Genomic DNA, 114,613 nt, shown 5'->3' on the forward strand with positions numbered 1-114,613 from the left:
CCACCCACACAGCACCGCACCTCTCACCTCCCCAGCCTCGTCGGTGGTCCTCCGCGTTGCTCCGGACCACCGACTCCCTCGCGTGTGCGACTCGCGGCCACCGAGGGCGGCCGCTCGCCGGCGCGCGCCGACCGCGGCGTTCGTTTGTTTATAAATAGAATCGGTACGGTCGCAGAATTCGTCGTTCGTCTCAGCTCCGGCGCCGCGACAGCAGGCCGTTGCGTCCGATCCGGAACTGCCGGAGCACGGAGAAGCGGTTGACCCACAGCTGGTACGCGCCCGTGAGGGCGAACGCGCCGAGCGCGAGGCTCGTCCAGAGGACCGGGTCGACCGCGGAGACGAGCGGGACGCCGAGCAGCGCCGCGAGGACGACGGTCAGCGACGCGACGCCGAGCGCGCGGTACAGCTCCGACCACGTCACGCCGCCTTTCGCGACGATCTCCGTGTACAGAGACACGTCCCGCGCGTGCCGCGAGAGCTCGATCGTCTGCGTCTCCCGGTCGTACTCGACCACACCCAGCTCCTCCAGCTTCGGCAGGTGCGTCTGGACGAGCGAGGTGTACACGCTCTCGCGGCAGCGCTTCGGCGGCGGGCTCTCGCCCGTCTCGCGGCCCGCCACCAGCGTCGACAGCTCGTGAACCGTCACCACGCCGCCGACGCTCCCGAGCTGTTCGAGGGCGCGCCGACGGCGCTCGTTCGCGAGGATGGCGTACACCTGTTCTGCCGGAAGGACGTCGGTTCTGAGTTTCATGAGTGAGGGTCCGACGCTCCGCGCGGCACGGAGATCGGTCGTTGACGTTACATCTTCCTTCGAGGGGATATGTATGGGCCAGCTACCGCCGACTCCCGGTTGCCGACGGGACGAACCGTCTCGGCGAAACCGATAGCCCCTCGCCCGGTACGGCGTCCTTGCGACCGCGGTTCGGGCCTCGCGTCGCCGCCGTGACGGCACGCTGTTCGTACCGTCGTTTCGCCCGAAGTAGGGTGTTCGTGCCGCCGTTTTTGCCCCGAGTAGGACTTCCGGACCGCCGGTTACACGGCCCGTTCCACCGAATCGCATCTCGCATTCCACAGTGACGTGGCTGCTCGTAACTAGGTCGATAGCTCGCTGATAGAGGAGTAACCGATCCGCTCCCGAGTGGGGGTGCGTCGGACACCAACCAATCATGAAACCCGAAACCAACGACATCGGACTCTCGCGGCGTAAGATGCTTCTCGGCCTCGGCGCGGTCGGCGTCGCCTCCGCGGGTGCGGGACTCGGCACCACGGCGTACTTCAGCGACACTGAAACCTTCGAGAACAACAGTCTCACGGCCGGGACGCTCGACATGAGCGTTACCGCGGAGATCGTCGCGGCGGACGAGTACTGGAGCAGCGCAGGCGTGGTCGGCATGACCGAGACGGCCGACGGCGAGGGCGTCACCGCGGGCCTCGTCGTCGACGACGTGAAGCCCGGCGACTGGGCGATCGTCTGCTTCGACATCGAAGTCGGCGACAACCCCGGCTACGTGCAGGTGCGCACGGAGAACTTCACCGAGACGGGCGGCGCGAACCCCGAGCCCGAGCAGGCCGTCGAGGGCGACACGGACAACGATGCCGACCTCGGCGAGTTCCTCCTCACGACTGCGTGGCAGAGCTACGACGACACCAGCGGCGACAAGACCGGGCTGTCGACGCTCGACCCCGTATTCAACAACGCCTCGAACTCTCTCGGTATCAACTACGCCCCCTCTGATGTCGGTGGCGTCGTCGACGCCGACGCTCACTACACGAACGCGCGCGAGGCGGACGCCCAGCTCAACGCGGGCTACCTCATCAAGGACGACAACGGGGATCTCCTGCCGATCAACGACGAGGCGAACGAGGGCGTCTACTCGTTCTGCCTCCTGCTCGAAGTTCCGTTCGAAGTGGGCAACGTCATCCAGGGCGACAGCCTGTCGTTCGATCTCGTCTTCGAGACCGAACAGGTCCGCCACAACGAGGACCCCTTCAACAACTCGGCGCCGGTCAACTCCACCAACTCCACCGCGAACTGATCTCGGTGAGATCGGCGTGAAAAGCTCGAACCGCCCCACGGCGACGCGGTAGTCGCCGCGGGAGGTCGTGACTACCCATACGGCAGACAACAGACACAATGACAAACGATTCAACCAATTTCGACCTCTCGCGGCGCAAGCTGCTGGCCGGCCTCGGTGCGGTCGGCGTGGCCTCTGCGGGTGCGGGGCTCGGAACCACGGCGTACTTCAACGACACGGAGACCTTCGAGGGGAACTCCCTCACGGCCGGCGAGCTCGACCTGCTCGTCGACTGGCAGCAGACGTACGACTACGGCGAGGGCCACACCTTCGTCAACGCGCACCCCGACCACGACGAAGACGGGGAGCAGTCGATCCCGGACGGCGAAGGCGGACAGATCAAGTACAGCGACTTCCTCGACCCCGACGACGAGGACAGCACCGGTGAGAACCTCCCGACCCTGGACTGCGAGAACATCCCGCCGATCAGCGAGGCCACCTTCGGCACTGACCCCGTGACGGGTGACGAGATGAACACGCTGGTCCAGCTGTCCGACGTGAAACCCGGCGACGAAGGTGAGATCACCTTCTCGCTGCACCTCTGTGACAACCCCGGATACGTCTGGATGCAGGCGGACAACGTCTCCGAGAGCGAGGGAGTCAACACGGACGCGGAACTGGCGGTCGACACCCCTGACGGCGGCGACCTCGCACAGTTCATCAACGCGACGCTCTGGTACGACGCGGACTGCGACAACGTCCGCGACGAGGCGGAGCCCGCCGACATCATGCTGACGCTCGACTTCTCGGGCTCGATGCTGTACCGCGAGTACGGCGGCGTCATCAGCGATGACCCGATCCAAGTCAACGGCGATAATTTCCCTGAGACGACGAAGATCGACCTCGTCGAACTCGCGGCCAAGGAGTTCGTCCAGTACCTCGACGCACAGAACGCGGACGTGCAGGTCGGGATCGCCTACTTCGACGGCGAGAAGACCGACGATGCCGAGCCGCGTACGGGCATCCTCCAAGACATGACCAGCGACCTGTCGGCTGTCGACGCCTCGCTAAGCGACCTGCGACAGAAGCTGGCTAACGTCGTCACGAGCGTTAATGACGCTGCAGGAGACGACCCCCTGATCAGCGACCCGTTCGACGGCGACGGTGACCCCGACCCCAACAGCAACGCGGGCGCTATCGCAACTGGCACCTACATCGGCGAAGGTGTCGACGACGCACAGGACGAGCTTGCCTCTGCCGGCCGGCCGGGGACCAAAGCGGTGAACATCGTGCTCTCGGACGGCGAGTCGTTCAACGGCACCGGATCCACGCAGTTCAGCTCGCCGCAGGACGCGGCGACGGACGCCCGTAGCCCCTCGCCCGGCCCGGAGACGGACCTGTACACCGTCTCGGTGGGCAGTGCCAACGACAGCGTCCTTCAGGACATGGCCGGTGCAGCGACATCACCGGGGAACGATCCCCAGTTCTTCTACGATGTCGACGACCCGGTGGCGATCCCGACGGTGTTCGGTGTCCTCGCCAGTCAGTTCGTCGCCGAGAAGATCATCATGGAAGACAGCCTCGACAACGTGCTCGCGGCGCTGTCTTCTGGGAACGGCATCCCGCTCGACGGCAACATCCTCACGATGTACAACGAGCTGACCGAGCCCGCGACCGACGCGGACCGCGACGCGTTCGAAGGCAACGGCCTGATGTACTGTATCGGACTGGATTGGGTGCTGCCCTTCGAAGTTGGCAACGTGATTCAGGGCGACACGCTCGCCTTTGACCTCGGCTTCTACACCGAGCAGGAGCGCCACAACGACGGCGCGGGGGTCTCGGCCTGACCCCGAACCGAAGCTGAGACACAGACTCCAAGCGGGCCATCTGCTCGCCACTGAGGCGACACGCCTGCTTCCCGACTCGGCGCTTCCGGCGGCCGACGCGACGGTTCACGACCGCGGTCGGGATTCCCTTCGGGGATGATACAGGATGAATGACGACACAACCGGGCTCTCGCGGCGCAAGCTCTTGGCCGGCCTCGGTGCGGTCGGCGTGGCCTCTGCGGGTGCGGGACTGGGTACGACCGCGTACTTCAACGACACCGAATCGTTCAACAACAACACGCTCACCGCGGGCGCTCTCGACCTCAAAGTCGACTGGGAGGAACACTACTCCTTCCCGCAGTATTACGGTTTCGCGGACCCGACAAACGGGTTGAACGTGAGGTGGTCGATGCCAGCAGAAGACGATACGACATCGTACACACCACTTCCGGACCCGGCAAATCCGCTCATCTGGGTCGCGACGGCGGACCTCGACGCGTACATGGACAACACCGCGATCGAGTCGTACCCTGACACGGATGGCGACGGGAGCCAGGACCCGTTCGACGCTACCACGAACGACGTCGCGGTCGGCGATGTCTGTACCGATGGGGCGGACCTCTCGGCGGACCTCGACCCGACGGCGGCCGGTGCGCTGCGGACGGACAACGCGGACACGTACAGTGACGGGTCCGCGCTCCCACTCGTCAATCTTCAGGACGTCAAACCGGGAGACTTCGGTGAGCTCACGCTGAGCTTCCACCTCTGTGACAATCCCGGCTACGTGTGGTTCCAAGGCCAGCCAACCACCGCTGCGGAAGGTGGACACACGGAGCCCGAAGCGAGCGACGCTGACGAGTCCGGGGCAGCGGACGAGTCGTACGATGTCGCTGCCGGCGACACGGTTTCGGACATCCTCGGCTCTGACGTGGAGCTGCTGAGCGAGATTCAGACCGTCCTGTGGTATGACGACGGCGACAACGTCCTCGGCAGCGGCGGGGAGACCAGTTCCGGAAAAGTCGACATCGCGTTCCTACACGACCGGTCTGGGAGCATGGGAAACGAGGCGACGTTCCTCGAGAACAACATCGGGAACGTCGCAACCCAACTCGACAACTCGAACCTCGATACGGCGTTTGGACTGATTGCGTATGAGGACAACGATGACGGAGATTCGACCCCGACCATCGTAACGACAGACATCACGACGGATTCCAGTCAGCTGGATTTCAACTTCAGTATCGAGGGCGGGACGGAGAACGCTTCGGAAGCAATCGAGTTCGCGCTGGACAACTTGACGTGGCGACAGGGTACGAAGAAGATTCTCGTCGTCATCACTGATGAGGACGACGACGGGTCAGCCGCAGAACGCACCAGCGCACTCAACCGTATCGACAACGAGAACGCTTGCTTGCTCGCGGTTTCGCCAAATACCACGGGAGCGGACGAACTCAAGACGATATCGGAGCAAGTCCAGTGCGGTGACTGGATCAATATCACCGACGGGCTCTCTACCCAGATCCTCAATGACCTCGTGGGCTTCATCACCACGGTCGGCGGCGAGGAAGTCATCTTCCGTGGCTCGTTGCTGGACACGCTGACGAATCTTAGCTCGGGCAACGGGATTCCGCTCGACGGTGACGAATCGACTCCCTTCGACGAGATCAACGATCCGGAGGCCAGCAGTGCCCGGGAGTGCTACCAGCCGCTCACGACGAACTACATCGGGTTCGCGTGGTGGCTTCCGCCGTCGGTTGACAACGAGGTCCAATCCGATTCCATCGGCTTCGACCTCGGATTCTACACCGAGCAGTGCCGGCACAACGACGGCGCTGGTCCCGAGCAGACGGCCTGATCGTCCGGGTCGCCCGATCAGCCGAGCAGACGGGGCGAGTCGGTGGGGCTGTCAAACCGGACGACTGGGGCCGGGTACGGCGTCCGTACCGTCGGGTACGGTCACCGGACCGGACTGGGTAGGTCGCGCATACATACGAGCGCGGTGGTGGTAGAGAGCGGTGAGACGAGAGGCTATCGACGACACGGCCGTTCGAAGCCGCAACGACACACAATGACAACGAAAGACACACAACTGACGCGGCGACGGACGCTCCTGGGTATCGGAGCCGTCGGCTTCGCGACCACCGGACTGGCCCGTGGCCGGTCGACGGGGAGCTGGAGCGACTACGCGGACTACACGTACGCCCAGACGGACGGCCGCCGCCTGCTCGTCGGCTGGCAGGCGACGTACAACGGCTCCGGGGCGGAGACGGTGGTCGTCGACGGGCCGACGGACGCGACCGACTTCGTCGACGGCGTCACCGGCGTCCGCCTCGTCGACCTCGACGACGTGCTCCCCAGAGACGAAGGCACCGTGAGCGTCGGGCTACGAGTCGAAGACGACGTCGAGGAGGGGCTCCGCGCGTGGATGCGCTTGGCTCCCAATATCGGGAGCGACCCGGCGAGTCAGGCGCTCGCCGACCGGCTCCGCGTAACCGTTCGGTACGACGACGGGCTGCTCGGAGTCGGCGGCTGCGAAGGCGCGGACGGTCCCTTCGCGGAGTTCGGCACGCTGATCTTCTCGGGGAGTTTCGCCGACCTGACTGACGCCGACCTCGCCGACGGGGTCCTAATCGATCCCGGACTCTTCGACGGTGACTGCCTCACGCCGAGCGATCGGCGCTGCTTGGTGATCGACTGGGCGTTCCCGGTCGGCGACGGCAACGCCGGTAAGGGCGGCAGCGTCGACTTCGACGTCACGTTCGGTGTCGACCCGTGCGGTGCGGACGCCGCGAACCCGTTTGACGAGGAGGAGTCGACATGACCGCCGACCGACGTGACGACTCCGACGGCCGCGTCGCTGCCGATTCGCGCGGCCCGACGGTCGGACTGAGCCGGCGCCGGCTCCTCGCGAGCATCGGCGGCGTCGGCGCCGTCGGGATGGCGAGCGGCCTCGGGACCGGCGCGTACCTCTCGGACCGCGAGACGTTCCCGGACAACGTCTTCGGCGCCGGCTCCGTCAAGCTGGTCGTGAACAACGCGGTCTCCGACGGGACCTTCGCGGTCGACGTGTCGGGGATACGACGGGGGAATCCCGGGCGCGAGACGTTCGACATCGACGTGCGAACGAACCCCGTCCGGGTCTGGATCGCGACCGACTGTCCGGACGACAGCGCGCTCGCGCGCGCCCTCGAAGTCGAGATTTCTGTCGTCGACGGACCGTCGCTGACCGGCGGCTACCGCGCCCTCGCCGACGTCGAGCGCGACCTCGTCGCGGGCGAGCGGATCGATGCGGACTGTCTCGTCCCCGAGGACCCCGTTACCGTCGAGGTGGCCTGGCGGATGCCTGGCGACGCGCCCGAGGAGGCGGCGAACGACGCGACCGACCTTCGGTTCCGGCTGTACGCCGAGCAGTGTCGCCACGTCTCCGAGGCGGACGCGGCGGGGTCGAACCCCTTCGCCGACCGGGTCTGTGAGGAGCCGGGTGACGACTGCCCCGAGTGCGTCGAGTTCGGGAAGGCGGAATCCGGCGACTCGCCGGTCGCGGTCGGGGACACGCTCTCGCTGATCGAACTCCCCGCGGGCGCGGACGGTCACGAGATCGCTATCACCGCGGTCGAGACGAAAGACGAGGGGGGCAACGCCGAGACGGTCGGCGTCGAGTTCACCCTCCAAGACGCCGACGGGAACCCCGGACCGGACATGTGTAAGGTCGAGATCAAGGGCGGGCAAGAGACCGAGTCCTACGAGATCGATCCGGCCTCTTCGGAGACGGACGAGATCTTGTTCGCGCCCCTGAAACCCGACAAGGACAAGCGACACGGGATCAGCAACATCGTCGTCTTCGTCTGTTCCGATTCGGGCGACGGCGACGACCCCGACGAGGACGAGACGGTCGACTGCGTCGTCTGCGACGACGAGAACGCCTCGCTCGCGACGCTCGACGTCCGCTACCGCGGCGACGACGAGCCGTCGGTCACCGTCGTCTCGACGAAGGGGGGCACCGGCGGGACGCTCTTCGAGGGCACGGTCGCCAACGGAGACGTGTTCACCCTCGACGGGAGCGACGTGACTCGGAGCGGGAACAACGGCAACGGAAACGGCGGCGGCCAGACGGACAGACTCGGTCCGGAGGTCGAGATACGGGTCGAGGGCGGAGCGACGACCCCGATCCACGTGAGCTGCTCGGAGCTGCTCGCGGTCGGGATGCGGTTCGGACCCGACGACGAGTTCGAGATCGCGGGCGGAACGACCACTGACGAGAGACCGATATGCGGCACGGAGGCGAACTGATGACACAACTACTCACATCACCACGGACGAAACGCGCGGCGAACGTACTCGGGATCGTCCTGTTGCTAGCGCTCGTCGCGCCGTTCGCGGTGTACGCGGCCCCGGAGATCGTCGGCGCCGACGAGAGCTTCGTCGTGCTCACGGCGAGCATGACGCCCGCCATCGCACCGGGCGACGTGGTGATCGTCGCCGATCGCGACCCGACGACGGTCGTCGACGGCGACGTGATCACGTTCATGCGCGGCACGAGCGAGGTGCCGGTGACGCACCGCGTGATCGACGTCGTCGGCGAGGGCGGGACCCTCGCCTTCGAGACGATGGGCGACGCGAACGAGGGGCCGGACCCGGGGCTCGTCCCCGCCGGGAACCTCGTCGGCGTGGTCGCGCTGGCGATCCCGTACATCGGGTACGTGATCCAGTTCGCGGGCACGCCGGCCGGGTTCGTCGCGCTGGTGCTGCTCCCGTTCGGCCTGCTCGCGGTCACCGAGGTCTGGTCGATCGTTCGCGGCCGCGAGGAGGCGGACGGGGGGTCGGACGCGCCGAACTCACCTGACGCGCCGAACTCGCCTGACTCGACTGCCGACGGAGTCGTCGGCGCGGACGCGACCGCGGCGCCCGTCACCGCGGCGCCCGTCACCGCGGCGTCCGCCGGGACCGACGCAGCAGGCGTCGAAAACGCCGAAACCGACGTGACGCCAGCAGAGACCGCCGCGACCGGTTCCACGGGAGTCTCCGTCGACGCGGTCGGCGGGGCGGCGGCGGTGTTGCTGGTGTTCGCGCCGTACGCGGCCTACGTCGCGGTCCAGCTCCGCACCGCCGCGGCCATCGCGGTCGCGGTCGCGGCGGCGACGCTGCTGCTCGGCGCGCTCGCGACGTGGGTGCCGGCAAGCGGCGTCCTCGACCGGAACCGACCGAGCGCTGAGGCGGCGGACGACGACACGGCGATCGACCGCGCGGAGAGCGGCGATACCGCGGACGACGGGGCGGATGACGACTACGTGGCGAGCGCCGAGAGCGGAGCGGAGGGGGCCGAGCGCGGAGCGGAGGGGGCCGAGCGCGGAGCGGAGGGCGACGACGGAACGACTGACCCGGTCGATCCGTCGGGATCGGTGGCAGTGACGGACGGGTCCGGGGCGCGTCAGTCGCCGTCGACGACCCCACCGTCACAGCCGGACCGCGCCGGGGAGGTGGACTGATGGCCGTGAACCGCGGCCTCGTCGGCCTCGTCGCCGTCGCGGTGCTGGTGTGGGGAGTCGCCTTCGGCGGCGGCCTCACGCTCGCCGTGCTCACGTCGAACGCGACCGTGACGACGACGTTCGAAACGGTCGGGGAGTTCGCCCCGATCGAAGCGTCGCCGGACGGCGATCTCGGGACGTCGGCGCTCTCGGTGGAGAACGGGTCGACCACGACCGTGCCCGTGGACAACTCGACGGAGAACTCGGTGAACGCGAACGCGTCGGCTCACGAGACCGTCTCGGTGCCGCCGGGCAACGAGACCTCCTCGAACTCGGGGAACGTTTCGGATTCGGGCAACGAAACTGCGCTGCCCGAGACCGAATCGGGTCCGGATAACGAGACCGTGCCGTCCGAGACCGAATCGGGTCCGGACGATGAGCTCGCGCCGGACGACGAGCCGAAGACGGACGATGAGCTCGCGCCGACGGGAGACGAACCGACGTTCAAGCGGAACGTTCCGGATCCTGCGGAGAAGGGGTCTGAAACGACCGGTTCTGACGCCGCAGCGTTCGCTCCGACCGGGGTGTGAGCGTGAGTTCGCTGATCGGGCTGCGGGGGTCCGAACCGAAACGCGGCGGTGGGGCGTGCGCTCGCCGGCCTCCGCCCGGGACGAAGCTCGGGGTGCTGCTGTTGTTCCTCGCGCTGTTCCTGATCCTGCTGCTCGCCGGTCTCGTTCGCGGTATCGGATGAACGCTCCCGGACTCCGGGTTTCGTCGGCGGGGTTATGTACCGGACTGACGAAGTTCTCCGCAAACGCATGGTCGCGCTCGACGCGTTCGCGTTCGTCTTCGTCGCCGGGCTGATCACGGCCCTCGCGACCGGGATCGGCGCGCTGCCGTTCTTCTTTTTCGACTCGATCAGCGACCGAGGGAACGTGGCGCTGTGGGGGTTCTCCTCGGGGATCATGCTCTCCGCGTCGCTGTTCGGGCTCGTCCGGGAGGGGCTCGCCGAGGGGACGCCGGTCGAGATCGGGATCGGCCTGGCCGCGGGCGTCGTCCTGGTCGTCGTCGCGCACGACGTGCTGTTGGACGCCGACATCGACCCGCGAGAGTACGAGGAGGCGGACTTCAAGAAGCTCGTGTTGATCCTCGGCGTGCTGACCGTCCACAGCTTCCCCGAGGGGGTCGCCGTCGGCGTCTCGTTCGCGGACCTCGGGCTGGCGGGCGGGGCCTCGCTGTTCGGCTTCGCCGTGCCGCTGCTCGCCGTGTTCATGACGGTCGCGATCTCGATCCACAACGTCCCCGAGGGGACCGCGATCTCGATCCCGCTGCGGGCGATGGGCGTCTCGAAGTGGAAGATGGTCTGGTGGTCGGTGTTCTCCAGCCTCCCGCAACCGATCGGCGCGGTCCTCGCCTTCGCGTTCGTCCGGTACGCCCGCGAGTTCCTCCCGTACGGCTTCGGCTTCGCCGCCGGCGCGATGATCTACCTCGTCGCCACCGAGTTCATCCCGGAGGCGCTCGAGACCGGCGCGGCGCTCCCCCGCGGCGGGAAGCCCGTGCTCGCGGGCGGGATCGCGCTCGGCGTCGTGCTGATGCTCCCGCTCAACTTCATCTGAGCGCCTCCGGTCGACCGTCGACGGCGCGTTCGACTCACCGACCGTCGTCGAACGCCGTCGGGTTCACCGCGCCCGGCCCGTCGCCCACGTCGTAGCCGCGGCGGATCGCCGTTCCCATCTCGTCGACCGCGTCCGCGACGGCCCCGCGCAGGGGTTCGCCGCGCGCCAGCCGGGCCGCGATCGCGCTCGACAGCGCGCAGCCGGAGCCGTGCGTCGCGTCGGTCGCCACGCGGGGGTTCTCGATGCGGACGACGGTCGGGTCGGTCCCCGCCTCGTCGTCGTCGCCCGCCTCGTCGCCGTCGCCCGCCTCGTCACCCTCCCCTCGGCCGCCGATCACGAGCGTGTCGACGACCCGATCGCCGTCACCGCTCAGGTGTCCGCCCTTCACGAGCGCGGCGCCGGCCCCGCGGGCGACGAGCTCCCGCCCGGCCGCCTCGGCGTCCGCCGGCGTCTCGACCGGCTCGTCGACGAGGACCGCCGCCTCGTCGGCGTTCGGGGTGACGAGCGTCGCGCGCTCGATAACCCCCTCGTAGGCCTCCTCGGCGGCCGGCGAGAGCAGCCGGTCGCCGGTCGCCGCGACCATCACCGGGTCGACGACGACCGGGGCCGAACAGCGGGCGAGCAGCCCGGCCGCGGTCTCGACGATCGGCGCCGTGGCCAGCATCCCCGTCTTCACCGCGCTGACGTCGAAGTCCTCGATCACGGCGTCGTACTGGCTCGCCACGTGGTCGGCCGGAACGACGTGGACGTCCTCGACGCCCCGGGTGTTCTGCGCCGTCGTGGCCGTCACGACCGCGGTCCCGAAGACGCCGTGGGCCGTCATCGCTTTCAGGTCCGCCTGGATCCCCGCCCCGCCGCCGGCGTCGCTGCCGGCGATCGTCAGCGCGACCGGCGGGGAGACGGGGTCGCGATCGCGTGCCATATACTGGTTGTACCACTTGGTAATATTAAGTCGTGGCGATCGCCGCCGCCGAACGCCCTTTGCCGTTCGCCGTCGAACCGGGGGTATGTCGAACGCTCACTCCGACGACGCGGCCGGCGGCGATCCGGCCGACGACCCGACCGAGTCGATCACCGTCTACTCCGACTACGTCTGCCCGTTCTGCTACCTCGGGCGGCGGTCGCTCGCCGAGTACCGGGAGACGCGCGAGGAGCCGCTCGCGGTCGACTGGCACCCGTTCGACCTCCGTGCCGGCAAGCGGAACCCCGACGGCACCGTCGACCACGAGGTCGACGACGGGAAGGGCGACGAGTACTACGCGCAGGCCCGCGAGAACGTCCGGCGGCTCCAGGAGCAGTACGGCGTCGACATGGCTCAGGAGATCGCGACCGACGTCGACTCGCTGCCCGCCCAGCTCGTCTCCGTGCACGTGAAAGAGACCGCCCCCGAGGCGTGGCCCGCCTTCGACGACGCGGTGTTCGCGGCGCTGTGGCGGGAGGGACGCGACATCGGCGACCGCGAGGTGCTCGTCGACATCGCGGAGGACGTCGAGGGGCTCGACGCCGAGGTCGTTGATGTCGCGCTCGGCGACGACGACCTCCGCGAGCGCGTGACCGAGCTGTTCGACGCGGCGCGGCAGCGGGGGATCACCGGCGTGCCGACGTTCGCCTTCGACGGGCACGCGGCCCGCGGCGCGGTGCCGCCGGAACAGCTCGAACGGCTCGTCGAGGGCGCCTGAGCTACGCGTCGACGGCGGCGGTGTCGCCGCTGATCTCGCCGTCGGCCTCCTCCTCCTCGCCGACGATCCGGCACGAGAGGTAGACGGAGCCGAGCGCGAGCGCGATCCCGCCGATCACGTCGGTGAGCCAGTGTATCCCGAGGTACATCGTCGCGATCACCACCGACGTCGAGATCCACACGGCGACCGGCGTCCACAGCGGGTACTCATCGCGCGTCATGACGGCGAACGCCGCGACGGTCACCGACAGCGACGTGTGAAGCGAGGGAAAGACGTTCGCGGCCTCGTTCACCTCGCTCGTCAGCGCCGTGAACTCGGGGTTGTACGTGAAAAGCAGCGACGTCCCGACGTCCAGATTCCGCGGGCCGTGCGCGAACACGACCGTGTAGAGCGCGAGCCCGATCGCGTAGTTGAGGGCGTACGCGACGAGCAGCCGCCGCAGCGTCTTCGTCCGCGGAAGCGCGATGTACGCGAGGAAGGGGAACGAGAGCAGGAACGCGTATCCGTACACGTACACCGACGAGAAGTACATCGTCAGCTCGGGCGTGGCGTACGTCTGCTGTATCCACTCGACGAAGTCCCCCTCGACCGCGTAGATCAGTCCCGTCAGTCGCAGCCCGAACAGCTCCGAGACCGTCTGGAGCGAGCTCCGGCCGACCGCGCTCGCGAGCAGCACCGCGCAGAGCGCGGCGAACTCCCGCCGCGCGTCCGACAGGCGCGACGCGACGTCGTCCCGAAGCCCACGGATTCGACTCGGCCCGATTATTACCGCCGCGGCGACGAGTATCCCGCCGCCCACCCACAGCGCGAGCGAGCCGAGGACCGACGCGAGCCAGGTCATTCCCCCCTGGACAGCAGGCGTCCTCCCTCGTCGAACCGGTACCCCGCGTCGCGGAACAGCTCCTTCGCCTCGTCGGTGTCGATAGACCCCGACTCCCCGACGAACGGGTACACGGGATCCGTCTCCCTGTCGTCCCACGAGAGATCGGTCGGCACCCACTCGGAGGAGGCCGCGAGCGGCGACGCCGCCGGTCGGGCGTACCCGTCGAACGCCTCGTCGATCAGCGTCTCCTTGTCGATCAGCGACGCGATCACGGCCCGGAAGCGCGGGTTCGACAGGGGTGCCCGCCGCGCGTTGTATCCCACGTGGTAGAACCCGCCGGAGCGCCCGGTCACGAGCCGCGTGTCGGCGTCCCGCCCGATCCGAGGCACCGCGTCCGGGCCGAGGTTCGAAACGGTCGCGTCCGCGAGCCCGTCGCCGACCGCCGCCACCGCGGCGATGTCCGACGGCGACACCTCGATCCGCAGGCGCTCGAACGCCGGCTTCCCGCGGAACCGCTCCGGGACTCCCGCCGCGGGATCGGCCTCGTCCCGCGTCGAGTCCGCGCGGGCGAGGAAGTGGTCCGGGTTCCGATCGAAGACGACCGATTCCTCCGCCGTCGCCTCGGCGAACCGTATCGGTCCGCTCCCGACCGGGTCCCCGTTGTTCGACACCACCGCCTCGGTCGTCTCCACGTCGAACTCGAAGCCGGCGATCGTCGCGACGTCGGTCCGCTCCGACCAGACGTGTTCCGGCAGGATCGGGACCTGGAGCGCCCGGACCGCGACCGCGTCGTTCACGTCGTCGATCGCGAGCTCGACCCGCCCGTCGCCGACGACCGTCGCCGACCGGACGACCGAGCTCCGGCCGCGGAACCGCGGCGTCGGAACCTCCGTATCGAGGGACCCCATCGAGGTGTCGCGGAGGAACTCGTAGGTGAACGCCACGTCGCCCGCGGTCACCGGCTCGCCGTCGTGCCACCGGGCGTCTCGGAGGTCGACGACGACCGTCTCCTCGTCGACCCGTTCCCAGCCCGACGCGAGCCAGGGGATGACCTCCCCGCGGTCGACGAGCGCGAGTTGGTCGTACAGCAGCGACGTGAAGGTCCCGTCGCGTCGGTACTCGGCCGCGATCGGGTTCCAGTTCTCCGTGATCTGATCGTCGGTCGTGACGAGCCGAAGGACGGCGTCGCCGTCGGCGGTCTCCTCGTCCGCGGTCTCCTCCTCCGCGGTGGCGTTCTCGGCGGTCCCGGCGTCGCCGTCGTCAGCCGTTCCGTCCGTCGTCTCCGCGCGGTCCAGTCGCAGGAGCGCGCCGGGCGACAGCGGCTGTCGGTTCGTCCACCCCTCGAACCGATCCTCGCGGACCGCGCTGAGCGGGTCCGGAAACGCGACGACGGTGAACGGCTGCAGCTCGCAGAGCGAGCGCTGGAGCTCGGCCACCGCGTCGCGTCGCTCCCGCCCTTCGACCCGTCGCTGGCGTTCGAGCTGGTCGTCGACGCCGTTGATGTCGGTAAATCCGAACGGGTTCTGGCGGCCGGCCTCGGCGACGAACCGCGAATGGGTGAACGCGTACATCGCGTCCGGGTCGAACGGCTCCGACTCCAGGAACTGCCCGACGTAGACGTCGAAGCCCTGGTTGATGAGTACCTTCCGCCAGAGGTCGGTCCGGCTCAGGGTGTTGATCCGGGCGTCGACCCCCACGGCGTTCAGGTTCTCGGCGAGGTGCCTGGCGATCCGGATCGCGTTCGGGTCCCTGTCGGCCGGCGCCGTGTCGATCTGCAGCGTGAGCTGGGAGGGCCTGTTGCGCCCCGCGATGTTGCGGGTTCGACCGAGACAGCCGGCGCTCAGAGCCCCCAGACCGATCCCCGCGAGCGCCTCCCGCCGGCTGACGTGGCGGTTCATTCGTCCCTCACTCTTTCGTCGCCCGCCTATATCTCTTCTGTGGTGGCCTCGTACCGCACCGACCGGCCGATTCGGGGAGTCAGCCCCGATTTCGGCCTCGATCGCTTCAGACCTCGATCGCCTCAGACCTCGATCGCTTCAGATCACGTCCGCGAGCGGGAGCGCCAGTCCGACCGCCCACGCGAGGAGGCCCGCGACGAGGACGGGTCGATCGTCCGCCGCGCGCCCGACGGCGACCACCCCGACCGCCGCAAGCAGCGCGATCCGGTGGACGACGAGGGCGGGCGGCACCGCGACGCCGAGCGCGGCGAAGTCGAGCACGAACCCGGTCCCGAGCCCGGCGGCGACGGCGAGCGCGACCGCCGCCGGGTCGCACTCGCGCGACCGCGCGACTACGAGCGCCGGCACCCCGCCCGCGAGGACGAGGTACAGCGGGCCGGCGATCGCCTTCGGGGGAACGCTCGGATACGCGAGTTCCAGCCCGACGCCGGCGGCCCGCACGCCGACGACGACGGCGCCGAGAGCGGCCCCGAGCACCGCGGCGTCGGCGTGTTTCGTCGCCTCCCGTCGGGCCCGCCGCGCGAGGTCGACGGCCGCCGCCCGGGTCCGGCGCCCGAGCAGTGCGCCCGCGACGGTCACGAGTGACGCCAGCTCGATCACCGACAGCCAGCCGTCGCTCCACCCGCCCTCGATCCCGCGGTGCTCCCGGCGCACCTCGGCGTCGACCCGCCCGTGGATGAACTCGTCTTCCAGCCGGACCGCCGGGTCGTCGATCCCGGGGACCGTGTGGCGGAGCCGGAACCAGTCGTAGTACTCCTCGTGGGCCTGTATCGCGGTGTACTCACCGTCCGGGGACTCGTACGCCCGAACGTGGTCGCGAACGCCGAGGTACGCCCCGTCGTGGAGCTCGAACGTCTCCGTCAGCCAGACCCCGCCGGCGGGTCCCTCGACGTAGCCGTACCGCGTCGAGCTGCGGGCGTCGGCCCAGTCGCGCTCGACGAACGCCCGCACCCGCTCGGCGTCGGCGGTCGTTTCCGACTCGATCCCCTCGGTCTCCTCCCAGTCGGCCTCGGTTCCCCCCTCGATCGCCGCGCGCGTCGTCTCCGCGTCGGCGTGCACCACGACGTTGATCGCGAGCGTCCGCCCCTCGACCGACGCGCTCCGGCTCGTGTACGGCCACAGCCGGTAGTCGCCGTCGACCGCGATGAGCGACTCCTCCGGGACCGTCGCCGACGGTTCCCCCGCGGGCGGTCCGGCGAAGGCGCCGGAGAGCGCCAACCCGACCGCGACGACGACGAGGAGTCCGACGACCACCGTCGCTCGCTTCATGGCCGCTTCGAGGGCGTCCGCATAAAAACGCCTTCGGGTGGGGGCCGGCGCGGTTCGCCCTCCCTCGCACCGGCCGCGACCGGCCTCACCAGGTCTCGACGAAGCCGTCGCGCACGTCCTCCGCGCAGCCCTCGCAGTCGGGGTGGCCCGCGTCGAAACACGAGGGGCGCCCCTCGGCGTCGACGGCGACCGCCCGCCGCTCGGCGTGCCGCCGACAGACGATCCGCGCCCGTCCGTCCTCGTCGGTCGGGAGGTCGTACCGCTCCGCCCCCGCGGTGTCGTCGTCGGGGTCGTCCTTTCCCTCGGTGTACGCCCGCCGCGCCTCCTCGAACTGCTTGCCCGCCTTGCGGAGCTGCTGGCGGATGACGCGTTCGAGTCGGTCGTCCATAGGGACCGTACCGGCGCGTCGGATATAGGTCCGTTGGCGAATGCGAGGTTGATCGGTCCGCGGGCGGCGGACCCGTCGTGAGGGGTTCGTAAATCGTCGCCGTCGCGGTGGACTCCTTAGAAGTCCCAGTCGCCCGCTTATAAATAATCGACTGTAGATCTAGAGCGAACACGTCCGAAGCCCCAGCCGTGAGGTGCACGCACGCTCGCTGCGCTCCTCGTCACTCGCTCCGCTCGTTCCTGCGGTGCTTGCGTCGTCATCAGAACGCTCCGCGTTCTGATTGGCTCACGAGAGCAGAGCTCTCGTGAACGCCTCCGCGCACCTCACGGCTGCCCCTTTGAGTCCCGCACCGCAACCGCACCGCAGCCTCGCGCCTCCCCAGCCTCGTCAGTCGCCGTCGCTTCGCTCCGGCGACTGACTCCCTCGCGCTCGGTTCGCGCCCTCACGGGCGCTCACCGGCGCGCCACCGCCATCGTTTATTTTCATTCGACCCTGATACGTGCGGACGCTTCACGCGGTATCGTTCCACTTGAAACGAAGCCCGCGCGTGGCGTACGGGCGTCTGACGCGGCCGGCCGTCGAAACCGCGAAACCGCCGGAAGCGGCCCGTCAGCGCGTCGGAGACGACCACTTTCACCGTGGTTGCGGGATTTTTAATACCGTGAGGAACCAATCACCGTACGCCTCCCATTGAAACAAGACCGGAGGCGGAGACACCCCATGAGCGAACTGCGACAGGAAGCGGAAGCGATAGCGGAACAGTTCTCGGACCACTTAGACGTGGACGCCGACGAGGTCGAGGAGCGGCTGGAGAACCTCGTCAACGAGTACCGCGTCCCCCTCGACGAGGCGCGCCGGAGCGTCACCAACAGCTACCTCGAAGACGCCGGGATGGAGCGCGACGAGCTCGGCCGCGGCGGCAGCGAGTCCGTCTTGGTCGACGAGATCGACGAGGACGAGCAGTGGGTCGACCTGCGCGTGACGCTCGTCGACCTCTGGGAGCCCCGCAGCGACTCGATCTCGCAGGTCGGGCTCCTCGGCGACGAGTCGGGCACGATCAAGTTCGTCGCCTTCGAGACCTCCGACCTGCCCGAGCTGACGGAGGGGCAGGCGTACGAGCTCTCGAACGTCGTCACCGACGAGTACGAGGGCAGCTACTCGGTGAAGCTCAACCGGACGACTCAAATTACCGAGATCGACGAGGAGATCGAGGTCGGCGACAACGCCGACACCGTCGAGGGCGCCTTGGTCGACATCCAGTCCGGCTCCGGGCTGATCAAGCGCTGTCCCGAGGACGACTGCACGCGCGTCCTCCAGAACGGCCGGTGCTCCGAGCACGGCCAGGTCGAGGGCGAGTTCGACCTCCGGATCAAGGGCGTCCTCGACGACGGCGAGACCGTCACCGAGGTCATCTTCGACCGCGAGGCCACCGAGAAGCTCACCGGCATGGGACTCGAGGAGGCCAAGGACATGGCGATGGACGCGCTCGACACGACTGTCGTCGCCGAGGAGATGGCCGACGACGTGCTCGGACGGTACTACCGCGTCACCGGCCCCACCTTCGGCCGGTACGTCCTGGTCGACGAGATGGAGGACCCCGGTGCCGTGGACGTCGAGAGCGCGCTGATCGAAGCGAGGTCGATCTAACATGAGTCAATCCGCACCCACCCGAGAGGTCGCCCGGCGCGTGTTCGCGAGCGAGTTCAACGACGCCGGCTACACGTTCACCGAGTCCGACGACGAGCGCGCCCCCGTCTACGCGCTCCTCCCGACGGGCGAGTCCTCGAACCGCGTGTTCTTCGTCGGCACCCTCACCGAGAAGGAGGACGTCGGCGAGGACAGCGAGTACTGGCGCGGCCGCATCGTCGATCCGACGGGCACGTTCTTCGTGTACGCCGGCCAGTACCAGCCCGAGGCCGCCTCCAAGCTCCGCGACCTGGAGCCGCCCGCCTACGTCGCAGTCGTGGGGAAACCCCGGACGTACGAGACCGACGACGGCACCGTCCGGGTCTCCGTCCGCCCCGAGTCGATCACCGAGGTCGACGCCGCCACCCGCGACCGCTGGGTCGCCGAGACGGCCACGCGGACGATCGAGCGCGTCGCCGCGTTCGACGACGACGGGAACGAGTACGCGCGGATGGCCCGCGAGGAGTACGACCTCGACCCCCAGACGTACAAGGCCGCCGCGCTGTCGGCGCTGGAGGACCTCGACGAGGGCGACGAACTCGCCGGCGACGCCGCGGACGAGGACCGCGCCGACGGCGACACCGCCGGCGACGCGACGGATCCGGCCGGAACGCCGGAGCCCTGACCGGCGGCGGCCGACCGCCCAGACGGACCGATCGGGCGCTTTAGGTCCGTAACGCCCGCTATTTCCCCTTTTTGTGGCACCGTCTGACAAACGCTTAAGTAGATAGCGCGACCACCGTTCCGGCAATGGGCAACAAGAACAAGACGATCTCGTTCCGCGTCAACGAGGACGCGTTCGAGGCGCTCCGAGACATCGCCGAGGAGCGGGACATCTCGCTGTCGGCGGTGTTCCGGGACTACGTGGACACGCTCGTTGCCCACGACGGACAGGTCCGCGCCGTCCCGGAGGCGGAGCTCAAGAGCGCGGGCGAGCCCGGCGAGTCGTTCCCCCCGCGCGTCGAGGTCCCGAAGAGCTTCATCCGCGAGCACGAGCGGCTGGAGCTGGAGGCCGACCACCTCCGCGAACAGCTGGACGAGTACAAGCGGTACGTCAATCACCTCCGCGAGCGGCTCGACGACGACGGGGAGGACGTGATCCACCTAGAGGACCTCGACGGTGAGCGCGACGACCGCGGCGAGCGCGACGAACCCTCCTTCCGGCTCGGGTGATCTGCCGCCCCGACGGCCGCCGGTTCCGCTCCGATCGATCCCGCCGAGCCGTGGCGTCGCCTCCGGCCGCCGTCTTCGCCCCGACCGATCTCGCCGAGCCGCGGCGTCGATCTCTCGGAAAACCTTCCCGTTTGTCCGTTACTGTTCGTAGAAACCGCCGAGTCGACGAAAATATTGCCGGCCCTGACGAGATTTGTTCAAAAACGTCCGGTTCTCTGGGAATCTGATGGACAGTTTCTCAGCGCGCCCACCGATTTCTGATTATAATAAACTATGTACGAAAACGATATTACCCGGGCGGCGAACCGTTCTGACATGAACAGGTGGGTTCCACGGTGAGCGTATTCGACAGGGCGTACGACGACCCGGTCCGCGTGATCGACGAGGACGGCGAGGTCGTCGGCGACGTCCCCGATCTCGACGACGGGGAACTCGTCGAGATGTACCGGCACATGCGGCTCGCGCGTCACTTCGACGGCCGGGCGGTGAGCCTCCAGCGACAGGGGCGGATGGGGACGTACCCGCCGCTGTCGGGACAAGAGGGGGCTCAGATCGGTTCCGCGACGGCGCTCGCCGAAGACGACTGGATCGTTCCCTCGTACCGCGAGCACGGCGCGGCCCTGGTCCACGGGCTCCCGCTGAAACAGACCCTCCTCTACTGGATGGGCCACGAGTCCGGCAACAAGGCGCCGGCGGACGTCAACGTCTTCCCGGTCGCCGTCCCCATCGCGTCGCAGGTGCCCCACGCCACGGGCGCGGCGTGGGCCGCGAAGCTCCGCGGGAGCGACGAGGCCTTCCTCTGTTACTTCGGCGACGGCGCGACCAGCGAGGGCGACTTCCACGAGGGCGTCAACTTCGCCGGCGTGTTCGACACGCCGACCGTCTTCTTCTGTAACAACAACCAGTGGGCGATCTCCGTGCCCCGCGAGCGGCAGACCCGGAGCGCGACGCTGGCGCAGAAGGCGGAGGCGTACGGGATCGACGGCGTGCAGGTCGACGGGATGGACCCGCTGGCGGTGTACGGCGTCACGACGGCCGCACTGGAGAAGGCGCGCGACCCGGAGACGGACCGGCCGCGCCCGACGCTGATCGAGGCGGTGCAGTACCGGTTCGGCGCGCACACGACCGCCGACGACCCCACCGTCTACCGCGACGACGACGAGGTCGAGCGCTGGAAGGCGAAGGACCCGATCCCGCGGCTGGAGGCGTACCTCCGCTCGGAGGGGATCCTCGACGACGAGCGGGTCGCGGAGATCGAGGTCGCGATCGAGGAGCGCGTCGCCGACGCGATCGACGCGGCGGAGGCGGCCGCGCGGCCGGACCCGAGCGAGCTGTTCGAGCACGCGTACGCGGAGCTCCCGCCCGAGCTGGAGCGGCAGTACGAGGAGTTCGCGGCGTTGCGGGAGACGCGCGGCGACGAAGCGTTCCTGGAGGAGTAAATGAGCGACACACAGAACCTCACCGTCGTACAGGCGGTACGTGACGGGTTGTACAGCGAGATGCGCGAGGACGACGACGTCCTCGTGCTCGGGCAGGACGTCGGGAAGAACGGCGGCGTCTTCCGGGCGACCGAGGGCCTCTACGACGAGTTCGGCGGCGACCGCGTCGTCGACACCCCGCTGGCGGAGTCGGGTATCGTCGGCTGCGCGGTCGGCATGGCCGCGATGGGGCTCCGCCCGGTCCCGGAGATCCAGTTCTCCGGGTTCATGTACCCCGGCTTCGATCAGATCGTCTCCCACATGGCGCGGTTCCGCGCCCGGAGCCGGGGCCGGTTCACCCTCCCGATGACCCTCCGCGCCCCCTACGGCGGCGGGATCCGCGCGCCGGAGCACCACTCGGAGTCGAAGGAGGCGTTCTACGCCCACGAGGCCGGCCTCAAGGTCGCCATCCCCTCGACGCCGTACGACGCGAAGGGCCTGCTCGCGGCGTCGATCCGCGACCCCGACCCGGTCGTCTTCCTCGAACCGAAGCTCATCTACCGCGCCTTCCGCGACGAGGTGCCCGAGGAGCCGTACACGGTGCCCCTCGGCGAGGCCGCGACCCGCCGCGAGGGCGACGACGTGGCGGTGTTCACCTACGGCGCCATGACGCGCCCGACGCTGGAGGCCGCCGAGAGCCTCGCCGAGGAGGGGATCGAGTGCGAGGTCGTCGACCTCCGCACCGTCTCTCCGCTGGACCGCGAGGCGATCGTCGACGCGTTCGAGCGCACCGGTCGCGCGGCCGTCGTCCACGAGGCGCCGAAGACGGGCGGGCTCGCCGGCGAGATCACGGCGATCATCCAGGAGGAGGCGCTGTTGTACCAGGAGGCGCCCGTGAAGCGCGTCACCGGATTCGACGTGCCCTACCCGCTGTACGCGCTGGAGGACTACTACCTCCCGACCGCGGCGCGGATCGAGGACGGCATTCTGGAGGCGGTCGAGTTTTAAGATGGCTCCCGCGGAGATCCACCACATGACAGTCCCGGAGGTCGACGCATGACGGTCGAGGAGTTCAGACTGCCGGACGTCGGCGAGGGCGTCGCGGAGGGCGAGTTGGTGTCGTGGCTCGTCGCCCCCGGCGACCGCGTCGAGGAGGACCAGCCGGTCGCGGAGGTCGAGACCGACAAGGCGCTCGTCGAGGTCCCGTCGAGCTACGACGGGACCGTCGAGGAGCTGTTCGTCGAGGAGGGGGAGATGGTCCCGGTCGGCGACGTGATCATCTCGTTCCGCGTTGACGGCGCGGAGGCGGACGCGGACGACTCCGGCTCCGCCGACGAGGGGGCCGTCGACGAGACGAGCCCCGACGCGAGCGAACCGGAAGCGGCAGACGAGTCGGAGGCGGCAGACGAGTCGGCGCCGGCAGACGAGTCGGCGCCGGCGACCTCGTCCGGCCGGACGTTCGCGCCGCCGTCGGCCCGTCGGCTCGCCCGCGAGCTGGGCGTCGACGTCGCGGCCGTCGACGGGAGCGGTCCCGGCGGCCGCGTCACCGAGGCCGACGTGAGAGCGCACGCCGAGGCAGCCGACGAAGACGCCGCGAGCGGCGGCGGCGACGCGCCCGAACCGCGGCCCGCGCCGACCCCGACAGATGTCGACTCCGGCGACCGGAAGTCCGCCGTGCGCAAGCGCGGCGAGGGGGGCGCCGCCGAGCCCTCGGTGACCGCCGATGCCGGGTCGGCGCCCGAGCCGGCCGGTCGCGACACGACGCTCGCGACGCCGGCGACCCGGAAGCTCGCCCGCGACCTCGACGTCGACATCGACGATGTGCCGACCGACGAGACCCGTGACGGCGAGGCGTTCGTCACGGGCGAGGACGTGCAGGCGTACGCGGACGCCCCGGAGTCGGAGACGGCCGAACCGGAACCCACGCCCGAACCGGTCGACGTCGACGCGGGCGCGGAGCCCGCCGCGAGCGATACCGCCGCCGACCGGGCCGCCGCCGCGACCGAGACGGGCGCGTCCGCCGGCGACGAGACCGTTCCCTACCGGGGCGTGCGCCGCACCATCGGGGAGCAGATGGAGCGGTCGAAGTTCACCGCGCCGCACGTCACCCACCACGACACCGCCGAGGTCGACGCCCTCGTGGCGGCGCGCGAGGAGCTGAAGCCGAAGGCGGACGCCGAGGAGGTGAAGCTCACCTACATGCCGTTCGTGATGAAGGCGATCGTCGCGGGGCTGGAAGAGCACCCCTATCTCAACAGCGAACTGCGCGAGGACGACGGAGAGATCGTTTTGAAAAAGGAGTACAACCTCGGGATCGCGGTCGCGACCGACGCCGGGCTGATGGTCCCCGTCGTCGACGACGTCGACGAGAAGGGGATCTTCGAACTGGCCGCGGAGGTTCGCGACCTCGCCTCCCGCGCCCGCGATCGCAAGCTCAAGCCCGCCGAGATGAAGGGGAGCACGTTCAGCGTCACCAACTTCGGCGCCATCGGCGGCGAGTTCGCCACGCCGATCATCAACTACCCAGAGACCGCGATCCTCGGGCTCGGCGCCATCGAGGAGCGCCCCGTCGTCCGCGACGGCGAGGTCGTCCCGGCGCCGACGTTACCGCTGTCGCTGTCGATCGACCACCGCGTCGTCGACGGCGCGGTGGCGGCCGAGTTCGCGAACACCGTAATGGAACACCTTGAACACCCGCTGCTGCTGTTGACTCAATAATGGTCGTCGGAGACATCGCAACCGGAACGGAGGTACTGGTGATCGGCGGCGGACCGGGCGGCTACGTCGCCGCCATCCGCGCCGCACAGGAGGGGCTCGACACGACGCTCGTCGAGCGCGACGCGTACGGCGGCGCCTGTCTGAACCGCGGCTGTATCCCCTCGAAGGCGCTGATCACGGGGAGCGGGCTCGCTCACGAGGCGGGCAACGCGGAGTTCATGGGCGTCCACGCGGACCCCGCCGTCGACATGGGGAAGATGGTCGAGTGGAAGGACGGCGTGGTCGATCAGCTGACGAGCGGCGTCGAGAAGCTCTGTAAGGCGAACGGCGTCAACCTCGTGCCCGGGACCGCCTCCTTCGTCGACGAGCACACGGCCCGCGTCGCGCACGGCGGCGAGGGGCAGGGCTCCGAGTCGATCGAGTTCGAGCACGCGGTCGTCGCCACGGGCTCCCGCCCGATCCAGATCCCCGGCTTCGACTTCGCCGAGGACCACGTCTGGACCTCCGCCGACGCGCTCGACGCCGACACGGTCCCGGACCGACTCGGGATCGTCGGCGGCGGCTACATCGGGATGGAGCTGGCGACCGCGTACGCGAAGCTCGGCGCCGACGTGACGGTCGTCGAGATGCTGGACGACATCCTCGACCCGTACGAGGACGACGTGAAGCGGATCGTCCGCAAGCGCGCCGAGGAGCTCGGCGTCGAGTTCGGCTTCGGCGAGGGCGCGAGCGAGTGGTCGGAGGCCGCCGACGGCGGCTACCTCCTCCACACGGAGACGGACGAGGGCGAGGAGTCGAGGTACGGCGTCGACAAGATCCTCGTCGCGGTCGGCCGCCAACCCGTCACCGACGGGCTCGACCCGGAGAACGCCGGGATCGAGACGGACGACCGCGGGTTCATCGAGACGGACGACCGGACGCGGAGCGCGGTCGACCACGTCCACGCCGTCGGCGACGTGGCGGGCGAGCCGATGCTCGCGCACGCGGCCTCGAAGGAGGGGATCGTCGCCGCCGAGGTGATCGCCGGCGAGCCGGCCGCGCTCGACCAGCAGGCGATCCCCGCGGCCGTCTTCACCGACCCCGAGATCGGGACGGTGGGACTGACCGAGAGCGAGGCCGAGGCGGAGGGGTTCGACCCGGTCGTCGGCGAGATGCCGTTCAACGCCTCCGGCCGCGCGATGACGACGGGTCACACCGAGGGGTTCGTCCGGATCGTCGCCGACGGGGAGACCGGCTTCCTGCTCGGCGGGCAGATCGTCGGGCCGGAGGCCTCCGAGCTGGTCGCCGAGGTCGCGCTCGCCATCGAGATGGGCGCGACGCTGGAGGACGTGGCGGCGACGGTCCACACGCACCCCACGCTCGCGGAGGCGGTGATGGAGGCCGCGGAGAACGCCCGCGGACAGGCGATCCACACGCTGAACCGGTAGGAGCGAGGCGTCCGAGCGGACGCCGATCGCGCGGTTCGTTTCAGGGAGACGCGTCGTAGCCCGCCTCGCTCACCGCGGCCACGAGCGCGTCCGGATCCGCGTCGCCCTCGACGGTCGCGGACGCGCCCTCGCGGTCGGCGGTCGCTCCTTCGACGCCGGCGACGCCCTCCAGCGCTTCCTCGACGCTCTGCTCGCAGTGGTCACACGACATCCCTTCGACGGTGAGCGTTCGGCTCATGGTACCCGCTCGTACGTGTGGGAGACGTTTTTCGCTTGTCGCTTCGCGACCGGGGATATCTGTTCATTCTGACTTCGGAATCCGAAGCGAATCCGGGTAACTGTCTTGTATCGCGAGGCCGTCTCTCGCGACATGAGAGACCTCGACGAGACGGACTTGGAGATCCTCTCGCTGCTGGCCGAGGACGCCCGGCGCCCGTACAGCGAGATCGGCGACCGCGTGGGGCTCTCGGGGCCGGCGGTCTCGGACCGCGTCACGCGGCTGCAGGAGACCGGCGTCATCGAGGGGTTCACGGTCGACGTCGACCGCACGAAACTGCGGGCCGGCGTCCCCGTGCTGATCGACGTGGAGCTGCCGCCGAACCGCCCCGAGGCGCTCGGCGCGGCGCGGGACCGCGTCCGCGAGGCCGACGCCGTCGAGCACGTGTTCGTCACGGCCGAGGGCGATCTGCGCGTGTACGGTCGGGTCGAGGGGCGGAACGTCCGGGAGTGGGTGCAGGGGCTGCTCGAGGGGGTCGCCGTCGAGGAGTACGCGGTCACGCTGGTCGACGAGTTCGAGTGGACGCCGTCGATCGAGGGCGTGGAGTTCGCGCTGACCTGCGCGGAGTGTTCCAACACCGTCGATAGCGAGGGCGAGACGGCCCGAATCGACGGCGACGTCTATCACTTCTGTTGCCCGTCCTGCCTGTCGCGGTTCCGAGAGCGATACCAGCGGCTGGAGGAAGGGGCGTGATAGGGTGCATGAGCGGGTGACCGCGGATCGTCGGTGAACGCCTGCGACGTCCCAGTCGCTCGTTTATAAGTGATTGCTGATGGTGGAGCGGCGGTGAACGCCTCCAAAGCCCCAGCCGTGAGGGAGACGCACGCTCGCTGCGGTCCTCAGTCACTCGTTTCACTCGCTCTTGCGGTCCTTACCTCGCCTGCGTCTCCCTCACGTCTGCCCCTTTGATTCCCAACCCGCACCGCAACCGCGCCTCACGCCTCCCAAGCCTCGTCAGTCGCCGTCGCTTCGCTCCGGCGACTGACTCCCTCGCACGCGCTCTCGCCGGCGGCGTAGCCGCCGGCTGTCAGAGGGACCTTCGGTCCCTCGCTACTCGCGCCCTGCGGGCGCTCGGAGGCGCGCGCCATCGTACTCCATTTAAATAAACATCGTCGATCGCTTCGGTTTCTCGTCTCTCCGATTTCTCGGACACAATAGTCGCTTTGGATTCGAATCTTTCGACCCGGCTAAACCCCCGATATCGAAGCAGAAAACCGCCTAAGGGAGGGACACGTAGTAGTAGACATGCCAACGAGAACAGCCCACCTGAACGTCACGGGCATGTCCTGCGCCAACTGCTCGGCGACGATCGAGGACGCCCTCGCGGACCTCGACGGGGTGGTCTCGGCGAACGCCAACTACGCCACCGACGAGAGCGCCGTCGAGTACGACCCCGAGGAGGCGTCGCTCGGCGAGATCTACGCGGCGATCGAGTCGGCCGGCTACGGCGCGGTCAGCGAGACCGTCACCGTGGCGATCGCGGACATGTCCTGTGCGAACTGCGCGGAGGCCAACGCGGAGGCCCTCGAATCGACGCCCGGCGTGATCGAGGCGACGGTGAACTACGCGACCGACGAGGCGCAGATCAGGTACAACCCCGCGGACGCCTCGCGCTCCGACCTCTACGACGCGATCGAGTCGGCGGGGTACTCGCCGGTTCGCGAGGGGAGCGGCGCCGACGGCGACGCGGGAGCGTCCGGAGGGGAAGCGAGCGAGAGCGGCGACGCCGGGCAGGACGCCCGCGACGCGGCCCGCGAGGAGGAGATCAGCAGACAGCTCCGCCTGACCCTCTTCGGGGCGGCGCTCGCAGCGCCGCTGCTGCTGTTCATGGCCGATCACCTCCTGCTCGACGGGGCGCTGTTCCCGGAGACCGTCTTCGGCGTCCGGATCGGCTGGGTGCAGTTCCTGCTCGCGACGCCGGTGCAGGCCGTCTTGGGGCGCCCGTTCTACGAGAACTCCTACAAGGCGCTGGTGACGAACGGGCGCGCCAACATGGACGTGCTGATCGCGCTCGGCTCCACGACCGCGTACGCCTACTCGGTCGCGGTCCTCGCCGGGCTCGTCGCCGGGAGCCTCTACTTCGACACGGCGGCGCTCATCCTCGTGTTCATCACGCTCGGTAACTACCTCGAGGCCCGCTCGAAGGGGCAGGCCGGCGAGGCGCTCCGGAAGCTCCTGGAGATGGAGGCCGATCGGGCCACCCTCGTCGACAGAGCGGCGTCGGAGACGCCGCATGCAGACGGCGAAGCCGTCGACGAGGACGGGACCGAGCGGGAGGTCCCCGTCGACGAGGTCGCGGTCGGCGACCGGATGAAGGTCCGCCCGGGCGAGAAGGTCCCGACCGACGGCGTCGTCGTCGACGGGCAGAGCGCGGTCGACGAGTCGATGGTGACCGGCGAGTCCGTCCCGGTCGAGAAGGGCGAGGGCGACGAGGTGATCGGCTCGACGATCAACGAGAACGGCGTGCTCGTGGTCGAGGCGACCAAGGTCGGTGCCGACACCGCCCTCCAGGGGATCGTCCGGACGGTGAAGGAGGCGCAGTCGCGCCAGCCCGAGATCCAGAACCTCGCCGACCGGATCTCCGCCTACTTCGTCCCGGCGGTCATCGTCAACGCCCTGCTGTGGGGGATCGTCTGGTTCCTCTTCCCCGAGACGCTTGCCGGGTTCGTGAACGCGCTCCCGCTGTGGGGGCTCGTCGCGGGCGGCCCGGCGGTCGCGGGCGGCGCCGTCTCGATCTCCGAGTTCGCGATCGTCGTGTTCGCCTCCGCGGTGCTCATCGCCTGTCCCTGCGCGCTCGGGCTGGCGACGCCCGCCGCGACGATGGTCGGCACCACCATCGGCGCCGGCCACGGCGTCCTGTTCAAGGGCGGCGACGTGCTCGAACGCGCCAAGGACGTCGACACCGTCGTCTTCGACAAGACCGGGACGCTCACCGAGGGCGCGATGGAGCTGACCGACGTGGTCGCGTTCGACCGCGACGGGGAGCCCGTCCCCGACGGCGGCGCGGCGCGGCACGTCGACCCCGACGACGACCTCGGGGACTCCGACGGCGACCGCGACGCGGAACGCGAGGTGCTCCGGACCGCCGCGATCGCCGAGCGCGGCAGCGAGCACCCGCTCGCCCGCGCCATCGTCGAGGGCGCCCGCGAGCGCGGCCTGGAGGTCCCCGAGCCGGACGACTTCGAGAACGTCCCCGGTCACGGGGTGCGCGCGACCGTCGAGGGCGAGTCGGTCCTCGTCGGAAACCGCAAGCTACTGGCCGACGAGGGGGTCGACGCCTCGGCCGCGACCGAGACGATGGAGCGCCTCGAAGGCGAGGGGAAGACGGCGATGCTCGTCGCTCGCGTGCCCGCTGGCACGAACGGCGGCGACCTGATCGGCGTCGTCGCCGACGCCGACACGGTCAAACCGAGCGCCGCCGACGCCGTGGCGGCCCTCCGCGACCGCGGCATCGACGTGATGATGATCACCGGCGACAACGAGCGCACCGCCCGCGCCGTCGCCGAACGGGTGGGTATCGACCCCGAGAACGTCCGGGCGGGCGTCCTGCCTGAGGACAAGTCCGACGCCGTCGAGGCGATCCAAGACGAGGGCCGGCAGGCGATGATGGTCGGCGACGGCGTCAACGACGCGCCGGCGCTCGCGGTCGCGCACGTCGGCACCGCCATCGGGAGCGGTACCGACGTGGCGATCGAGGCCGCGGACGTGACGCTGATGCGCGACGACCCCCTCGACGTGGTGAAGGCGATCCGCGTCTCGGACGCGACCCTCCAGAAGATCAAACAAAACCTCGTGTGGGCGCTCGGCTACAACACGCTGATGATTCCGCTGGCCTCGCTCGGCCTGCTTCAGCCCGCGCTGGCCGCGGGGGCGATGGCGCTCTCCAGCGTGAGCGTGCTGACGAACAGCCTGCTGTTCCGGCGGTACGAGCCCGACCGCGACTACCGGCTGCTCGGCCGGCTGCGGTAGTCGCCGTCGCGGACGCCGTTTTCAGCGCGGCACCGTCGTCCTCGGCCGGACGCCGTTTTCAGCGCGGCACCGTCGTCCTCGGCCGGACGCCGTTTCCAGCGCGGCACGTCCGACCCCGATTGAACGGCATCCCTCTCTGTGCTATTTTGATATAGCATCATGGAATTTACCACGTGGTCGACCCTCGATTCGCCGCTCTCAGGAACCGACCCGTTTCCGGCACCTGAGCCGTCTCTCCTTGGCGTTCGTCGGTTCCCGACCGCGATCGACCGGCTTTTTCCTCGCCGTACCGTTCGATCAGGTATGGCCGACGAGTTCGATCCCGAGAAGTTCGAGGACAAGTACGCCCACTACTTCCAGGAGCTCCAGCGCGCGTACAAGAACGCGTTCAACCACATGAACGAGCGCCGCGACTCCCAGCTGATCCACGGGATCGACCAGACGATCCTCAACGAGTCCGAGCCGTTCTACGAGGACGGCGAGTTCTACGTCGAACTCCCCGAGAACCCGCGCGATCGGATGGAGGGCGTCCTCGTCGACGACGAGACGTTCGAGGAGACGCTAGACGAGTACGTCGAGCGGATCGAAACGGAGCTCCACCGGACGTTTCAGGTCGACCGGCCGGAGTAGCGATCGCGGCCGGCTCGTCGTTCGAGACGTCGGTTCTCGCGGTTCGAGTCCGGTCGAACCAAAGGCATAAGCCCGCCGACCGCCAAATCGCTGGCATGAGCACGGACACAGCCGACGCGGAAAACGAGCTTCGCGAGCGGATCACGAACTTCCTGCGGCGCAACTTCCCGCAGATTCAGATGCACGGCGGGAGCGCCGCGATCAGCCACCTCGACCGCGAGAACGGCGAGGTCACGATCCAGCTCGGGGGCGCCTGCTCCGGCTGCGGTATCTCGCCGATGACGATCCAGGCGATCAAGTCCCGGATGGTCAAGGAGATCCCGGAGATCGAGACGGTCCACGCCGACACCGGCATGGACTCCGGCGCCGACGGCGACCTCGGCGGCACCAGCAGCGACGGCATGTCCCCGTCGTTCCCCGGTGAGACGACCGACGACGGCGGCGACGACGAAGGCCCGCAGGCCCCGTTCTGAAGCCGGTCCCGGTACCTCTCGACTCTCCCTCTTCTCGCGATTTCGACGCCGGAGCGGCTCGCCTCTCCATTGCTCGCCGTAGCGCCATCGCTTATGAATAAATCGGATATCGCTATATCAACTTTCTCAGGACCGGTTAGGCGCACCGCGACTGAAGCCTTTTTGCCCCCGGCCATCGTGGACGGTTCCTATGCACCACCGGGAAGTCGAGACGACGGCGGAGTACGTGGCTCGATTCGAGACCGGCGCCGACTGGCGAGAGGAGATCGAGGACCTCGCCCGCGCGGAAGACGTCGAGGCGGGCTGGTTCACGGCGCTCGGCGCCGTGCAGGACGCGGACGTCTGGTTCTACGACCAGGAGGACACCGAGTACCAGTCCGTGACCTTCGACGAGCCGCTGGAGGTCGCCGCCTGCGTCGGGAACGTCTCGCTGCTCGACGGCGAGGTGTTCGCGCACACCCACGCCGTGCTGTCGCGGCCGAGCGGACAGGCGCTCGCCGGGCACCTCGACTCCGGGACGGTCTGGGCGGGCGAGTGTCACCTGCGGGCGTTCGACGAGCCGCTGGAGCGGTCCCACGACGCGGTCACCGACCTCGACTTATGGCTGTGAGGCGGATCTCGCGGCGATGAGGCCCGACGACGAGCGGTACTTCGCCCGGATCGAAGACAGGCTCGACGAGGCGCTGGCGCTCGCGGAGACGGCGAAGGGACAGGGGTACGACCCGGAGCCCGAGGTAGAGATCCCCGTCGCTCGCGACATGGCCGACCGGGTCGAGAACATCCTCGGCATCGACGGCGTCGCGGAGCGCGTCCGCGAGCTGGAAGGTGAGATGTCCCGCGAGGAGGCGGCGCTGGAACTCGTCACCGACTTCGTCGAGGGGACGGTCGGCGACTACGACTCCCGCGCCGGGAAAGTCGAGGGCGCGGTCCGGACCGCGGTCGCTCTCCTCACCGAGGGCGTCGTCGCCGCGCCGATCGAGGGGATCGACCGCGTCGAACTGCTGGAGAACGACGACGGCACCGAGTTCGTCAACGTCTACTACGCCGGGCCGATCCGGTCGGCGGGCGGGACCGCGCAGGCGCTTTCCGTCCTCGTCGCCGACTACGCCCGGTCGCTGCTGGGCATCGACGAGTACAAGCCGCGCGACGTGGAGGTCGAGCGCTACGCCGAGGAGATCGCCCTCTACGACAAGGAGACCGGGCTCCAGTACACGCCGAAGGACAAGGAGTCGAAGTTCATCGCGGAGCACATCCCCATCATGCTCGACGGGGAGGCGACGAGCGACGAGGAGGTCTCCGGATTCCGCGACCTCGAACGGGTCGACACGAACTCGGCGCGCGGCGGGATGTGCCTCGTCGCCGCCGAGGGGATCGCCCTGAAGGCCCCGAAGATACAGCGGTACACCCGCGACCTCGACGAGGTCGACTGGCCGTGGCTCCAGGACCTGATCGACGGGACGATCGGGAAAGACGGCTCCGGCGAGAGCGACGCCGACGCATCGGCGGACGACGGTTCGGAGGCCCCGGACGGCGAATCGGGAGGGGAGGGCGACGACAGCGACGCCGAGAGCGACGAGGGAGGCGTCGAAACGGCGGGAGACGAACCCGACGGTCCGCCCCGGGCGAAACCCTCCCAGAAGTTCCTCCGGGACCTGATCGCGGGCCGCCCGGTGTTCACCCACCCGAGCGAGGCGGGCGGGTTCCGGCTCCGGTACGGTCGCGCGAGAAACCACGGGTTCGCGACCGGCGGGGTCCACCCGGCGACGATGCACCTCGTCGACGACTTCCTCGCGGCCGGGACGCAGATCAAGACGGAGCGCCCGGGCAAGGCCCACGGGGTCGTCCCCGTCGACTCCATCGAGGGGCCGACGGTCCGGCTCGCCAACGGCGAGGTCCGACGCATCGACGACCCGGAGGAGGCGAAGGAGGTCCGCAACGGCGTCGAGAAGGTGCTCGACCTCGGCGAGTACCTCGTCAACTACGGGGAGTTCGTCGAGAACAACCACCCGCTCGCGCCCGCCTCCTACGTGTACGAGTGGTGGGTGAAGGAGTTCGCCGACGCCGGCGCCGACGTACAGGCGATGGCGGACGACCCCCACGTCGACCTCGAACGCCCCGACGCCGACGAGGCGCTCGAGTGGGCGCGCGAGTACGACTGCCCGCTCCACCCGGAGTACACCTACCTCTGGCACGACGTGTCGGTCGCGGCGTTCGAGGCCCTCGCCGAGGCGGTCGCCGACGGCGACGTGGTCGAGGGCGTCCTCGCGATCGAGTGCACGGAGGCGACGCGGACGGCGTTGGAGGCGCTGCTGGTCGAGCACGCCGCGACGCCCGACGCCCTCCGAATCCCGACGTGGCGCCCGCTCGCGCGGTCGCTCGGGGTCGACGACGGCCTCCGGAAGACGTGGGACGACGGGGACCTCTCGGCGGCGGCCCGCGAGTGGGACGGCGGCGAGAACGCGGTGAAAGCCGTCAACGAGGTCGCGCCGTTCGAGATACGGGAGCGCGCGCCCACTCGGATCGGCAACCGGATGGGTCGCCCCGAGAAGTCGGAGAGCCGCGACCTCTCCCCGGCGGTCCACACGCTGTTCCCGATCAACGAGGCCGGCGGCCCCCAGCGCGACGTCGCCGAGGCCGCGAGCGTGATGGACGACTCGGGCCACCGCGGCCGGCTGGAGCTCCAGGTGTCGGACCGGGTCTGCCCCGACTGCGGCGAGCACACCTACAAGGCCCGGTGTCCGGACTGCGAGGTCCACACCGAGCCCCACTACGAGTGCAACGACTGCGGGACCGTCTGCGAGCCCGACGAGGCCGGCCGCGTCGAGTGCCCGCGCTGCGAGTGGGAGGTGCGGGCGGCGACGTATCAAGAGGTCGACGTAAACGACGCATATCGCTCCGCGCTGGAGACCGTCGGCGAGCGCGAGGCCTCCTTCGAGATCCTCAAGGGAGTCCAGGGGCTCACCTCGCGGAACAAGACGCCGGAGCCGATGGAGAAGGGAATCCTCCGCGCGAAGAACGGCGTCACGTCGTTCAAGGACGGCACCGTCAGGTACGACATGACGGACCTCCCGGTCACGTCGGTCCGGCCCGAGGAGCTGGACGTCACCGCCGACCACCTCCGGGAGATCGGCTACGAGACCGACATCGACGGCGAGCCCCTGCGCCACGACGACCAGCTCGTGGAGCTCCGGGTGCAGGACATCGTCCTCTCCGACGGCGCCGCCGAGCACATGCTGCGGACCGCCGACTTCGTCGACGACCTCCTCGAGCAGTTCTACGGCCTCCCCCGCTTCTACGAGGTGAACGAGCGCGACGACCTCGTCGGCGAGCTCGTCTTCGGGATGGCGCCGCACACGAGCGCGGCTACTGTCGGGAGAGTGGTAGGATTTACCTCGGCCGCGGTCGGATACGCTCATCCGTACTTTCACGCCGCGAAACGGCGGAACTGCTTCCACCCGGAGACGAAGCTCTGGTACGAGGACGAGACGGGACACCTCCGCTACGACACCATCGCGGAGTTTGTCGAGGCGTATCTCGGGCAGTCGGACGTGGAGTTCGACGACTTCGGGACGGCGATCGGGAAGCTAGAAGGCGTCGACGGCGACCTGCACGCGCCTGCCCTAACCTCTGACGGTGACAGGGTCTCCCGCCCGATCGAGGCGGTCAGCAAACACCCGGCCCCGGATCACCTCGTGCGGATTCGAACAGAGACCGGCCGAAGCATAACCGTCACGCCGGATCACGGGGTTCACGTGTACGACGCCGATCGGGACGAAATCGTCGGCACGGAGGCGCGGGACCTCGCTCCGTCTGACAGGGTGGTCGTTCCGGACTCTGTCGGGAGTGACGGCGGCGAGCGAGGCTCTCGGCGCTTCGATCTGCTCGGCGAGTTCCTTGAGTCCGACGCGGTTCCGACGGACCGGCTCATGGTGAAGGGACTGGATAAAGACCGAATGTACGAACTCTTCGAGGACGCGTTCGCGGACGACTGGGACGGACGGTTCTACCCCCTCCAGAGCATGACCGAGGTGTTCGACACGAACAAGAAAACGCTGAGCAACTACCTGTACCGCGAGAGCTTCCCAGTGTCGTATCTCCGGCGCTGTTTCGCTTCGACAGAAGAACTCCTCGAGTTCGTCCCAGAGGACGCGACGCTCGGCATGAAACGCGACCGAACCGAGATCGATCGGTTCGTCGAACTCAACGACCGCGTGGCGACGCTGCTCGGCTACTACGCCGCCGAGGGATTCGCTCGCGAACAGGAGACGCCGAAGGGAACGATTCACCAGACGACGATCTGTGGGACCGAGACCGAGGCGAGAGCGTTCTTCCTCGACGTCCTGCGCGAGGAGTTCGGCACCGACCCGTACGAAGAGAACCACGCGAAAGTGACGGTCTCCGGTCGCCTCCTTCGCGCGTTCTTCGACTCCGTCCTCGACGGGGGGGTGTACGCGCGCACCAAACGCGTCCCGGATCCGATTTTCGACGCTTCCGAGTCGATCGTCGGCGCGTATCTCCGCGGCTACTTCAGCGGCGACGGCGGCGTCGACGAGGGCTCGCTTCGGATCACGGCGACGACCGTGAGCGAAGAACTTCGCGAGGACCTGCTCGGCCTGCTCAGACGACTCGGTATCCACGCGACCGTCGATCGACCGGATCGAGTGCGCCTCCACGACAAGTTCCCGGAGTTCTATGACGAGGACGACCCCCGACTGAACGCACAGACGTACGTGCTCAGCGTGTCTTCGCGTGACGCCGTCCGTTTTGCCGAAGTCGCCGGGTTCCACCTCTCCCGGAAAGGGGACCGATTGGCCGAGAACGTCTCATCCGTCGAACCGTACGCTTCGACGGTGTCGGATGGCGGTGCCGGCGATTACGGTACCGAAGCCATCGCCGAGATAGACACCGTCGAGAGCGACACCGACCACGTCTACTGTCTCACCGTCGAGGACACGCACTCGTTAGTCGCGAACGATCTGTCGGTCGATCAATGCGACGGCGACGAGGATTGCGTGATGCTCCTGATGGACGGACTTCTCAACTTCTCGAAAGAATTTCTGCCGGACCAGCGCGGGGGGCGCATGGACGCGCCGCTCGTGATGTCCTCGCGGATCGATCCCTCGGAGATCGACGACGAGGCGCACAACATGGACATCGTGCGCGAGTACCCGCGCGAGTTCTACGAGGCGACGCTCGAGCTGACGGACCCGGAGGAGCTGGAGGATCGGATCCAGCTCGGCGAGGACACGCTCGGGACCGACGAGGAGTACCACGGGTTCGACCACACTCACGACACGACGGACATCGCGATGGGGCCGGACCTGTCGGCGTACAAGACGCTCGGCGACATGATGGAGAAGATGGACGCGCAGTTGGCGCTCGCCCGGAAGATCCGCGCGGTCGACGAGACCGACGTTGCCGAGCGGGTCATCGAGTACCACTTCCTCCCGGACATCATCGGGAACCTCCGGGCGTTCTCGCGGCAGGAGACGCGGTGTCTCGACTGCGGCGAGAAGTACCGTCGGATGCCCCTCTCGGGCGACTGCCGCGAGTGCGGTGGGCGCGTGAACCTCACCGTCCACCAGGGGTCGGTGAACAAGTACGTCGACACCGCCATCGAGGTCGCCGACCGGTTCGGCTGCCGGCCCTACACGAAACAGCGACTGAAGGTGTTAGAGGAGTCGCTCGAATCGATCTTCGAAGACGACACGAACAAGCAGTCCGGTATCGCGGACTTCATGTGACGGTCGCGGCCGCGGCACGCGTGCCGCCGCAGCGCGGGACGCAACGGCACGCGTCCGGTCCCGCCGGGAAGGGGGGCTCCCGGCGGCGGACCGGGGGATGACATCGGCAGGGTTCTCGGGTGACTTCCAAGTGAGTGTGCCTCTCGCCGAGCGGGCGGGGTGGAAGTCATCTGTATTTGCGTCTCCGCACACTTGTTCGGCAGGCATGGTATGGCATGTCACTGAACTGGACCGAGGAACCGGTCCGCTCCTCAGCCATCGCTCCGCGCCTCCTCGACGACTCGCGTGAACTCGCGCGCGGTCTCGGTGATTTTGTCGTAGTCGCCGCGCTCGGCGGCGTCGTAGTCGACGAGCGCGCCGCCGGCGCCGACCGCGAACGCGCCGGCCTCGACGTAGTCGCCGGCGTTGTCCGGGCTGACGCCGCCGGTCGGCATCATCGGGATCTGGCCGAGCGGACCCTTCATCGCGCCGAGGTGAGCCGGGCCGACGGTTTTCGCCGGGAACACCTTCACGAAGTCGGCGCCGGCCTCGTAGCCGCGGACCGCCTCGGTCGGGGTCATCACGCCGGGGGCGGTCACGGCGCCGTAGCGGTTACATGTCTCGATCACGTCCTCGTGGAGGCTCGGCGAGACGACGAACTCGGCGCCCGCCATCAGGGTGGTCCGGGCGGTCTCGCTGTCGAGCACGGTGCCGGTGCCGACGACGACCTCGTCGCCGAACGAGCCCGTCACCTCGCCGAGTTTCCCGGCGACGTCGGGCGTGTCCGCGGTGATCTCGACGGCGGTGACGCCGCCCTCGCGGAGCGCCTCCGTGATCCCGATGAGCTGGTCGGCCTCGACCCCGCGTAGCACCGCGACGACGCCGGTGTCGGCGAGCCGCGAGAGCGTCTCGTTCATACGCCCCGGTTCCGCACCGGGCACTTAAATCCGCGTGGAGACGGTCGCGGCCGCACGGCGGTCGTCGGCTTCCGTCACGCCCGAACCATGCGAGCGATCGACACGAAATCGCCGGCGATCGGGGGTGACTACCGCCGAAACGGCCGCGGAGAAACACTACCCTTTTGACCCTGCTGTCGGTAACGAACGGTATAATGGGCCGACGCAAGAAGATCGTTCAAGAGTGCGAGCGGCTGATGGACAGCCCGGAGAACATCCGGAACATCGCCATCGCCGCCCACGTCGACCACGGCAAGACGACCCTCTCCGACAATCTGCTGGCCGGCGCCGGCATGATCTCCCAGGACACCGCGGGCGAACAGCTCGCGATGGACACGAAGGAGGACGAGCAGGAGCGCGGTATCACCATCGACGCGGCGAACGTCTCGATGACGCACGAGTACGAGGACACGAACCACCTCGTCAACCTCATCGACACGCCCGGCCACGTCGACTTCGGGGGCGACGTCACCCGCGCGATGCGCGCGGTCGACGGCGCACTGGTCGTCGTCGACGCCGTCGAGGGCGCGATGCCCCAGACCGAGACGGTGCTCCGGCAGGCGCTTCGCGAGGGCGTGAAGCCGGCGCTGTTCATCAACAAGGTCGACCGCCTCATCTCCGAGCTCCAAGAGGGGCCCCAGGAGATGCAGGAGCGGCTGATGTCCGTCATCGCCGACGTCAACGAGCTCATTCGCGGGATGGCCGAGAACATGGACGACATCCCCGAGGACTGGACCGTCTCCGTCGAGGGCGGCACCGTCGGCTTCGGCTCCGCGCTGTACAAGTGGGGCGTCTCGATGCCGTCGATGCAGCGGACCGGTATGGACTTCGGCGACATCATGGACCTCGAGAAGGCCGACAAACGCGACGAGCTCCACGAGCGCACGCCGCTGTCGAACGTCGTGCTCGACATGGTCTGCGAGCACTTCCCGAACCCGGTCGACGCACAGCCCCGTCGTGTCCCGCGCATCTGGCGCGGTGACGCCGACTCCGAGCTGGCCGACACGATGCGGATGGTCGACGAGGACGGCGAGGTCGTCTTCATGGTCACCGACATCTCGATGGACCCGCACGCGGGCGAGATCGCGACGGGCCGCGTCTTCTCCGGCACGCTGGAGAAGGGCCAGGAGCTGTACGTCTCCGGCACCGCGGGCAAGAACCGCATCCAGAGCGTCGGCCTCTTCATGGGGTCGGAGCGCGAGGAGGTGGAGCACGTCCCGGCCGGTAACATCGCGTCCGTCACCGGGCTGCGAGACGCCATCGCCGGCTCCACGGTCTCCTCCGTCGAGATGACGCCGTTCGAGTCGATCGAGCACATCTCCGAGCCGGTCATCACGAAGTCCGTCGAGGCGCAGAACATGGACGACCTGCCGAAGCTCATCGAGACGCTTCAGCAGGTCGCGAAGGAGGACCCGACGATCCAGATCGAGATCAACGAGGACACGGGCGAGCACCTCATCAGCGGGCAGGGCGAGCTCCACCTCGAAGTGATCACCCAGCGGATCCGCGACAACCAGGGGATCCCGGTCATCACCGGCGAGCCGATCGTCGTCTTCCGCGAGCAGCCCCAAGAGGCGTCCCGCGAGGTCGAGGGGGTCTCGCCGAACCGCCACAACAAGTTCTACATCACCGTCCAGCCGATGGATCAAGACATCGTCGACGCCATCCAGCTCGGCGAGGTCTCGATGGACATGCCCGAACTGGAGCGCCGCGAGGCGCTGCAGGAGGCCGGCATGGACAAGGACACCTCCCAGAACGTCGAGGACATCCACCGGACGAACATCCTCATCGACGACACGAAGGGGATTCAGCACCTCAACGAGACGATGGAACTCGTCTTAGAGGGCCTCCAGGAGGCGCTCGACGACGGCCCGCTCGCCGCCGAGCCGGTCCAGGGGTCGCTGTTCCGCCTGCACGACGCGAAGCTCCACGAGGACACCATCCACCGCGGGCCCGCGCAGGTCATCCCCGCCGTCCGCGACGCGGTCCACCGCGCGCTGATCGACGGCGAGGTCCGCCTGCTCGAGCCGATTCAGGACGTCCGGATCGACGTCCCCTCGGAGCACATGGGCGCGGCGTCCGGCGAGATCCAGGGCCGCCGCGGCCGCGTCGACGACATGTACCAGGAGGGCGACCTGATGGTCGTCGAGGGCATCGCGCCCGTCGAGGAGATGATCGGCTTCTCCTCCGACATCCGCTCGGCCACCGAGGGTCGCGCCTCGTGGAACACCGAGAACGCGGGCTTCCGCGTCCTCGTCGACAACCTCCAGCGCGAGAAGATAATGGAGATCCGCGAGCGCAAGGGGATGAAGCTGGAACTGCCGCAGTCGATCGACTACTTCTAAGCGTCGGTCGGCCCGCGGTCGCGGTTTTCTTCGGTTAAGGGATCTTCTTCGGTTTGGCGGTCTTCTTCGATTTTGCGGCGTTTCCTCGCGACCGAGAGAGCCGTCTCGCCGAATCCGGATCGGATTCTCGCGGCCGCAGTCACCCGACGAAGGTGACCGTCTCGGTTATCTCGCACCGGAGGGTCCCGACCTCGATCCGACCGCCGATCCCCCGTAGCCACGTTTTCCGTACCGGAACGGTAACGTTCGACTCCATCGTCGCGGTCGCTCCGGTCCCGTCGCCGTCGGCGGGCCCCGAGTAGTTCAGGATCGGATTCACGGCTCCTCGGCCGCTCCCCGGCTCGAACGCGTGGCGGATCTCGGTGCGTCCGGACACGTCCCCGTCCGTCGTGTCCCCGTAGGCGTTGGCGTTCGAGAAGAAGGCCGTTCCCGAACCGTCCCCGTTCAGTCTGAGACGGAGCGAGAGGCGCGGTCGTCCGAGGGCGTAGTTCCAGTCCCGACTGTCGTCGTCCACGGTCGCCTCGTAGCTGACGATGCGGAGCCCGCCGTCGTGGAACCGGTCGGAGCCGTCGTTCGGTCCCTGCACCGTCAGTACGAGGGTCGCGTCGACGCCCTCGCCGGCGAACCGATCGGTGTCCTCGTCGATGATCGCCCAGTCTCCGTGCCCGCCCTCGACGGGAGGGCCCCACGAGGGCGATTCGTCCGGCGATCCGGTCGTTTCCATCGCCAGATCCGCCCCGATCAATCCCGCGATTGCGAGCGCGACGTACTTCAGAACCGGTCGCCTGTCGGTGGCGGTCGGACCCGATTCTCTGTCGGTGGAGGGCATCAGCGCGGACGGTACCGCTGCTGTCCGAAAATGTCTTTTGCCTGTTTCGAGACTGAAACGCCCACCGTACCCGCGGATCTCGACCGAACACGTCTCTCCCCGTCGAACCGTCCCCGCCGCCCCCGTGCGGTTCGTTCACACGGAGGCGGGCGAGGCAACGCCTGCCATCGCCGAAGGCTTATACCCGATCCCCCGACTCCTTTCGGGTATGCAGACGGGCACGACTCCCGCTCGGCGCATCGCGACGGAGCCACCAAGCGACCGCTCCGCGTCGCCGACAGGACCGTGCCGGATCGCGATCGCAGGAGTAATTGCTCCACCCGCCTCGGCGCGCCGCACGGAGGTGGCGGCGTGAGCGACGACCGCGACGGCGCTCCCGAGGAGGCGGCGGACGACGACGCCAGCCCCGACGGGGGGCACGCCTCGGCGACGCCGTCGACGCACACGGTGCGGCTCGAACTCGTCGACGAGCCCGGACAGCTGCTCGCCGCCCTCCGGCCGATCGCCGACAACGGCGGGAACCTCCTCTCGATCTACCACGAGCGGGGGAACAAGACGCCCCGGGGCCGAATCCCGGTCGAGGTTGACTTCGAGGCGACGCAAGAGCGCTTCGAGGGGATCGTCGAGGCGCTCCGGAGCGAGGGCGTGAACGTGATGCAGGCGGGGACGGAGCGGTACGCCGAGGAGGTGACGCTGCTCCTGTTCGGCCACCTCATCGACACCGACCTCTCCGACACGCTCTCCCGGATCGAGGCCTGCGCGTCGGCGTCGGTCGCCGACGTGTCGCTCGCGGCGCCGCAGGGGACCGAGGAGGCGTCGAGCGCTCGGCTCCGCTTGGAGGCCCGCGCCGGCGAGACGGAGGCCGCGCTCGCGGCGGTCCGGGAGCTGGCCGAGGAGAAGGAGCTGCGCCTGGTCGAGCCGCTCACGGGGGTGGAGGCGTGAGACTCGCCGTCATCGGCGCGGGCGCGGTCGGGCGCTCCGTCGTCGACCTCGCGAGCGAGTACGGCCACGAGGTCGTCGCCGTCGCGGACTCCTCGACGGCGGTCGTCGCGGACGGGACGGGCGGCCGGGACGCCGGCGTCGACCCCGACGCCGTGGTGGCCCGGAAGGCGGAGCGGGGGATCGTCGGCGACGCCGACCCCGCGGACGCGCTGGCGGCCGACTACGACGTCCTCGTCGAGGCGACGCCGACGACGCTGGGCGACGCCGAGCCCGGCTTCTCGCACGTGACTCGCGCCTTGGAGCGCGACCGCCACGCCGTGCTCGCGAACAAGGGCCCGGTCGCGGAGCGCTTCGGCGACCTGCGGGCGGCCGTCGCCGACAGCGCGGGCGAGATCCGGTTCGAGGCCACAGTCGGCGGCGCGATTCCGGCGGTCTCGACCGTCGAGGACATCGAGCCCGGCCACGTCACGGCGGTGCGCGGCGTGCTCAACGGGACGGCCAACTTCATCCTCACGCGGATGGCCGCGGAGGGGCTCGACTACGAGCACGTGCTCGCGGAGGCGCAGGACCTCGGCGTCGCCGAGGCGGACCCCTCCTTCGACGTCGACGGGACCGACGCGGCGCTGAAGTGCGTCATCCTCGCGAACGTGCTCTCGTTCGGCGCGGCCGACGACCCGGCCGACGCTCGCGAGTTCACGCTCGAGGACGCCGACGTCTCCGGGATCCGCGACGTCCCCGGCTCGGCGCTCCGGCTCGCCGCCGAGGACGGCCGGACGGTCCGGCTCATCGGCGAGGCGACCGGCGAGACGGTCCGGGTCGCCCCGCGGCTCGTCCCCGAGAACGGGACGCTCGCGGTCTCGGGCACCCAGAACATCGTCCAGATCGAGACCTCGCACGCGGGTCGGCTCAACATCTCGGGACGCGGCGCCGGCGGCCCGGAGACCGCCAGCGCGGTGCTCGGGGACGTCGGGCGACTGGAGTAGCGATTTTCACCCCGTTTCGGGGGACGGCCGACCCTCTCGCAGTCGAACCGCGTGACCGGGACCCCTACCGTGTGTCCCGCTGACGTGCCCCGCGTTGTCGAGAATCGCCTGACTGCGTCGCGATGGTCTGTGAACCGTATCGAAACCGTTTTAGTGGAATCAACCGAAACTTACTCACAGAGCGCCTTAGCGCGTGATTACCCCATGAGTGACAAACCGCACCAGAACCTGGCCATTATCGGCCACGTCGACCACGGCAAGAGTACGCTCGTGGGTCGCCTCCTCTTCGAGACGGGGAGCGTCCCCGAGCACGTAATCGAGCAGCACCGCGAGGAAGCCGAAGAGAAGGGCAAGGGCGGCTTCGAGTTCGCCTACGTGATGGACAACCTCGCCGAGGAGCGCGAGCGCGGCGTCACGATCGACATCGCCCACCAGGAGTTCGACACGGACAACTACTACTTCACCATCGTCGACTGCCCGGGCCACCGTGACTTCGTGAAGAACATGATCACGGGCGCCTCGCAGGCCGACAACGCGGTGCTCGTCGTCGCGGCCGACGACGGCGTCGCGCCCCAGACCCGAGAGCACGTGTTCCTGGCCCGCACGCTGGGCATCAACGAGCTCATCATCGGCGTCAACAAGATGGACCTGGTCGACTACCAGGAGTCCACCTACAACGAGGTCATCGAGGAGGTCAAGAACCTGCTCAACCAGGTCCGCTTCGCGACCGACGACACGACATTCGTGCCGATCTCCGCGTTCGAGGGCGACAACGTCTCCGAGGACTCCGAGAACACTCCCTGGTACGACGGCCCCACCCTGCTGGAGTCGCTCAACGACCTGCCGGAGTCCGAGCCGCCGACGGACGCGCCGCTCCGACTCCCCATCCAGGACGTGTACACCATCTCTGGTATCGGGACCGTCCCCGTGGGACGCGTCGAGACCGGGATCCTCAACACCGGCGACAACGTCTCCTTCCAGCCGTCCGACGTGGGCGGCGAGGTGAAGACGGTCGAGATGCACCACGAAGAGGTGCCCAAGGCCGAGCCCGGCGACAACGTCGGGTTCAACGTCCGCGGCATCGGCAAGGACGACATCCGTCGCGGCGACGTCTGTGGCCCCGCCGACGACCCGCCGAGCGTCGCCGAGACGTTCAAGGCGCAGGTCGTCGTCATGCAGCACCCGTCGGTCATCACGGCCGGGTACACGCCCGTCTTCCACGCCCACACGGCGCAGGTCGCCTGTACGATCGAGTCGATCGACCAGAAGATCGACCCGTCGTCCGGTGAGGTCGCCGAGGAGAACCCGGACTTCATCAAGTCCGGCGACGCCGCGGTCGTCACCGTGCGCCCGCAAAAGCCGCTCAGCATCGAGCCGTCCGGCGAGATCCCGGAACTCGGCAGCTTCGCCATCCGCGACATGGGTCAGACCATCGCGGCCGGCAAGGTGCTCGAAGTCAACGAGCGATAATCGATGCAGCAGGCACGCGTCCGCCTCGCCGGCACGAGCCCCGAGGACCTCGACGACATCTGCGACGACGTCCGCGAGATCGCGGACTCGACGGGGGTCGCCCTGTCGGGCCCGATCCCGCTGCCGACGAAGACGCTCGAGATCCCGTCGCGAAAGTCCCCGGACGGTGAGGGGACGGCGACGTGGGAGCACTGGGAGATGCGCGTCCACAAGCGTCTGATCGACATCGACGCCGACGAACGCGCGCTCCGCCAGCTCATGCGCGTCCAAGTGCCGAACGACGTCAGCATCGAGATCGTTCTCGAAGACTAAGCGCTAGGGCGTATTTCGCTCTCTCCGCATTTTCTACCGCCGCCAGCGACGGCGCCGCGGTCTCCTCTCCACTCGCGTCACCGAACGTCCAGCAGTCCGGCTCGTCCCGAGAGGAGGCCGCAGAACGCGCCGACGGCGTGAGCGATCAGCGCGACGCCGGGCGCCGCGGTCGTCGCGGTGAGCGCGACGGCGGCGAGCCCGAACAGCGCGAACTGCGCGCGCGGCGGGAGCCGCAGTCGGTCGAACAGCGTCGCGGTCACGACGTTGCCGGCGAGAAGGTAGCCGCCGAGCGCGAAGACGGCGCCGCTCAGCCCCAACACGGCGGTCGGCGGACCGATCAGCCCGCCGAGCATCACCTGCGCGATCCCGGCGACCGCCCCGGTCGTCACCACGAACGCGTGGAACCGCAGTCGCGTCGTCCGGCGCTCGACGAGGGGGCCGACGAGGAGCAGCGCGAGGCCGTTCGCCAGCAGGTGGCCGACCGACCCGTGCGCGTATACGCTGGTGACGACCGTCCAGGGCGCCAGCGAGAGCGGGGTCGACAGCGCGAGGAGCCCGGCGAGGCCGACGAGGCGCAGTGCGCCCTGCACGACTCCGACGAGCGCGGCGGCCGCGAGGGTTTCCAAGGTGGCCCGCATCGACGGGACTTCGCGCCGGACCGACTTAAGCGCGGCCGCGTCGGTCGGATCGCGTCGGTCAGATCACGTCGTCCGGAGCGTGAGCCGCCGCCATGCGGTCGGCCTCGGCCGCGTACCGCTCGCGTTCGGCGGGGTCGTCGACGCTCCCGACGTTCTCCGGGTCGGCGTCGACCGCGGCGGTGGTGTCCCGGACGTCGGTGAAGGAGGTGAGGGCGCGCTCCTTCCGGAAGTAGCGTTTGCCGTCGGGCGTGGCGTAAGTGAGGATCACCATGTTCTGCTCGTCGTCGGAGTACGTCCGCTCGACGAGCCACATTCGGACGGAGTCGGACATGTGTGATATTTTGATAGACGCACAAAAGCACTTTTCGGCAGTCGGCAGTTCGCGGGAACGCGGTCCGGTCCGTCCCGTGGCGGCGGTCGCACACGGTCGCCGAACCGTCAGCGTTATATGTTTTAGGGCAACCTAAATCAACGCATGACCGTCGAACGGCGCCTCGAACGCCCGCGGACCGGTGAGAGAGCCGGTCGGTTCCGAACGGCCCGACGCCGGGGGTCGCGCCCGTGACCGAGGCCGGCCTCCGGGCGCGGCTCCGCGCCGAGCTCTCGCGGAAGCGACTCACCCTCGTCGGGACGCTCTTCGTCGTCGGGCTCAGCGCGGCGATCATCGCTCGGAGCCTCGACGCGGACGCGGTGGTCGACGCGGTGACGGCGGCGGACACGACGCTCCTCGCCGCCGCGCTCGGCGTCTACCTGCTCTCGTGGCCGCTCAGGGGGCGGCGGTACGGCGACGTGCTCGCGGTGATGGGCCGGCGCTGCCGGACCGGCTTCCTCACGGCGACCGTGTTCGCCAGCCAGACCGCGAACCTCGCCGTTCCGGCGCGGGCCGGGGACGGCGTCCGCGCGTACCTGCTCAAGGAGCGCCGGGACGTGCCGTACCCGACCGGCGTCGCCTCGCTGGCCGTCGAGCGCGCGTTCGACCTCGTGGCGATCGGCGCCCTGGGCGGCGTCGCGCTCGCGCTCCTGTTTCTGACCGGTCGGTCGCCCGGGTCGGGAGCGTCCGTCGGCGCCGTCGCGCCGTCGACCGCGCTCGCGGCCGCGGCCGGTATCGCGGTCGTCGCCGCGGTGCTCTCGGTCGCGACCGTCGCGGTCGCCCGGAGCGACCGGCGGTTCGGCCGCGCGCTCCGCGACCGCGTATCCGGATCGCGACTCGCGGGGGCCGTCGACGCCGCCGTCCGGTTCGGCGCGTCCGTCCGCGTCGTCGCCGCCGATCCCCGGCGCCTCGGTGCGGTGTTCCTCTGGAGCCTCGGGATCTGGGCGCTCGACGTCCTCACGGCGGTGCTCGTGCTCGCCGCGCTCGTGGGCGGGCTCGGTGGGATCGTCCCGGCGCCGACGCTGCTCGTCGTCGGGACGCTCGCGGTCAGCGTCGGCAACCTCGCGAAGGTGCTCCCGCTCTCGCAGGGCGGGATCGGGCTGTACGAGGCGGCGTTCACCGGCCTCGTCGTGAGCGCGACCGGGCTGCCCGTCGAGACGGCGCTCGCGGCGGCGATCCTCGACCACGCGCTGAAGAACGCCGTCACGCTCGCCGGCGGCGGAGTCGCGGCGCTCGCGCTCGGCCTCTCGCCGACGGCCGGGCCGACGACGGGCGACGAGCCGGCTCCCCCGGCGAAGGCCGACGGGGGAATCCCCGCTGACGGACCGGAAGCGGCCGACGAGGGAGAGTCGCCGAGCGCCGGACCGCCAGATTTTTAGGTTAGCCTAAAAACCTCGGTGTATGGAAAAACGCCGCTCAGCCGCCGCGAGCGGGGACATCTGCGTGATCGTCCCTACGATCCGAGAGTACGAGTGCCTCCGCGAGTACGTCGCGAACGCCCGAGAGCACGGGTTCGACGTCTCCCGGCTCCACTTCGTGCTCGTCACAGAGGACTTCTGCGACGTCGACGAGATGCGCGCGATGCTGGACGACCTCGACGTCTCCGGCGAAGTGTTCGACGGCAGCCGCCGCGAGGAGTGGTACGAGGCCAACGGCGTCGCGGAGTACGGCCACGTCGTCCCGGCCGCCAGCCACGCCGAGACGAGTTTCGGACTGCTCTACATGTGGGCCGACGACGCCTTCGAGTACGGCCTGTTCATCGACGACGACACGCTCCCGCACGACGACGAGGACTACTTCGGGCGCCACATGGAGAACCTCGCGTTCGAGGGTTCGATCGAGTCCGTCGGCTCCGACGAGAGCTGGGTGAACGTCCTCTATCAGAACGCCGACGAGCACGGGCTCTACCCCCGCGGCTACCCGTACTCGGCGATGGACGAGACGGTCGAAACGGGCACGGCCGAGATCGAGGCGGGCGAGGTCGTCGCCTCGCAGGGACTGTGGACGAACGTCCCCGACCTCGACGCGGTCCGGATCCTGATGGACGGCGACTTGGAGGGCCAGGCGCAGACCCGGACGACCGCCGACGACTTCGGCGGGGACTTCGTCGCCGCGCGCGGCAACTACCTCACCGTCTGCTCGATGAACCTCGCGTTCCGCCGCGAGGTGATCCCCGCGTTCTACCAGCTCCCGATGGACGACAACGAGTGGGACGTGGGCCGCTTCGACGACATCTGGAGCGGCGTGTTCCTCAAGCGCGCCTGCGACGTGCTCGGCAAGCGGATCTACAACGGCCGGCCCCTCTGCGAGCACAACAAGGCCGCCCGCTCGACGTTCGACGACCTCCACAACGAGGTCGCCGGGCTGGAGCTGAACGAGCACCTCTGGGAGCTCATCGACGACGCGGGGGCGGACGCCGGCGACTACGCCGCCGTGTACGCCGCGATGGCCGACCGACTGGCCGACGGCGAGTTCGAGGAGTACCGGAACGGTGCGTTCTTCACCCACGTCGGCGAACACATGCGCGACTGGCTCGACTGCCTCGACGCGATCCGCCGGGCGCCGGCGGTCGCGGACGACTGAACCGACACCACTAAGTCGATTTAGGTTAGCCTAAAACACATGACTCACCACTTCTCAGACGACGTGGACCGCCGGCGGTTCCTCGCGGCGACGGGCGCCCTCGGCGCGGCCGGGATCGCGGGTTGCATGGGCGGCGACGACGGCGACGGTGACGGCGACGGCGACGCCGAGGGGTCGATCGGACAGATCGGCTCCGGCCGCGCGGGGCGCGGGGCCCCCGGCGGCACCCCCATCGCCGAGATGCCCGACCTGGAGGGCGAGCTCACGGTCTACTCCGGCCGCGGGGAGTTCCTCGTCGGCGAGCTCGTCGAGTACATCGACGACCAGTACGACGGCTTCGACCTGACCGTCAGGTACGGCGGCTCCACCGACCTCGTCAACCAGATCGCCAACGAGGGCGACGGGTCGCCGGCCGACGTGTTCTACTCGGTGAACGCCGGGTCGCTCGGCGCGCTGGCCGACGAGGGACGCACGCAGGCGCTTCCCTCGGAGATCACCGATATGATCCGATCGGAGTTCCGCACCGAGCAGTGGATCGGCACGTCCGGTCGCGCCCGCACCGTTCCGTACAACACCGAGGAGTTCTCCGAGGGGGACCTCCCCGACGACGTCATGGCCTACCCGGAGGAGTTCGCCGGCACCCTCGGCTGGGCGCCCTCGTACGGCTCCTGTCAGGCCTTCGTCACCGCGATGCGGCTCATCGAGGGCGAGGAGGCGACGCTCGACTGGCTGGAGTCTGTCGTCGAGTCGGGCATCAGCAGCTACCCCGACGAGTTCGCCGCCTGTCAGGCGATCGCCGACGGCGAGATCGACGCGGCGTTCACCAACCACTACTACATTCAGCGCGTCCTCGACGGCAACCCCGACGCGTCGATCGGCACCGCGTTCACGAGCGGCGACGCCGGCGCGGTGTTCAACGTCGCCGGCGCCGCGGTCATCGACACGGCGAGCGACGCGACCCTCGCCCAGAACTTCGTCCGCCACCTGCTGTCGGCCGAGGCGCAGGACTACTTCGCCCGGACGACGTTCGAGTACCCCCTCATCCCCGACGTGGAGCCGATCGGGGACCTCCCCTCGATCGACGAGCTCGACGTCCCCGACATCGACCTGACGCAGCTGTCCGACCTCGAACCGACGATCGACCTCATGCGCGAGGCCGGCGTCGAGGTGTAGGTCCGCGCCGCCGCCCGTGGCCTCTCCTCCGGCCCTCCGCCGTCCCCGCCGGCTCGCCCGCCGCCTCGCGAGCGGCGCCCGCGTCCGGCTGGCCGAGGCGGACCGCCTGACTCTGGCGGCCGCCCTCCTCACCGCCGCGACGGGGGCGGTCACCTTCCTCATCGCCGCGACGCTGTTCCGCTACCACTCCGTCAACCACGACGAGGCGGTGTACCTCACGCAGGCCGCGCTGCTGCTCTCCGGCCAGCTCGAGATCCACGCCGGCGCGCTGGCCGACGCCGTCCAGCCGTGGTTCTTCATCGAGGACGGCGGGCGGCTCTACCCAAAGTACAACCCCGTCCCCGCCGCGATGTACGCCGTCTCGATGGCGCTGTTCGGCGAGCCGCGGGTGACGCTCGCGGCGGTCGCCGCCGGTAACGCGGCGCTCGTGTACCTGCTCGGGTCGACGATATTCGAGCGGCGGGTGGGTCTCGCCGCCGCCGTCTGCTTCGTCGCCTCGCCGCTGGCGCTCGTCACCTCCTCGGTGTTCCTCCCGTACGCGCCGACGACGTTCCTGAACCTCCTGTTCGCGGTCGCGTACCTCCGGAGCGTCCGCGACCGGTCGCTCCCGCTCGCGGGGCTCGCGGGCGTCGCGATCGGGCTCGCCTTCTTCGCCCGGCCGTACACGGCGGTGCTGTTCGCGGCGCCGTTCATCCTGCACGCGCTCGTCCGGACCGTCGCCGCGGTCAGGGCGGTCGTCGCGACCCGAGAGGTCGTCGCGGTCCGGGACGTCGGGAGTCCGTCGCTCCGGCTCCCCGGCACGGTCCGTCGCCACGGCCTCACCGCCCTGTTCGGGACGCTGTTCGTCGGCGTCACCCTCGCGTACAACCTCCGGATGACCGGCTCCCCGCTGACCTTCCCCTACGAGGCGTTCGCGCCGATGGACGGCCCCGGATTCGGCGAGCGCCGGATCCTCGGCCACAGCGAGGAGTACACGCCCGAACTGGCGCTTCGATCGAACGGATATGCGCTGTGGTACCTCGCCACGCGGTGGGTCGTCGCCGGGCCGCTCGGGACGCTGCTCGCGCTCGCCGGCGGCGGACTGGCGGCGCGCGGGTGGCTGTCGGGGCGGGGCGCGCTCGGGTCCGGTGGCGACGCTCAATTCGAGCGCACCGCCGGTGTCTTGGTCGCCGGCGTCGCCGGCTCCGTCGTCGTCGGCAACCTCTTCTTCTGGGGGACGAACAACCTCCTCGCGACGCTCTCGGATCCGACGGACGGGCTGGTCGCCGGCTTCGGGCCGTTCTACCACTTCGACCTCCTCGTCCCGCTGTCGCTCTTCGCCGGCGTCGCCGTCGTCGCCGGCGGGCGGGGGCTCTCCCGGCTCCGAGCGCGGCTCGCGTCCCGCGTCACGCCGGGAACCGCGCGGGCGGTCGTCGCCGCGCTCGCCGTCATCGCGGTCCTCGGCGGGGCGCTCGGCGCGGCGGCCGCGGCCGAGGCGCCGCTCGACCGGCACGCGTCGCACGCCGAGAAGTACGAGACGGCCTACGCGCCGATCGAGACGGCCGAGTTCGACGACGACCTCGTGTTCGTCCCCACGCCGTACGGCGAGTGGCTCGGCCACCCGTTTCAGGCGCTCCGGAACGAGCCCGGGCTGGACGGGCCGGTCGTGTACGCGCTCGACCGCGACCCGGTCGAGGACTTCGCGGTGATCGACGCGTACCCCGACCGCGAGTTCCACCGCTACGCGTACCGGGGCGAGTGGACGCCGGACCCGACCCGGCACGTCACCCCGAAGCTCGAACCGCTCGACGTCCGGGAGGGGTCGCGGGTCGGCGCGGAGACGACCGTCGGCGTGCCCGACCGCGTCCAGCGCGCGGTCGTTCGACTGGAGACCGCGCGCGGCGACGGGGACGCCGAGTACGGCGTGCGCGATCCCGACGGCTCGCTGACGGTCGACTGGTCGCTGACGCCCGCCGGCGCGCGGTTGGCCGGCGCGCCGAACGCGACCGCCCCGATCGACCCCGCGGGCGACGAGGTGATCGTGACGGTGACGCTCGTCGACCCCGCGGGCTCGACGTTCACCTACCGGCAGGAGGCGACGGTCCGGGCGACGGACGAGGGGACGGTCGAGGCGATCTGGCCCCCGGAGCGCTCCGTCTGCCGGCTCGCGGTCGCGTGCGGATCGGAGGAGACGTATCTGCCCGACGACCCGGACGCCCACGCCGAGTGGGTCGCCTTCGAGACGGACGCCGAGGCGAGCGAGGCAACGTGAGCTGACCGCTTATAATTCGTGGCCGTCGCTCGCGGTTTCGAAAACGCCGCCGGCGGCGGTCCGCTGTGCCCACAGCGTCCGTCCGGACCGCCGTCCGGCGTCCGCGACGCTCTGCGCGGCCTCAGAGCCGCCGCAGCCGCTCTTCGACGCACACCGTCACGATCGACTTGGCGATGGCGGCGCCGCCCTCGATCGGGTCGAGCTTCGTCTCGCCGAGGCGCTCGGCGTAGTCGATCGGGCGCTCGCGCACGTCGCGGCCGCGCATCAGCGGGCGGATGAGGAGCTCGGCGGAGAGGCCGGTGTTCTCGGTCCACTCGATGCCCTCGACGACGTCGCGGCGGTACGCGCGCATCCCGGTGGTGGTGTCGCGGACGCGCTCGCCCATCAGGACCGACGCGAGGAGCGCGAACGCGTGGTTGCCGAGGCGATTGAACGCCGGCATCGCCTTCGCGCCGTGGTAGAGCCGGTCGCCGCTGACGACGTCGGCGCCGTCGTTGATCGCCTCGAGGAACTCCGGGAGCGCCTCCATCGGGTAGGTGTCGTCGCAGTCGGTCGTGACGACGACCGGACGGTCGGGCGCGAGGATCGCCTCGCGGACGGCGACGCCGTACCCCTGCGGCTCCTGCTCGATCACCGTCGCGCCGTGTTCGCGGGCGATCTCCGGGGTCCGATCCGAGGAGCCGTCGACGCAGACGACCTCGGCGCGTCCGCCGGTGACCTCGTCGATGTCGTCGAGGACCGTCGCGATCGCCTCCTCTTCGTTGTACGTCCCCATCACGACGCTGACGTCGTCGAAGGTGTAGTGCTCGGCGTCGTCGGCGGCGGTCGCCGTGTCGCCGTTGGAGGTCGCGTCGCCGTCGGCGGTCGCCGCGTCGCCGTCGGGGGTCGCATCGCCGTCTGTCGCCGCATCGTCCCCCGTCTCGTCGACCTCGGCGGCCGACCCGTTCGCGCTGAGTGATCCGCTCATTACCTCGTACGGGTCGCCCCACCCACTTGAGCTTTTAGGTTTGCCTAAAACAGAGTCAGAACCGGCGCTCGACGTCGTCGGCGACGCGCAGCGCCAGCGCGGCGATCGTGAGCGTCGGGTTCATCGCGCCGCCCGTGGGGAACACCGAGCTGGACGCGATCCAGCAGTTGTCCAGGTCGTGGGTCCGGCAGTCGGCGTCGACGACGCCCGCCTCGGGGTCGTCGCTCATGCGGGTCGTGCCCATGTGATGGTAGGCGGGGCCGGTCGCGTCGGGGCCGGCGACCCACTCGATATCCGCCCCCAGCTCTTCGAGGACCGACCGCTGGATCTCGTTGGCGCGCTCGATGGTCCGGAGCGCCCGGTCGCCGACGCGCCAGTGGATCTCCGGGACCGGGTTGCCGTGACCGTCGGTGCGGTCGGAATCGAGCGTCACGTAGCTGTCCGACCGGGGGAGCTGCTCGACGAGTCCGCCCATCGCCACGTGAGTGCCGTAGCCGTCGCGGAGCCGGTCTAAGAGGGCGTCCCCCCAGTCGTCGCCGGTCAGCGCCATCTCGACGGGCGAGGGCCCGGCGTAGTTGAAGAACTCCAGCTTGAACGGGGCGGTCTGCGCGTCGGCCTCGTCGTAGAACTGGTCGCAGGCGCTGGTGTAGAACCCGACGTGGTTCTGGCGCGTCGGCTCGTCGAGGGTGCCGCCGACGCCCGCGAACAGGTGGTCCATGAAGAACTTCCCGACCGTCCCGCTGGAGTTCGCCAGGCCGTCGGGGTAGTCGTCGGACTCCGAGAGGAGGAGGAGCCGCGGCGTCTCCACGCCGCCGCAGGCGACGACGAACGCGTCGGCCGCCTGCCTGTGCTCCTCGCCGTCTGGCGTCGCGTACACCGCGGCCGTGACGCGGTCGGCGTCGTGCTCCAGCCGCTGGACGGGCGCGCGGTCGATCACGGTCGCGCCCCGCTCCTCCGCGCGCTCGGCGTGGACGGTCGCGTCGTACTTCGCGCCCGCCGGGCAGACGGGCTGGCAGGTGCCGTAGCCGACGCAGGCGGAGCGGTCGTCGTACGGCTCCGAGTTGCGCGCGTTCGGCACCGAGTGCATGTCGATCCCCAGCTCCTCGCACGCCTCCGCGAACAGCGAGTCGCTGTAGGAGGGCTCGAACGCCGGCATCGGGTGCGGCTCCTCGCGCGGCGGCGCGTAGGGGTTGTCCGAGGCGCCGGCGACGCCCAGCTCGCGCTCGGCCTCGGCGTAGTACGGCCGGAGGTCGGCGTAGTCGATCGGCCAGTCCGCGCCGACGCCGCGCGCCGTCTCGGAGGCGAAGTCGTCCTCGTGGAGCCGCATCACCATCCCCTGCCAGTGGAGCGTCGACCCGCCGACCCCCTTGACGCGGGCGTGGTTCAACGGGTAGAACCGCTCGCCGGCGTTGCTGTAGGCGTCGCGCTCGCCGCCGCCGCCCCACACGTCGGGCCGGTCGTAGCTCGGGCGGATCGCCCGCTCCTGCCGCGCGAGTCGGTCGGCGGGGTCGAATCGGGGCCCCGCGTCGAGGACCACGACCTCGCGGTCCGCGGCCAGCCGGTCGGCGACGAGCGCGCCCGCGGGACCGGCGCCGACGACGCAGACGTCCGCGTTCGCGACGGGGGATCGGTCGATGTCGCGGACCGCCTCGCGATCGGTCCCTCCCCCTCGGGCGTCGCCCGCGCTCATCGCGGTCCCCGCCGGTAGCTCTCGGTCCCGCCGGGGTGTCCCTGCGGGTTCTCCAGTCCGACCAGCTCCCCGCCCGTCGGCGAGGCGTACAGCGCCAAGAGCAGTTCGTTGACGACGTAGTAGCGCACCCGCTCCGCGAGCGTCCCGTCCGGGTCCTCCGCCGCCGTGTCGGCGCCGACCTCTCGGAGGAGCCTGTCGCGGTCGCGCTCGGTGAGATCCGCGACCGGCGCGCCGTGCCACGAGCGGGCGGCCGCGTCGAGTTCGCCGACCGCGGCTCGAATCCCCTCCGCGTGGGTCGACCCGTCGAGGCGCCCGTCGAGGAAGCCACCGACGAACGCCTCGACGCCGTCGATCTCGCTCGGATAGAGGACCGTCGCGACCGCGGTCATCGACGCCCGGACGGCGGCCTCGTCGGGGAGGCTGTCGCCCCCCTCGCCGCCGTCGGCCGCGTCCCCCCCGGCTCCGGGACCGTCGCTCGTCCGCCGGGCCGCGAGGGCGACCCCCCCGGTCGCGCCGACGGCGGCCAGCGCGGCCACCGCGTCGCGACGCGTCAGTTCCATATTCGGTTTAGGCCTCCCTAAACTATTATATCCGTCGGACCCGATCGACGACCGAACCGGAACTGCTAACGGTCGGTGCCACGTCCCTCCGATAACGCACCCCGTCTCCCGGACCATGAGCCTGACACGCCGGATCCGCGATTTCCTGACCGACGGCGACGGCCGCCTCCCGCCGGGACTGACCCTCCTGTCCGCGGCGATCGCCGCGACGATGATGTTCCCGCTCGCGTGGCTGGTGATCGAGGCCGTCACCGTCGAGCGAGCGCGGGCGATGGACCTCCTGTTCAGCGCCGGGACCGCCGAGGTGCTGCTCAACAGCCTGCTGCTAATGGGCGGCGTCACGGCGTTCTCGATCCTGTTGGGGGTCCCGCTGGCGTATCTCACCGCTCGCACCGACCTCCCCTTCCGTCGGTTCTGGTCGGTCGCCGCCGCGCTCCCGCTCGTCGTGCCGAGCTACGTCGGCGCGTTCGCGTTCGTCTCCGCGTTCGGCCCCCGAGGCGAGTTCCACGACGTGCTCGCGCCGCTGGGGGTCGAGCGCGTCCCGGAGATATACGGGCTCTCGGGGACGATCCTCGTCATCACCCTGTACACGTACCCGTACGTCTACCTGACGACGCGAGCGGCTCTCCTCTCGTTCGACACGACGCTGATCGAGGCGGCCCGCACGCTGAACCACGGTCGGATCGGGGCGTTCCGCCGGGTGACGCTCCCCGTGATCCGGCCGGCGATCGCCGCCGGGTCGCTGCTGGCGGCGCTGTACGCGGTCTCCGACTTCGGCACGCCTTCCATCATGCGGCTGCCGGTGTTCACCCGGCAGATATACGTCGAGTACAACGCGTTCGGCCGGGACTACGCCGCGCTGCTCTCCCTCCAACTGCTCGGGGTCGTGCTCGTCGTGCTCGCGTTGGAGTGGCTGGTCCGGTCGGACCGGGACGCCCACGGCGACGACGCGGGCACCACCGACCGACCGGTGAGCCTCGGCCGGTGGCGGTGGCCGGCGACGCTGTTGCCCGCGTCGGTGGCCGGGGTCGCGCTCCTCGTCCCGCTCTGGATCCTCCTGTTGTGGCTCGTGCGCTCGGAGGCCGGCCGGCGCCCCTCGATGGCGTTCGAGCCGATCCAGGTCGTCAACAGCGTCTCGGTCGCCGCCGCCGCCGCGGTCGCCGCCGCGCTGGCGGCGATCCCCGTCGCGTACTTCGCCGCGAACCACGACTCACCGCTCGCGACGCTGTTCGAGCGGGCCACGTACGTGGGGTTCGCCGTGCCCGGGATCGTGTTAGCGCTCGCGCTGGTCTACTTCGGCTCCGGGTACGTCCCGTGGATCTACCAGACCCTCCCGCTGCTCGTGTTCGCGTACGTCGTCCGCTTCCTGCCGCAGGTGGTCGGCTCGACGCGGACCGCGATCCTCGGGGTCGACCCCACGCTCGTCGAGGCCGGCCGGACCCTCGGCGAGTCCTCGATGGGGGCGTTCCGCCGCGTGACGTTCCCGCTCACGCGGTCCGGGATCGTCGCCGGCGCCGCCCTCGTCTTCCTCACGACGATGAAGGAGCTGCCCGTGACGCTCATTCTCCGTCCCTCCGGGTTCGAGACGATCGTCACGCAGATCTGGCGCGCGCAGGAGGACGCCCTGTACCAGTACGCGGTCGTCCCAACGCTCATCCTGCTCGTCATCTCCGGGCTCTCGATGGTCGTCATCCTCGCGCAGGAGGGCGGCAGAGAGGGGCTCTGAGCGCGGACGGAGAGCGGGATCGCGGGAGCGACGCGGATCGACCGACGCGTACTTACCGGCCCGCGTCGACTCGCGTGTATGCTCGATGACTCGACCGTGCTGGTCACGGGCGGCGCGGGGCTCGTCGGAAGCCACCTCGCGGCCCGGCTCCTCGACCGCGGCGCGACCGTCCGCGTCGCCGACGACCTCTCGAAGGGCGACCGTGACCGGGTCCCCGACGGCGCCGACTTCGTCGAGGCCGACCTGACCGAGCCGGGTGACGTCGCCGAGGCGGTCACCGGCGACCTCGATACCGTCTTCCACTTCGCCGCGTACACCGACACGAACTACGACGACGACCGGGAGCTGTTCGAGGACAACACGGCGATGACGTACAACGTCCTCGAACGCATGCACGAGGTCGACGTCGACCGGCTCGCGTTCACCTCCTCCTCGACGGTGTACGGCGAGGCGCCCCGCCCGACGCCCGAAGATCACGGTCCCCTCGAACCGATCTCCATCTACGGCTCCTCGAAGCTCGCCGACGAGGCGCTGATCTCCACGCACGCCCACTCGTACGGGGTGCAGTCGTGGGTGTTCCGCTTCGCGAACATCGTCGGCCCGCACCAGCGCGGCAACGTGATCCCCGACTTCATCCAGAAGCTCGACGACGACCCTACGAGTCTGGAGATCCTCGGCGACGGCCGGCAGGAGAAGTCGTACATGCACGTCTCGGAGTGCGTCGACGCCATCCAGTACGTCGTTGAGCGCGCCGACGAGGACCTAAACGTCTACAACCTCGGCACCCGGACGACCACCTCGGTCACCGACATCGCCGACATCGTCGCCGACGAGCTCGGCGTCGACCCCGACTACGCGTACACCGGCGGGGACCGCGGCTGGACCGGGGACGTGCCGAAGATGCGCCTCTCCATCGAACGGCTCGTCGACCTCGGCTGGGAGCCGTCGATCGAGAGCGACGAGGCCGTTCGGCGGAGCGCGCGCGAGCTGATCGACGAGATCGTGGAATAGCGAGTAATCGCTTCGGCTCCGTCGAAATATTCAGTCGATGGTGGGTCGTTGAGATGATGCTGAATACAGGGCGCGTCTCTTACAGATGTCCCTGTCACTCCCAAACTTTGTTACTAATTACCAATATAGAGTTGTGTATTGGGCGGCCACTCCCGTGATTGGACGAGTCACAGCCTGTCTGGTGTACTCGGCGGTTCCCGGGGGCGGTCGGAGGAGCCACCAGCCATGACCGACACACCATCGGACTACCGACCGGACGTATCGAACGCCGACCAAGCCTCGGTCACCTCGACCCACAAGGACCGGGCGAGTCGAGGAGCACGACCGAGGATCGATGGCGACCGACCGACGCGCTCCGCACCCGCGCGGGGCAGACACCATCGCGTCGCCATCAGGAGGACCGATCAATGGCGACAATAAAAGGGACAGTCACCGACGCCAGCGGGACCGGCATCCAAGACGCCACCGTCACCATCACCGAATCCGGATCCGACACGCTCGAAGGCGAAACGACGACCGACGCGAGCGGCGAGTACAGCGCCAACGTGGCAGCCGACACCTACGACGTGCGAGCGAGCAAGTTCGGCTACGAGCCGGTCGAGAAACCCAGTCTCGTCGTCAACTCCGGAGCCACTGTGACCGTAGACCTGTCGACGAGTCGTGTCGAGTACAAGATCCGCGGGCAGTTCACCAACACCTACGGTATCGGCGTCTTGGGGCGTAACACCGCCGCCAGCGGCCTGCCCATCGGCGTGCTGGGGGCCGCCCCGAACGCCAGCGACGGCTACGGACTGGCGACGCCCGACGACACCCTCGTCGAAGGCGACCTTGACGCCACCAGCGGCCACACGTTAACCGTCGCTGGGGACCGAGTTATGCGGCTGGCACCGGCGGGAACGGACACGAACGACAGCGGCGTCACCTACGGTATCGGTGGCAGCGTGGTCGGCGGGTACGTCGGTAACGACGTGAACGGGTCACTCGGGGCGATGATCGGCGGGGGCGGCGGGGCCACGACGAAGGATTCGTCGGGAAGGGTGCTCGCGGGGCCCAACGAAGTGACCGACCGCTTCGGCACAGTCGGAGGGGGGTCGAACAACCGGGCCGGCAACGCCCAATCGGGCACCGAAGACGCCATGTACGCGACCGTCAGCGGGGGCAACACAAATACCGCCAGCCACCGGGGCGCGACCGTTGCCGGGGGCGTGGGCAACACCGCTAGCGGCGGCGACGCGACCGTCAGCGGCGGAACCCGGAACACCGCAAGCGCTAATTCGGCGACCGTCGCTGGGGGGTTAAATAACACCGCAAGCGCTAATTCGGCGACTGTCGCCGGGGGGTTAAATAACACTGCAAGCGCTAACTCGGCGACCGTCGCCGGGGGAAATCAGAACACCGCAAGCGATAACTTGGCGACCGTCGGCGGCGGCTTAAATAACATCACCAGCGGTTCCCAGTCGACCGTCGCCGGGGGATTCAGCAACACCGCAAGCGGTCGGCAGTCGACCGTCGGAGGGGGTTACTTTAACGATGCTCGTGGTACAAATAGCACGGTGGGCGGTGGTGGAGCCAACCGCACCGGCAAGTCGGGAACGTCGAAAGGGGAGTTCGCGACAGTCCCGGGTGGTCAAAATGCTGTCGCCAGAGAGAACTACTCGTTCGCCGCCGGCCGGCAGGCCGAGGCGTTCGCCCAGGGGGCGTTCGTCTGGGGGGACAGCAGTACCGACACCGTCCAGTCCCTGACCGACGACGAGGTCGTCTTCCAGGCCGGCGGCGGGGCCGTCGTCTGGACCACCAGTGACTTCAGCAGCGGCGTCGAACTCGCCCCGGGGGACAGCTCTTGGAGTTCGGTCAGCTCTCGCTCCGCCAAGTCCGCGATCCAGCCGGTTGACCCCGGAGAGGTGCTGGCCGGCGTTGAGGCCCTCGAGGTCAGTACCTGGGAGTACGACACCCGAGAGGGGGTCACCCACATGGGCCCAATGGCCGCGGACTTCCAAGAGGCGTTCGGTCTGGGAGGGGATCCCGAGCGGATCAGCACTGTCGACGCCGACGGCGTGCTGTTCGCCGCCCTCCAGGGGTTGTCGGACAAACTCGACGAGAAACAGGAGCGGATTGACGACCTCGAAGACGAAAGCGAACGCAAGAATGACCGGATCGACACGCTGGAGGAGGAGAACGAGCGACTTCACGACCGCCTCGCCACGGTCGAAGACCACCTTGGCCTCACTGGGACCACCGACCGCGCGCCTGAAGACGACTAACTGCTGGATCCACGCTCTGTATCGGTCACGCCATTCATCTCAGCTCCTACTGATTTCAATAGGGCCGTTACAGTACTGCTCGTTGCTGCTGACGCAATGGGGTCTCGAAAGCCCCAGTTGCTCGTTTCTAATTCAGTACCGGCACGGCAACCACCTCCAGAGCCACGGTAGCGAGGGCGGCGCACGCTCGGCGCGCACTTCGGTCGTCTGCGTCGCTCACTCTCCCCGAGCCGCTTCGGAAGGCCCTTTTAACTCCCCCGACGAACGGACGGTATGTTCAGGCAGTTCCGGTCGGAGGTGGCCGACGCGCTCGGCGACGCCCTCGCCTCGCTCGACCTCCCGACCGACGACCTCGGCATCGAACGCCCGCCCGACGACATGGACGCGACGCTCGCCTCCAGCGTCGCCTTCCGGCTCGCGGGCGAGGTCGGCGACGCGCCGCCGAACGTCGCGGGCGAGGTCGCCGCCGCGGTCGACATCGCCGGCTACGACTACCTCGATTCGGTCGACACCGCCGGCCCGTACGTCAACTTCCACGCCGGCGAGCGCTACCTCGTCGACGCGCTCGACGCGGCCGCCGCCGACGCCGGCTACGGCGCGCTCCCCGACCGGGACACGTCGGTCGTCGTCGAACACACCAGCGCGAACCCGACCGGGCCGGTCCACGTCGGCCGCGCCCGCAACCCGATCGTCGGCGACGCGGTCGCGAACCTCATGGAGTACGCCGGCTACGACGTCGACCGCCACTACTACGTCAACGACGCGGGCCGGCAGATGGCCGTGTTCACGTGGGCGTACGAGCGGTTCGACGAGTCGGACCTCGACGCCGAGCCCGCCCGCGACCGCGCCGAGTACGACCTCGTCCGCTACTACCGGAAGGGGAACGCCTTCTTAGAGGAGGCCGAGCCCGCCGCGGTCGACGCCGCGGAGAATGAGATCTCCGGGATCCTCCAGGGGCTCGAAGACGGCGACGAGGAGACGTACGAGCGCGTCGGCGAGGTCGTCGACACCGTGCTCGGCGGGATGAAGGAGTGCCTCGCGCGGCTCCCCGCCGAGTTCGACGAGTTCGTCAAGGAGACGCGGTTCATGCGCGACGGCTCCACCGACGACATCGCCGCGCGGCTCAAAGAGACCGAGCAGGCCGTCTACGAGGAGGACGCCTGGCAGTTAGAGCTCGACGAGTGGGGGATCGAGAAGAACCTCGTCTTCCTGCGCTCGGACGACACCAGCCTCTACACCACCCGCGACCTGGCCCACCACGAGTGGAAGTTCGACAACTACGACCGCGCCGTCACCGTCCTCGGCGAGGACCACAAGCTGCAGGCCGACCAGCTCGACGCGACCTTGGAGCTGCTCGGCAACGACGCCGACCGGCTCGGCCACGTCATCTACTCGTACGTCAACCTCCCGGACGGGAAGATGTCCACTCGCCGCGGGACCGGCGTGATGCTCGACGACCTGCTCGACGAGGCGATCGACCGCGCCCGCGAGGCGGTCGAGTCCCGGATGGACGACCGCATCCGCGACGACGACCTCACCGACGAGGACGTCGAGCGCATCGCCCACCAGGTCGGGATCGGCGCGGTCCGGTACGACATCGTCTCGAAGCAGCCCGCGAAGGCGATCACCTTCGAGTGGGAGGACGCGCTCGACTTCGAGGCGCAGTCGGCCCCGTTCGTCCAGTACGTCCACGCGCGCTGCGCCGGCATCCTCGCCGAGGCCGCGGCCGAAGGCGTCGACGTGCCGGGCGTGACGGCCGACTCCGGAGGAGTCGTCGACACGGACGCGCTCGACGTCGACGCGAGCGCGCTGGAGACCGACGCGGCCCGCGAACTCCTCCGCGAGGTCGCCCGCTTCCCCGCCGTCATCGAGGAGGCGGCCGACGACCTGGAGCCGCACACGGTCGCCACGTTCACGCGCGAGTTCGCCGACGCGTACAACGCCTTCTACCGTGAGTGCCCGGTCGTGACAGCCGAGGACGACGAGCTCCGGGCCGCCCGCGTCGCGCTCGTCGCGGCCGCGAAACACACGATGGCGAACGCGCTCGACGTGCTCGGGGTCGAGGCGCCCGAGTCGATGTAGGATCGGGGCGATTGGTTCGGTCGTTCGGTCCTTTTTGATCGAAGTGGTGTCGTCGTTGGTGCGGTGAACACTTCCAAAGCCCCAGTCGCTCGTTTATAAACGATTACCAATAGATCGGCGACAAAGACCGCCAAAGCCCCAGCCGCGAGACGCACGGACGCTCGCTGTGCTCCTCGTCACTCGCTCCGCTCGTTCCTGCGGTGCTTACTTCGCCTCCGTGCGTCTCGCGACTGCCCCTTTGAGTCCTCCTCGACTGCAACCGCCCCGCTCCTCACGCCTCCCCAGCCTCGTCAGTCGTCCTCCGCTTCGCTCCGGACGACTGACTCCCTCGCACGCGCTCTTCGCGGCCGCCGATGGCGGCCGCTCCGAGGCGCGCGCCACCGCACATCGTTTATAAATAATACCGACGCTGACGGCCCGTACGAACCGGCACCGTCGTCTCGGCGGGGAGGTCAAAGCTTACTTACACGCACGCCGCCGTAGTTCGGGTAATGAGTAGCGACGCCCAAGCGGCGAGCGAAGACCGACGGAAGTACGAGTTCCGGAAGGTCATCGAGGAGCTCAAAGACTTCGAGGGCTCCGGCACGCAGCTCGTCACTATCTACATTCCCGAGGACCGGCAGATCTCCGACGTGGTCGCGCACGTCACCCAGGAACACAGCGAGGCGTCCAACATCAAGTCCAAGCAGACCCGGACGGCCGTCCAAGACGCGCTCACCTCGATCAAAGACCGCCTCCGCTACTACGACACCTTCCCGCCCGAGAACGGGATCGTGATCTTCTCGGGGGCGATCGACGCGGGCGGCGGCCAGACCAACATGGTCACCCGGACGCTGGAGTCGCCGCCACAGCCCGTCGAGTCGTTCCGCTACCACTGCGACTCCGAGTTCCTCACCGAACCGCTCGAACACATGCTGGAGGACTCCGGGCTGTTCGGGCTCATCGTCTTAGACCGCCGGGAGGCCAACGTCGGCTGGCTGAAGGGCAAGCGGATCGAGCCCGTCAAGTCCGCCTCCTCGCTCGTCCCCGGCAAACAGCGGAAAGGGGGGCAATCCGCCCAGCGGTTCGCCCGCCTCCGGCTCGAAGCGATCGACAACTTCTATCAGGAGGTCGCGGGGATGGCCAACGACCTGTTCGTCGACAAGCGCCACGAGCTCGACGGCATCCTCGTCGGCGGCCCCTCGCCGACGAAAGACGAGTTCCTCGACGGCGACTACCTCCACCACGAGCTCCGGGACAAGGTGCTCGGCAAGTTCGACGTGGCGTACACCGACGAGTCGGGGCTGAAGGACCTCGTCGACAACGCCAGCGAGGCCCTCGCCGATCAGGAACTCGTCGAGGACAAACGCCACATGGAGGAGTTCTTCGAGAAGCTCCACACCGGCGAGGAGGCGACCTACGGGTTCGAACAGACCCGTCGCAACCTGATCATGGGCTCGGTCGACCGGCTGCTCATCTCCGAGGACCTCCGCTCCGACGTCGTCGTCTACGAGTGCCCGAACGGCCACGAGGAGTACGAGGTGGTCGACTCGCGGCACTCCACCCCCGAGCACGAGTGCTCCGAGTGCGGCGAGCCGGCCGAGGTCGACGAGCGCGACGATGTCATCGAACACCTGATGAACATCGCCGAGCAGCGCGGGACGGACACGAAGTTCATCTCGACGGACTTCGAGAAGGGCGAACAGCTGATGGACGCCTTCGGCGGCATCGCGGGCATTCTGCGGTACTCCACGGGAGTGTAAGCTCGCGGGCGCGGAACGGACGCCGCGACGACGCTTTCTTCAGTCCGACTCGACCGGCGCCATCGCGACTTCGAGGCACGCGCAGGCGTCGGTCTCGGGGTCGAAGCAGTCGGGGCACTCCGGCTGGCGGTCGATGATCGTGTCCAGCCGCTCGGCGACGGTGTCGTCGATGACGGCCTCCAACTCGTGGGCCTCCGCGCGGAACTCCTCGACGCCGAGCACGTTCGCGAGGAAGCGCTCGATGATGCAGTAGGTCTGGAGCGCGTCCCGCGCTCGGAGGATCCCGTCGTCGGTGAGCTGAACTCCCTTGTACTTCTCGTGCTCGGCGAGTCCGCGTTCCTCCAGCTTCCCGATCATCTCGTTCGCGCTCGCCGGACTCACGTCGAGCGCGTCGGCTATCGAGCCCGTCGAGGCGGGGCCGTCTTCCTGTTTCTGTACAACGTATATTGTCTTGAGATACTGGTCTGCGGTGTTCACGGCTCTCCTCCGTCGGGGATCGTCGTCGGTTCGATACGCCGGTTCATCGTCGCTCCATGACCTCCGTGACCTCGCTGACGCCCTCGGCCTCCTCTTCTCGGATCGTCCGCAGCGTCCGCAAGAGGCGATCCCGGTCGATCGTGAACTCGGCGTCCGACGCCTCGATCGCCTCGATGAGGTCGTCGTAGAACTTGTACGCCGTCTCCTCGTTGCACAGCTGATCGTACAGGATCCCGTCGAAGTCCTCGGGCTTGGTCCGCCCGTAGCGGGCGTCGACGAGCGATTCGATCTCGTCGAACGGCACGCTGTCGACCCCGAGTCCGGCGATAAGCGACTCCAACCGTTCGCGGTGGTCGGCGGACTCCTCGGCCGCGTCCGCGAGCAGCGCCTCGATCTCGTCGTCGAGATCGGCGTCGACGCCCCGGTAGTGGTGGTGCGCCCGCGCCTCGACCACCTCCTCCAACACGATCCCGATCTGTAACAGCCGGGCGAGCTGGTCGTCGGAGGCGATCCGCTGGCTCACGCTCACGGCCACCACCCGTCACCACTCGATACGCCCGTTCGCATACACTTGCATTCGGGCGCAGGCCGACTTAAGATGTTCCCCTGCAGCCGGGGGGTCGTTCGCACGGGCCGGCGCGTCGAGAGGGCCGCCGACCGCCTATATCCCGAGCCAGTCACTGTTCCGGATCTGGTGTCCCTCTCGCCGAGCGACCTTCGCCGGCTGCCGACGGACCCCGCGCGAAGCCGGGAGCGCCCCCTTCTCGCGGACCCGCTCGACGACCCAGTCGCGGATCTCCGCGATCGCCTCGTCCTCGTCGTCGGGGCTGACCCGCTCCAGTTCTTGGAAGGTCCTCTCGTAGGCGTCGTACTGCGAGCCGTCGAGCTCCTCGTTCGGTAACGCCTCGCTGGTCTCGACGATCCGCTTCATCGCCGCGGCGACCGTGGGACGCCGTATCTGTACGCGGACGCGGTCCGGGGAGTCGAACACCACTCGGTCCGTGTCCGGGACCAGCTGTTCGACGGTGTACCGCTCCGTCGGGGACGCGACCTCGCGGTCGCCGATCGTCGAGACGATCTCAGCCCCCGTGACCGGGAACTCCAGCCGTTCGAGCTCGGGCTCGACCTCGCCGAGATCCGCGGTGTCGAGCTCCGGTTCGGGCTCGTCGCCGCGTTCCAGCTCCGCGTCGACGTCGCGCCGTCGCTGTCGGTTCTCCTCGTCCCGGGCTTGGTCCTCCCGTCCCGCTTTATCATCTGCCATTCTCTCGTGTACGACTCCCGACGGTATATTGCTGTAGGTAGTGTGAAATTACTACATTCCCGAAACAATGAACGTCCGCACCGCGCTACTCGTTCCGGGCCTTCCCCTCGTGCTCGTCGATCACCGACCGCAGCCGCCGGGCGAGAGCTCCCTCGACGCTCTGGACTCGCTTCTCGTCTGCGTCGTACTCGACGAGACCGGCGGCCTCCAGCTTTGGCAGGTCGGCGTGATGCAGCCTGGTTCGGGGGCGCCGCCGCTCGGCGTCCGTCGTCGTCCCCTCGCGCCGAGACTCGCGACGAACGTCGTCGACGAGCGACTCGTGGCTCGGGAACCGGACCTCGAACTGCCACGTCGACGGAGTCCCGACGCCGTCTCGGATCTGGCCCCCGTTCGCCTGCACCGCGTCCACGAGGGCGTCCCGAGTCGCGTCCCAGTCCAGCGTGAACAGCGTGCGGTCTTCGAACACGTCGACCGGGGTGGCCCCGTCGACTGTCGGGTGCCGTTGGACTCCGTCCACGAACGAGTCACGCGAGGCGTTGTGGATCCAGAACAACGGGGCTGTGGCTCCTCCGAGGGGGACGAGCGTCTCGAGTTCGACGGTGGAGTTTCCCTCGACCGCGAGTATTCGTCCGAGTTCGAAGTTCCCGGACGACACGCGGAACTCCACGATCACACTCATTAATCGATTCCGAATGAGTGGTCCTCGACCCGCATATAAAGAAGACAGACATGGGATACCATGTTCGCGTCGAGCGTGACGGTCGACCGCTCGTTCGGTCCGGCGGTCGACTACTTGGTACACCATACTCGTGCATTATGCCGGTCCGGAGCGATCGGTGGCTATGGCCACGGTCATGGAGTTCACGAGCCCGGCGGACGAGTTCCCGCTGGGCACGGTGTTCGAGAACCTGCCGGGGGTGACGGTCGAACTGGAACGACTCATCCCGGCCGCGTCGCTCATCATCCCGTACTTCTGGGTCCGCGGCGCGCGCGCGTCAGACATCGAGGCCGCCTTCGAGGCGCACCGAGGGGTCGTGAACATCGAGCTCATCGACGATGTCGACGGAGAGTACCTCATGCGCGCCGAGTGGGAAGACGACTACTACGGCGTCCTGACCGCCCTCGCGCGAGCCAATATCGTGGTGCTCTCGGGTATCGGCACCAAGGAGGGGTGGCAGTTCGAAGTCCGCGGCGAGAGCCGCGATCGGATCGGCGAGTTTCGGACGGACTGCCAGGCTCACGACATCTCCATCGAGATCACCGCCGTCCACTCGCTGCTTCCCGTTCAGGGCGACGGGTACGACCTCACGGAGACCCAGCGGGAGGCGCTGGTGTTGGCGTACGAGATGGGGTACTTCGACTCGCCGCGGACGGCGTCGCTGGAGGAGATCGCCGCGGAACTCGGCATCTCACAACAGTCGCTGTCCTCTCGGATCAGACGCGGCCACCGCCGGCTGATCGCGAGGACGCTGATCGCGGAGTGACACGTCGCTGCTCGCGTCGGGATCCGATGACGACGGACATCCTTTCTGCTTGTAAATACCTCCTGTATGATCAGTGCCACACCTGAACCGACGCAGCGTGCTACGTCTTTATATGTCTGCCGAAGACACTGAAATCATTCTCGAGTCGTTTACTTTTCGTCCGGGGTCGGAGACGTATCTGGCACGCTACGACAAGGTGGAGACTTCGGCCAGTATGGCGGTTGTTGCGACCCTCACAGAGATCTCAGACGTCGATCCGACTGAGATGGACCCCCTGTTTCAATCGATCGACGTCGAGTCGCTCGACGCGCTCTTCAGGGGTGCGACCGACGGCAACGTTCGCGTCACCTCCACGGTCGCGGGACGCGAGGTCACCGTCACCAATGACGCGGTGATCGCGAACCGCACGCCCGACGACGACAGCGGGACCGTCGGGATCGGTGAGGTCCCGTCCACGTGAACTCCGGAGACGAGACGCCGTCAGACGAGTCGGCGTTCCGCGACGAACTACGGTCCCTCCTCCGCCGCGCCCACGAGCGAGACGTCGACGTCGAGGGCGGGTGGGAGTGCCGGAACGGCGCCGAGAACCCGGACTGGGACATCATCGTTTCCGAGGTGCGAAAGCCGGACGAGTCCGAGTAGCCGCGCCGAACGCTCTTTGCGTCGAGGCGTCTCGAACGCGTCCGCGAGCGGCGGCGTCGTCGCCGCGGCCGTTTCGACGTCTCCGAAAAAACGCGACGACTCCGTCTACTGGAGCCGCTGGAGGACGAGCTCCTGAACGTCGTCGCGGAACTCGTCGACCGCGATCTCCTCTAACACGGGCACGAAGAAGCCCTCGACGAGCATGTTCCGCGCCGTGTGGGAGTCGATCGTGCGGCTCTCGAGGTAGAACAGGTCCTCGGCGTCGACCTGCCCGACCGTCGCGGAGTGCGACGCCTCGGTGTCGTGGTTGTGGATGATCAGCTTCGGCGACGCGTCGGCCTCGGCGTCGTCCGACAGCATCAGCGTGTTCTCGCGCTGGTAGCTGGACGTGTTCCACGCGTCCTCGCCGACGTCCTGAACGCCCTCGTAGACGGAGCGGGCCACGTCGTCGAGCACGCCGCGCGTGACGAGGTCGGCCGTCGTGTGCTCGGCCTGGTGCCAGACGCGGGCGTTGATGTCGAAGTGCTGGTCGTCGGTGCCGAAGAACGTCCCGACGATCTGGCTCTCGGAGCCGTCGCCGCTCAGTTCGGTCTCGACGTCCGAGCGGGTGAGCTTCGAGCCGAAGTTGCTCTCGATCCAGTCGACCGTCGCGTACGCGTCCGTCACGCCGCGCTTCAGCGAGTACGTGTACGAGTCGTCGTCGAGGTTCTGGAGCGAGCCGAACTGGACGTTCGAGTTCTCGCCCGCGGCGATCTCGACGAGGTTCGAGAAGTAGCGGTCGCCGTCGACCGCGCTGTCACCGCTCTCGATCGACTCGAGGATCGTCACCGACGACGACTCCTCGGCGACGACGAGCGTCTGGCTGAACAGCGAGCGGGAGTTCATCTCCGCGCGCACCGTCACGTCCTCGACGTCGACGCCCTCGGGGACGTAGACGAACGTGCCGGTCGTGAACAGCGCGACCGACAGCGCCGTGAGGTAGTTGTGCTCGGGGTCGAGCACCGAGCCGAAGTTCGCCTCGATGACGTCGCCGTACTCGTCGAACGCCTCGGTGAAGGGCAGGACGACGACCTCGTCGTCGCCGGCCGACCGCTCCGTGGCGTCGGACTGGTTCAGCGGGTCGACGAGCGCCTCGAAGTCGAGCGACTCCAGGTCTGTCCAGCGGCGCCCGGGCGTCTGGATGACGTCGGGCAGATCGGCCGTCTCCAGCGCCGAAAGCGCGTTCAGACGGGTCTCGAGGAGCCACTCGGGCTCGTCGCGTTCGTCGGCGATGCGTCGTACCGTGTCCTCCGAGAGGCTCTCGATTGCTTGCGTGCTCATGTTATCCGAGCGAGCCCTCCATCTCGAGTTCGACGAGCCGGTTGAGCTCGACGGCGTACTCGATGGGCAGCTCCTCCGTGATGGGCTCGATGAAGCCCGAAACGATCATCTGTTTCGCGTCGTCGTCGTCGAGGCCGCGCGACTGGAGGTAGAAGATGTCCTCGTCGCCGATCTTCCCGACGGTCGCCTCGTGGGCGACGTCGACCTTCGACTCGTTGATCTCCATGTACGGCATCGTGTCCGACGTCGACTCGTTGTCGAACATCAGCGCGTCGCACTCGACGGCGGTCGAAGAGTTCTCCGCGCCGTCGGCGATGTGGACGAGGCCGCGGTAGTTGGTGCGGCCGCCGTCCTTCGCGATCGACTTCGACTCGACGGTGGACTTCGTGTCCGGCGCGTTGTGGTACACCTTCGCGCCGGTGTCGATGTCCTGACCCTCGCCCGCGAAGGCGATGGTGATGTGGTTGTCGGAGGCGCCGCGGCCCTTCAGGATCGTCGAGGGGTACAGCATCGTTGCCTTCGACCCCATCGACCCCGAAATCCACTCCATGCGCCCGCCCTTCTCGGCGATGGCGCGCTTCGTGTTCAGGTTGTACGTGTTTTTCGACCAGTTCTGCACGGTCGAGTACTGGACGTGGGCGTCCTCGTCGACGAACACTTCCACGCCGCCGCAGTGGAGATTGAACTTCGAGTACTTCGGCGCGGAACAGCCCTCGATGTAGTGGACTTCCGAGCCCTCTTCGGCGATGATGAGCGTGTGCTCGAACTGGCCCATCCCCTCGGAGTTCATCCGGAAGTACGCCTGCACGGGCATGTCGACGGTGGTATTCTCCGGGACGTAGACGAACGAGCCGCCGGACCAGATGGCGCCGTGGAGCGCCGCGAACTTGTTGTCGCTCGGGGGGACGCACTTCGTCATGAAGTGCTCGCGGACGAGCTCTTCGTGCTCCTGGACGGCCTCGTCCATGTTACAGAAGATGACGCCCTTCTCCTCCCACCGCTCCTGCATGTTCTGGTAGACGACCTCCGACTCGTACTGGGCGCCGACGCCGGAGAGCGCGTTCTTCTCCGCCTCCGGGATGCCCAGCTTGTCGAAGGTGTCTTTGATTTCGTCCGGGAGCTCGGTCCAGTCGTCCACGCCGGCGCGGACGTCGACGTCCGGCCGGATGTACGGGATGATCTCGTCGACGTCGACCTCGCTCAGGTCCGGCTGGCCGGGCCAGTCGGTCGGCATCGGCATCTCCTGGAACTGCTTGAGGGCGCGAAGGCGCCGCTCCAGCATCCACTCCGGTTCGTCCTTGTCCTCCGAGATGATGCGGACCGTCTCCTCGGTGAGGCCCTTCTCGGTCTGGAAAGCGGACTTCTCCTCTTTCTTGAACTCGAAGCGGGCCTCGGTGTCTGTCTCTTTGAGATCGTCTTGTTGTGAACTCATGATATTATGTTACGTGTTCCCCCGTTTATTCCTGTTGCGTGACCATTTGTGGTTACGCCGCATCGAACGCGTCCTCGCGGACCCAGTCGTACCCCTTGTCCTCGAGCTTCTCCGCGAGTTCCGCCCCGCCGCTCTTGACGACTTGGCCGTCGAGCATCACGTGGACGTGGTCGGGCTCGACGTAGTCTAAGATTCGCTGGTAGTGGGTGATCTGGAGGACGCCCGTGCCCTGCTCGTCGCGGAGGGCGTTGATTCCCTCGGAGACGTCTTGGAGCCGGTCGATGTCGAGCCCGGAGTCGATCTCGTCGAGCACGGCGATCGCGGGCTCCAGCATCGCGGCCTGCAGAACCTCGTTCTGCTTTTTCTCCCCGCCGGAGAAGCCGGCGTTGAGGTAGCGCTGCATGAACTTCTCGTCCATGTCGAGCAGCTCCATCTTCTCCGAGAGGATCTGCTGGAACTCGGCGACGCCGATATCGCCGTCGTCGGCGGCGCCCTCCATCGGGGAGGTCTCGTAGCCCTCGTCGTCCTCGTCGGCGTCGGCCTCGTCGGCCTCCTCGTCCTCGAACAGCTCCTCCCGCTCGTCCGCCTTCGCGTTGAGCGCCTGCCGGAGGAAGTTCGTCATGGTGACACCCTCGATCTCCGCCGGGTACTGGAAGCCGAGGAAGATGCCGAGCGCGGCGCGCTCGTTCGGCTCCATCTCCAGCAGCTCCCAGTGATAGTCGTCGTCGTCGAGGTCGGCGCTGATGTCCGCGACGTCCTCCTCGTCGAGGTGGAGCAGGACCTCGCCGTCGGTGACCTCGTACGCCGGGTGGCCGGCGATGACCTTCGCGAGCGTCGACTTCCCGGAGCCGTTCGGCCCCATCAGCGCGTGGATGTCGCCGGACTCGACGGTCAGGTCGACCCCGCGAAGGATGCGTTCGCCGCCCTCTTCCGCCACTCGTGTGTGAAGATCGTTGATTTCGAGAGTAGCCATGTGTATTCTCGTGCCTCGTACGTTGACGGTAGTGGTTGAGGCGGTTAATGGTTACGCATCCCCCCGACAAAACTCTCGAATCAAGCAAGAATTTTTCCAACGATCGAAAACTGCTTTCAGCGAGACGACCTGTCTACATGAACGAGCCGAGTCCGGTCTGCTCCTGTCCGGTCTTGACTTCCTCCCACGACATGCCGAGCGCCTCGATGACGCGCTCGATGGGCCCTTTCAGCGTCTTGTCGAGCATCTTCTCCCAGTCGACCTCGAACTCCTCCGGGACCTGGTCGGCGTACTCGAAGCAGATCACGTCGGGGTCGCGCTTGAACTCCCCGTACAGGTGGTCGCGCTGCGGGTCGAGCCCCTTCTCTCCCTCCATCCGCTGCCAGAAGTCGGGGTGGACCTTCTCGATGTAGAGCCGCTTCGGCTTCGACCCGCTCCCGAAGTTGGTCCCGAGCATGCGGTTCGCGTACTTCGCGCCGCGGACCTGCGCGGTCGGCGTGTCGTAGGCGTCCAGCTTCTTGCCGATCCCGCCCGGGATCCCGATCTCGTCGAGGTCCATGTCGCCCTCGAGCACGCGGGCGATGACGTCCACGAGGTACGTCTTCACCTCTTCCATGTCCTCGTCGATGTCGTCGCCCGTGACGATCGTCTCGATGACGTTCTGCTGGACTTCCTTCGTGATGCCGGCGATGTCCGACCGCTTGTACTCGAAACCGGTGATGTCGATGTCGTCGACGTCTTTGCCCTCCTTCCAGATGATGTGGCCGGCGTAGCGCTTCTTCTTGCCCGCCTGGAAGAACCGCCGGTAGAGCTTCTCGAACTCGATCTGGAAGCGATGGAACTCGGCGTTCAGCTCGTCGCGCGCGAAGTCGTCGTAGCGCTCGTTGATGTGGTCCTCTATCTCGAAGGAGGTCTCGATCGCCTCCTCTTTCGACATGTCAGACAGAGAAAGCATGACGCTGTCGGTGTCGCCGTAGGCGACTTCGTAGTCGAGCTCGTTCGCGGCCTCCTCGGTGAAGTCGATGACCTCGCGACCGGTCGCCGTGACGGCCGCTGCGCCCTCTTTGTCGTAGAGACGGAACCGGTCCCATCCCGTCACGCCGTACAGCGACTGCCCGACAAATTGGAACTTCCCGTTCCGACCGGCGAGGAGCGTGTGATTGTCCTCGACGGTCACGCAGTAGACACCGTCCTCGGCCTCGCTTCGGTCGGCACTCCGATGCATCCGAAGCGTGTTCTTCGCGTCTTCCGTGACGTAAATCCGCCAGCTCCCGCTGTCGCGGTTGTAGCTCGCGGTGAGCCCGAGGTGGGCACACAGGCGGAGCACGTCGTCCCGAAGCCGCTCGCTCGAGGTCGTGTATCGCCACGATCCGGACTGGCGGTCGCCGTCGCCGTCGATCAGGGTTTCCAAGAACGCGCGTTTCTGCGCCGTGCTCGCCTCGAAGACGCGATCCGGAATTCGCTTCTCGAAGCTCCCGTCGCCACAGCTGTCTCGGAGGAGATCCCCGAGCAGCTCCGAAGTGAACTGATAGCTGCGATCGTCGACGTAGTAGTCCAACCCCATCCGGTCTAGGAGCTCGCCGATCGTCGCGTGATCGGAGCTACCGCCGTCCGCGACCGCGTCCTGTGCGATCTTGACCGTGGTGGCCGAGCCCCGAACGTTCTCCCCGAATCGCTTCTCCTCGGACGTGTACACGTTTCCTTCCGTGACGTACCACGCGAGCAGTTCGAGGAAATCGTCCCCGTCGAACGTTCGCGGGATCCATTTTCGACCTGACTCGCGGTGAACGAAGCTCCGCTCACACACCGACTCGACGTACTCGCGGTGTGCTTCGAACTCCTCCGCCGTGAACACGTAGCCGGTTTCGCCGACGTCCGCCTTCGGAACGCGCCGCGGGGTCCATCCCAGTTCGGCGGTGAACGTGCGACCGTGGACGCTCGGCCGGACCCACACCTCGTACTCGCCGTCGACGAGTTCGGTCAGATCGACTTCGTCGATCCGCTCGCCGTCTGGTCCGGCCCAGTCATGGGGAAGCTGGTAGTTCGTCGCCCGATCGAGGTCGCCCGCCTCCACGAAACCGTACCCGTCCTCGGTGATTCCGTTCGTCTCGTTTTTCCGAACCAGCATCCGGTGGTTCGGCGTCACGCGGAAGTCGATTTTCGAGGTCTCGATGTCGACGAGCTCGCCTCGGTAGTCGGGGTACGCGTGGGTCTCTTCGACGGTCTTTACCTCCATCTCCTCCGTGTCGGGATCGAGCGAGTAGACGGAGTCGCCGACCGCCAAGTCCGTGATCGACCGAACGCCATCGGGAGTCACGACTTCGGTGTCCGGCGTGAAGCAGTTCATAATAACCTTGACAGCTCCCTGCTGCCGGTCGTACTGCTCGTACGGTTCGGTGCCGGGGTCGTGGTCGTTCCGGAGCGCCTTCTTCTCCTCGCGCTCGGAGAGGAGTTCGTCGACCATCTCGCGCATGATCCCGTCCGGCTCCTTCTGGAAGTGGGTTCCGTTGGGCGCGACGTACGTCTCGCCGTCGTACTCGGCGGGGTCGACCTTCGTCTCCGGGCCGGCGTTGATCGTCACCATGCACATCGGGTACAGCGACTGTCCGATCCATTGGAGGTGGCCGTTCCGTCCGGCGAGTACAGTGTGGTTATCCTGGGCTGTGATACAGTGTACTTGTCCGTCGTGCGGTTCGGTCGTGGCGTTCGCCTTTTTCAATGACCCTTGCTTTCCGATCGAGACGTACCACGTCCCGTCGGACTGTTTCGTAACCGTCGGCTTCTCGCCACACCGCACTCCGAGCCGGACGGCGTCCTGTTTCAGCCGATCGCTTTTGGTCCAGAACTTGTTGAGTCCGCTTTCTGTCCGGCTCCCGTCGCCATCGATGAGCGTGTCGAGCAGATGACGAAGGTGGCCCGCGTCGAGACCGAACACCCACTCCGGAAGATGTTTTTCAGAGAACCCGTCGCCGCAGTGATCCCGGAACCAATCGTGAAGGAATCGGTTTGAGATTTTGAACCGCGTTTCGTTGCTCGCGTAGTTCAGATCAATCCGTTCTAACAGATCCCGGATCGACTCTCGACCCTGCGGATCGCGTTGATGTAACACGATCCCGGGAACCTCACGAACAAAACTTCCCTCCGTGACGAACCAGCCCATCAGTTCAAGCCAGTCGTCCATGTTGAAGGAGAGGGGCATTTCAGCGTGTCCGCGATCGTATTTAAGAAGGGTCTCGTCGGCGTGTTCCTCGATCTGTTCGCGGTTCTGTCGATACACCTCGATCGGTATCAGATATTTTCCGGCTTTTCCATCAACCGTCGCGAGTCGAGATGTTCCCTTCGCCCGATCGAGTTCAGACTCGATTCCCACGGGCATCGCTGCTCGGAATCCGGTCAAGCCGTCGTGAGCGTACACGGCGACGTGGCCGTCTTCGACCTCCTCGAAAAGGTCGAACTTCTCGCGTTTCGATCCGGCCATCGGTTCGTGTATGGGGAATGCGAACCGCTCGTATTCCGGCACATCACGGTATTCGCTGAACTCGAAATCCGACGGGCCGAGATCGCTCCATCCGCGGCTCTGTGACAGGAGGAACCGGTGATTCTCCGTCACTTTAAAATCGTGCGTGTTCCCGCTGACGTGGTGTAGCTCGCCGTATTCGTTTTGGTACGAATGAGTCTCGGCGACTGGCTTGATTTCGCACTCAAACGTTTCTGAATTCAACGTGTAGACGGGATCGCCGACATTCAGTTCTGTTATCGGCTTGAGCCCGTTCGGCGTTGCGACGTCCGTGTCGGCGCTGAAACACTTCAGGTCCTGGACCGTCACCATCTCCTTGACGCCGGTGATCGGGTCGAAGACGGCGCCGCCCTCGAACTCCTCCGACTCCTGTTGGCCCTTCGTCGGGAGCGCGAACTTCCCGAACGCCTTGTGGAGGACGTACATGTCGACCGTGTCGCCGGGGGTCGGCGCGTCCTCGATCTTGCAGCCGACGAAGGTGCGAACCTCGTCCCAGAAGGCGATCACGTCCTGCTTCCGGTCGATCTCGACGCACAGCTCCACGTCGCGGATGCTGTACTCCAGCAGGCGCTCGGGGTCCTGCTCCCAGAGGTCGCCGATGTCGCCCGTATACCGCTCCTTGCCGACGCCGAGCTCGCGCTCGCCGACCGCGTCGAGCCGGTACGACTCCAGCTCCGTGAACATCGTCCGCTTGTACGCGTACAGCAGGTCGAAGACGACCCGGCCCTTGATGTCGGGGCCGCCCCAGCCGGAGCGCCACACCTCGCCGATCCGGGAGAGCCGATCGACGGAGAGGTCGTACTGGCTCCCGTCGTCGAGCACTTCCATGCGATCGAGGAGATACGGCGCGTCGAAATCCTCGAAGTTCCACCCAGTAAAAAGATCTGGGTCGGTGTCGTCGATGTAGTCGACGAACGCGTCGAGCATCGCGGCCTCCTCGGTGAACGTCTCGACCCGGAAGTCGATCTCGCCGTCGCTCGCGATCCCCTCGTAGTCGGGGAGGTCCTCGGGCGGCGGGATCTCGGCCTCGGGGGCGTCGTACAGCCAGACGACGTACTCGTCGTCGTAGGAGTCGTGGCTCGTGAGACAGATGATCGGCTCCTCGCCGTCCTCGGGGAACCCCCGGCGGTCGTCGACCTCGATGTCGAAGGTGTTCACGCGGAGGTCGGCGTCGACCTCGGCCGGCTCCAGCTGCCCCTCGTGGACCTGCATCGTCCCGGAGCCGTCGTCGAGCCGGCGCTCCTCGACCCGCATCCCGCCGTTGATCCCGTTGTCGATCAGGAAGCGGTTCGGGAAGAGGATGTCAGCCTCGAAGCTGGTCTCGAAGTCGTCGCGGATGTTCCCGACGTCGCGGGGCGTCCGGGTGACGATCCGGGTGAGCGGCTCGCCGCGGATGCTCTCGTACGGCTCGCCGTCCGGGCCCTCCTCGCGCGTCCCGATCACGACGTCGTACGCCTCGACGGGGTCGCGGTCGAGGTCGGCGGTGGGGACGTAGAAGTACGGCTCGACGCCCAGCACGCGGACGTGCTCGCGGACGTCGTCCTCGACGTCGCCGTCGACGGTCGCCGCCGGGCGCCGGCCGAAGACGTGAACGACGGGGTACTCGTCGCTCCCGTATCCCTCCACGGCGTAGTCGATCTGGGTGATCATCAGCTCGACGGTCCCGGTCGACTCCGGGAACTTCGCCTCGTCGACGTCGACGACGTCGCTGACGCGGCCCCGCCCGCCGCCGGCGACGACGGCCGCCTCCTGTGCGGCGAGGTCCTCCCGTTCGGTTTCCGTGCCGCCGTGCTCCCCCTCGTCCGCGTCCGCGGGCGACGAGAAGTCCGACAGCCCCGACTGAGTCATATCGGTCCTTCGGCGGCACCCGGCTAAAAAACTCGGCTTTCGGGTGCGGCGAGGACTCCCGCCACGGAAAGGCCTTTAATGTGTGATGACTTACCACGGTCCATGTCTTCGGACCCACGTTCGGAACCCGAGGTGGCTCGCCCGACCGGTCGCGACGCGGTCGACGCCGAGGTGGAGGTGTACGAGGACGACGGGAACGTGGTGCTGTTCGACGCCGCGAACCCCCTCGCGTGGGTCGAGGCGAGCCGAACGGTCCGGCTCGCAGACGCGACCTGACGCGGCGCTTCGGTTCCGCGCTCGTCTCACGTCCGTAGTGGCGGTGCCGGCTTCTCCGCGGCCGCGCCACCTTCCCCGCGGCCGCGACGTCCCGACCGCGACCGGACGGAACCCCTTTGCCTCGCCCCCGCGTACGACCGTACGTGTTCAGCCTCGACGAGGACGACGAGGGCGAGGTCTCCTTCGGCGAGAGCTCCGACGCCGAGCGGGAGATGACGCCGGACATCCCGAAGGCCCCCTCGGTGAAGACGTTCGACGACGGGGGCGACTTCGAGGGCGCGAGCGACGTCGACTCCGGCACGCTCCGCGCGTTCGTGGTCGCCGTGATCTACGCCAACGCCGCGGTGTTCCTCGTCGCGCTCGGCCCGATGGTTTGGTACTTCGAGGGGTGGTCGCGCGTCGGTCCGGTCCTCCTCGTCGCCGGGCTTCTCGCCGGCGTTCGGACGTACCAGACGTACCGTGCCTGGGAGCGCTCTCGGGACGAGGCGGCCGACGCGGATGCCGATACGGATGGTATCGATGCCGACGCGGACGCTGTCGAGGCCGCTCGCTCCGGGGCTGCGGACGCTAAGGCCGACGACGCTGCCGACGCCGACGACGCTGACGACGCTGACGACCCGGACGACGCTGACGACGCTGACGACCCGGACGACCACACGCCCCCGGAAGCGTAATGAATTGGGGACTCTCTCCTTCGCCTATGCAGACGGTCCGCGACGCCGACGGCGACACGTACCTCCTGGTGAAGCGCTCCGCGGAGTCGAGCCGCGTCCGCGACCCGGCCACGGGCGCGGAGCGCTACGTCGACAACGACGAACTCAGCGTCGTCGACGGGGAGTCGCCGCTCGCGACCGCGGCCTCCGGAGTTCCCTCGTCGGTCCGCAAAACGATGCGCGCGGTCCACGACGACCGGTCGCTCGGCCTGCTCGCCGTGGTCGTCGACGAGGGGCCGCTCCCCGTGATCGAGCTGCTCGACGCGACGGAGCTGTGCGAGTCCGACCTCCACGGGACGGTCACCGAGCTCCGCGCGGCCGGCCTGATCGCCGAGGTCGACGTCGACGGCCGGCGGGGGTACGCCGCGACGGACGACGCGAGCGAGGCGATCGAGCTCCTGCGAGGCGGGCCTGAGGCGGACATCGCCGCGGGGCGCGACCGCGCCGAGGGCGGCTGAGCGACGGCCGAGATCAGTCGTCCGCGAGCGACGCGGCGTCGAGCTCGGCGGCGTCCGCGCGGCGGGCCGTCGAGCGGTTCGAGCGCGGCTCCTTCTCGACGGTGACGAGCTCGTCGGCGGCGCCCACCAGCTCGTCGTCGTGGCTGACGATGAGGATCTGCTCGACGCCGAAGCCGCGCATCTCCTCCACAAGCCGGACGAGCCGGGAGACGTGCCCGGAGTCGAGGAAGACGGTCGGCTCGTCGAGGATGAGCGGCGGGGTCGGCGCGGCGCCTTCGATCCCCTCGGAGAGCAGCCGGTAGATCGCGCAGCGCAGCGAGAGGTTGAACAGGGCGCGCTCGCCGCCGGAGAGCTGCTCAGGATCGAGCGCCTCGCCGTCCTTCTGGTAGACCGTGAGCGCGTACTCGCCGTCGAGCTCGATGTGCGAGTAGGCGTCGTTGCCGTACACCAGATCGAACGTCTCGTTGAGCGTGCGTTCTAACTCGGCGACGTTGCGCTGGCGGAGCTCCGCGCGGAGGTCGCCGTACATCGCCTCCAGCTCGCTCGTCTCCCCGTGGAGCCCCTCCAGCGCCTCGACGGTCGTCGCCAACTCCGCTCGCTCCCCGCGGAGGGTCTCCAGCTCCCGAATCTCGCCGTTCACGCTCCCGATCGCGTTCTCCAGCTCCGTCCGCCGCTCCGCGAGCCGATCCAGCTCCCCGTCGACGCGTTCGAGGTACTTCTCGGCCTTCTCCTTCCGCGTCTTCGCCTCCTCGACCGCCGCTTCGTCGACCGCGGCCGCGAGCTCGTCGCGCCGCTCGCGCTTGTCGGCGAGCCGGTCGCGCCGCTCGTCGTTGAGCTCCCCGAGCGTCTCCCGTTTCTCGCGGCGGCGCTCGATCGCCGACTCCGCCTCCGAGATCGCCCCTACCCGCTCCTCGACCGCGTCCACCGCTTCGCGGGCCTCGTCGAGCGCACCGAGCGACGCTTCGAGTTCCGCAACGCGGTCCGCGGCCGACTCGGCCTCCTCGCGCTTTTCCGCGGCGACATCGCGGATCTCGTCGGCCTCCTCGCGCTTTTCCGCCGCGGCCTCGCGCTTTTCCGCCGCGGCCTCGCGCTTCTCAGCCGCCTCCGACCGGCGCTCGTCGACGCGCTCTTCGAGCATCTCCGTCGTCTCGTCGATCTCGTCGAGCCGGTCCGCGGCCGCCGCGAGCCCGTCCAGCTCTTCGATCCGCTCGTCGAGGCTCTCCTCGCGTTCGCGGGCCGATTCCAGCTCGGCCTCCAGCTCGTCGACGCGCGCCCGGTCATCTTCGATCCCGGCCGCGTGCGGCGAGTCCTCCACCGGCTGGCCGCACTCGGGACACTTGCCGGCCGCGAGCAGCTCCTCGGCCTCCGCGACGCGTTCGCGAGCGTTCTTCAGCTCCGCGGACAGCTCCGCGATCCGCTCGCGGACCTCGCCGCGTCGCTCGCGAAGCGCCTCGTGCTCGTCGGCGACGTCGTCGCGGTCCACGTCGGCAGCCGCGAACCGTTCGCGGAGGGTCTCGGCCTCCTCGCGGAGCTCCTCGATCGAGGACTCGCGCTCGTGGGCCTCGTCGTCGGCCGTCTCGGCCTCGTCGGCGAGGTCGTCGGCCTCTCCCTCCAGCTCCGCGGCGCGGTCGGCGAGGTCGTCGGCCTTCCCGGCGAGGTTCGTCGCCTGGTTACGGAGCGCCTCGGCGCTCACCCGTCCGTCGTCGAGCTCTTCGCGGATCGACGCCTCGCGCTCGTCGAGCTCCGCGCGGCGAGCGGCGACGGTCTCCTCGTCGGCCGCGTCGAGGCCGGCGTCGTCGAGCCGCTCCCCGATCCCGGCCTCGATCTCGTCGATCCGCTCTCGGGCCTCCCGGATCGCGTCCCGGTGCTCGTCGCGCTCGCGCTCGGCCTCGCGGATCGCCTCCTCGATCTCGCCGATCTCCGCCTTCACCGACTCCAGCTCCTCTCGCTTCTCCGCGTGGGTCGAGAGCGTCTCCGCGGCGTCGTCGCGCGTCTCCTTCGCCCGATCCCGCTGGTCCTCGTAGCGTTCGATCTCGTCCGTCACCTCCGAGAGGTCGCTCTCGAGCCCGTTGAGCCGCTCGTGGAGGTCGCGATCCTCCTTCGCCGCGATCTGCTCGTCGAGCTGGTCGAGCCGTCCGCGGCGGTTCTCTAACACGTCCTCGACGCCGAGCCGGGCGTCCCCGGCGCGCTCGCGGTACTCCTCTAGCTTCCCGAGTTGGAGCAGGTCGTCGATCGTGTCCTGGCGCTCCCGCGGACTGGCGTCGATCAGCTCGTTCACCTCTCCCTGCCGCACGTACGCGCAGCCGACGAACGCCTCCGCGTCCATCCGGAGCAGCTCGGTGACGAACTCGCGCACGGCCCGCGCGCCGTCGCGGGTCACGTCGCTCTCGTCGGTCGATTCGAGCGTGCACTGGTGGTCGATCCGGTCGTCGTACACCCGGAGCCGCCGCTCGATCCGGTACGGCGTCCCGTCGTGGGTGAACCACAGCTCGACTTCGGTCTCCTCTTCGCCCTTCGTGACGACGTCGTCGAGGGTGCCGCCGAGCGCTTTCGACCCGTACAGCGCGAAGAAACAGGCCTCTAAGAGCGACGACTTGCCGCTCCCGTTGAGCCCGTGAATGACCGTGACGCCCCGCGTCAGCCGGAGGTCGGCGTCGCCGTACGGCTTGAAGTTCGAGAGCCGGATTCGGTCGAAGTTCACAGGTAATCCTCCATGGAGACTTGGCCGTCGGTCGCGGCGGTCTCGGGGGCCCGTTCGCCGTCGTCGTCGCCGTCTTCCGCGGTGTCGTCGCCGGTCCCGGTCTCCTCGTGCGCCTCGTCCCTCTCGTCCGCGCCTTCCTTGGAGTCGTCGCCTTCCTCGGCGTCGCCGCCCGCTCCGCCCCCTTCGAACGCGTCGAGGTCGTCGATTCGCTCTTCGACCCGCCCCTTCACCGTCTTCCTGACGTTGCTGTCGGGGAGCGTGTCGGCGCGGACCGCCTCGTCGACGTCGCGGGCCGCCTCGGAGAGCGCCATCTCCTCGATCCGCTCCCGCACGGCGTCCTCGGGGTCGGCGAAGCTCACGTCGACCTCGGCGTCGGTCTCGACCTCGCGGCGGTCGGTGACACGGGCGATGAGCGCCCCCTCCTCGGTCGCGAACTCCTCGATCGCGGCCGGGGTCACCGGCTCGCCCTCGCCGGTCACGTCGACGAGCACGACCGCGTCGTCGAGGTCGTGTTGGCGGACCTTCTCCCGCACCCGCGCCGCGCCCTCTCCCTCGCGGAGGTCGACTTCGACGAAGACGAACGGGCGCGTGTCGAGCGCGCGCCGCCGGATATCCACGCGGTCGTCGCCGCCCGCGGCGTCCGCGTCGAAGGTGACGAGGTTGTAGCCCCTCCCTTCCTTCTCGCTCGCGCTCGCGCGCTCGGTGGACCCCGGGTAGGTGACCCACGTGTCGCTCACCTCAGCGACGTCGGGCGTGTGGTTGTCGCCGAGGAGCATCGCGTCGAACGCGACGTCGCTCTCCGCGAGCACCGCTTCGGTGTCCCAGTCCGCGTAGCCGAACGGCTCGAAGAGGCCGTGCGCGACGAGGGCGGCGTAGTCGGCGTCGTGGTCCGCGAACGCGTAGTCGAGGTCGTCCCGGCGGGAGACGGGGACGTGGTCGAGCCCGTAGAACGCCGTGTCGCCCACCACGGTCGGCTCGTCGCCGAGCCGTGTCGCGAGCCCCAGCCGCTCGAAGAGGTCGAGCCACTGGCCGCCCCGCGTCGATTCGTGATTGCCGACGACCGCGAGGAGGGGGATCCCGGCGTCGTCGAGCCGACGGAGCACGGAGATGGTGCCCATCAGGTCGACGAGCTCGGGACGTCGGTCGTGGAAGAGGTCGCCCGCGTGGATCACCGCGTCGACGTCGCCGTCGATCGCGTCGTCGATCACGGCCTCGAAGGCGTCGAGGAAGTCCTGTCGTCTGACCGGCGAGTGGTACTGCGCGTACCCGATGTGGGTGTCGCCGGTGTGGATCACCCGCGTCATCTGCCCGGACGTTGGCCGGTGTCGGGTTTAGGGGTTCCGGGGGCGGAGCGGAAGTGGTCGGCGGTCCGGAGAGCGGGCCGCCGTCCGACCGCTCCTCACCGGCCTCCGCCGGCCGCCGCCTCCCGAAATCCTCGGTAGGCCGACAGCGCCGCGCGACCCCGCTCGGCCGCGGCCGCGTCGCCGTCGCGCTCGGCGGCCGCGACCGCCTCCTCCAGCCGGTCGAGTCCGACAGATTCGACGAACCCGGCGGCGCGCCGCAGGTCGGTTCGCGCGGCCTCGGCCTCGTCGATCACGGCGGCGTACGGCCGGGTTGCGGTGTCGGTACGCGTCGCCAGCGCGGCCAGGGCCCGCTTGACGCCGGTTGTCGAGACCACGGCGTCCCTGCGTCGGTATCGGGGATAAGATGATGGCTCCCGCCCGCCTCCGTCCACGTCGCTGCCGACCCCTGCCGACTCACACCGCGAGCGTGTACAGCCGCTTCCGGGCGTCGGTGAAGGAGAACCGCGAGTCGACCACGTCCTCCTCTTCCAGCCGCGAGAGCGCGTACCTGACGGTCCGGGGGGGCAGCAGCGTCTCCTCGGCGAGTTCGCTCTGCGTCAGCGTGTCGTTGTAGTCGAGGACCTTCGCCACGAGCTTCGCGCTCGGGGGAAGATCGCGGACGGCGCTCCAGCGGTCCGTGACGTCCTCGTCGGCGGTGACGGCGTCGGTGGTGCTCATGCGTACTCCCTCATACCTCATGCCGACAAATAATATTTACTATCCATATTCATTACTATCGGGCATTTATTCGCCGGACTGTACCGCTCTACTCTCCCCCACCCGAAACCTCTTACGCGCGAGACGCCTTGTTACGGACAATGACTGACACCGTCGACGACGTCGAGATGCCCTACGAGGGGTCGGCGTCGAGACAGGAGAAGATCGAGTCCCTCCAGGATGAGCTCGACGTGCTGGAGTCGCAGAACGAGGAGATGCGCGACAAGCTCCTCGACGCGAACGCGGAGAACAACAAGTACCAGCAGAAGCTCGAACGGCTCACCCACGAGAACAAGAAGCTGAAGCAGTCCCCGCTGTTCGTGGCGACCGTTCAGGAGATCACGCCCGACGGCGCCGTGATCAAACAGCACGGCAACAATCAAGAGGCGCTCACGGAGATCACGGCCGAGATGCGCGAGAAGCTCGATCCCGACGACCGGGTCGCGGTCAACAACTCCCTCTCGGTCGTGAAGAAGCTGGAGAAGGAGACGGACGTGCGGGCCCGCGTGATGCAGGTCGAGCACTCGCCCGACGTCACCTACGCCGACATCGGCGGGCTCGAAGACCAGATGCAGGAGGTCCGCGAGACCGTCGAGATGCCGCTGGAGCACCCGGACATGTTCGAGGACGTCGGCATCACGCCGCCGAGCGGCGTTCTGCTGTACGGGCCGCCGGGCACGGGGAAGACGATGCTCGCGAAGGCCGTCGCCAACGAGACGGACGCGACGTTCATCAAGATGGCCGGCTCCGAGCTCGTCCACAAGTTCATCGGCGAGGGTGCGAAGCTCGTCCGCGACCTGTTCGAGGTCGCCCGCGAGAACCAGCCCGCCGTCCTCTTCATCGACGAGATCGACGCCATCGCCTCGAAGCGCACCGACTCGAAGACCTCCGGCGACGCCGAGGTCCAGCGGACGATGATGCAGCTGCTCTCCGAGATGGACGGCTTCGACGAGCGCGGCGAGGTCCGGATCATCGCCGCGACCAACCGCTTCGACATGCTCGACCCGGCCATCCTCCGTCCGGGCCGGTTCGACCGCCTCATCGAGGTGCCCAAGCCGAACACCGACGGTCGCGAGATCATCTTCCAGATCCACACCCGGAAGATGAACCTCGCGAGCGACATCGACTTCGACGAGCTCGCCGAGATGACCCCCGACGCGTCCGGCGCCGACATCAAGGCCATCTGCACGGAGGCCGGGATGTTCGCCATCCGCGACGACCGCACCGAGGTCACGCTCGACGACTTCCTCGAGGCCCACGAGAAGCTCCAGCAGGACGACGAGAGCGGCGCGGACGACTCGCTCGCGTTCGCCTGATCACCGCCGACGCTACCGCCTTCAGATCGGTTTTTCTGCCGTCACGACGGTTCGGCCGTTACAGCGCCCGCACGATCAGATACGGAACCGCGAACAGCAGGACGAAGATCAGTCCGGTCGCGAGCGCGTAGCCGACGCCGACGCCCGCGAGCGCGCGCCAGCCGCCGTCGGTCGGGAGATCGAGGTTCATACCGTTCACTCCGCGGCCGCATAATTAAATACTGTCTCCGGCTCCCGGCGACCAGCCGGCGGGACTCAGACGTCGCCGGCCATCGCCCGGAACAGCGCGTCGGCGAGCTCGTCTCGGTCGACCCCCTCCGGCCCGTCCTCTCCCGTCGGGTCGATCCGCGGTGCGACGGTCCCGCCGCCCATCCGCGAGTGGCCGCCTCCGTCTCCGTTTTCGACGTCCGAGAGGACCGATTCGATCGCGTTGCCCATGTGGACCCGATCGTCACGGGAGCGCCCGGAGAGGTGGACCGTCCCGTCCCGCTCGCCGATCACCACGACGGCGCTGACCCCTTCGAGCTGGATCAGCTCGTCGGCCGCCTGCGGGATCGCGTCGACGTTGTTCACGCCGCCCACGTCCGCCACCGCGAACGAGCCCTCGACGCGGCGCCCGGCGATGGCTCGCGCCTTCACTTCCAGCACCTCCGCGTCGACCGCGGGGTTGGCGATGCGGTCGAGGCAGTCCTGATCGACGCCGGGGTACACGTACGCTGCGGCCGCGAAGTCCGGCTCGCTCGCCCCGACGGTGAGGTGTTTCGTGTCGGAGAGGATACCGTACAGCAGCCCGGTCGCGGTGTCCGTCGGGAGGGTGAGGTCGCTGTCGGTCTCGCTCGCGTGCTTGTCCGGCGGGACCGGGATCGCGTCGTTCTCCTCGAAGTACTCGGCGACGACGGAGGCGGTCGCTCCGTAATCGGTGCGGACGTCGGTGAACCGCTCTCCGGCGCCGTCGCCGGGGTGGTGGTCGACGACGGCCGTGGGGAGGACGCCGTCGGCGCCCGCGAACCCTCGCGGCTCGTTGTGATCGACTAGTACGACGGACCCGGCGGCGAGGTCGCTCACGTGTTCGATCGGTTCGAGCTCCAGATCGAGCACCGTTCGGAACGCGCGGTTCTCCTGATGACGGATCTGTCCGGGGTACTGCACCGTCGCGTCGACGTCGACTTGAGACGCGAGCGACGCGACACCGAGGGCGGACGACATCGCGTCCGGGTCGGGGTTCGGGTGCATCAGCACCGCGATCTCGTCCTGGTCGGCGAGCAGCCGCCGGAACCGCACTCCGGTCGTCCAGCGGGCGCGGAACAGGAGGTATCCCCCGGCGACCGCGACGAGTGCGACGCCGACCGCGATCGCGGTCAGCTCCGGGTTCTCCCGCGCGAGCGTCCCCGCCTGCGAGAGTCGCTCGTCGGCCGCACTCAGGCTCCACATGTGTCCCCGAGACTCCCTCCCCCCACATGAAGGTTCGTCACTGTTTCGACCGATCGGCGACGCCCGCCCGTGGCGTCGCTTACTCTCGGGTCGCGCGGAACGACCGCACCGCGTCGCGGTACCCCTCGCGGAAGGTCGGATAGTCGAACTCGTACCCGAGCGCGCGGAGCCTGTCGTTCGAACAGCGCTTGCTCGTCCGGATCCGGCGTTCGGCGGCCGCTGAGAGGTCGCCGGCCGCGATCCGCTCGGCCTTCGACCGCTTCTCCGGCCGCGGCACGCCGCACTCGTCGGCGAGCCAGTCGGCGAACGCGTGCTTGTCGACCGGTTCGTCGTCGACGACCACGACCGGCTCGCCGCGTGCGCGATCCGTCTCGAGGAGGTGCCGGATCGCCCCCGCGGCGTCGTCTCGATGGACCATGTTGAGGTACCCCGCGGTGACGGGCCCTTCGACGTACCGCTCCAATCGGTACCGCCCGGGGCCGTACAGTCCCGCGAACCGAGCGACGGTCCCGCCGATCCCGGCGTCGCCGGCGGCCTCCAGCGCGATCCGTTCCGCCTCGGCGAGGACCCGCGTCTTCTCCGTGGTCGGATCGATCGGCGTCTCCTCGTCGACCCACCCGCCGTCATGGTCGCCGTACACGCCCGTCGACGACGTGTAGACGAGTCTGTCCGGCGACGACGACCGCGCCGCGTACTCCTCGATGACGTTTCGGAGGCCGTCGACGTACACCTCGCGGGCCGCCTCGGCGCCTCGGCCGCCGGAGCTGGCCGCGAAGACGATGGCGTCCGCGTCGGGCAACGCGTCGAGCGAGGGCGGATCGGTCGCGTCCGCTCGTATCGCGTCGACCGCGCCGTCGCCGTCGACGCGTTCCCCGACCTCACCGATGGCGTCGATCCCCGCGTCAGACCGCCGCACGCCCGTCACGGCGTGGCCGCGATCGGCGAGCTGCGACGCGAGTTCGATCCCGACGTAGCCGCAGCCGACGACGACGGCCCTCATCGCTTGCGGCGCTCGATGACCGCCATGACCTCCGCGAGCTGTTCCAGCGTCATCCCGGCGCGTCCCTCGAGGGCCTGTTGGACCTCTTGGCCGGTGAGATCGGCGTCGATCCCCGCCGCGACGGTGTCGACGTCGAGCACCGCGGTCGCCATCCCCATCAGGAGGTGATCGCGTAGCTCCGCGACGAGCGCGTCGGCGTCGCGGTCGGCGGTCACGGCGACGATCGCCGCCGCGTCGTCCACGCTGAGGTCCGCCGCGTCGCCCGCGGCGGCCGCCTCGACGGCCGCCTCGTCGACGCCGGTCTCGACGCCGACGCGCTCGCGCCCGGCCTCGGCCACCGACTCGCGCACCATCACCTCGAACGCCGCGAGCAGCGCGCCCGGGGTCACCTCGCCCGCGTCGACATCGGGCGTCCCGTTGGCGCCGACGGCGTCGACACCGGACACCGTCCCGTCCTCGACGACCTCGTGAAACATGGTCCCACTCGGTCGGCGTCTCTCAAAACGGCTACGGTCGACTCACGAGGTCGCGCACTCTCTCGCTCCTCCGTCCGACGCTCCCCCGGCTCTCGGGCAGGGCCACCCGACGGAGGTCTCGTCGCGGGTGCCGTCGACGTCGCCGACGCCGGGCGGGCCGGCGGGCACCGCGACGGCGACGACGGTCTCCGTCTCGAACCGAATCGGCTCCGTCGCACCGAGCCGAACGGTCTCCCCGCCAACGTCGAGGGCCACGTCGCCCTCCCGTCGAACGTACTCGAACGGCTCGCCCGGCGTGCCGACGTCGGCGCGCAGCGCGAACCGCGGGTACTCCCCGCGGACCTGCACGCGCCAGGCGTTCACCGTCGTCACCCAGTAACCGGGCACCGGCGCGACCGGAAGCCCCGCCCCGACGCTCCGGGCGGGCTTCAGCGACCACTTCTCGCCGAGGTCCTCGGCCGCCCTCTCGCTCAGCTCCTCGGTCGCGGTCCGGCCGGCGCGCGTGGCCTCCCTCTCGATCGCTTTCTCCATGCGGTCCCTGAGCAGGACCCGCGCGCCCTTCGTCGGCGGTTCGACGACCCGCGTCGGCACCCGAACGTCCTCTCGACCCGCCGCCTTCCGCGTCGCGACGCGGAGGTGCGCGGCCAGCGACGCCTCCGCCGCGGTCGAGAGCGATCCGTCGGCCGCGGCCTCTGCGGCGACCCGCTCGGCGTACTCGCCGTCACCGACCGCTGCCGCTCTGTCACCGGTCGAGTCGTATGACGCGGCGGCCTCGTCGACCGCGTCGCGACGCGCCTCCCGCGACAACGAGGTCCGCTCCCGAAGCACGCCCTCAACTTCGCGATCGACTTCGCGAAGCGAGCCGTCGACCCGTTTCGTGAGCGCGTCCCGGTCGGCGCGGAGTCCCGGGTCGTCGCTCGCGGCCAGCGCCTCGTCGGCGAGCAGGAGCGCGCGCCCGGCGGTACCGAGTCGGACCGTGTCCCCGGCGCCGAGGATCCGATCCACGATCCCGCTCGACAGATCGCCGTACGGAACGGTGACGTAGTTCACGTTGCGGACGGCGAGCGGTCGCGTCGGGGCGTCGCTCGCGCCGTCTGTCCGTTCGCCGTCGACCGTCGTCCGCGGCAGGTATCCCGGCGCCCCTCGCGGCGAGAACGTCACCGCTCCCCCGGGACCGTCGCCGGCGACCGTGTATGTGCCCGGGTCCGTCGCGGCCTCGCGGGCGGCGATCGCCTCGCCGACCGAGGGGCCGCCGAAGGCGCTGTTCACCCGATCGAGAAACCCGTCCGTCGCCCGCTCGCGGTCGGCAGAAGCCGCTTCCAGCTCCGCGACGACGGCGTCGACGTACGCCGCGCGGGCGGCGACCCGCGCCCGATCGACCGCGCCGTCGTACGTCTTCGGCGCGTCGACGAGCGCCGCTCGGCGATCGCGGACCGCGTCGGCGAGGTCGGCGTACGGCTCCGCCTTGCCGACCGCCGCCGCCTCCATCGACGCGTCGGTCTCGAACGCCCGGACTTCGACGGCGAGCGCGGCGACATCCGCCGCCACGCGGTCCCGTTCGGTCTCCGTCCACGAGCCGTGGACCACCGTCGAGTCGTCGACGTCTCCGCTCCGGACGGCGTCCCGGGCCAGTCGGTCCATGCCGGCCGCCGTGTCGACGCCGAGCGACGAACGCGCGGCCGCCGGCGTCCCGCGTAGGTCGGGTCCGTCACCTCCCGCACCGAACGTCGCGGCGGGCCGGTCCGCCGCGCCGTCGGTCGGCGCGTGTCGCCCCGTCACCGAGACGCGGACCCGGTAGCGGTCGGCCGCTTCGTCGGCGGTGGTCGTCCGATGGACGGTGCGGTCGACGACGCTTCCGTTAGGGCCCCGTTCCACGACTTCCCGTTCCCACGTCGCAGTCGCGGTGCGTTCGACCGTCACCTCGCGGATCGCGTCTCCGAACGCGACCGGCTCGTCCGGATCCACGGTCCCCGCGGGAACCCCGCGCGGCACGTCGCTCCCGGCGACGTCGGTCAGCCGCTCCGACCGCTCCACGTCGACGCGATCCCACTCGCCGGTCGCCGCGACGGCCGGCGTCGGCGGCGCGATTCGTCCGCCGTCCGCGACCTGCGTCGTCGCCGTCCGCACGTCGGCCTCGACTCGGTACGCGCCCTCGATCACCTCGTCGAGGTCGTCGTGGACCCGAACCGCCCCGACGTCCGCCGCGTGCCCGATCGGAACCGGCGTCTCCTCGTCGGACCGGTCTCGTTTCGACTCGAATGCGTCGTCCTCGCTCCCCGCCCCGTTCGGGTGCGTGCCGGCGCTCGGTTGCGTCGCGGTCTCCCCGGAACCGGTCGGCGTCGGCGCTCCGAGAACCGCGTCGGTCCACGAGTCCTCTCGAACGCCGGTCGGCGCGAGGAGGTCGCTCATCCCGGTCCGGGCGGTCGCCCGTGCCACTCCGCCGCGGGCGCTCGGGTCGCTCGTCCCGAAGACTGCCCGCTGCGTCCGGACGATCCCGGCGTTCGTCGACAGTTCCACATGCCGGTTCGCGAGGACGTTCTCGACCGGCGCCCCGGCGTACTGCGCGTATCCTCTCGCCCACGTCATCGGATAGAGGCTCGCGGTGAGCTGTCGACCGAGACCCGGTCCCTCAACCGGACCCCTGTCGAGCCGCTCTTCGAACCGCTCCGTCCGCTCGTGAGCGGCGAGCGTCGGGACGGCCACCACGACGGTCCTGTCCGCGGTGCGGTTCACGACCGTTCGGCCGTTCCGTGTCGCGGTGATGTCGACCTCCTCGAAAGTGACGCGAGTCGCGGTCCCGTTGGCCGCCGGCTCGACGCGGACGCGGTCGCGGGCCGCGGTGAGGCCCTCTCGCCCCCCGACCGCCGGTAGCGACGCCGTCGCCGTCACCGATCCGACGTCAGCGTCGACCGCGGAGAGCGCGTCTGCCCCGGTGACTGCCAGTCGTATCCGAAGCGCGTCCGTGAAAGCCGACTCCTCGCGCACCGCCTCGGCCGCGGCACCGCTCTCGGGCGCCCGCGTCACCGGTTCCCGCGCCGCGTCGTGCGCCGCCTCGCGTGCCGCGGCACGCAGCGCTGCGGTGGCGTCGGCGTCGACGCGCTCGACGGCCCGCTCGACGCTCCGGTCCTCGCCGACGAGCCCCTGATCCGCGATCCCCGCTGCGTACGTCGTGCTCGTCACGAGCAGCAACACGCCGATCAGGGCGAACGGGACTCGCGCCCGCTCGTCGACCGCGAACCGTCGCCCGACCCGCTCGGGGTCGGATGCTCCGCCGCGTTTCCCCACGCTCACCACCTCCTCACGACGATCCGAACGGGATCGTCCGTCTCGGCCGCGTCCGGCGTCGGCTGCGTGACCACCGCCGTCGTGACGTCGGCGTTCCGCGGCGGCTCGGCCCCGACGACGACCGCTCTCGCGTTCCCGTCTCTCCCGGGGCGAGGCCGCTCGGTTCCCCTCGAACCGCCGTCGGTCCGGTCCGGACCCTCCCGGGACTGGCCGGCGGTTCGTTGAGGGGATCGCGGCGCGTTCGGTGTCCCAGACGCCGCTATCCGGCCGGTTGCGGGTCGACAGCCACGCGGAGCCGGAGGCCGACGGTTGACGGCTCGCTGCGTCGAGCTGGGTTCCCGGCTCGGAACCGCCGGGACCGTCGCGTCGACCCGGGTTCGCTCGCCGAGGCCCGCGGCGATCGCGGCCGTCGCTCGCGGCTCGAACGCGCCCTCGCCGTCGACGGCGCCGCGCTCATCGCCCGCGCTTCCGGGAGCCGCGACGAGCAGCGCGAGCAGTTCGGCGCGCGTCGCGTGTACCGTTCGGGTGCCGTTCGCCGCCCGCGGCGACCGGTACCGCACGGTCACGGTCTCCGTCACTATCCGGTCGGCCGCCCCCTCCGCGGTCGGCCCGCGCGTCCCCGCGTCCCCGCCGACGCCACCGAGCGCGACGACGCTCGCGGACACGCACAGGAGCAGCACCGTCACGTCGAGCACGGTGCTCGTCACCGGCGGACCACCACGCGAAGGGTCCCGCGGACGTTCCGCCCCGGACCGACTCGCACGGTCACCGGTCGCTCGGCCGTCCCGATCGCTCCGTCGTCTCCGACCGCCGCGCGTTCGGGCGCGTCATCGCCGAACTCGATCCGCCACGTCTTCCCGCCGGCCCTCACCGTCACCGCCGTCGGATACCGGAAGCCGTCGGCGCCGCGGAGCTGGTCCGGTTCGACGACGCCGCCGGCGGTCGCCGTTCGCTCGGCCCTGTCGAGGACGGTCTCGGCACCGGGCCGCTCCCGATCGACCGTCGCGTCGTCGAGCGCGGCCGCGTACAGACTCAGCGCCGCCCCGACTACCAGCACCGCGACGAGCGCGGCGAGCGGTTCGACCGCGGCGCGATCCGCGGCCCCGCTTCCGGCGCCGGACGGGTCACCCGACGAGCGTGACATGCACCCCTCCGTAATGCACCCGCCGCACGGTGAGCCGCTCCGGCGCCGGTCGCCACCCGCTGTCGGCGCTCCGCGCGCGCTCCGCCGCCGCGGCCAGCGCGTCGGGGTCGTCGAACGCGGCGTCCGGCGGAACGCCGTCGAGGACCCGCCGAAGCCGGTCCCCACTTCCGCTTCGATCGACCGGTGGGACCGGCGTCACCCGCGGCGCGTGGAGCGGCGCCCGTGCGTCTCCCCCGTCTCCGCCGAGCGAGACCGACCGCGGCGTGAGTCGGATTCGGTCCGCCGCGATCCCGTGTTCCGCCGTCGCGGGGTACTCTCCGCCGGCTACCGTCTCGATCGTGTGCGCGACGCCGGCCGCGTCCGGCGGCGGCGACGCCGGGAGCGTCGCGGCGACGCCGGCCGTCGCGACGCTCACCACGGCGAGGCCGAGCCACGCGTACGTCGCGTCGAGGTGAGTCTCGAACACGGGCCGGCTGGCCGCGGCTTGGTATTTAAATGATCGGCGAGGACACGCGGCTGCGGTCCGGTCGTTACAGCAGCGCTCCCGCGCCCGCGAACGCGACGAGGTACGTCGCCGTCGCAGTCGGCAGCGCGATCCCCACGCGGTAGGCCACCAGCGTCCGGTCGAAGCCGCGCTCCAGCCCGGTCGCCAGCGCGGTGAGCAGCGCCGCGAGGATCAGCACGTAGGCGCCGACGATCCGGCCGAGTACCGGGACGGAGAGCGCTCCGGTGCCGGATTCCGCGGTCGCCTCGGCCGCGCTCCCGCCGCCGGCACCAGTACCGCCGCCCCCGACACCGAGCGCGTCCGCGCCGGCGGTCGCTCCGGCGCCCAGTCCCCCGGCGTCGACGGCGTCGACCCCCGTGGCGAGCGCGACCGTCGCACCGCCGACGAGCGGCGCGAACACCGCCGCGGTGTTCGTCAGCGTGCCCGTCACGGTCGCGAGCTGACGTCGCGCGTCGGTTTCGAGCGCCCGGAGCTCCTCGAGCTGGTCGGCGAGCTCGAGGAGCACGTCGCCGGCCGGGCGACCCTCCCTGGCGGCGACGGCGAGCAGCGCGACCGCGCCCCGGACCCGCGGCGACGGGACCGGAACCGCGGGGCCGCCCCGGCCGAGGAACGCCTCCCGCACGCCGACTCGGAGGGTCTCGCTTCGGCGCCCGGCGCGCTCGAACAGCTCGCCGGTCGCCCCGTCGAGCCGCTCGCCGGCGTTCGCGATCGCCGTCTCGACCGCGACGCCCTCGGCCACGTCGCCGCCGATGACCGTCATGGCGTCCGGGAGCCCCCGTTCGACGGCCCGGATCTCAGCGAGCGCGGCCCGCCGGCGTCGCACGCCGACGAGGAGCGCCGTCCCCGCCCCGACGCCGACCCCGGCCACGGGTGCGGCCCACCCGGTGACTAGCCGCGCGGCGATCGCGGCCGCGGCGACTCCGGCGGCCGCGCCTGCCGCGGCGGCGTGTTGCGCCCGCTCGGGGACGTCCGGGTGGTCGCCGTCGATCGACGGCGGCGCGAACGCGACCGGTCTGCGCGAGAGCAGCCACGCCGACGCGGCGAACAGTCCGGCGGGGAGCACGACGAGGTAGAGTCCGGCGACGACCCTCGACCCGACCGGAACGCCGGACGCGGCCGCCGCGGGTAGCAGAGCTATCAGGGCCAGCGGGAGGAGCACGCCGAAGGCGTACAGCGCCGAGACGGGGCCGCGGACCTTGCCGACGAACGCCGCGAGCCGGTCGGTCGTCCCGGAGATCGTCGCGTCGAGCGCGCGGTCCAGACACCGTCCCCGCCGCTCTGCCGGCGCTGACGCGGCCGTCCGCACTAACGCGGCGGCGCGGTCGATCGCGGGGAACCACGGTCGCCACTCGCGGGCGAACGCCCGGAGCCCGCTCGTCGGCCCGTCCGCGCTCCCGCGCTCGTGACGCGCCAGCCCGTCCGCGAGCGGTCCGTCCCCGGTGCGGGCGGCGAACCGAACCGCGCGTTCCGCCGACGGGTCCAGTCGCATCCGTAACACGAGACGGCCGACGAGACCGGGGGCCGCACCGAGCGCTCTAGTCCGACGGAGCGCGGCGAGCCCCACCGGTGCTCGATGGACCGCGTGAGTCGCCGCCAACCCTCCGGCGAGCCCAGCGAGCGCACCCGGAACCGGGCCGACGAACGCCGAGAGCGCGACGGCACAGAGGAGGCCGACCCCGAGCCCGACCCGATACCCGAGCTCGACGACTCGTTCGGCCGAGGCCTCCCAGCCGAGGAACGCGACCGCGCGCCGGAGCTCTGCCGACTCGTTCGCGTCGACCCCCTCGCTCGGGGGTGCCGTCGGCGAGCCGTCGGTCGCTTCGTCGACCGCTCCGGTCATTCGATCTCACCGCTCGCGCCGACGGAGTCGACGTACCGCTCCGGCTCCGTCCGACCGGTGGCGACCGCCTCGCGGATCCGCTCGCCCCGTCCCCCGACGGCCGCCCTGATCGACGCGTACGTCTCGTCGGGTCCCGCGAGACGATCGAGGAGTCGGCTCTCGCCGCGGTCGACCCGCCCGGTCGGCGTCAGTCCCTCGTCCGTGCGCTCGAACAGCGATTCGAACGCGGCGCCGTCCTCGTGACCGACTACCTCGGCGATCACGTCGACGCGGTGGTCGTCGAGGAGAACGATCAGGTCGGTCGCCGCGAACGACGAGGGCGACACGCCGAGGTCGGAGACCACCCGCTCCCGGACGGCGGCGGGGTCCTCCCCGTGGATCGTCCCGAGCACCGTCTCGCCGGCCGCGCCGACGCGCATCGCCTCGTAGAGGGCCTGCGCCTCCTCGCCGCGGACCTCCCCCACGACGATCGCACCGCCGCCGAGCCGGAGCGCGGTCCGGACCGCGTCGCTCGGCGACGGCTCCGCCCCGTCGCCGACGCAGAGCCGCTGCGCGTCTCGCCCGGCGGTCGCTAGGGCGCTCGTCGGGAGCTCGGGCGTGTCCTCTATCAGTATCGACCGCGACTCCGCGGGAAGATCCCAGAGGAGGGCACCGAGCGCGGTCGTCTTTCCCGCACCCCGCCCGCCGGCCACGAGCCCCGTCACGCCCCGCTCGACGGCGACGGAGAGGAGCCCGGCGGCCGCCGGCGTGAGCGTCCCTGCGTCGACGAGTCGTGCGAGCGTCCACGCGTCGGGATCACCGCGGCGGAACGCGAACGAGAGCCCGTCGCTGGCGGGGTCCGTCGTCGCGGCCACGCGGACCCGGCCGGCGTCCGTCTCCAGGGTCGCGTCGAGCGTGGGGCTCGCCCGAGAGAACCCCCGCCCGCTGGTCCGCCGGAGTCGGGACGCGAGCGTGGCGGCCCCCTCGGGCGGGAGTCGCACGTTCGTCCGGCAGCGCTCGCCGTCGACGACGACGCGGAGCGGGTTCTCGGTCACGGGCGCCGAGAGCGTCGCGTCGCTCACGCGCTCGTCGGCGAACACGTGTTCGAACGCCCCGTACCCGCGCGTGTGCCGCCGGAGCACATCGGTCAGCGTCGAGACGGGATCGCCGTCCTCGGCGGCCGTCCGGACCGCGCGGCCGGGCGCTCGCCCGCCCCCGGTCGGATCGTCGAGCAGCCGTCGCTTGGCGTCGTCGAGCCGCTCGACGGCCCCGTCGTCGAGCTCTCGAACCGGCGGCGTGAGGTGGTACGTCCGGAGCGGTCCCGACCCCTCGTACAGCCGGACGGTCGCGCCGGTGTCGAGATCCCAGCGGTCGGCGAGCGCGGCCCCCGGCGGCGGCGCGGTCGCGATCCGCGCCGCCGCGATTCGGGGCCCGGCGTGTGCCCGAAGCACGTCTCCGACCTCGTCTGCCCCTTCGACGATCGCCGACAGCCCGGTCTCCGCGGCGATCCGGGCCGGCGGTCCCTCGCGTCCGGCGGCCTCCCGAGCGGCGCCGACCGGATCGCGCAGCACGCGGTCGGCGAGCCGCGTCTCGTGGAACCCGACGCGCTCGCGGAACCGGCCCGCGGCGACGAGACACGCGGCGGCCCGCCCGGCGTAGGCCCGCACGCGCCCGCGATGACGGGTCCTGATCACCTCGGCGTCGCGCTCCGCGAGCGCCTCGATGACGGTCGCCAGACAGTCAGGGCTCTCGGCGAGGTCGCCGCGCCCCGGGCAGTCACCGGCGTCGACCGCCAGCACGACGCGGTCGCCGACGCCCGTTCCGACCGGCTCTCTGAACGTCGGCTCGCACCGGCAGTCGCGATCGGCGTCGCTCCACGGCAGCGATCGCAGCGAGGGCTCGCCGCCGCCGATCCGCGACAGCGAGGGGAGATCGAGGTTCACGGCGGGCGTGCTCCCGGCATCGTATATAAGCGATCACCCTACCCTGGTGACCCGGACGGTCGGTCCGCCGTCGTCGACGAGCCGGAGGGCCAGTCGGCTCTCGCCGCCCGGTCGGAGCGCGATCGCGCCGCCGTCGACCGACACGGTCGCGTCCGTGCCGCCGGGACCGATCGGCGCGGTTCGTTCGGGCCCGCCGTCGATCCGATACCGGAGCGCGACGTCCGGGCCGGGTGACGTCTCCTCGGCGACGTTCGCCTCCGCGCCGACCGTCTCTCCGCTGGCCCCCGTTTCCACGATCGCGACGCGGTCGATCGGCGCCGCTCCGAACCCGCTCGGGACGCGGACGGTGACGGTCGTCCGCGCGGCGAGCGACGGGTCCGCGACGCTCACGGAGCCCGCGACGAGGCCGCCGACGGCCCGCTCGACGCGGTCCGCCTCGGCGTCGATCCGCTCGGCGGTCGTGGTCGCCCGGGCGTCTTCCAGCGCCGGGGTCGCGGCCGCGAGGAGGGCGACGGCGACGAGGACCGTGAGGACGACGCGGATCACGGCTCGCCGGCCTCCGTCTCGACTCGCGCCGCGATCCCGGTTCCCGCTCCCCGGTCCAGCTTACAGGGACTCACGGAGCCGGTCCAGCGCCTCGTCCCGCCACGATCCGTCCGCGTCGTCCGACCGCCTCGCGTCGCCCCGTCCCACCCCGCCGTTCCGATCGGCGGCGTCCGACGGGACGGCGGCGTCGAGGGCGTCCTCGCTCGGCACGGCGTCGGCGGTCGCGCCGCCGCTCTGGAGTCGGGTCTCCGTGCCGGCGTCCTCGCCGCGGCTCGCCCTCGCCAGCGCGAGGTCGGCCCGCCGCTCGACCTCGCGGTTGACCGCTCGAATCGATCCGACGTACCCCCGGATCGCCTGCGTGGCGGCCTCCAGCTCCTCGACGCGCGACTCGAGCTCCTCGACGCGCGACTCCAGCGCCTCGCGCTCCGCGGCCGCGGCGGCGCCGTCGCCGAGGTCCGCGACGGCCGCGTCGGACCCGGTCAGGGCTCGCTCGACCGCGCTGAGTCGCTCTCCGAGCCGGTCTCCGCTGCTTCCGTCGCTCGGTCCGCCGGCGCCAGCGGTCTCGTCGCCCTCGGCGGTCGGCCTCTCCCCGCGGCCCGACGTCCGACTTCTCTCGTCGGTGGCGTTCGACATGCTCGCGACTGGCCTCGATTTCGCATTTAAATCTCGGGGGGAAAGCGTAATACTCCGGATCGGTTACCGTTCGATCATGAAGGCAGTCCTCCTCGGCGTCGGGCAGGCGGGCGGGAAGCTCACGACCGCCCTCGCGCAGTTCGACGCCGACGCCGGCTACGGCGCGGTGCTCGACGCGCTCGCGGTCAACACGGCCGCGACGGACCTCGACCCGCTCCCGCTCGACACGGTCCTCGTCGGGCAGTCGCGGGTGAACGGCCACGGCGTCGGCGGCGACAACGAGCTCGGCGCCGAGGTGATGGACGAGGACGCGGTCGAGGTGCTCGACGCGCTCGCGTCGAAGGTGACCGCGGAGGCCGAGGCGCTGTTCGTGGTCGCCGGGCTCGGCGGCGGCACCGGCTCCGGCGGCGCGCCGGTGCTCGTCCGGGAGCTGAGCCGGGTGTACGACGTGCCGGTGTACGCGGTCGGGATCCTCCCCGGTCGCGACGAGGGGGCTATGTACCAAGTGAACGCGGGCCGGTCGCTCAAGACGCTGGTCCGGGAGGCGGACGCGACGATCCTGCTCGACAACGACGCGTGGCGCTCCTCGGGAGAGTCGATGGAGGGCGGTTTCGCGGCGATCAACGAGTCGATGGCGAGACGCGTCGGCCTCCTCCTGGCCGCCGGCGAGTCGGTCGAGGGCGTCGCCGAGTCGGTCGTCGACACCAGCGAGGTAATAAACACGCTGCGGGCCGGGGGGATGGCGGCGGTCGGGTTCGCCTCGGCGCCGGCGGCCGAGGACCCCGAGGAGAACGTCACGACCGTGATGAGCACCGTCAGGAGCGCGGTGATGACCGGGATGTCGCTCCCGAACGCGACCGAGGCCGACGCCGCCCTCGTCGCCGTCGCCGGCGACCCCGACCGCATCTCCCGGAAGGGCGCGGAGAAGGCCCGCAAGTGGCTGCAGGAGGAGACCGGCTCGATGCAGGTGCGGGGCGGCGACTTCCCGCTCGACTCCGACCGGATCGCGGCGCTCGTGCTGCTCGGCGGCGTCGAGCGCTCCCGCCGGGTCGAGGCGTTCCTCGAGCGCGCCCGACAGGCGGTCCGCGACGAGCCGGAGGCGGAGCCGGACCCCGCGGCGGCGTTCGACAACGACGAGCTCGACGACCTCCTCTGAGCGGCGCGTCGGCCGCGTCGGTGCGCCGGACGGAACGACGAGCGGGGCCGCCCGTCCGGGGAGCGGCGGGGCAGGTTCCGCACCTTTTTGGTGCCGCCCGGTGGAGTCGTTTCCGATGAGTAACCCGTGGGACGACTGGGACCACGTGCTGAAGGTCGATCCCGACAAGGAGCTGCGGGACGGCGAGACCTTCGAGGACGTCTGCCGCACCGGCACCGACGCGATCGAGATCGGCGGGACCCTCGACATCACCGCGGAGAAGATGACGCGCGTCGTCGACGCCGCGGCCGAGTACGACGTCCCGCTGTATCAGGAGCCGTCGAACCCGGGCGTCGTCGTCGATTCGCCGGCGCTCGACGGCTACCTGATCCCGACCGTGTTCAACGCCGGCGGGCCCTTCTGGATCACCGGCGCCCACAAGGAGTGGGTCCGGATCGACGAGCTCGACTGGGACCGGACGCACACCGAGGCGTACATCGTCCTCAACCCGGACGCCGCGGTCGCCGAGCTGACGAACGCGAACTGCGACCTCGCGGCCGACGACGTGGGGGCGTACGCGAAGGTCGCCGAGCGGATGTTCGGCCAGGAGATCGTCTACGTCGAGTACTCGGGCACCTTCGGCGACACGGAGAAGGTCTCGGCCGCGCACGACGCGCTCGACGACGCCACGCTCTTTTACGGCGGCGGGATCGGCGACTACGAGTCCGCGAACGAGATGGCCGCCCACAGCGACGTGATCGTCGTCGGCGACCTGCTCCACGACGAGGGCGTCGACGCCGTCCGCGAGACGGTGAAGGGCGCGAAGGACGCCTGAAGCGACCGGTATCGTCTCGCCCCGGACGCCGGCTACCCCGCGTACCCGTCGACCATGTTCTCGACGTACTTCGCGATCACGTCGACCTCCAGGTGGACCGGGTCGCCGACCGACTTCTCCGAGAGCGTCGTGAGCTCGTAGGTCGTCGGGATGATCGCGACGTCGAACTCGCCGTCGCGCTTCTCGGCGACCGTCAGCGAGATGCCGTCGAGCGTCACCGACCCCTTGTCGACGAGGTAGTCCGCGTGGCCCTCGGGGATCGCGAACGCGAACCGCCAGTCCTCGCCGACGCGCTCGATCCCCGTCACCTCGGCGACGGTGTCGACGTGGCCCTGCACGACGTGGCCGTCGAACCGGCCGTCGGCGGGCATCGCGCGTTCGACGTTGACCGCGTCGCCCTCGCCGACGTCGCCGAGGTACGTCTTCGCGACCGTCTCGCTCGCGAGAAACACCTCGAACCAGTCGCCGCCGGCGTCCGACCCCTCGTCGCGGACCGCGTACTCCTCGACCGTGAGACAGACGCCGCTGACGCTTATCGACTGGCCGTGGTGGAGGTCGTCGAACCCGTCGACGCCGATCCGAAGTCGGAGCCCGTCCGCGGTCTCGGTCCGGTCGCGGACCGTGCCGGTGTCCTCGACGATGCCGGTGAACATACCCGATCTGGGCGCGCGCGACACATATCGGTTCGGTGTTCGGGGCGGCTCGCGCTCCGGGACGGCCGGCGGTTCGACGCGACCGGGCGCCGTGCCGCCGTCGGCGGCGCCCGAGCGACCGCCGCCGCGTCGCTTTTGAACGCCGGGCGCGAATCGGGGGTCAATGAACCTTGGCCTGATGGATATGATCGGGCTGGCGGCGTCGCTCGTCTTCGCGCTGCCGCTCGCGAACTACGCCGTCATCCGGCTGGCCGCCGGCGAGATCGCGCTCGGCGCCGGACTGCTCGTCGTCGCCGTCGCGATGGTCGTGCTCCCGCAGTACTTCCTCGACCCGGCCCGGATCCTCCGCGGGCTGGTCTCGGGACTGCTCCCTCGACAGCTCCGGGGGGAAGACGACGCCGCCGGCTCCGAGGGCGATTCGATCGAGAAGTAGCTCGGTCCGGCTTTCACTCCCGCCGCCGGGCCGCGAGCGTGACGGCGAGAACCGCGAGCCCGCCGGCGACGACTCCGAACCCGGGCGTCTCGAGGTCGAGGCCGCCGCTCCCCTCGACGCCGACCTCCTCGTCGACGATGAGCACCTCGCGGGAGTCCGACTCGTTGACCGCCTCGTTCCCGCGGACGGTCAGCGTCGCGCGGTCGCCGTGGCTCGTCCGGCTCAGGTCGAACGTCGCGCTCGCCGTGCCGTTCTCGACGGACGCCTCCTCCGTCATGAGGAAGGCCGGGCTCGCGTCTCCGGCCGAGCGGATCCGGAGGTTCACGGTCTCGCCGTCGTCGACCGCCACCGGCACGCTCACCTCGCTCTCCGCCGGAGCGACGACGATGTCGGCCGCTTCGACGTCCGCCTCGGTGACCGTGGCAGGCTCGGCCGATCCGCCATCGCTTCCGTCTGCGTCGTCTGCGTCGTCTGCGTCGTCTCCGTCGCTCCCGTCTGCGTCGTCTCCGTCGCTTCCGTCTGCGTCGTCTCCGTCGCTTCCGTCTGCGTCGTCTCCGTCGCTTCCGTCGTTTTCGCCCTCCCCGCCCGTTGCGTCTTCGACGACGAGGGTACCGACGTCGACGGTGTCGCCGCCGACGAGCACCTCCGCGTCGTAGCTACCGGGAGCGATCTCCTCGCTGAGGGAGGTCTCGTAGTCGGTCTCGACTTCGGCGCCGCCGTCGGCCGTCAGCGTGGCGCCGCCCCCGCCGGTTCGGGCGTGGTCGAAGACGAGGGTCGTGACGCCGTCGCCGTCCGGCGTCACGGTGGCGCGGAGCTCGTACCCGGCCTCCTCTTCGCCGCCGACAACGACCTCGAACGCGTCGACGCCGTCGGTTTCGACGGGAATCTCGGCGGTTCCGTCCTCGCCCACGGTGACGACGTCCGCGTCGAGGTCGGCGGTTCCGTCGGCGGCGACGGCTCCGGTCCCGGCGACGACGACGCCGACGAGCGCGAACGCGGCGACCAGAAGCGTCACCGCGGTCGGGAGTCTCTTCCTCGCGATACGCCGCACCGACTCGGAGCCGGCAGTCTCGCCGGTTCTGATGGAGGGATCGGATCGCATGCGTCTCGGCGTTCGACCGGCGGCCGAAAAGTGGCGCCGGTAGCTCAAACAGCGGTCGTAGCTATCCGCCGCTCACCCGCGCTTCTCCGGCACGATCCCGAACGGGTACTCCGCCAGGATCTCGTACCCGTCGTCGGTGACGACGACGAGGTCCTCCAGCCTGACGCCGCCGACGTCCGGCCCGTAGACGCCGGGCTCGACCGTCACGACGTGGCCCGGCCGCAGCTCGCCGGCGCCGGTCAGCGACGGCGACTCGTGGAGGCTCACGCCAACGCCGTGGCCCGTGCCGTGCGTGAACCCCGTCTCCCCCTCGCCGGCGTTCGGGTCGAAGCCGTAGGCGGCCAGCTCGGCGGCCGCCTCGCCGTGGACGGTCTTCGCCGGGACGCCCGGCTCGACCTCCGCGAGCGCGGTCTCGCGCGCCGACTCGACCGCGACGTACGCGCGGCGCTCCCAGCCGCCGTCCCCGTCGACGACGAACGTCCGGGTCATGTCGCCGTAGTAGCCGTCGGGCCCCCGCGGCGAGATATCGAGGAGGACAGTCTCGCCCGGTCGGACGGGCTCGTCGCCGACGTAGTGGAGGTCCGCGGCCGACGGGCCGGCGCCGATCACGGTGTTGCCCGCGTCCCGGACGCCCCGCGCGGCGAGGGCCGCGTTCACCTCTCGGCGGAGCCGCTCGGTCGTCAGGGGGGCGCCCTCCCAGCGGAGGACCGGTCTCCCCGCCTCGTCCTCGCCGGCCTCGCCGTCCGCCAGCACGGTCTCGGCACGCGCCATCCCCGCGGCCGTCGCGCGCTGGGCGCGGCGGAGGCGGTCCAGCTCGGCGTCGGTCTTCCGCGCCCGCGCCGCCGTCACCGCGTCGGTCGACGAAAGCTCGTTGCCGGCGCGTTCGAGGTAGACGGCGGCGTCGTGAGGGACAGACGACGGGACGAGGAGGGTGTGGTCGGTGTCCGATCCGTCGACCAACTCGGCGACCGCCGCGGCCGCGCGCTCCCCGGCGTGGTCGCCGACGTTCTCGGTCCGCACCTCGCGGGCGACGCCGTCGTGGGCATTGGTCTCGTCGCCGGGGTCCTCGCCGTCGCCGGGATCGTCGTCCTCGCCGTCGCCCCGAGCCCTCGCGCCGGCGACGAACTCGCGCCGGGCCTGCTCGTCGAACAGGGCGGGGGCACAGCAGACGGCGCGGCCGACGTCGGCCCCGTTTTCCCGGTCGTCGCCGCTCGCGCCGTCCGGGACCACGACCAGCGCGTACGGCCGATCCGGTCCCGAAAATCGGGTGAGGTACCGGAGGTCGTCGTCGAAGCGGTCGCCGACCGCGACGAACGCGTCGGCACCGGTGGCCTCGACCGCCTCGACGACCGGAGCGAGATCGGTGCGGAGGGGTCGGAGCGCGTGAGTGGTTCCGGCGGACGCGTCGTCGCTTTCCGCGTCGTCGCCCTCGTCTCCCCCGTCGCTCACGGCTCCGGTTCGGGGACCGCCAGCTCGGCCTGGACCTCCTCGATGAGCTCTTCGGGGGTCTCGTCGCGGAGCTCGTTGAACAGGAGGACGCTGATCGGAAGCGTCGGCGCCCCGCTTATCAGGCTCTCCATGATGACGAGCCGTTCGCGGGCGCGGGACATCCCGACGTAGAACACCCGACGTTCGTTGTCGGTGAGGACGGGGACGGGGCTCGTCGCCTTCGTGAACTCGTCGACGCCCTCGACGTCGGTCGGGTCGTCGATGGAGGCCGCCATCTGCTCGACGACCTTCTCGGTGAGGTCGGTCGCGACGAACACGTGGTCGGCCTCGCGGCCCTTCGCGGAGTGGATGGTGCCGACGCGGACGCGGGTCGGGTCCATTCCCCCGTAGTCGCCGTCGAAGTACGCGCCCATCGACTTCCGCTGGAAGCTCGTCACCTTCCGGACCATGTCGTCGGCGCTCGCGGTGTCCGGCATGAACGGGATGTGCTCGTCGAGCTCGTCGGCTGTCACCTCGATCAGCGAGACGTCGTCGGCGTCGGCGGCCTCCTCGCGGTCGTCGAGGAAGTCGTAGAACTCGTCGCGGTCGTGGGTCCCGAACGCGGAGTCCTGGAGCATGTCGGCGAGCCGCCGGGCCTCCAGCCCGTTGACGGGATCGCCCGCCTCGGACTTCTCGATGGCGCTGACGTAGTCCTGCACGCGGTCGGTCCACATCCGCCCGTCGGTGAGCATCGTGAACGGGATCCCGTGGTCGATGAACTCGTCGATGAAGTCGAACATCTGGTACCGGGCGCGGAACAGGCACATCACGTCGCCCTCGTCGTCCTCGACCGTGTACCGGACGTTCCGGACGAGCTCGATCATCGACGGCGACTGGATCGCCTCGACGGTGCCGCCCTCCTTGCGCGGGTGGAGGTCCTTCTCCTGGCGCTTGTCGATGTGGCGGATCTCCGCGTTGACGACGTTGAGGATCTCGGAGGGGAGCCGGTAGGAGTTCGGGAGGACGACGTCCTCGTCGACGTCGGTGTCGAGGAGGAGGTCGGGGTCGGCGCCCTGCCACGCGTAGACGACCTGGTCGTCGTCGCCGGCGATGAGCACCTTCTTCATGTGCGGCCGCCACTCCTGAAAGACGTTGTACTGCAGCGTCGTGATGTCCTGGAACTCGTCGATGATCAGGTAGTCGACGCTGGGGACGAGCGACCGCTGCGCGACCCGTTCGAGCATGTCCGCGAAGCCGACGAGGTCGTTGTCGCCCTTGTAGGTCCGCCACGCGCGGATCGTCTCGGGGATGTCGATCCGGTCGTCGTCGGAGGGCCACGTCGGCGTGTACTTGTTCCCCTGCTGGGCGTTGGGGTCCTCCTCGGGCGGGAGCCGGACCTCCTCGACGTTCCACTGGAATGGCACGTCGTACCAGTCGGCGACGTCGCGCTCGGTGCGCTGGAGCCACTGCGAGGTGGCGATGATCTTGTTCCCGATCGTCGTCGACCGGGCGGTCCGGCGGCCGGCGCCGCCGTGCTGGTCCTCGAACTCGATGCCGTACTCCTCACAGAACGCCTCCTTGTCGTCCTCGCCGACGACGTCGCCGCGGGAGAGGTCCAACAGCTCGTACGCCTTCGCGTGCATGGTGCTGACGTTCCCCTGGAGGCTGCGCGGGGAGACGTCGAGCCGCTCCGCGAGGCGCTCGCGGATCTCGGCGGCGGCCGCGCGCGTGTACGAGACGACGAGCACGTCGCGGACGTCGGCGTCGCCGTCCTCGAGGATCCCCTCGACGCGATCCAGTAGCGCCGTGGTCTTCCCGCTGCCCGGACCGCCGAACAGTCGCGTCACCGTGGGCTCGGTCATTGTGTATCCCTGATCCCGGTTCTCCTTAACGCTTTTTCAAGCGCTAAGTCCTCTTCCTCAAAGAGAACGCAGGGAGAAGCCTGAGTAGCGCAGTGGAAGGATACAGCGCCGTCGTTGTTTCTAAATACTCTACAACGACCGATCCACAGCCGCCCGTCATCTTTATGTATATATAATGTATATACATTGGTGATGGATAGATTTGAAATCGAAGGCGAGGAAGTGCTTGACGGCACTGCAAAACCGTCTGGTAATAGTGCCCACGTCATCGTTCCCAAACGCTGGCGTGGGGCCGACGTGAAGGTCGTCCGCGTCTCTGACCCCGACTCAGACCAGTAGGCCATGCAGTACAACTACAAGTATCGACTCGACCCGTCAGAAGCCCTCCACCAGGAACTCTGCTACCATGTCGATACCTGTAGGCAACTGTACAACCATGTCCTCTACCTGCTCAACGACGCAGACGACATTCCTGCACGCTACGAGGTGCAGGGACGACTCCCCGATCTCAAATCGTGGTGGGACGACCTCGAAGACGTTCACTCGAAAGTGTTGCAGATGATCGTCAAGCGTGTCTACGACAACCTCTCCACGCTCAAAACACAGAAAGAGAACGGACGCGCTGTGGGGATGCTCAAGTGGAAACCTCCCCGGGAGTATCGGTCGCTTACCTACAACCAGTCCGGCTTCGAACTCAAGAATACGAGTGGTCGGTCCGTGCTGTGGTTGAGCAAAATCGGCGAGATTCCAATTCGCCTCCATCGAGACATCCCTGAGAACGCGATCATCAAACAGGTCACCATCAAACGGGAGCCAACGGGGGAGTGGTACGCTACGTTCGGTATCGACGTGGACGAAGACTCCCCCAACAAACCGGAGACGCCCGCGAAGGTCGTCGGTATCGATGTGGGGATTATCAAGTACGCCCACGACACCGATGGGTACGCCATCGAGAGTCCTGACTTCAGCGAGGAGCGCAACCGACTCGAACGCGCCCAACGCGACCTCTCCCGAAAGGAATACGGCTCGAACAACTGGGAGAAACAGCGAAAGGTCGTAGCCGAACGCCACGCTGACCTGAAGCGGAAGCGACGAGACTTCCTCCACAAGTTGTCGAACTACTACGCCACCGAGTACGATTTGGTGGCGGTCGAGGACTTGGACGCAAAGGGACTGCTTGAACTTCCCGGCAACTCTCGCAATCGAGCGGGAGCTGCGTGGGGGACATTCCCACGGATGCTCGAGTACAAGTGCGAGCGCGAGGGAACGCATTTCGTTGCGGTTGACCCGAAAAACACAACAAAAATATGCGCGTCCTGCGGTGTCAAGACAGACAAACCGCTGTGGGTTCGTGAACAATCGTGTCCCGCGTGTGGGTTCGAGGCGGATAGGGACGCGAATGCGGCGTGGAACATCCTTTCTCGTGGTCTCGAAGATTTAGGAGTGGGACACTCCGAAGTAACGCCTGTTGAGACTGCGCTCCCTGTGGATACACCCGTATCTGCAAAGCGCGTCGTGGAAACAGGAAGCCCAACCCTCAAGCAGCGACCGGCGTTAGCCGTGAGCGAGTAGGGTGGGGTAGTTCACACGCCGTGGCTCGGCGTCGCTCCCGTCGAAACGCTACGATCCCGTCGACTGATAGGTCAGTTGCTTCGCGTCGCGCGCGCTTCCCGAACGTCGGCGCCGTCGCGGACGAGGTCCTCGCAGGCCGGGCAGACGCGGGGACGGTCGACCTCGTTCGGGGTGAACACCCGAACGTAATCGGTCGTGACGAACGAACCGCAGTTCTGGCAGGTCGGCATGGTCGTCACTATCGATTGATGACACATAATACTGCCGCCGAGTGCAACCGAAAGAAAACCGCTCACCGCCCGTGCGCCGTCGTCGGCGTCAGGTCGGGCGCCAGTCGCAGACGTCACACCGCGCCGTTCCCTCGGGGTGGAGCGCACCACACTCCGGACACTGAAGCTTGTTATAGGATCGCTCCCAGCGTACGATCTCGGTCTCGTGGCCGCGATCGGACAGGAACTCGTCGAGCACGTCGTCGTCCGAACTGGGTGCACTACTAGACATGCATGCTAGTCAATGGCACGCGAGTATATATATTTTCTCGTGGTTCTCACTGAACCGTCATATCGACCACGAACGATCGGTTATCTCGTCCGAAGGTGTTCGTGTCCCTACATCAGCGCGTCGCGCCGCGGCTCGTGTGAACTATTCTCACCTCTCGCATTCTCACCTCTCGCTCTCCGAACGGCGCGCGCCGGTGACGGGTGCGGTCGTTCGCAGTCGGGGGCGAGGGTGCGGTCGTTCGCAGTCGGGCGGTCCCGACGGCCCGGCCGCCCCGCCTACCAGGGCTCGTTCTTCAGCCCGAGGAGGTAGGCGCCGACGTTCGTGACCACGTGGAGGACGGGCGTCATCACGAGGACGGCCGCCAGGACCCCGGGCGTGAACGTCGCCAGCGCCCAGTCGGTGTCGACGACGAAGACGGCCAGCAGCGCCCCGGCGACGAAGTCGAGCTGGTCCAGCCCGGGGAACGCCGCGCCGCGTTCGCGCCCCGAGCGTCGCTTGAGAAAGGAGGCGCCGATGTCGCCGCACATCGCGCCGAACGCGAGCGCGACCGCCGCGGGGAGCGCGAACGTCGGGAGCTCGACCCCGAGGGCGGCGCTCGCGGGGTCGTTGAGCGCGTTGAGCGCCAGCGCGAGGACGACCCCCACGAGGGTGCCGACCGCCGTGCCGCGCCACGTCTTCCCGTCGCCGAGCAGGCGCGCCCCGCGCCACTCCCGACCGCCGTCGATGGGACGGCCGCCGCCGGCGAGCACCGCGGCGTTGTTGGGCACGTACGCGGGCACCATCGCCCAGAACGCCGTCGCGACGAGCGAACCGATCATACTCGGTCCACTCCTGTCGTCGATTTATAAACCACGATCCGTCTCGCCCGGCGGTCCTCGCGGGCGATCTCTCGGGCGGTTACGCGGGCGATCTCTCGAGCGGTTACGCGGGCGAACTCGTGTGCGGTCGCGCGGCCACGACACCGGTCGACGGTCACCGAGACCGCCCGTTTCGACAACAGTGAAGTCGTCGCCGCCCTCATAGCCGGTATGATCCCTCCGATCGCGCGCCGCTTCGTCGCCGGCGAGAGCGTCCCGGAAGTCCTCGACCACGTCCGGGCGTGTAACGAGGACGGCGTCGCCGTCGTCGTCAACCTGCTCGGCGAGCACTACGACGACCCCGCCGACGCCCGCGCCGACGTCGACGCCTACCTCGGACTGATCGACGACATCGCCGACAGCGGCCTCGACGCCCGCGTCTCGGTGAAGCCCTCCCAGATCGGGCTCGAGGTCTCCGCCGATCTGTTCGAGGAGCACTACCGCGAGATCGTCGCTCGCGCCCACGAGCTCGACGCCTTCGTCTGGTGCGACATGGAGGACGCCGACACCACCGACGCCACCCTCGACGCCTTCGAATCGATCGCCGCCGACTACCCGTGGAGCGTCGGCCAGTGCGTCCAGTCCAACCTCAGGCGCACCCGGGAGGACCTCGACCGCCTCGTCGACGTCCCAGGCGAGATCCGGCTCGTGAAGGGGGCGTACGACGAGCCGGCGTCGGTCGCGTACACGGAGAAGTCGCGGGTCGACGAGGCGTACCGCGAGGACCTCCGCTTCCTCTTCGAGCGCCGGGACCGGGGCGTCGCCGTCGGCAGCCACGACCCCGCGATGATCTCGCTGGCCGACCGGCTCGCACGCGACCACGGCACCGACTACGAGGTGCAGATGCTGATGGGGGTCCGGGAGGACGCCCAGCGCGACCTCGCCGCGCAGGGCGTCGACGTGGTCCAGTACGAGCCGTACGGCGACAAGTGGCTCTCCTACTTCTACCGGCGCGTCCGCGAGCGCCGGGAGAACCTGACGTTCGCGCTGCGCGCCGTCGCGGGTCGGTGAGTCCGTCGTCCGGCGCATTCGCGGTCGACGTGCTCGTCGACCCCCCGCTCGCCGAGCGGTCCGGTAGAAGCCCTCTTAAGGGTCGACGCCGCATACCAACGCGATAGATGTCCACGTGGAAACGCGACTTCGCCAGCGGGCTCATCGTGTTGGCGCCCCTCCTAGTCCTCCTCCTCGTCATTCAGTGGATCTACCGCTACATCGCCTCGATCCCCCTCATCGAGGGACTCCAGCCCGCGATCATCCCCGGCCCGCTGGAGCCGATCTCCCGCGTGATCATCGCGCTCGCGGTGTTCGCGACCGTCGTCCTCGCGGTCGGCTACTTCATGCGGACGACGTTCGGACGGATCGCGGAGTCCGCCGTCGACGGCGCCATCAACCGGATCCCGGCGCTACGCGTCGTCTACAACGCCTCCAAGCTCGCGATCGAGACGGCCGTCTCCGGGACGGACGAGCTCCAGAGCCCGGTGTACATCGAGACGTGGCCGGGGATCCGCATGACGGCGTTCCGGACCGGCAAGAAGACTCGCGACGGGAAGATCGTCTTGTTCATGCCGACGGCGCCGAACATCACCACCGGCTTCGTCATCGAGGTCGAACCCGAGCGCATCGAGGAGACCGGCGAGACCGTCGAGGAGGGGATGACCCGCGTCCTCTCGGCCGGCTTCGCCGAGTCCGCGCATCAAGTCCCCGTTCATGAGGAGGCGCCTCCCGACGACGGCCCCGGTCGCCCGGGCGGCGTCGGCGGCGTCCGCACCGACGGCACACCCGGAGAGTCGGAGCGCCCCTCGACGGACGGCGGCAACGACTGAGCGCGCCGGAAGTCGCGTGAGAGAAGGGGGCACGGCGCGCGGCGCGAGGCAACCCGACGCACCGCGGAGCGTCCGAGACCGCGTCGCCTACAGGTACGTGAACCAGTCGTCGTGGTCGTCGGTCCGCCGCTCGACGAGGTCGAAGAACGCCTGCTGCAGCTCCTCGGTGACCGGGCCGCGGGTGCCCGCGCCGATCTCGGTGTCGTCGACGGAGCGGATCGGGGTGACCTCGGCGGCGGAGCCGGTGAAGAACAGCTCGTCGGCGGTGTACAGCTGGCCGCGGGAGATGACGGCCTCGTCGTGGACCTCGTAGCCGCGTTCCTCCGCCAGTTCGATGACGGTGTCGCGGGTGATCCCCTCGAGGATGGACTGCGCCGGCCCGGTGGTGTAGATCTCGCCGTCGTTCACCATGAACACGTTCTCGCCCGGGCCCTCGGCGACGTTCCCCTCCTTGTTCAGGACGATGGCCTCGACGTAGCCGTTCCGGCGGGCCTCCTCGCCCGCGAGCATGGAGTTGACGTAGAGGCCGGTGGTCTTCACGTTCGTCGGCACCTGCGAGGAGGCGTGCTTCCGCCACGAGGAGACCATCACGTCGACGCCCTCCTCGAGGGCCTCCTCGCCGAGGTACGCGCCCCACGGCCAGGCCGCGAGCACGAGGTCGGTCGGGCAGTCCTTCGGCGAGACGCCGAGGGAGTCGTAGCCGTAGTAGGCGATCGGGCGGATGTACGCGGAGTCGAGGTCCTGCCGGTCGAGGAGTTCGAGGGTCGCGTCGGTGATCTCCTCGCGCGAGTGCTCGACCTCCATGTCGTACATCTTCGCGGAGTCGAACAGTCGGTCGAGGTGCTCCTCCCACCGGAACACCGCCGGTCCGCGCTCGGTGTCGTAACAGCGGACGCCCTCGAACACGCCGCTCCCGTAGTGGAGCGCGTGGGTCAGAACGTGGGTCGTCGCGTCCTCCCAGTCGAGGAACTCCCCGTTCTTCCAGATCGTGTCGACGTCCATCTCGTCGAATCCCATAATCTGTGGTTGCGGCCGTCGGTCTTAAATCTGCGACATGCGGAGGACGCGACGACGACGGCCGAACTACCGCCGGAGTCCTCGCTGCTCGGTTATCCGCAGTCGCTGACGGATCGTCGGCGAATCACTCCAAAGCCCCAGCCGGTCGGGTATAAACGGTTGATACCGGGTCGGCGGTGAATCACTCCAAAGCCCCAGCCGGGAGGCGGGCGCACGCTCGCTGCGCTCCTCAGTCGCTCGTTTCACTCGCTCCCTACGGTGCTTCCGTCGCCTGCGCCCGCCTCCCGGCTGCCCCTTTGCGTCCACCCGACCGCAACCGCACCGCACCTCACGCCTCCCCAGCCTCGGCGGACGGCCCGGCGCGGCTCCGCCCGCGCCGGACCGCCGCCTCCCTCGCACGCGCTCCTCGTGGCCGCCTTCGGCGACCACTCGAAGGCGCGCAGGGCGAGAGCAAAGCTCTCGCTTGCAGCCGGCGGCAGAGCCGCCGGCGACGCCGACGGCACCGCGTTCGGTTATTTAAACGCCTCGACGAGGGCCGCGCCCTCGACGTACGGGATCCCGCGGCGGCGGGCGTACGCCTCGGCGTCCGCGGGCGCCAGCGCGGTGCCGGTCTCGTCGTCGAGCATCTCGCAGACCACGGCGGCGGGCGCGGAACCGACCGCCTCGGCCATCGCGAGCCCGAGCTCCGTGTGGCCGGTCCGGCCGCCGAGCCCGTCGCGGTCGCCGCGGAGCACGTGGACGTGGCCGGGCGCGCGGAACTCCGCCGCGAAGTCCTCCGGGGCGTATCCCGCGGGGTCGGCGTCGACGGCGGCGGCCGCGCCCGCGAGCTCGACGATGGTCCGCGCGCGGTCCTCGTCCGTGATCCCGGTGAACGTCTCGCGGTGGTTCACCGGGAGCGAGAAGGAGGAGCGGTCGTCGTAGTCGGGGTCGTCGTCGACCGCGGGGTGATCGAGCGCGTCGGCGAGGAACGGGAGCCCGAACGCGTCCGCGACGGGGTCCGCCACCGCGACGCAGATCAGCCCGCCGGCGTCGTTGCGCATGTGCGCGACGGCGGCCTCGTCGACGGCGCCGGCCGGGTAGACGATGTCCGTCTCGCCCTCCCGGTCGGCGAAGTCGTGGACGCAGACGGGGTCGCCGGCGCGGAAGGCGTCGAGCGCGCGCTCGACCGACTCGGCCGCGTCGGTCGGCTCCCCGTCGGCGGTCACTCCGGCCTCGGCTTCGGGGGCGACCTCCGCGTCGCCGTCGGCGTCGACGTCGGCGCGCATCAGGCCACCTCCGTCTCGGGGGCGTCGGATTCGTCGTCGTCGCTCTCGCCGGGGTCGTCCGCCCGGCTCGTCGCGGCCACCCGGACCTCGATCTCGTCGCCGTCGTCCAGGTCGAGCGCGTCGCGGAGCCGCTCCGGGGCGATCAGCTCCAGTTGGTCGTCGTCGTGGTGGGTCCGATCGGGGACGATCGCGTGGACCTCCTCGTAGCGCTCGTCGCCGGCGACGAGGGTGACGCCGTAACACGAGGCCGCGCCGTAGGTGCGGTCCTCGTCCTCCCACGCGTCGATGGGGACCGCGTCGATGCCGGCCATCTCGCCGCGGCGCCGGACGCTCTCCTCGGTCAGGTCGACGTTGAGCGTGCCCGGGAACGGCTCGTAGCCGAGGCGCTCGCGGAACTGCTCGGCGTAGCCGGGCAGGGTGATGTAGTGGCGCCCCTCGCCCATCCCGCCGGTGACGGCGCCGCGGAGGACGAGCTCGACGTCGGTCTCGAACAGCCGGCGGTAGTCGGCGTACTCGGCGCGGAGGGCCGCCTCGCCCGCGTCGGTGACGCGCACCCACTGGCCGTCGCCGACCACGTCGCGCTCGATGTACCCCGCGGACTCGAGGGTCTGCAGCCGCCGGGAGGCCGTCTGCGTCGAGGCGTCGAGGCGGTCGCCCAGCGCCGCGCACGACACCTTCGTCTCGGTCAGGCCGCCGACGAGCCCGACGTGTTTCAGGGCCGCGATCGCGGCCGGGTCGGGGTCCGTCGTCGCCGTCGCTTCTGCCATAGTCGAACCTCGGTCGCCCGCACGCAAAAGAGTAACGAATATGGGATGCGTCCCAAAAACGTTAAACAGGTTTAGGTTCGCTATCGGGAGCGAACAGGGGACCGTTTCGACTGTATCTCGGGCAGGCGACTACCTAGTTCCGTCGGTATCGGCGGTGCTCGTCGCGAGCTGCGACCGCCGCCGTCGCCTGCGAACCACCCGCGTGCGGGTCGTCGAAAGGTAAGGTACAAATACGAACGGCGATTGGTTCCGGGTGCGGGCTCGTAGATCAGCGGCAGATCGCTTCCTTCGCAAGGAAGAGGCCCGGGGTTCAAATCCCCGCGAGTCCACTCCTTCACTCACTTCGTTCGTTCAGTCGTTCCCTCGCGTGGTCCCGTTCGCTGACGCTCACGGGACCCCCGCGAGTCCGCATTTTTGTTGTGAGCGACGGCGTTCGCGATCCGGATCCAATTTAATTCTCTGTGAGATGGGCGTGCTGTATTCAGCATGCTTTCCGTGAATTGTTACTAGTTGAGGGGTTTCAACAAAATCTTAGTAGTACGACGCGACGTGTGTATAAAATATTTCACGTGGCTATTTTATAAAAGAACCAGCCGTATAGCAAAAAGAAGGTTGCAAGTGTTAAAACGGCAAAAAAGGCAAAAGTGGGTTTCAGACTGAAATCTAAAATGGCTATCGTAGAAAGGAATCCGGTCGCAGTGAGTAGGAAAATCATTAGAACAAGACGCTTAGCTGATTCTTCTATTTCTTTGGCTGGTGTGTTGCCCTCTGCATCATCCAAATAGAATCGAAAACTCAAGAAAACGACCGGTAGGAGTAGCGCTGTGGCTTGAACAAGTGTGAGAGCCACAGCGTCGACTTCAGAGTAATCAGCCATTAATATCTAATATGTGAATGCATTCAAATATAAATCTGTGTTCGGTAACCCCATAGACCGTGGTGACAACAGATTAAATTTTCAACAGAGCCAGATCGATCCAAAGAGAACTACACCAAAACTGGGAATATTCAATTTGCAGTCAAACCGACTGAATGTGCGCCTCGCTTGAATGATTCCGATAATGTGTCTTACCGGGATTCGTCCAGTTTTTAATCTCTAGTTCCCCCGCAAGAATGCTCCGCGACGACACCACCGCAATCTTGCGTCCCTCAGCTCGATACCACACAAGCACGTAGCCGCCGTCCTCGCGACCGAGCGTCCGGTGCTGATCCTCCCAGAACTTGAGCGTCGGCCGGACGCCATTCGTCATCGATCCCTTCACGTCCCACGACCGACCGTCTTCCTCGTCGGTCGCATCGAACTTGAGCCCGCCAACCTCGGGATAGTCAAGCTCGATCGGATAGTTGTCGGCCGCCCACGTCTCGGCGATTTTTCCGTAGTAGCCGACGATGGCGGGGTCGTAACTCATCGGTCGATCTTTTTGGGTTGCGGTTGGCACTCGAGATCTCCTCACGAGTCGAACGTCGATCGACCGAATCCGGTCGTGATCCACCCGCGCGGATCTCCTTGTCGATCGCCTCCTGTCGCTTCAAGTTGTCAGCGAGAGTGATTATTCTGGTGACCGCAACGGCGCCGCCGAGGATCGTGGCGGCCGTCGTTAAGACGAGGCCGATCCCGAGCTTGGGATTGAAGATGTGCTTGACGACGGCGAGATCCCAGCGAACAGCGCATGCACGTCCAGCGACTCGACCGCGGTGTGTACGTCGTCCGCGCGGTCGCCGATGGAACGATTCCTAATCTCCCAGAGGGAATCCGATGAAACCCGCTGGAAGGGGGTTCTCGACGCGACCCCGTGGGGTTCGACGTAGATGTATTCACGATCCGCGATCTATGCACTTCGCCGTGAACTATGGGCGCGAAAGGTGCATCAAATCAAACGAGCTTTCGACCCGATCGGCGCAGTCCCTCGTCGTCGATACTGAGAGTATAAGAACAAAATCGCGTCAGTCGAGATCGACGGGTTCGGGACCCCCATGCATACAGAGGGTTATGAATGACTCGTCGAACTAGCCTCAAGATCACCGACGAACGCGAGCGTCAGCTTGAAAAGGCGAGAGAGGTCGTCGCGAGCGGTCCCAACGACAACCCACCGATGAGCGTGGTCATTGACGCCGTGCTCGCCTACCTGGTGGAGAGTGAAGAGAACATTCGGAACGCTCGTGACGAGTACGACCCAGTGACTATTCAGGAAGTGTGTAACACATCAGCAATTGGACTCGAATACCGAACGCGGATAAAAAGTCGGTGGCGAAATTAGGGACTTGTGTAGTCCGTTGTACTGGAGTTCCCAATATTGATCGGTGAGGCCAGTTCCTCAGTCCGATCAAGAATGATGGAATCACTGGGCGTGTGAATGATCCGTACCCGAACATCAGTGGTGTTGGATCCTCCATTAACACTCGCTTCGACAGAATCGCCTACAGTGAGTGCAGGTGAAACTGTTCCCTCATTACTCTCCGTTCCCGACGCATTGCTAACAATTACCTCTAAGCTATCGGAATCAATCCGATCTCCTCCGTTGTGCTCAATCGTAACGGTGTCTGTGTCCGTGTCGAAACTCACGTCAAGTTGCGCCGTCGGCTGACTATCTCCGAGCGAGTCACCCAGACCGAGCACGAACGTCCCGATGACGGCGGCCAGGATCACGGTGATTGCGACCATGAGGATGACTCCGATAA

General features: G+C 68.9%; 102 protein-coding genes and 1 tRNA gene (1 of these 103 cut by a window edge). 52 read left to right on the top strand and 51 right to left on the bottom strand.

The genetic code is table 11. The features are described from left to right. Positions 1–190: 190 nt before the first annotated feature. Positions 191–751, bottom strand: coding sequence for a hypothetical protein (locus DJ73_RS04060; protein WP_094557353.1), 561 nt, complete (start codon positions 749–751; stop codon positions 191–193). A gap of 415 nt (positions 752–1,166) precedes the next feature. Between DJ73_RS04060 and DJ73_RS04065 the strand changes: the two genes are divergently transcribed. From DJ73_RS04065 to DJ73_RS04100, 9 genes are all read left to right on the top strand, one after another. Next, positions 1,167–2,036, top strand: a complete 870-nt coding sequence (locus tag DJ73_RS04065; RefSeq protein ID WP_094557354.1) for a TasA family protein — start codon at positions 1,167–1,169, stop codon at positions 2,034–2,036. A gap of 98 nt (positions 2,037–2,134) precedes the next feature. Beyond that, positions 2,135–3,862, top strand: a complete 1,728-nt coding sequence (locus DJ73_RS04070; protein WP_094525422.1) for a vWA domain-containing protein — start codon at positions 2,135–2,137, stop codon at positions 3,860–3,862. Positions 3,863–4,007: 145 nt separating this feature from the next. Beyond that, positions 4,008–5,696: a VWA domain-containing protein gene (locus DJ73_RS04075; protein ID WP_094525423.1), complete on the top strand. Its 1,689-nt coding sequence runs from the start codon at positions 4,008–4,010 to the stop codon at positions 5,694–5,696. Positions 5,697–5,909: 213 nt separating this feature from the next. Then, positions 5,910–6,662: a hypothetical protein gene (locus DJ73_RS04080; protein WP_094525424.1), complete on the top strand. Its 753-nt coding sequence runs from the start codon at positions 5,910–5,912 to the stop codon at positions 6,660–6,662. Beyond that, positions 6,659–8,131, top strand: coding sequence for a SipW-dependent-type signal peptide-containing protein (locus tag DJ73_RS04085; RefSeq protein WP_141212069.1), 1,473 nt, complete (start codon positions 6,659–6,661; stop codon positions 8,129–8,131). Before DJ73_RS04080 ends, DJ73_RS04085 begins: the two co-directional genes overlap by 4 nt. Then, positions 8,131–9,327 (top strand): signal peptidase I, encoded by a 1,197-nt coding sequence (locus tag DJ73_RS04090; RefSeq protein WP_094557355.1) that lies wholly within the window; start codon positions 8,131–8,133, stop codon positions 9,325–9,327. The genes DJ73_RS04085 and DJ73_RS04090 overlap by 1 nt, the downstream gene beginning before the upstream one ends. Continuing rightward, positions 9,327–9,896, top strand: coding sequence for a hypothetical protein (locus DJ73_RS04095; protein WP_094557356.1), 570 nt, complete (start codon positions 9,327–9,329; stop codon positions 9,894–9,896). Before DJ73_RS04090 ends, DJ73_RS04095 begins: the two co-directional genes overlap by 1 nt. A 2-nt stretch (positions 9,897–9,898) precedes the next feature. Continuing rightward, entirely contained in the window at positions 9,899–10,057 is a 159-nt protein-coding gene (locus DJ73_RS20150; protein WP_158217299.1) for a hypothetical protein, read from the top strand. Positions 10,058–10,124: 67 nt separating this feature from the next. After that, positions 10,125–10,922: a ZIP family metal transporter gene (locus DJ73_RS04100; protein ID WP_094525427.1), complete on the top strand. Its 798-nt coding sequence runs from the start codon at positions 10,125–10,127 to the stop codon at positions 10,920–10,922. Between the two features lie 34 nt (positions 10,923–10,956). On the opposite strand, the gene thiD is transcribed toward DJ73_RS04100, so the two are convergent. Continuing rightward, the gene (thiD, locus tag DJ73_RS04105; protein WP_094557357.1) at positions 10,957–11,844 is read right to left on the bottom strand and encodes a bifunctional hydroxymethylpyrimidine kinase/phosphomethylpyrimidine kinase; all 888 of its coding nucleotides are present in this window, start codon (positions 11,842–11,844) and stop codon (positions 10,957–10,959) included. Between the two features lie 85 nt (positions 11,845–11,929). Between thiD and DJ73_RS04110 the strand changes: the two genes are divergently transcribed. Next, positions 11,930–12,601 carry a DsbA family protein gene (locus DJ73_RS04110; protein WP_094527666.1) on the top strand — a complete coding sequence of 224 codons (672 nt, stop codon included), beginning with the start codon at positions 11,930–11,932 and terminating at the stop codon, positions 12,599–12,601. 1 nt (position 12,602) lies between these two features. Here the strand turns inward: DJ73_RS04110 and DJ73_RS04115 are convergent, their stop codons facing one another. The 4 genes from DJ73_RS04115 to DJ73_RS04130 form a co-directional block, all read right to left on the bottom strand. Continuing rightward, positions 12,603–13,442 (bottom strand): phosphatase PAP2 family protein, encoded by an 840-nt coding sequence (locus DJ73_RS04115; RefSeq protein WP_094527665.1) that lies wholly within the window; start codon positions 13,440–13,442, stop codon positions 12,603–12,605. Further along, entirely contained in the window at positions 13,439–15,322 is a 1,884-nt protein-coding gene (locus DJ73_RS04120) for an ABC transporter substrate-binding protein (RefSeq protein WP_094557358.1), read from the bottom strand. Before DJ73_RS04120 ends, DJ73_RS04115 begins: the two co-directional genes overlap by 4 nt. A 138-nt stretch (positions 15,323–15,460) precedes the next feature. Continuing rightward, the gene (locus DJ73_RS04125) at positions 15,461–16,651 is read right to left on the bottom strand and encodes a hypothetical protein (protein ID WP_094525432.1); all 1,191 of its coding nucleotides are present in this window, start codon (positions 16,649–16,651) and stop codon (positions 15,461–15,463) included. Between the two features lie 85 nt (positions 16,652–16,736). Continuing rightward, entirely contained in the window at positions 16,737–17,039 is a 303-nt protein-coding gene (locus DJ73_RS04130; RefSeq protein ID WP_094525433.1) for a hypothetical protein, read from the bottom strand. Between the two features lie 720 nt (positions 17,040–17,759). Here DJ73_RS04130 and DJ73_RS04135 point away from each other — a divergent pair. From DJ73_RS04135 to lpdA, 7 genes are all read left to right on the top strand, one after another. Then, positions 17,760–18,686, top strand: coding sequence for a replication factor A (locus DJ73_RS04135; protein WP_094527662.1), 927 nt, complete (start codon positions 17,760–17,762; stop codon positions 18,684–18,686). Position 18,687: 1 nt separating this feature from the next. Beyond that, on the top strand, positions 18,688–19,350 hold the full coding sequence (locus DJ73_RS04140; protein WP_094525435.1) for an RPA family protein: 663 nt from the start codon (positions 18,688–18,690) through the stop codon (positions 19,348–19,350). Positions 19,351–19,475: 125 nt separating this feature from the next. Then, complete coding sequence (locus DJ73_RS04145) at positions 19,476–19,898, top strand: CopG family transcriptional regulator (RefSeq protein WP_094525436.1); 423 nt, start codon at positions 19,476–19,478, stop codon at positions 19,896–19,898. A 335-nt stretch (positions 19,899–20,233) separates the two neighbouring features. Further along, positions 20,234–21,337 (top strand): pyruvate dehydrogenase (acetyl-transferring) E1 component subunit alpha, encoded by a 1,104-nt coding sequence (gene pdhA / locus DJ73_RS04150; RefSeq protein ID WP_094557394.1) that lies wholly within the window; start codon positions 20,234–20,236, stop codon positions 21,335–21,337. Further along, positions 21,338–22,324 carry an alpha-ketoacid dehydrogenase subunit beta gene (locus DJ73_RS04155; RefSeq protein WP_094525437.1) on the top strand — a complete coding sequence of 329 codons (987 nt, stop codon included), beginning with the start codon at positions 21,338–21,340 and terminating at the stop codon, positions 22,322–22,324. A gap of 48 nt (positions 22,325–22,372) precedes the next feature. Further along, positions 22,373–24,034 carry a 2-oxo acid dehydrogenase subunit E2 gene (locus DJ73_RS04160; protein WP_094557359.1) on the top strand — a complete coding sequence of 554 codons (1,662 nt, stop codon included), beginning with the start codon at positions 22,373–22,375 and terminating at the stop codon, positions 24,032–24,034. After that, positions 24,034–25,461 carry a dihydrolipoyl dehydrogenase gene (lpdA, locus tag DJ73_RS04165; RefSeq protein WP_094557360.1) on the top strand — a complete coding sequence of 476 codons (1,428 nt, stop codon included), beginning with the start codon at positions 24,034–24,036 and terminating at the stop codon, positions 25,459–25,461. Before DJ73_RS04160 ends, lpdA begins: the two co-directional genes overlap by 1 nt. Before the next feature lie 40 nt (positions 25,462–25,501). Here lpdA and DJ73_RS04170 read toward each other — a convergent pair whose 3' ends face one another. Further along, positions 25,502–25,699, bottom strand: a complete 198-nt coding sequence (locus DJ73_RS04170; RefSeq protein ID WP_094557361.1) for a heavy-metal-associated domain-containing protein — start codon at positions 25,697–25,699, stop codon at positions 25,502–25,504. A gap of 132 nt (positions 25,700–25,831) precedes the next feature. Between DJ73_RS04170 and DJ73_RS04175 the strand changes: the two genes are divergently transcribed. The 6 genes from DJ73_RS04175 to polC all read left to right on the top strand — a co-directional run bounded on the left by DJ73_RS04175 (position 25,832) and on the right by polC (position 36,554). Beyond that, positions 25,832–26,431, top strand: a complete 600-nt coding sequence (locus tag DJ73_RS04175) for an AsnC family transcriptional regulator (protein ID WP_094527658.1) — start codon at positions 25,832–25,834, stop codon at positions 26,429–26,431. Between the two features lie 552 nt (positions 26,432–26,983). After that, positions 26,984–29,707, top strand: coding sequence for a heavy metal translocating P-type ATPase (locus tag DJ73_RS04180; RefSeq protein WP_094557362.1), 2,724 nt, complete (start codon positions 26,984–26,986; stop codon positions 29,705–29,707). A gap of 303 nt (positions 29,708–30,010) precedes the next feature. Further along, entirely contained in the window at positions 30,011–30,337 is a 327-nt protein-coding gene (locus DJ73_RS04185) for a DUF5783 family protein (RefSeq protein ID WP_094525443.1), read from the top strand. A gap of 95 nt (positions 30,338–30,432) precedes the next feature. Next, a complete protein-coding gene (locus DJ73_RS04190) occupies positions 30,433–30,810 on the top strand; it encodes a NifU family protein (protein WP_094525444.1) in 378 nt (125 codons plus the stop codon). Positions 30,811–31,000: 190 nt separating this feature from the next. Beyond that, entirely contained in the window at positions 31,001–31,420 is a 420-nt protein-coding gene (locus DJ73_RS04195; RefSeq protein ID WP_094525445.1) for a PPC domain-containing DNA-binding protein, read from the top strand. Between the two features lie 16 nt (positions 31,421–31,436). Further along, complete coding sequence (gene polC / locus DJ73_RS04200; RefSeq protein WP_094557363.1) at positions 31,437–36,554, top strand: DNA polymerase II large subunit; 5,118 nt, start codon at positions 31,437–31,439, stop codon at positions 36,552–36,554. A 251-nt stretch (positions 36,555–36,805) separates the two neighbouring features. On the opposite strand, the gene DJ73_RS04205 is transcribed toward polC, so the two are convergent. Continuing rightward, a complete protein-coding gene (locus tag DJ73_RS04205; protein WP_094557364.1) occupies positions 36,806–37,450 on the bottom strand; it encodes a bifunctional 4-hydroxy-2-oxoglutarate aldolase/2-dehydro-3-deoxy-phosphogluconate aldolase in 645 nt (214 codons plus the stop codon). 194 nt (positions 37,451–37,644) lie between these two features. Between DJ73_RS04205 and DJ73_RS04210 the strand changes: the two genes are divergently transcribed. Next, entirely contained in the window at positions 37,645–39,834 is a 2,190-nt protein-coding gene (locus tag DJ73_RS04210) for an elongation factor EF-2 (protein WP_094525448.1), read from the top strand. Between the two features lie 139 nt (positions 39,835–39,973). Here DJ73_RS04210 and DJ73_RS04215 read toward each other — a convergent pair whose 3' ends face one another. Next, complete coding sequence (locus DJ73_RS04215; protein ID WP_094525449.1) at positions 39,974–40,663, bottom strand: hypothetical protein; 690 nt, start codon at positions 40,661–40,663, stop codon at positions 39,974–39,976. 351 nt (positions 40,664–41,014) lie between these two features. Here DJ73_RS04215 and DJ73_RS04220 point away from each other — a divergent pair, with 351 nt between their 5' ends. From DJ73_RS04220 to rpsJ, 4 genes are all read left to right on the top strand, one after another. Then, positions 41,015–41,605, top strand: a complete 591-nt coding sequence (locus DJ73_RS04220) for an ACT domain-containing protein (RefSeq protein WP_094525450.1) — start codon at positions 41,015–41,017, stop codon at positions 41,603–41,605. Further along, positions 41,602–42,588 (top strand): homoserine dehydrogenase, encoded by a 987-nt coding sequence (locus tag DJ73_RS04225; RefSeq protein ID WP_094525451.1) that lies wholly within the window; start codon positions 41,602–41,604, stop codon positions 42,586–42,588. The genes DJ73_RS04220 and DJ73_RS04225 overlap by 4 nt, the downstream gene beginning before the upstream one ends. A gap of 204 nt (positions 42,589–42,792) precedes the next feature. Next, positions 42,793–44,058: a translation elongation factor EF-1 subunit alpha gene (tuf, locus tag DJ73_RS04230; protein ID WP_094525452.1), complete on the top strand. Its 1,266-nt coding sequence runs from the start codon at positions 42,793–42,795 to the stop codon at positions 44,056–44,058. 3 nt (positions 44,059–44,061) lie between these two features. Next, entirely contained in the window at positions 44,062–44,370 is a 309-nt protein-coding gene (gene rpsJ, locus DJ73_RS04235) for a 30S ribosomal protein S10 (protein ID WP_004048854.1), read from the top strand. Positions 44,371–44,447: 77 nt separating this feature from the next. Here rpsJ and DJ73_RS04240 read toward each other — a convergent pair whose 3' ends face one another. Further along, positions 44,448–45,008, bottom strand: a complete 561-nt coding sequence (locus DJ73_RS04240) for a rhomboid family intramembrane serine protease (protein WP_094525453.1) — start codon at positions 45,006–45,008, stop codon at positions 44,448–44,450. Between the two features lie 58 nt (positions 45,009–45,066). Next, the gene (locus DJ73_RS04245; RefSeq protein ID WP_094525454.1) at positions 45,067–45,339 is read right to left on the bottom strand and encodes a hypothetical protein; all 273 of its coding nucleotides are present in this window, start codon (positions 45,337–45,339) and stop codon (positions 45,067–45,069) included. Between the two features lie 230 nt (positions 45,340–45,569). On the opposite strand from DJ73_RS04245, the gene DJ73_RS04250 reads away from it, so the two are divergent. The 4 genes from DJ73_RS04250 to DJ73_RS04265 are packed head-to-tail and all read left to right on the top strand — an operon-like array spanning position 45,570 to position 51,385. Continuing rightward, a complete protein-coding gene (locus DJ73_RS04250) occupies positions 45,570–46,757 on the top strand; it encodes a lysylphosphatidylglycerol synthase transmembrane domain-containing protein (protein ID WP_094557365.1) in 1,188 nt (395 codons plus the stop codon). A gap of 22 nt (positions 46,758–46,779) precedes the next feature. After that, positions 46,780–47,961, top strand: coding sequence for an alpha-1 4-glucan-protein synthase (locus DJ73_RS04255; protein ID WP_094525456.1), 1,182 nt, complete (start codon positions 46,780–46,782; stop codon positions 47,959–47,961). Positions 47,962–48,000: 39 nt separating this feature from the next. Beyond that, positions 48,001–49,134, top strand: coding sequence for an extracellular solute-binding protein (locus tag DJ73_RS04260; protein WP_094557366.1), 1,134 nt, complete (start codon positions 48,001–48,003; stop codon positions 49,132–49,134). A gap of 16 nt (positions 49,135–49,150) precedes the next feature. Continuing rightward, the gene (locus DJ73_RS04265; RefSeq protein WP_094557367.1) at positions 49,151–51,385 is read left to right on the top strand and encodes a glycosyltransferase family 39 protein; all 2,235 of its coding nucleotides are present in this window, start codon (positions 49,151–49,153) and stop codon (positions 51,383–51,385) included. Positions 51,386–51,506: 121 nt separating this feature from the next. Here DJ73_RS04265 and DJ73_RS04270 read toward each other — a convergent pair whose 3' ends face one another. The 3 genes from DJ73_RS04270 to DJ73_RS04280 form a co-directional block, all read right to left on the bottom strand. Further along, on the bottom strand, positions 51,507–52,160 hold the full coding sequence (locus tag DJ73_RS04270) for a dolichyl-phosphate hexose transferase (protein ID WP_249269112.1): 654 nt from the start codon (positions 52,158–52,160) through the stop codon (positions 51,507–51,509). Between the two features lie 247 nt (positions 52,161–52,407). Next, positions 52,408–54,042, bottom strand: a complete 1,635-nt coding sequence (locus DJ73_RS04275; protein WP_094557368.1) for a GMC family oxidoreductase — start codon at positions 54,040–54,042, stop codon at positions 52,408–52,410. Further along, complete coding sequence (locus DJ73_RS04280; RefSeq protein ID WP_094525461.1) at positions 54,039–54,602, bottom strand: gluconate 2-dehydrogenase subunit 3 family protein; 564 nt, start codon at positions 54,600–54,602, stop codon at positions 54,039–54,041. The genes DJ73_RS04275 and DJ73_RS04280 overlap by 4 nt, the downstream gene beginning before the upstream one ends. Before the next feature lie 115 nt (positions 54,603–54,717). Here DJ73_RS04280 and DJ73_RS04285 point away from each other — a divergent pair, with 115 nt between their 5' ends. The 5 genes from DJ73_RS04285 to prf1 all read left to right on the top strand — a co-directional run bounded on the left by DJ73_RS04285 (position 54,718) and on the right by prf1 (position 63,424). Further along, complete coding sequence (locus tag DJ73_RS04285) at positions 54,718–56,328, top strand: iron ABC transporter permease (RefSeq protein WP_094525462.1); 1,611 nt, start codon at positions 54,718–54,720, stop codon at positions 56,326–56,328. Between the two features lie 78 nt (positions 56,329–56,406). Beyond that, a complete protein-coding gene (locus DJ73_RS04290) occupies positions 56,407–57,339 on the top strand; it encodes an NAD-dependent epimerase/dehydratase family protein (protein ID WP_094557369.1) in 933 nt (310 codons plus the stop codon). 407 nt (positions 57,340–57,746) lie between these two features. Then, positions 57,747–59,600, top strand: coding sequence for a carboxypeptidase regulatory-like domain-containing protein (locus DJ73_RS04295; RefSeq protein WP_094557370.1), 1,854 nt, complete (start codon positions 57,747–57,749; stop codon positions 59,598–59,600). Positions 59,601–59,873: 273 nt separating this feature from the next. After that, a complete protein-coding gene (argS, locus tag DJ73_RS04300) occupies positions 59,874–61,682 on the top strand; it encodes an arginine--tRNA ligase (protein WP_094557371.1) in 1,809 nt (602 codons plus the stop codon). Positions 61,683–62,173: 491 nt separating this feature from the next. Further along, complete coding sequence (gene prf1, locus DJ73_RS04305; RefSeq protein ID WP_094557372.1) at positions 62,174–63,424, top strand: peptide chain release factor aRF-1; 1,251 nt, start codon at positions 62,174–62,176, stop codon at positions 63,422–63,424. A gap of 39 nt (positions 63,425–63,463) precedes the next feature. Here prf1 and DJ73_RS04310 read toward each other — a convergent pair whose 3' ends face one another. The 4 genes from DJ73_RS04310 to DJ73_RS04325 all read right to left on the bottom strand — a co-directional run bounded on the left by DJ73_RS04310 (position 63,464) and on the right by DJ73_RS04325 (position 65,829). Then, complete coding sequence (locus tag DJ73_RS04310; RefSeq protein WP_094525468.1) at positions 63,464–63,901, bottom strand: metal-dependent transcriptional regulator; 438 nt, start codon at positions 63,899–63,901, stop codon at positions 63,464–63,466. 43 nt (positions 63,902–63,944) lie between these two features. Next, entirely contained in the window at positions 63,945–64,430 is a 486-nt protein-coding gene (locus tag DJ73_RS04315; protein ID WP_094525472.1) for a rubrerythrin, read from the bottom strand. Between the two features lie 132 nt (positions 64,431–64,562). Beyond that, positions 64,563–65,162 (bottom strand): hypothetical protein, encoded by a 600-nt coding sequence (locus tag DJ73_RS04320; RefSeq protein ID WP_094557373.1) that lies wholly within the window; start codon positions 65,160–65,162, stop codon positions 64,563–64,565. An 85-nt stretch (positions 65,163–65,247) separates the two neighbouring features. After that, on the bottom strand, positions 65,248–65,829 hold the full coding sequence (locus tag DJ73_RS04325) for a bacterio-opsin activator domain-containing protein (protein WP_198948005.1): 582 nt from the start codon (positions 65,827–65,829) through the stop codon (positions 65,248–65,250). Positions 65,830–66,004: 175 nt separating this feature from the next. Between DJ73_RS04325 and DJ73_RS04330 the strand changes: the two genes are divergently transcribed. The 3 genes from DJ73_RS04330 to DJ73_RS04340 all read left to right on the top strand — a co-directional run bounded on the left by DJ73_RS04330 (position 66,005) and on the right by DJ73_RS04340 (position 67,288). Continuing rightward, entirely contained in the window at positions 66,005–66,646 is a 642-nt protein-coding gene (locus DJ73_RS04330) for a helix-turn-helix domain-containing protein (protein ID WP_094526480.1), read from the top strand. Between the two features lie 214 nt (positions 66,647–66,860). Continuing rightward, positions 66,861–67,106: a HalOD1 output domain-containing protein gene (locus DJ73_RS04335; RefSeq protein ID WP_094557375.1), complete on the top strand. Its 246-nt coding sequence runs from the start codon at positions 66,861–66,863 to the stop codon at positions 67,104–67,106. Then, positions 67,103–67,288 (top strand): hypothetical protein, encoded by a 186-nt coding sequence (locus tag DJ73_RS04340; RefSeq protein WP_094525287.1) that lies wholly within the window; start codon positions 67,103–67,105, stop codon positions 67,286–67,288. Before DJ73_RS04335 ends, DJ73_RS04340 begins: the two co-directional genes overlap by 4 nt. Before the next feature lie 105 nt (positions 67,289–67,393). On the opposite strand, the gene sufD is transcribed toward DJ73_RS04340, so the two are convergent. From sufD to DJ73_RS04360, 4 genes are all read right to left on the bottom strand, one after another. Then, entirely contained in the window at positions 67,394–68,608 is a 1,215-nt protein-coding gene (sufD, locus tag DJ73_RS04345) for a Fe-S cluster assembly protein SufD (protein ID WP_094525286.1), read from the bottom strand. Between the two features lies 1 nt (position 68,609). Continuing rightward, positions 68,610–70,040: a Fe-S cluster assembly protein SufB gene (sufB, locus tag DJ73_RS04350; RefSeq protein WP_094525285.1), complete on the bottom strand. Its 1,431-nt coding sequence runs from the start codon at positions 70,038–70,040 to the stop codon at positions 68,610–68,612. Positions 70,041–70,092: 52 nt separating this feature from the next. Continuing rightward, positions 70,093–71,013: an ABC transporter ATP-binding protein gene (locus DJ73_RS04355; RefSeq protein WP_094525284.1), complete on the bottom strand. Its 921-nt coding sequence runs from the start codon at positions 71,011–71,013 to the stop codon at positions 70,093–70,095. Between the two features lie 133 nt (positions 71,014–71,146). Continuing rightward, positions 71,147–76,378 (bottom strand): DNA polymerase domain-containing protein, encoded by a 5,232-nt coding sequence (locus DJ73_RS04360; protein WP_094557376.1) that lies wholly within the window; start codon positions 76,376–76,378, stop codon positions 71,147–71,149. 102 nt (positions 76,379–76,480) lie between these two features. On the opposite strand from DJ73_RS04360, the gene DJ73_RS20155 reads away from it, so the two are divergent. From DJ73_RS20155 to DJ73_RS04370, 3 genes are all read left to right on the top strand, one after another. Then, complete coding sequence (locus DJ73_RS20155) at positions 76,481–76,654, top strand: hypothetical protein (RefSeq protein ID WP_170938219.1); 174 nt, start codon at positions 76,481–76,483, stop codon at positions 76,652–76,654. Between the two features lie 143 nt (positions 76,655–76,797). Next, positions 76,798–77,328, top strand: a complete 531-nt coding sequence (locus DJ73_RS04365; protein ID WP_094557377.1) for a hypothetical protein — start codon at positions 76,798–76,800, stop codon at positions 77,326–77,328. Positions 77,329–77,354: 26 nt separating this feature from the next. Further along, positions 77,355–77,825, top strand: coding sequence for a hypothetical protein (locus DJ73_RS04370; RefSeq protein ID WP_094527638.1), 471 nt, complete (start codon positions 77,355–77,357; stop codon positions 77,823–77,825). Positions 77,826–77,838: 13 nt separating this feature from the next. Here DJ73_RS04370 and rad50 read toward each other — a convergent pair whose 3' ends face one another. The 4 genes from rad50 to DJ73_RS04390 form a co-directional block, all read right to left on the bottom strand. Then, positions 77,839–80,526, bottom strand: coding sequence for a DNA double-strand break repair ATPase Rad50 (rad50, locus tag DJ73_RS04375; RefSeq protein WP_094557378.1), 2,688 nt, complete (start codon positions 80,524–80,526; stop codon positions 77,839–77,841). After that, entirely contained in the window at positions 80,523–81,830 is a 1,308-nt protein-coding gene (mre11, locus tag DJ73_RS04380) for a DNA double-strand break repair protein Mre11 (RefSeq protein WP_094557379.1), read from the bottom strand. The genes rad50 and mre11 overlap by 4 nt, the downstream gene beginning before the upstream one ends. A 95-nt stretch (positions 81,831–81,925) precedes the next feature. Further along, complete coding sequence (locus tag DJ73_RS04385; protein ID WP_094525278.1) at positions 81,926–82,204, bottom strand: hypothetical protein; 279 nt, start codon at positions 82,202–82,204, stop codon at positions 81,926–81,928. Between the two features lie 79 nt (positions 82,205–82,283). Beyond that, the gene (locus DJ73_RS04390) at positions 82,284–82,547 is read right to left on the bottom strand and encodes a helix-turn-helix domain-containing protein (RefSeq protein WP_094525277.1); all 264 of its coding nucleotides are present in this window, start codon (positions 82,545–82,547) and stop codon (positions 82,284–82,286) included. A 140-nt stretch (positions 82,548–82,687) separates the two neighbouring features. Here DJ73_RS04390 and DJ73_RS04395 point away from each other — a divergent pair, with 140 nt between their 5' ends. Next, positions 82,688–83,902: a proteasome-activating nucleotidase gene (locus tag DJ73_RS04395; RefSeq protein WP_094557380.1), complete on the top strand. Its 1,215-nt coding sequence runs from the start codon at positions 82,688–82,690 to the stop codon at positions 83,900–83,902. Positions 83,903–83,960: 58 nt separating this feature from the next. Here DJ73_RS04395 and DJ73_RS20825 read toward each other — a convergent pair whose 3' ends face one another. From DJ73_RS20825 to DJ73_RS04450, 12 genes are all read right to left on the bottom strand, one after another. Further along, entirely contained in the window at positions 83,961–84,092 is a 132-nt protein-coding gene (locus tag DJ73_RS20825; protein WP_254921584.1) for a hypothetical protein, read from the bottom strand. 65 nt (positions 84,093–84,157) lie between these two features. Continuing rightward, positions 84,158–85,333, bottom strand: a complete 1,176-nt coding sequence (locus tag DJ73_RS04400) for a bifunctional oligoribonuclease/PAP phosphatase NrnA (RefSeq protein ID WP_094525275.1) — start codon at positions 85,331–85,333, stop codon at positions 84,158–84,160. 79 nt (positions 85,334–85,412) lie between these two features. Next, complete coding sequence (locus DJ73_RS04405) at positions 85,413–86,333, bottom strand: NAD-dependent epimerase/dehydratase family protein (protein ID WP_094557381.1); 921 nt, start codon at positions 86,331–86,333, stop codon at positions 85,413–85,415. Continuing rightward, positions 86,330–86,809 (bottom strand): DUF5791 family protein, encoded by a 480-nt coding sequence (locus tag DJ73_RS04410; protein ID WP_170938220.1) that lies wholly within the window; start codon positions 86,807–86,809, stop codon positions 86,330–86,332. The genes DJ73_RS04405 and DJ73_RS04410 overlap by 4 nt, the downstream gene beginning before the upstream one ends. Before the next feature lie 42 nt (positions 86,810–86,851). Further along, positions 86,852–90,103 carry a hypothetical protein gene (locus DJ73_RS04415; RefSeq protein ID WP_094557382.1) on the bottom strand — a complete coding sequence of 1,084 codons (3,252 nt, stop codon included), beginning with the start codon at positions 90,101–90,103 and terminating at the stop codon, positions 86,852–86,854. Further along, positions 90,097–90,801: a hypothetical protein gene (locus DJ73_RS04420; protein ID WP_094557383.1), complete on the bottom strand. Its 705-nt coding sequence runs from the start codon at positions 90,799–90,801 to the stop codon at positions 90,097–90,099. Before DJ73_RS04420 ends, DJ73_RS04415 begins: the two co-directional genes overlap by 7 nt. Continuing rightward, a complete protein-coding gene (locus DJ73_RS04425; protein ID WP_094557384.1) occupies positions 90,798–91,238 on the bottom strand; it encodes a hypothetical protein in 441 nt (146 codons plus the stop codon). Before DJ73_RS04425 ends, DJ73_RS04420 begins: the two co-directional genes overlap by 4 nt. Then, a complete protein-coding gene (locus DJ73_RS04430; protein ID WP_094525270.1) occupies positions 91,219–91,704 on the bottom strand; it encodes a hypothetical protein in 486 nt (161 codons plus the stop codon). Before DJ73_RS04430 ends, DJ73_RS04425 begins: the two co-directional genes overlap by 20 nt. A gap of 64 nt (positions 91,705–91,768) precedes the next feature. Next, a complete protein-coding gene (locus tag DJ73_RS04435; RefSeq protein ID WP_094557385.1) occupies positions 91,769–93,583 on the bottom strand; it encodes a type II secretion system protein in 1,815 nt (604 codons plus the stop codon). After that, the gene (locus tag DJ73_RS04440) at positions 93,580–95,505 is read right to left on the bottom strand and encodes an ATPase, T2SS/T4P/T4SS family (protein ID WP_094557386.1); all 1,926 of its coding nucleotides are present in this window, start codon (positions 95,503–95,505) and stop codon (positions 93,580–93,582) included. The genes DJ73_RS04435 and DJ73_RS04440 overlap by 4 nt, the downstream gene beginning before the upstream one ends. Positions 95,506–95,538: 33 nt before the next feature. Then, positions 95,539–96,051, bottom strand: coding sequence for a hypothetical protein (locus DJ73_RS04445; RefSeq protein ID WP_094525267.1), 513 nt, complete (start codon positions 96,049–96,051; stop codon positions 95,539–95,541). A gap of 60 nt (positions 96,052–96,111) precedes the next feature. Beyond that, the gene (locus DJ73_RS04450) at positions 96,112–96,684 is read right to left on the bottom strand and encodes a hypothetical protein (RefSeq protein WP_094525266.1); all 573 of its coding nucleotides are present in this window, start codon (positions 96,682–96,684) and stop codon (positions 96,112–96,114) included. A gap of 76 nt (positions 96,685–96,760) precedes the next feature. Here DJ73_RS04450 and DJ73_RS04455 point away from each other — a divergent pair, with 76 nt between their 5' ends. Further along, positions 96,761–97,840: a tubulin/FtsZ family protein gene (locus DJ73_RS04455; protein ID WP_094526386.1), complete on the top strand. Its 1,080-nt coding sequence runs from the start codon at positions 96,761–96,763 to the stop codon at positions 97,838–97,840. Between the two features lie 115 nt (positions 97,841–97,955). Further along, positions 97,956–98,654, top strand: coding sequence for a phosphoglycerol geranylgeranyltransferase (locus DJ73_RS04460; RefSeq protein WP_094526387.1), 699 nt, complete (start codon positions 97,956–97,958; stop codon positions 98,652–98,654). A gap of 32 nt (positions 98,655–98,686) precedes the next feature. Here DJ73_RS04460 and DJ73_RS04465 read toward each other — a convergent pair whose 3' ends face one another. Beyond that, the gene (locus DJ73_RS04465; protein ID WP_094525263.1) at positions 98,687–99,307 is read right to left on the bottom strand and encodes a riboflavin synthase; all 621 of its coding nucleotides are present in this window, start codon (positions 99,305–99,307) and stop codon (positions 98,687–98,689) included. A gap of 163 nt (positions 99,308–99,470) precedes the next feature. Here DJ73_RS04465 and DJ73_RS04470 point away from each other — a divergent pair, with 163 nt between their 5' ends. Next, positions 99,471–99,740, top strand: coding sequence for a hypothetical protein (locus DJ73_RS04470; protein WP_094525262.1), 270 nt, complete (start codon positions 99,471–99,473; stop codon positions 99,738–99,740). A gap of 13 nt (positions 99,741–99,753) precedes the next feature. Here the strand turns inward: DJ73_RS04470 and DJ73_RS20160 are convergent, their stop codons facing one another. From DJ73_RS20160 to DJ73_RS04485, 3 genes are all read right to left on the bottom strand, one after another. Continuing rightward, positions 99,754–100,842, bottom strand: a complete 1,089-nt coding sequence (locus DJ73_RS20160; RefSeq protein WP_176451073.1) for a BGTF surface domain-containing protein — start codon at positions 100,840–100,842, stop codon at positions 99,754–99,756. A 72-nt stretch (positions 100,843–100,914) separates the two neighbouring features. After that, complete coding sequence (locus DJ73_RS04480) at positions 100,915–102,291, bottom strand: Xaa-Pro peptidase family protein (RefSeq protein ID WP_094557387.1); 1,377 nt, start codon at positions 102,289–102,291, stop codon at positions 100,915–100,917. After that, complete coding sequence (locus tag DJ73_RS04485; RefSeq protein WP_094557388.1) at positions 102,288–104,132, bottom strand: UvrD-helicase domain-containing protein; 1,845 nt, start codon at positions 104,130–104,132, stop codon at positions 102,288–102,290. The genes DJ73_RS04480 and DJ73_RS04485 overlap by 4 nt, the downstream gene beginning before the upstream one ends. 192 nt (positions 104,133–104,324) lie before the next feature. On the opposite strand from DJ73_RS04485, the gene DJ73_RS19650 reads away from it, so the two are divergent. After that, positions 104,325–104,471, top strand: a complete 147-nt coding sequence (locus DJ73_RS19650) for a DUF2080 family transposase-associated protein (RefSeq protein ID WP_394338188.1) — start codon at positions 104,325–104,327, stop codon at positions 104,469–104,471. Between the two features lie 3 nt (positions 104,472–104,474). After that, positions 104,475–105,704 (top strand): RNA-guided endonuclease TnpB family protein, encoded by a 1,230-nt coding sequence (locus DJ73_RS04490; RefSeq protein ID WP_094557389.1) that lies wholly within the window; start codon positions 104,475–104,477, stop codon positions 105,702–105,704. Between the two features lie 71 nt (positions 105,705–105,775). Here DJ73_RS04490 and DJ73_RS20165 read toward each other — a convergent pair whose 3' ends face one another. From DJ73_RS20165 to DJ73_RS04500, 3 genes are all read right to left on the bottom strand, one after another. Then, positions 105,776–105,934, bottom strand: a complete 159-nt coding sequence (locus tag DJ73_RS20165; RefSeq protein ID WP_008002314.1) for a hypothetical protein — start codon at positions 105,932–105,934, stop codon at positions 105,776–105,778. Between the two features lie 88 nt (positions 105,935–106,022). Beyond that, on the bottom strand, positions 106,023–106,205 hold the full coding sequence (locus tag DJ73_RS04495) for an HVO_0416 family zinc finger protein (RefSeq protein ID WP_092565639.1): 183 nt from the start codon (positions 106,203–106,205) through the stop codon (positions 106,023–106,025). Positions 106,206–106,480: 275 nt separating this feature from the next. Next, on the bottom strand, positions 106,481–107,023 hold the full coding sequence (locus DJ73_RS04500) for a CDP-2,3-bis-(O-geranylgeranyl)-sn-glycerol synthase (protein WP_094525257.1): 543 nt from the start codon (positions 107,021–107,023) through the stop codon (positions 106,481–106,483). A 210-nt stretch (positions 107,024–107,233) separates the two neighbouring features. Here DJ73_RS04500 and DJ73_RS04505 point away from each other — a divergent pair, with 210 nt between their 5' ends. Beyond that, the gene (locus DJ73_RS04505; protein WP_094557390.1) at positions 107,234–108,073 is read left to right on the top strand and encodes a proline dehydrogenase family protein; all 840 of its coding nucleotides are present in this window, start codon (positions 107,234–107,236) and stop codon (positions 108,071–108,073) included. A gap of 107 nt (positions 108,074–108,180) precedes the next feature. After that, on the top strand, positions 108,181–108,885 hold the full coding sequence (locus DJ73_RS04510; RefSeq protein WP_094525255.1) for a DUF502 domain-containing protein: 705 nt from the start codon (positions 108,181–108,183) through the stop codon (positions 108,883–108,885). Between the two features lie 87 nt (positions 108,886–108,972). Here the strand turns inward: DJ73_RS04510 and DJ73_RS04515 are convergent, their stop codons facing one another. The 3 genes from DJ73_RS04515 to DJ73_RS04525 form a co-directional block, all read right to left on the bottom strand. Next, positions 108,973–109,902: a branched-chain amino acid transaminase gene (locus DJ73_RS04515; RefSeq protein ID WP_094525254.1), complete on the bottom strand. Its 930-nt coding sequence runs from the start codon at positions 109,900–109,902 to the stop codon at positions 108,973–108,975. A 512-nt stretch (positions 109,903–110,414) separates the two neighbouring features. Next, positions 110,415–111,167, bottom strand: coding sequence for a 3,4-dihydroxy-2-butanone-4-phosphate synthase (gene ribB / locus DJ73_RS04520; RefSeq protein ID WP_094521895.1), 753 nt, complete (start codon positions 111,165–111,167; stop codon positions 110,415–110,417). Next, positions 111,167–111,934 carry a DUF120 domain-containing protein gene (locus DJ73_RS04525; RefSeq protein WP_094521896.1) on the bottom strand — a complete coding sequence of 256 codons (768 nt, stop codon included), beginning with the start codon at positions 111,932–111,934 and terminating at the stop codon, positions 111,167–111,169. The genes ribB and DJ73_RS04525 overlap by 1 nt, the downstream gene beginning before the upstream one ends. A gap of 257 nt (positions 111,935–112,191) precedes the next feature. Here DJ73_RS04525 and DJ73_RS04530 point away from each other — a divergent pair. Next, positions 112,192–112,263: transfer RNA gene (locus DJ73_RS04530), tRNA-Ala, on the top strand. A gap of 236 nt (positions 112,264–112,499) precedes the next feature. On the opposite strand, the gene DJ73_RS19655 is transcribed toward DJ73_RS04530, so the two are convergent. From DJ73_RS19655 to DJ73_RS04545, 3 genes are all read right to left on the bottom strand, one after another. Next, positions 112,500–112,811: a hypothetical protein gene (locus tag DJ73_RS19655; protein ID WP_141212901.1), complete on the bottom strand. Its 312-nt coding sequence runs from the start codon at positions 112,809–112,811 to the stop codon at positions 112,500–112,502. A gap of 142 nt (positions 112,812–112,953) precedes the next feature. Beyond that, on the bottom strand, positions 112,954–113,343 hold the full coding sequence (locus DJ73_RS04535; protein ID WP_094557391.1) for a hypothetical protein: 390 nt from the start codon (positions 113,341–113,343) through the stop codon (positions 112,954–112,956). Positions 113,344–114,188: 845 nt separating this feature from the next. Beyond that, positions 114,189–114,613: the 3' portion of a type IV pilin gene (locus DJ73_RS04545; RefSeq protein WP_094557393.1), read on the bottom strand. The gene runs 49 nt beyond the window's last position; only the last 425 of its 474 coding nucleotides appear in the window; its start codon lies off the right edge, out of view; its stop codon occupies positions 114,189–114,191.

It is taken from the genome of Halorubrum sp. Ea1 (assembly GCF_002252965.1).
In the GTDB taxonomy this organism is placed as follows: Archaea; Halobacteriota; Halobacteria; order Halobacteriales; family Haloferacaceae; genus Halorubrum.

Bases quoted from the DNA above. Each gene is read 5' to 3' on its own strand.
- DJ73_RS04160 (WP_094557359.1), top strand. From the start codon at position 22,373: ATGACGGTCGAGGAGTTCAGACTGCCGGACGTCGGCGAGGGCGTCGCG.
- DJ73_RS04400 (WP_094525275.1), bottom strand. From the start codon at position 85,333: ATGTGGAGCCTGAGTGCGGCCGACGAGCGACTCTCGCAGGCGGGGACG.
- sufB (WP_094525285.1), bottom strand. From the start codon at position 70,040: ATGAGTTCACAACAAGACGATCTCAAAGAGACAGACACCGAGGCCCGC.
- DJ73_RS04360 (WP_094557376.1), bottom strand. From the start codon at position 76,378: ATGACTCAGTCGGGGCTGTCGGACTTCTCGTCGCCCGCGGACGCGGAC.
- DJ73_RS04515 (WP_094525254.1), bottom strand. From the start codon at position 109,902: ATGGGATTCGACGAGATGGACGTCGACACGATCTGGAAGAACGGGGAG.
- DJ73_RS04525 (WP_094521896.1), bottom strand. From the start codon at position 111,934: ATGGCAGAAGCGACGGCGACGACGGACCCCGACCCGGCCGCGATCGCG.
- DJ73_RS04450 (WP_094525266.1), bottom strand. From the start codon at position 96,684: ATGTCGAACGCCACCGACGAGAGAAGTCGGACGTCGGGCCGCGGGGAG.
- DJ73_RS04195 (WP_094525445.1), top strand. From the start codon at position 31,001: ATGCACCACCGGGAAGTCGAGACGACGGCGGAGTACGTGGCTCGATTC.
- DJ73_RS04215 (WP_094525449.1), bottom strand. From the start codon at position 40,663: ATGCCCTCCACCGACAGAGAATCGGGTCCGACCGCCACCGACAGGCGA.
- ribB (WP_094521895.1), bottom strand. From the start codon at position 111,167: ATGCGCGCCGACGTCGACGCCGACGGCGACGCGGAGGTCGCCCCCGAA.
- DJ73_RS04270 (WP_249269112.1), bottom strand. From the start codon at position 52,160: ATGGGGACGTACAACGAAGAGGAGGCGATCGCGACGGTCCTCGACGAC.
- DJ73_RS04245 (WP_094525454.1), bottom strand. From the start codon at position 45,339: ATGTCCGACTCCGTCCGAATGTGGCTCGTCGAGCGGACGTACTCCGAC.
- DJ73_RS04330 (WP_094526480.1), top strand. From the start codon at position 66,005: ATGGCCACGGTCATGGAGTTCACGAGCCCGGCGGACGAGTTCCCGCTG.
- DJ73_RS04170 (WP_094557361.1), bottom strand. From the start codon at position 25,699: ATGAGCCGAACGCTCACCGTCGAAGGGATGTCGTGTGACCACTGCGAG.
- DJ73_RS04175 (WP_094527658.1), top strand. From the start codon at position 25,832: ATGAGAGACCTCGACGAGACGGACTTGGAGATCCTCTCGCTGCTGGCC.
- DJ73_RS04320 (WP_094557373.1), bottom strand. From the start codon at position 65,162: ATGGCAGATGATAAAGCGGGACGGGAGGACCAAGCCCGGGACGAGGAG.
- DJ73_RS04060 (WP_094557353.1), bottom strand. From the start codon at position 751: ATGAAACTCAGAACCGACGTCCTTCCGGCAGAACAGGTGTACGCCATC.
- DJ73_RS04085 (WP_141212069.1), top strand. From the start codon at position 6,659: ATGACCGCCGACCGACGTGACGACTCCGACGGCCGCGTCGCTGCCGAT.
- DJ73_RS04210 (WP_094525448.1), top strand. From the start codon at position 37,645: ATGGGCCGACGCAAGAAGATCGTTCAAGAGTGCGAGCGGCTGATGGAC.
- DJ73_RS20160 (WP_176451073.1), bottom strand. From the start codon at position 100,842: ATGCGATCCGATCCCTCCATCAGAACCGGCGAGACTGCCGGCTCCGAG.
- DJ73_RS04075 (WP_094525423.1), top strand. From the start codon at position 4,008: ATGAATGACGACACAACCGGGCTCTCGCGGCGCAAGCTCTTGGCCGGC.
- DJ73_RS04100 (WP_094525427.1), top strand. From the start codon at position 10,125: ATGGTCGCGCTCGACGCGTTCGCGTTCGTCTTCGTCGCCGGGCTGATC.
- DJ73_RS04260 (WP_094557366.1), top strand. From the start codon at position 48,001: ATGACTCACCACTTCTCAGACGACGTGGACCGCCGGCGGTTCCTCGCG.
- DJ73_RS04505 (WP_094557390.1), top strand. From the start codon at position 107,234: ATGATCCCTCCGATCGCGCGCCGCTTCGTCGCCGGCGAGAGCGTCCCG.
- mre11 (WP_094557379.1), bottom strand. From the start codon at position 81,830: ATGACGCGGGTGATCCACACCGGCGACACCCACATCGGGTACGCGCAG.
- DJ73_RS04115 (WP_094527665.1), bottom strand. From the start codon at position 13,442: ATGACCTGGCTCGCGTCGGTCCTCGGCTCGCTCGCGCTGTGGGTGGGC.
- DJ73_RS04370 (WP_094527638.1), top strand. From the start codon at position 77,355: ATGCAGACGGTCCGCGACGCCGACGGCGACACGTACCTCCTGGTGAAG.
- DJ73_RS04065 (WP_094557354.1), top strand. From the start codon at position 1,167: ATGAAACCCGAAACCAACGACATCGGACTCTCGCGGCGTAAGATGCTT.
- DJ73_RS04240 (WP_094525453.1), bottom strand. From the start codon at position 45,008: ATGCGGGCCACCTTGGAAACCCTCGCGGCCGCCGCGCTCGTCGGAGTC.
- prf1 (WP_094557372.1), top strand. From the start codon at position 62,174: ATGAGTAGCGACGCCCAAGCGGCGAGCGAAGACCGACGGAAGTACGAG.
- DJ73_RS04290 (WP_094557369.1), top strand. From the start codon at position 56,407: ATGCTCGATGACTCGACCGTGCTGGTCACGGGCGGCGCGGGGCTCGTC.
- DJ73_RS04495 (WP_092565639.1), bottom strand. From the start codon at position 106,205: ATGTCTAGTAGTGCACCCAGTTCGGACGACGACGTGCTCGACGAGTTC.
- DJ73_RS04395 (WP_094557380.1), top strand. From the start codon at position 82,688: ATGACTGACACCGTCGACGACGTCGAGATGCCCTACGAGGGGTCGGCG.
- DJ73_RS04145 (WP_094525436.1), top strand. From the start codon at position 19,476: ATGGGCAACAAGAACAAGACGATCTCGTTCCGCGTCAACGAGGACGCG.
- DJ73_RS04255 (WP_094525456.1), top strand. From the start codon at position 46,780: ATGGAAAAACGCCGCTCAGCCGCCGCGAGCGGGGACATCTGCGTGATC.
- DJ73_RS04455 (WP_094526386.1), top strand. From the start codon at position 96,761: ATGAAGGCAGTCCTCCTCGGCGTCGGGCAGGCGGGCGGGAAGCTCACG.
- DJ73_RS04120 (WP_094557358.1), bottom strand. From the start codon at position 15,322: ATGAACCGCCACGTCAGCCGGCGGGAGGCGCTCGCGGGGATCGGTCTG.
- DJ73_RS04500 (WP_094525257.1), bottom strand. From the start codon at position 107,023: ATGATCGGTTCGCTCGTCGCGACGGCGTTCTGGGCGATGGTGCCCGCG.
- DJ73_RS04295 (WP_094557370.1), top strand. From the start codon at position 57,747: ATGGCGACAATAAAAGGGACAGTCACCGACGCCAGCGGGACCGGCATC.
- DJ73_RS04510 (WP_094525255.1), top strand. From the start codon at position 108,181: ATGTCCACGTGGAAACGCGACTTCGCCAGCGGGCTCATCGTGTTGGCG.
- DJ73_RS20165 (WP_008002314.1), bottom strand. From the start codon at position 105,934: ATGCCGACCTGCCAGAACTGCGGTTCGTTCGTCACGACCGATTACGTT.
- DJ73_RS04070 (WP_094525422.1), top strand. From the start codon at position 2,135: ATGACAAACGATTCAACCAATTTCGACCTCTCGCGGCGCAAGCTGCTG.
- rpsJ (WP_004048854.1), top strand. From the start codon at position 44,062: ATGCAGCAGGCACGCGTCCGCCTCGCCGGCACGAGCCCCGAGGACCTC.
- sufD (WP_094525286.1), bottom strand. From the start codon at position 68,608: ATGAGCACGCAAGCAATCGAGAGCCTCTCGGAGGACACGGTACGACGC.
- DJ73_RS04335 (WP_094557375.1), top strand. From the start codon at position 66,861: ATGGCGGTTGTTGCGACCCTCACAGAGATCTCAGACGTCGATCCGACT.
- DJ73_RS20825 (WP_254921584.1), bottom strand. From the start codon at position 84,092: ATGAACCTCGATCTCCCGACCGACGGCGGCTGGCGCGCGCTCGCGGGC.
- DJ73_RS04110 (WP_094527666.1), top strand. From the start codon at position 11,930: ATGTCGAACGCTCACTCCGACGACGCGGCCGGCGGCGATCCGGCCGAC.
- DJ73_RS04135 (WP_094527662.1), top strand. From the start codon at position 17,760: ATGAGCGAACTGCGACAGGAAGCGGAAGCGATAGCGGAACAGTTCTCG.
- DJ73_RS04425 (WP_094557384.1), bottom strand. From the start codon at position 91,238: ATGTCACGCTCGTCGGGTGACCCGTCCGGCGCCGGAAGCGGGGCCGCG.
- DJ73_RS04405 (WP_094557381.1), bottom strand. From the start codon at position 86,333: ATGAGGGCCGTCGTCGTCGGCTGCGGCTACGTCGGGATCGAACTCGCG.
- DJ73_RS04155 (WP_094525437.1), top strand. From the start codon at position 21,338: ATGAGCGACACACAGAACCTCACCGTCGTACAGGCGGTACGTGACGGG.
- DJ73_RS04125 (WP_094525432.1), bottom strand. From the start codon at position 16,651: ATGAAGCGAGCGACGGTGGTCGTCGGACTCCTCGTCGTCGTCGCGGTC.
- DJ73_RS04470 (WP_094525262.1), top strand. From the start codon at position 99,471: ATGAACCTTGGCCTGATGGATATGATCGGGCTGGCGGCGTCGCTCGTC.
- DJ73_RS04390 (WP_094525277.1), bottom strand. From the start codon at position 82,547: ATGAGCACCACCGACGCCGTCACCGCCGACGAGGACGTCACGGACCGC.
- tuf (WP_094525452.1), top strand. From the start codon at position 42,793: ATGAGTGACAAACCGCACCAGAACCTGGCCATTATCGGCCACGTCGAC.
- DJ73_RS04410 (WP_170938220.1), bottom strand. From the start codon at position 86,809: ATGTTTCACGAGGTCGTCGAGGACGGGACGGTGTCCGGTGTCGACGCC.
- DJ73_RS04535 (WP_094557391.1), bottom strand. From the start codon at position 113,343: ATGAGTTACGACCCCGCCATCGTCGGCTACTACGGAAAAATCGCCGAG.
- thiD (WP_094557357.1), bottom strand. From the start codon at position 11,844: ATGGCACGCGATCGCGACCCCGTCTCCCCGCCGGTCGCGCTGACGATC.
- DJ73_RS04485 (WP_094557388.1), bottom strand. From the start codon at position 104,132: ATGACCGAGCCCACGGTGACGCGACTGTTCGGCGGTCCGGGCAGCGGG.
- DJ73_RS04180 (WP_094557362.1), top strand. From the start codon at position 26,984: ATGCCAACGAGAACAGCCCACCTGAACGTCACGGGCATGTCCTGCGCC.
- DJ73_RS04490 (WP_094557389.1), top strand. From the start codon at position 104,475: ATGCAGTACAACTACAAGTATCGACTCGACCCGTCAGAAGCCCTCCAC.
- DJ73_RS04185 (WP_094525443.1), top strand. From the start codon at position 30,011: ATGGCCGACGAGTTCGATCCCGAGAAGTTCGAGGACAAGTACGCCCAC.
- DJ73_RS04095 (WP_094557356.1), top strand. From the start codon at position 9,327: ATGGCCGTGAACCGCGGCCTCGTCGGCCTCGTCGCCGTCGCGGTGCTG.
- DJ73_RS04460 (WP_094526387.1), top strand. From the start codon at position 97,956: ATGAGTAACCCGTGGGACGACTGGGACCACGTGCTGAAGGTCGATCCC.
- DJ73_RS04280 (WP_094525461.1), bottom strand. From the start codon at position 54,602: ATGGAACTGACGCGTCGCGACGCGGTGGCCGCGCTGGCCGCCGTCGGC.
- DJ73_RS04205 (WP_094557364.1), bottom strand. From the start codon at position 37,450: ATGAACGAGACGCTCTCGCGGCTCGCCGACACCGGCGTCGTCGCGGTG.
- lpdA (WP_094557360.1), top strand. From the start codon at position 24,034: ATGGTCGTCGGAGACATCGCAACCGGAACGGAGGTACTGGTGATCGGC.
- DJ73_RS04080 (WP_094525424.1), top strand. From the start codon at position 5,910: ATGACAACGAAAGACACACAACTGACGCGGCGACGGACGCTCCTGGGT.
- DJ73_RS04140 (WP_094525435.1), top strand. From the start codon at position 18,688: ATGAGTCAATCCGCACCCACCCGAGAGGTCGCCCGGCGCGTGTTCGCG.
- DJ73_RS19655 (WP_141212901.1), bottom strand. From the start codon at position 112,811: ATGGCTGATTACTCTGAAGTCGACGCTGTGGCTCTCACACTTGTTCAA.
- DJ73_RS04465 (WP_094525263.1), bottom strand. From the start codon at position 99,307: ATGTTCACCGGCATCGTCGAGGACACCGGCACGGTCCGCGACCGGACC.
- DJ73_RS04090 (WP_094557355.1), top strand. From the start codon at position 8,131: ATGACACAACTACTCACATCACCACGGACGAAACGCGCGGCGAACGTA.
- DJ73_RS04130 (WP_094525433.1), bottom strand. From the start codon at position 17,039: ATGGACGACCGACTCGAACGCGTCATCCGCCAGCAGCTCCGCAAGGCG.
- DJ73_RS20155 (WP_170938219.1), top strand. From the start codon at position 76,481: ATGTCTTCGGACCCACGTTCGGAACCCGAGGTGGCTCGCCCGACCGGT.
- DJ73_RS04190 (WP_094525444.1), top strand. From the start codon at position 30,433: ATGAGCACGGACACAGCCGACGCGGAAAACGAGCTTCGCGAGCGGATC.
- polC (WP_094557363.1), top strand. From the start codon at position 31,437: ATGAGGCCCGACGACGAGCGGTACTTCGCCCGGATCGAAGACAGGCTC.
- DJ73_RS19650 (WP_394338188.1), top strand. From the start codon at position 104,325: ATGGATAGATTTGAAATCGAAGGCGAGGAAGTGCTTGACGGCACTGCA.
- DJ73_RS04435 (WP_094557385.1), bottom strand. From the start codon at position 93,583: ATGACCGGAGCGGTCGACGAAGCGACCGACGGCTCGCCGACGGCACCC.
- DJ73_RS04285 (WP_094525462.1), top strand. From the start codon at position 54,718: ATGAGCCTGACACGCCGGATCCGCGATTTCCTGACCGACGGCGACGGC.
- DJ73_RS04275 (WP_094557368.1), bottom strand. From the start codon at position 54,042: ATGAGCGCGGGCGACGCCCGAGGGGGAGGGACCGATCGCGAGGCGGTC.
- DJ73_RS04355 (WP_094525284.1), bottom strand. From the start codon at position 71,013: ATGGCTACTCTCGAAATCAACGATCTTCACACACGAGTGGCGGAAGAG.
- argS (WP_094557371.1), top strand. From the start codon at position 59,874: ATGTTCAGGCAGTTCCGGTCGGAGGTGGCCGACGCGCTCGGCGACGCC.